The organism is Providencia sp. PROV236 (genome assembly GCF_033676985.1).
Lineage (GTDB): Bacteria > Pseudomonadota > Gammaproteobacteria > Enterobacterales > Enterobacteriaceae > Providencia > Providencia manganoxydans.
Genome location: NZ_CP096297.1, coordinates 1844278 through 1959620, shown reverse-complemented (window position 1 = coordinate 1959620; position 115343 = coordinate 1844278). Strand labels below are relative to the sequence as shown.

Genomic DNA, 115343 nt, shown 5'->3' with positions numbered 1-115343 from the left:
ATGTCCCTGTTTCATCACTACATCTAATTAGCCGCTATTCAGGTGGCGCTGACGAAAATGCGCCACTACATCGTTTAGGTAGTGACAGTTGGGGCAAAGCACGTCAAAAAGCGGCCGAAAAAGTGCGTGATGTCGCCGCTGAGCTACTCGATATCTATGCTCAGCGCGCAGCAAAACCTGGTTTTGCCTTTAAACATGATAAAGAGCAATATCAAGAGTTCTGCCAAGGCTTCCCATTTGAAACCACTCCTGACCAAGAGCAAGCTATCAACGCAGTACTCAGTGATATGTGCCAACCCATAGCGATGGATCGTTTAGTCTGTGGTGATGTTGGCTTTGGTAAAACAGAAGTCGCTATGCGTGCAGCCTTCTTAGCTATCAATAATAACAAGCAAGTTGCGGTATTAGTACCGACCACGCTACTCGCCCAGCAGCATTATGATAACTTCCGTGATCGCTTCGCCAATTGGCCTGTCAGAATTGAAATGCTGTCACGCTTTAAAACCGCCAAAGAGCAACAACAAATCATTGCAGAAGCAGCCGAAGGTAAAGTCGATATTTTGATTGGTACTCATAAATTACTGCAAAGTGATTTGGTGTGGCATGATCTCGGCTTGCTCGTCGTCGATGAAGAGCATCGTTTTGGTGTTCGCCATAAAGAACGCATCAAAGCAATGCGTGCAGATGTTGATATCTTGACCCTAACGGCGACACCTATCCCACGAACCTTGAATATGGCGATGAGTGGTATGCGTGATTTATCGATTATTGCCACACCACCCGCTCGCCGCTTAGCGGTAAAAACCTTTGTGCGCCAATATGATGATCTTGTGGTTAGAGAAGCGATTCTGCGTGAAACCTTGCGTGGTGGGCAAGTTTATTACCTTTACAATGATGTTGAAAATATTGAGAAAGCCAAAAAACGTCTTGAAGAATTAGTACCCGAAGCACGTTTTGTTGTTGGTCACGGGCAAATGCGTGAGCGTGAACTTGAACGTGTGATGAGTGATTTTCATCACCAACGCTTCAATGTTTTGATTTGTACCACCATTATTGAAACAGGTATCGATATTCCAACCGCCAATACCATTATTATTGAGCGTGCCGACCACTTTGGTTTAGCACAATTGCATCAATTGCGTGGTCGTGTCGGTCGTTCACATCATCAAGCTTACGCCTACTTACTCACGCCACACCCGAAAGCGATGACCACCGATGCGCATAAACGACTGGAAGCGATTTCATCACTGGAAGATTTAGGTGCAGGTTTTGCCCTTGCGACTCATGATCTTGAAATTCGTGGTGCAGGTGAACTCCTTGGCGAAGATCAAAGTGGGCAAATGACCACGATTGGCTTCACCTTGTATATGGAGTTGCTTGAAAGTGCCGTCGATGCACTAAAAGATGGACGGGAACCTTCACTAGAGGATTTAATTAACCAGCAGACGGAAGTTGAGCTACGCATGCCAGTTCTCCTCCCCGATGAATACATTCATGATGTAAATATTCGCCTGTCATTTTATAAACGCATTGCCAGTGCCCGTGATGAAGATGAACTGAGTGAACTGCGTATTGAATTAATTGATCGCTTTGGAACGTTACCTGATGCAGGGAAATTTTTACTTGCTAGCGCAGCTATCCGTTTAGAAGCTGAAAAGCTAGGCATTAAACGTATTGAAGCACATGAGCAAGGCGGGTTTATCGAGTTTAGTGAGAAAAACAAAGTTTCACCTAATTTCTTAATTAGTTTATTACAAAACCAGCCTAAAACCTTCCGTCTTGATGGCCCAGTGAAATTGAAGTTTGTAATTGATTTAAGTGACAGGGTCACGCGCATTGATTTTATCAAGCAACTGCTACGTGATTTTTCTGATAACTTACTTGATTAATTAGCCCATAAAACAGCCCCCCAGTAATTGATTGTCCAATTATTGGAGGGCAATTTTAGAGATTACTTTTGCTAAAGAGAGTTCGATATTCAACTAAACAATGAGTGAAAAGTATTACCACTTGAAATTTCACGGACATTTACACAATCATTCAAAATAGGCATAAGTGTTCTTGCCCGGATAGATCTCAACCACTTTATTCAGTGAATTACCATTAGGCTCATCTAATTTCACACAATAAAAAGGCACTAATGCATCAACATTGTTGCGAGCGTTTTCGCACATCTGGCCACTCGATGCGGTTAGCTTTAAACGACCGTCACTATCAAGAGGAATAAATAAACCTGGATCATAAGGTGCTCGTACCTTACCTAAGGTATTACCAATCCGATACACCACATCATACCCTACCACGATTTGTTCAACTTTCTGAGTAACCACACAGTTACGGTATTTCTTTTCAACCGGTGGTGGAAATCCATTCGTTTGCAGTGTTTCAATTAGAAAAAACAGTTTGCATTCATTTTGCGCAGGATGGTAACGCGATAAGTACTCTTGGCTAAAGCCCTCTAGCACGCCAATGACTGAGCAATTTTCAGTTTCGATTAAGCGATGCGATTTAATGGGCTCCGTTGAAAGTACCGTTGCTATCCTATTATTTTTCTGTGATGAAGATAATATGAAAATTGCTGTGATAATAATGAGGCAAATAACCATAGCGGCTAATAGCAACTTATATTTTAGCTTCATAGCTTGCCCTTATTAAAAACAGAAACAAAAAATATACTCTACATAATCCGAGGTGCAGCTAGGTAACAAGTACATAAAACGCTAAGAGCATACCTAAGTGTGCGATTAGCGTGAATGAACAGCGTTCAGCAACGTTGCAACTTGGAGTATGATGAATATATGTTCATTGTATCCATTCGTTTTTAAAATTCGATAACTACTGTCAATATAAATGAAAGTTTTAGATTTTTCTTAATATAGACCAAGTTAGAATAAATTTAACTTAGTCATATCCGTTACTAAATCAATAAAGCCACAGTTAGATTCATCTTCACTCATTGATCTAGCTCAATATTTTAAGTAAATATACCATTGTAATAATCATTTTTATTTCGCAGCATTTATCATGCTAAAATAAAATAAACCAAAGCTAATCTTTTATTTCAATCAATTATTATCCTGTGAATAAATAATTATCAGCATATTATTTCAATACTATTAATTATATTTTTAATTCAAAAGCCCTCGCTAAATGCGAGGACTCGTCAATTTAAATATTCACACTCAAAAATTAATGCAGCTTTAATTTCGGTCGAATAATGCGGTTAATACTGCCAACTAACATCATTAAACCTGTCTTGATGTAACCATGAAGTGCGATTTGGTGCATGCGATACAGCGAAATATAGACAAAACGGGCAATGCGTCCTTCCACCATCATATCACCACGCATTAGGTTACCCATTAAGCTACCTACCGTGCTGAAACGCGATAGAGAGACTAACGAACCATGATCTTTATAAACATAATCTTTGAGAGGCTTATCTTTCATCATCGCTAAAATATTATCATAGCAACGGCTCGCCATTTGATGTGCAGATTGTGCACGAGGTGGTACAAAGCCGCCTTCTGGTTTCGCACAGGAAGCACAGTCACCAATAGCAAAAATAGTGTCATCTAACGTGGTTTGCAATGTCGGTTTAACCACCAATTGGTTAATACGATTGGTTTCTAACCCTGCGATATCTTTCATAAAATCAGGTGCTTTGATACCCGCAGCCCATACCATCAGGTCGGCACGAATTTTCTCACCGTCTTTCGTGTTTAGCCCTTCATCATCAGCGCTAGTAACCATGGTTTTCGTCAATACTTTAACGCCTAATTTGTTCAACTCTTGGTGGGCTGCACTCGAAATACGCGGAGGCAATGCAGGCAAAATACGTTCCCCAGCCTCAACCAAGGTCACATTCAACGCGTCAGTATCTAACCCTTTAAAACCATAACTAGTCAATTGCTCGACTGCGTTATACAACTCAGCGGAAAGCTCTACCCCTGTCGCTCCTGCACCAACAATGGCGATATTCACTTTTTCTTCTGCGTTATCACGTACAGAATAACGTAAAAATAGGTTGAGCATTTCATCATGGAAACGATGCGCTTGCTGCGGATTATCTAAGAAAATACAGTGTTCTTTAACCCCAGGTGTTCCGAAATCATTTGACGTGCTGCCTAATGCCATCACTAAAATGTCATAATCAATTTCACGTTCAGGCACCAATAGCTCTGTATTTTTATCGCGCAGCTCACCAAGAATAATTTTCTTATTATCACGATCAATTTGTGTTAAAGAACCCAATTGAAAATTAAATGCATTATGACGTGCGTGTGCAAGGTAACTCAGTGCATCTACCCCATCATCTAATGAACCTGTAGCAACTTCATGCAACAATGGTTTCCATAAGTGGCTAGGATTGCGGTCAACCAATGTAATTTCAGCGCGTTTTTTACGCCCTAACTTACGACCAAGCCGTGTTGCTAGCTCTAAGCCACCCGCACCGCCACCCACAATAACAATCTTAGGTTGAGATAAGGCCATGTATTCCTCGTTACAAAATAAATTAATGTTATTTAAGCTTTTTTGAAAATAAAAAACTTAAATAACACTAATAAGCACCGATAAAACCTTATTGACACGTCAGAATACCACGCTTGGTTATTTGGTCATACCAAATATTGATGCATATCAAATTAACTGATTAATATGACAGCGATCACATGTTTTGCTCATATTACTGTTATCACGAAACGAGTCAGCTTCCGATAGATTGATATTAATCAATATTCGAAGTAATTACCAACCTATTTGATAATGAGAATTACTTGTTGTAATCTGAAAGTTTAAGTGTAGTAATGGATGAAAGGATATATAATTATTTGAATATAATATAAATATAGAAAAACACCTGATAAATTGACTATCAGGTGTTTACGTTTAATCGGATATATTATTTATTATCGGCTAACGCTGTTCCTGCCACTTACGATGCAAGTCTACTAACTTATTGTGACTTTCTTGCCAGCGCTGCGCTGCTTGCAGCTCTTTTAAGCTGTATTGACGACCACTATGGAATAGTGATGAAGCTAAGCTGCCCGTTTGTTTAGGTAAGTTATCTAAAACACTGACCGCACCAGTCCGATTATTACACACTAGTACCATGTCACAACCTGCCGACAACGATGCTGCTGCACGCTCTGGGTAGCTTCCCATAATTGCGGCACCTTCCATCGAAAGATCATCAGAGAAGATGACCCCATTAAAGCCTAACTGTTCACGGAGAATCGATTTTAACCAGAAAGGAGAACCACTCGCAGGACGATCATCTGCCTGTGTATAAATTACATGAGCAGGCATCACAGCATCAAGTAAATCACGCTGAATAAAATCCTTAAAAATAGACATATCTTTTTTACGGATAGTTTCCAATGCACGGTCGTCACGTGGCGTCTCTTTATGTGAGTCCGCTTTCACCGCACCATGTCCAGGAAAATGTTTGCCTGTCGTCTTCATCCCTGCGCTACGCATGCCTTTAATAAAACGCTCTGCCATAACCATCGCAATTTCAGGATCTTCATGGAAAGAACGCTCACCAATCGCAATACTTTGATGGCCTAAATCCAGAACTGGAGCGAAACTAATATCAATATCCATCGAAATCATTTCAGAAGCCATTAACCAACCTGCTTCTTCTGCCAACTGGGCACCGTCTGATTGGTTATTTAGGGCAGCAAATGCTTGAGCTGAAGGTAATGCGGTAAAACCATCGCGAAAACGCTGAACTCGACCACCTTCTTGGTCAACGGCAATCAGCAAGCGATGACGCGATGCATCACGAATTTGGCGAACTAACTCCCTTAATTGTGCTGCATCATGAAAGTTACGAGTGAATAAAATCAACCCGCCAACTAACGGATGTGCCAATATTTCACGCTCTTCATTGTCCAGCTCATAACCCTGAACATCTAGCATTATCGGACCCATACATGCCTCACTATTTAAACTGTTTTGCAATTATCACTTACACAGGCAATTCATATTAATTGGATAAATGGAAATATTGCCGTAATGGTTGTGATCCTATCAAAAAATTAGGATTTTGGCTTTGATTCCATTGCACTTCATACCACATCAGCATCATATACTTCACCCAAGGCTCCCAGCGAGCACAATGGCGAGCTAAGGTTGCCACATCAGTATAAGCACCACAGCGCGCGCCATATTGATACAAAAAGAATTGACGCTGCTTCTGATCCAGTTGATTAGCTTGAAAATAGGTTTCTAAAGACAGCCCTATATCGGTATTTGCGGCATATTCCCAATCTAACAACATGATACTTTTATCATTCGCACACAAAATATTACCGCGATGAATATCCATGTGCGCAGGGGCGAGTTTTAACATTTTGGGCATAGGTGTGGAAAGAAAATAGTGATGCAATCGTAGCCAACGGGGTTGTTGTCTTTTTCGATCGATCAGATAGCCGTAATGAGCAATTTCATCTCTTAGTTGTAAACGATAACTCAGTAACGGCTGAGTATGTAATTTCGCAATAGTTGCGGCCAAGGCCGATTGAAACTGAGGCGTTAAGAATTGTTCCGGACTTGGATGGTGCCCATCGCACCATGACAGCAACAACCAATCGCGATTTCTTGCCAATTGCCTTGGCGCTTGAACAAAACCCTGCAATTGCTGCAATACACGAGCTTCTTTGCGCCGATTAACCATTAATGAAGATTGCGTTTTACCTTGTGCTCGTGCAATCACATTAATAGGTTGCATTTTGACTATAGCACGTAGGTGGTAACTGCCTCCTGATAGCCCTGTTAAAGGCGTTATTTCCCAATCTTTACTTGTAATTTCAGGGAAATAACGCGCCAATAAAGCCAATAAAGAGTGCCGATTACTCAATATCGTTTTTTCCTGACCAGAGAATTTCACCGCTCTGTACTGCCATTAATTGCATCTCAATATCGCGTTGTTTGCTTGAACCAGAAACAACACTATATAACACATAATCTGCTTGTACGTAGCGGCCTAAGCCGATCGCTTTACTTCGTGTCACCAGACTATCTTCTTGAGATAAGCCTAATGTTTTACGCGCTGCATTCGCCACATCTTGCGGTACAACTTTAAAATGGTGGCTATCATCAACCTCTTTTACGATTGCAGCGGTCGCATTTTGTACGGAAAACGATCCTGTCGTATTATTTTTTACAGAATCAACTAACAAGACTTTACCACCCTCAACACCACTCGTCCCCACCATCTGATTTATCAATGGTGAAATAGCCGAAGACCAATCTATTGTTTTTTGCTTCGGTGGTGTCGGTACCTTATCTGATGGCGGTGGTGTCACCGGTTCAGTAGGTTCACTTGGTTCTATCGGTATAACTGGCGGCGGTGTTTGTGGCCCTTCAGGATGAAAAGAAGGACACCCTGCCAATATCATGGCTGCGGCGGCAACCAATAAGATCCGTTTCATTATTTTTCTCCAGACACTTGCGGTAAAAATACATAAATACGTACATTACGAGCGAGTGGTGATGTACTTTGTGCATTAACGCTCACCGACGAATTGGCGGGGATCAATTGCTGCAAATCATGTGAAGTGACAACTTTTAACCCTTTATCATCATACCAATAGAGCCGATACATCACCGTTACCGCCTTTGGTTGACTATTGCTCATATTGATCCTAGCAACCGTCGCGTAGTTATCAATAGTCACTACAGGTTGTTCAACAATGACACCATGGGCAAGAACAGAAGGCTCCATAATAACACTTTGCTGTTCATTAAAGACTAACCCGTCTCTTTTCCCCCATATACAACCACTCAGTGAGAGAAGTATGGTACTGAGTACTAAACAACGAGTCACAACGGCCCACGGTCTTTTCATTGTCTAACCTTATTTTGCGAGTAATGGTCCCAGTGGACGCCCACCAACAAGATGCATATGGATATGGAAAACTTCCTGGCCTGAGTGTTCATTACAGTTCATAATCAGGCGATAACCACTCTGATCAATGCCTTCTTGCTGAGCAATTTTAGCTGCAACGGTAAACAGTCGTCCAAGAACCAGTTCATCTTCTACAGTCACATCATTCACTGTTGGAATTAATTTGTTTGGGATAATGAGAATATGTGAAGGCGCTTGTGGCGATATATCACGAAATGCTGTGACCAGATCATCTTGATAAACGATATCAGCAGGGATTTCGCGTCGAATAATTTTACTGAAAATAGTTTCTTCTGCCATTGCAAATTCCTTTAATAGTGACAAACAATTACGCTTTCGTCGTACCAACATTCATATGGAATAAACGATTAAAGTTTTCAGTGGTAATGCGAGCCATTTCTTCGGCGCTCACACCTTTTAATACAGCCATGTATTCAGCCACATCCCTCACATACGCAGGCTGATTTTCTTTTCCACGATGAGGAACCGGAGCCAAATAAGGTGAATCTGTTTCAACTAAGATCCGATCTAATGGAACCACCCTCGCCGCTTCACGAATTTGTTCTGCATTACGGAAAGTGACAATACCTGAAAAAGAGATATACATACCTAAATCGAGTAGTTCAATGGCTGTTTCTTTATCTTCAGTGAAACAATGCAATACTCCGCCGCATTCTGTCACTTTCTCTTCGCGTAAAATAGCCAATGTATCTGCTCGTGCATCACGTGTATGCACAATAACAGGTTTGTTCACTTGACGGCCAATACGAATATGTTGGCGAAATGACTCTTGTTGAAGAGCTGCATTTTCCTTTTGATAGTAATAATCTAGACCTGTTTCACCTAATGCAACTACTTCTTTACCCGCAGCCAGTTGCGCTAAACGATCAAAATCATGACCTTCATCCAAATTTAACGGATGAATACCACAAGAGAATGCGACATTAGGTCGCTCACCAATCAAGGTTTTCATACTGTCAAAACCCTGTAGTGTCGTTGCGACAGCTAACATAAAACCGACATCGCGTTGCGATGCTTTTGCGATAACATCATCAACGCCTGTATGTAATTTTTCATAATCAAGGCAATCGAGATGGCAGTGTGAATCAACAACAAACATATTTTACTCTTTTATGCTGTAGGGAGAGCAATCAATGCTTCCCATTGTAATAACTGATTAGTTAATAGTAACTCTTGATTAAGCGCAGGCACAGTTAATAACTGATGCCGACAATTTTGCCACGCTTCATAGACATCAAACAGTTTCTCTTTTGACATTCGAGATGCCAAGATACTCGCAAGAGGTAGCTGATCTTGATTTAAACAGAACTGCGCCGCCTGTTGTTGTAGTTTCATGCTATCACTCAACAAACCTAGTACCCAGCCAATCTGTTCAAGTGCTTTATCATTATTCATCACTGGCAATAATGACAACATATCCCCCTGTTGCAAAGCATGTGCTAACGCGTGGCACAAGGTTGTACGCTGTTGCCAATGCTCAGGCTGTAGTAATGACATTGCAGCAATCGGCGCGCCTTGGCATAATTTTAATGCCGTTAACGCGTCATTATAGTTAAGACCCGCAACCTGTTTCTGTAACCAATACCATGCCGTTTGTAACTCAGGTGGTGACAAAAAAGTATATAAGCAACGACTACGCAATGTCGCGAGCAAGCTTTCTCGCTTTTCACACCCTAACAAAAAGTAAGTCTGAGGGGTTGGTTCTTCGAGTGTTTTCAATAACGCATTTGCAGCTGCATCGGTTAATGCTTCGGTACGAGGTATATAAGCCACTTTGGCTCCGCCCTGCTGCGCATGGCTACTCAAGATATCCGTTAGTTTCCTGACCGCCTCCACACTGATAGTATTTTTACCTTTTTCTGGCTCTAACACATGATAATCAGGGTGTGTACCCGCTAACATAAGTTGACAGCTGTGGCATTTACCACAACTTTTTAATCCATCCGTATTTTGACATATTAACCAACGACTTATGCCATAACATAGCGCTTCGGCACCATTACCCGGAAGAGAGTGTAATAACAGTGCATGGTGCCCACGGCCTTGTTGATAGGACGTCACCAATTGACGATACGTTTCATTCAACCAAGGGTACCAATTCATACCTTCACCTTATTTAGCCAACCATTTTTGCAATGTTTGGCGAATATCTTGCTGAACTTGTTCAATAGTTTGGCTTGCATCAATAGTGAGAATAGTGTCGTCCGCAGCAGCTAATTCAAGATAGCGTTCACGAGTTCGTTCAAAAAATGATAATGACTCTTTTTCTATTCTATCTAATTCACCACGAGCTCGTGCACGCTGTAACCCTAATTCAGGCGGGAGATCTAAATATAGCGTCAAATGGGGTTTAAAATCGCCCAGCACTAAATCACGTAATGATTGCATTAATTGACGATCAATACCTCGCCCGCCACCTTGATATGCTTGAGATGACAAATCATGCCTATCACCAACCACCCAGTGACCCGCAGCTAATGCAGGTTTAATGACATTTTCAACTAGCTGAACACGTGCAGCATATAGCATCAAAACTTCTGCCTTATCTGTCACTTTTTCCCCTGAAATACCCTGCTTGATGAGCTCACGCAATTTTTCAGCTAATGGTGTACCACCGGGCTCACGAGTGAAGGTAATATCGTCAATACCTGCGTGGTTTAAGGTTTCTACTACGGTGTTAATCGCCGTCGTTTTTCCCGCACCTTCTAACCCTTCAATAACAATATAGGCGTTTTTCATTTTACTTATCATTCTGCTTTTCAATTTGTCGATAAACTTTCACCGCACGGTTGTGGTCATTCAGGCTATGGCTGAAAGTATGCCCACCGGTTCCATTGGCGACAAAGTATAAATAATCCGTTTTGGCTGGATGGGCTGCGGCTTTAATCGACGCAAGACTTGGCATCGCAATTGGCGTTGGTGGCAATCCATCAATTCGATAAGTATTGTATGGGGTATAGTTATCCAAATCACTACGATAAATTTTACCTCGGTACTTATCACCTAAACCATAAATGACTGTTGGGTCGGTTTGTAAACGCATGTTTTTCTTCAAGCGATTAACAAATACTGAAGCCACTTGATTGCGCTCGCTATCTACCCCTGTTTCTTTTTCAATAATTGATGCCATGATTAACATTTCATAGGCATTTTTATATGGCAGATCTTTATCCCGCCCTTGCCATATTTCATCAACATTTTTTTTCATCTGCTGATGAGCGCGCTTTAAGATATCGAGATCGCGTGTGCCAGCAGTATATAAATAAGTATCAGGGTATAGCCACCCTTCAAGTGCACCATCGCCTTCAAAGCCAATAAAAGCATATAACTCAGTTTGCGTTTTATCTTCCGCTTCATGCTTTAAATACGGCGCATCGCGTAAAGTATTTGTCCAGTCAGACAAACGGTTACCTTCCACAAAGCGAATAGTGAATTGTGCTTCTTTACCACTCGCAATCAATGCCAACATTTGCTCAACGTCCATATCAGGTTGCAAGCGGTAGGTTCCTGCTTTTATTTTAGCGAGCTCAGGACGTAATTTCAGTAACCATTGAAATTGATAACTTGGGTCAATTACCTTCTCATCAACTAACAAAGTTTCAAATGCTACCCGTCCCGTTCCCGCTGGAACAGTAAAGATTTTTTCTTGTGTTAAATTGAGTGGTGTTTTCGCATAGCTCAAAACTTGCTGATACATAAAGTAAGCTACCGCGCCTAAGATTAAGAGAACAACCACCACCGCCATCGAAATTTTTTTAGCTAGTTTCATTCATCAACCATTTAATGACTAAATTTGGCAACGTAAAAAGAGATATTCAAACAATTCCCTTGATGAATATTGCCACTGAGATCTATCTTTACCTAAATTGATAGTGGCAACAGGTAAAATTGGCATTAATGTGTTACAGAGTAAAACTTCTTCACAACACCCCAAGACATCTGGAAAACGCTCGACTTCTTGAAGATGGTACTGGCTTGTGCTGAGCAGCGCTATAATCTTTTGTCTCATTAATCCATTCACCCCAGAGGTGGCTAGACTTGGCGTAAATACCTGATCACCTTTTCGCCAAAAAATATTTGCACTACAGCACTCAATTAAAACTCCATCAATATCAACAACCAGTGCCTCATCCGCTTGCACTGCATCGATTTCTTGGCGTATCAGAACTTGTTCTAAGCGATTAAGATGTTTGATACCCGCCAAATACGGATTTTTACTGATTGGCACTTTACTTAGTATTAAATTAGCGCCTGTTTGCTGTATGGCCTGATAATGTTGAGGGAATGCTGAAACCGATACAATGACTGTTGGTTGTTCAAATCCTACTGAGCTATAGCCTCTTCCCCCAGTACCACGGCTAATAATAACTTTCATCACAAATTCATCATTGGCCTGCTGCTGACAAATTTGTTGGATATGTTCCTTTAATTGCGACCAATCTGGCTGAGGTAATTGTAGGCGAGCACTATCCTGCACAAGACGTGTAATATGATTGTCAATATTTTTTGGTTGGTGATTAAACACGTGGATCGTCGTAAAACAACCATCGCCAAATTGCACGGCACGATCGGAAGCATCGATTTGGCGACATGCCACGCCATTAACCCAATATGACATTGATAACTCTTACAATAATAGCTGATAAATCAGTCAGTAATAGAATGCTGATCATCATAAACTAAAGTGAAGATGACTGCAAAAGGCGCCTAAGAAGAAAAGGCCCCAGTTTATTCAAAACTGAGGCCTTTAAGCTTTTACCGTGTTAATAATTTAACGCGATAATATTCACTTCGATTAAGTTTACTGATAGCGACGGAAAATCAAGGAACCGTTTGTACCGCCAAAACCAAATGAGTTACACAGAGCATACTCCATGTTCTCCACTTTTCTTGCTTCGCCAGGAACAAAATCCAGCTTGCAAGCTTCATCAGGGTTATCAAGATTAATCGTTGGTGGAACAATTTGATCTGTCAGAGATAAAATTGTAAAGATAGACTCGATAGCACCTGCGGCACCTAAAAGGTGACCTGTCATTGATTTTGTCGAGCTAACTAACACATTAGAGTCTTCACCAAACACTGAGATAACAGCTTGTGCTTCAGCGAGATCGCCAGCCGGTGTTGATGTACCATGAGCATTAATATAACCCACAGCGGTTGCATCAATACCTGCATCATGTAATGCATTTTCCATTGCCAATGCCGCACCCTCACCATTTTCAGGTGGTGATGTCATATGGTAAGCATCACTGCTCATCCCAAAGCCAGCAATTTCAGCGTAAATTTTCGCACCGCGCGCTTTTGCATGTTCATATTCTTCAAGAACAATAATACCTGCACCGTCACCAAGAACAAAACCATCACGGTCTTTATCCCATGGACGACTAGCCGCTTGTGGATCATCATTACGCGTTGAAAGTGCACGTGCTGCGCCAAACCCAGCAACGCCGAGTGGCGTCGTTGCTTTTTCGGCGCCGCCCGCTAACATAACATCAGCGTCGCCATATGCGATCATGCGCGCTGCATGACCAATATTGTGTACACCTGAAGTACAGGCTGTGGCAATAGAAATACTTGGGCCACGAAAGCCGTACATAATGCTCAGATGACCTGCAACCATGTTAATGATCGTCGAAGGAACGAAGAATGGGCTCACTTTACGAGGACCGCCAGCTTGCAATGCCTCACAGTTCTCTTGGATCAAGCCTAGGCCACCAATACCAGAACCAATCGCTAAACCGATACGGGTAGCATTGGCTTCTGTTACTTCCAATCCAGAATCTTTGATGGCTTGAGAGCCAGCAGCAATACCATACTGGATGAATGGATCCATCTTCCGTGCTTCTTTACGGGAGATGCCATAATCTTCGTAATTGAAATCTTTGACTACACCCGCAAATTTAGTTGCGTGGTTGGTAGTATCAAAATGTTCGATGAGGCTGATACCACTCTGTCCGTCACAAACAGCTTTCCATGATGATTCAACTGTGTTGCCGACAGGAGATAACATGCCCAGTCCGGTTACGACTACACGACGCTTAGACACGTAAATCCTCCAAGGAGGGAAATAATTACAAAAGGAACATAGGCGGTCGAGTGACCGCCTAGATAAGTTTTAAAGCTATTATTTTGATGCGTCTGACGCATTCTCGACGTAGTCAATCGCAGCCTGCACTGTAGTGATCTTTTCAGCTTCTTCGTCAGGGATTTCGATATCGAACTCTTCTTCCAGAGCCATTACTAGCTCAACTGTGTCAAGAGAATCAGCGCCCAAGTCATCAACAAATGAAGCTGCTGTTACAACTTCTTCCTCTTTAACACCTAGTTGCTCAACGATGATTTTCTTAACGCGTTCTTCGATAGTGCTCATACTATTAAAATTCCTATCAAAACTCGCTTTCGCGATGGTTTTCGTAGTTTATAAAATACAGGAAAAGATACAACCCAATCCCGGCTGTTGAAACCTTAATTTTGCATTATTTTGCGCTAATTAACACTAATAATGCAAATGGTTCCATCATTTCTTTAGATCATGTACATGCCGCCATTGACATGTAATGTTTCACCCGTGATGTAACCAGCTTCATTAGAAGCCAAGAATGCTACAGCACTGGCAATTTCTTGCGCATCACCCAGCCTATCAGCAGGAACTTGAGATAAAATGCCTGCACGCTGTTCATCTGTCAATGCTTTGGTCATATCAGTTTCAATAAAACCAGGCGCAACGACATTGACGGTGATACCACGGGAAGCGACTTCGCGAGCTAATGATTTACTAAAACCAATCAACCCAGCTTTTGCTGCTGCATAGTTCGCTTGTCCCGCATTTCCCATCACACCCACAACAGATGCGATAGAAATAATACGTCCACAACGTTTTTTCATCATGGCGCGTAATACGGATTTAGATAAACGGTAAACGGATGAAAGGTTAGTGTCAATAATATCTTGCCACTCATCTTCTTTCATGCGCATCAAAAGGTTATCACGAGTGATACCTGCATTGTTAACCAGTATATCAATTTCGCCAAACTGTTGACGAATATTATTCAAGGTTTCATCAATTGATGCAGGGTCTGTCACATTCAGAGAAAAACCTTTGCCTTTTCCGTCCAAATAAGCAGAAATCGCTTCTGCACCACTTTCGCTCGTTGCGGTACCAATAACGGTAGCGCCACGCTCAGCCAGTGTTAAAGCAATCGCTTTACCGATACCACGGCTAGCACCAGTTACCAGTGCAATTTTTCCTTCAAAGCTCATATCGTCCTCAGAGGTTTTCTAACGCAGTCGCTAATGATACAGGATCATTGGCTGCAACGGCAGTTAAATTAGAGACAATACGCTTGGTAAGACCAGTAAGTACTTTTCCTGGACCTACTTCAACAAGATGTTCAACACCTTGATCTGCCATCAATTCTACCGTTTCAGTCCAACGAACTGGATTATACAATTGACGGACCAAAGCATCACGAATATTTTCTGCTGATTGCTCAATTTTCACATCTACGTTGTTAATAACGGGGAAAATTGGTGCATTAAACGTGATTTCTTGTAATGCAACGGCTAATTTTTCAGCAGCAGGCTTCATTAATGCACAATGTGAAGGCACACTAACTGATAGTGGCAATGCACGTTTAGCGCCCGCTTCTTTACAAGCAGCACCCGCACGCTCAACCGCCGCTTTTTCACCCGCAATCACCACCTGACCGGGGGAATTAAAGTTAACCGGTGAAACAACCTGCCCTTGCGCTGCTTCCTGACACGCTTTTTCAATTGCTTCGTTATCTAAACCGATAATTGCATACATTGCCCCCGTACCTTCAGGTACCGCTTCTTGCATCAACTTACCGCGTAACTCAACTAATTTAATCGCGTCTTTAAAATCTATCACACCAGCGCACACTAGCGCAGAATACTCACCAAGACTATGTCCTGCCATCATCGTTGGCATTGGGCCATTTTTCGCTTTCCACACACGAAAAATGGCAACAGATGCAGCTAATAATGCAGGCTGGGTTTGCCACGTCTTGTTTAACTCTTCTTCTGGCCCATTTTGCACCAGTGCCCAGAGATCATAACCTAATGCTTCAGATGCCTCAGCGAATGTTTGTTCTACGAGCGCATTTTCAGCCGCTAGCGCAGACAACATACCAAGAGACTGAGACCCCTGACCGGGAAAAACCATAGCAAATTGTGTCATGTCTATTTTCTCAGTAAATTAAAAACGAACGAGTGCAGAGCCCCACGTAAAACCACCACCAAATGCTTCAAGAAGCACGAGTTGCCCACGTTGGATACGCCCATCACGCACTGCTTCATCAAATGCTGTCGGCACAGAAGCCGCTGAGGTATTACCATGTCTATCTAACGTCACAACCACTTTATCCATGGTCATATCAAGCTTTTTCGCCGTTGCGGAAATAATTCTTAAGTTTGCTTGATGAGGAACTAACCAATCAAGATCCTCTTTCGCAATACCGCTTGCGGCTAATGTTTCATCAACAATGTGAGCTAATTCACGCACCGCAACCTTAAATACTTCATTACCTGTCATAGTTAAGTAAGCTTGCTCTTCAGAGCCACGCTCACGGTTTGGCAATGCTAACAACTCACCATAACGGCCATCAGCATGCAAATGGGTTGATAAAATCCCCGGTTCTTCCGAAGCGCCTATCACCATCGCGCCTGCCGCATCGCCAAACAGTATAATCGTACCACGATCAGCAGGGTCTAAGGTTTTAGACAGTGCATCTGCGCCAATCACTAATGCTTTTTTCACCATCCCCGTTTTAACAAACTGATCGACGATGCTAATTGCATAAGTAAAACCTGCACATGCTGCGGCAACATCAAAGGCCGCACAGTCATTAATACCCAACATTTGTTGAATTTGACATGCAGCGCTTGGAAATGCATGTGTTGAAGAGGTTGTTGCAACAACAATTAAACCGATTTCGCTGCTATCCACTTGAGCCATTTCTAGCGCTTTTTGCGCCGCATGGAATCCCATTGTTGCAACACTTTCATCTTCACCGGCAATACGTCTTTCATGAATACCTGTGCGAGTTACAATCCACTCATCAGAAGTATCAACCATTTTTTCCAGATCAGCATTCGTTCTAATTTGTGTTGGTAAATAGCTGCCTGTGCCTAATATTTTGCTATACATAGGTTATTGATCACTCCTGGGTAATACGATATTCAACCGAGCCGCTATTCTGTCAGGGACTTGTCTATCAACCGCTTGGACTGCACGTTCGATGGCCGCTTTAAATGCGCCTTCATTTGCAGCACCATGACTTTTAATAACAATACCGTTTAATCCTAACAGAGTTGCACCATTATACTGGTCGGGGTTCAGCTCCCCAAAACGCTTCATTAAACGTTTTTTTAGCCATTTTTTAGCCAGTTTCATCAACCAACTAGGCTTTGTTTGTTTTTCTTCTGATGATTTCAACAAGGAGAGAATGACTCGGATCACCCCTTCCATTGTTTTTAGCGTGACATTACCTGAGAAGCCGTCACACACAAAAACATCTGTTTTGCCTGTCAGTAATTCATTACCTTCGACATAACCGATATAATTAATTGCCGCAGTTTCTTTGAGGATTGCGGCGGCTTCGCGGATATTATCTAAACCCTTACTTTCTTCTTCACCAATATTGAGCAAAGCAACTCTTGGTGAAGCAATTTTGGCGACTTCCTCAGCAACCACTGAGCCCATCACGGCAAATTGCACTAGCATCTCACTACTACAAATAACATTTGCACCTAAATCAAGTACAACAGTCTGACCTTTTTGCTGATTGGGCAAAATAGTCATCAACGCAGGTCGTTCAATACCTTCGATGGATTTTAGCATCAATTTAGCTAAGCCCATCAATGCACCTGTATTGCCAGCGCTTACACACGCTTGTGCCTGCCCAGTCTTGACCAATTCTAGCGCCGTTCTCATCGAAGTTCCTTTGCTCTGGCGTATAGCAGCTGATGGTTTGGCATCGTTTGCTATCACACTTTGTGCTGGAATTATTTCGACACGCGAAGTCAGCTCAGCACTTTGTTGTGCAAGCAGAGGTTGAATGGCGTCAGGTTGACCGACTAGCAGTAATTTGAGTGCTGGATTAGATGCCAGAGCCTGCAATGCAGCAGGCACTGTGACGCGGGGACCAACATCCCCGCCCATAGCATCTAACGCAATGGTTAGATTAGCCAAAGTCTCAACTTGTAAATGAATTACTTGTTGATAACCTTACGGCCACGGTAGTAACCATCTGCTGTCACATGGTGACGCAGGTGGGTTTCACCTGAAGTTTTGTCTACAGAAACTAGGGTAGCAGTCAGTGCATCATGTGAACGACGCATACCGCGTTTTGAACGAGTTGGTTTATTCTGTTGTACGGCCATTGACCTTACTCCTTAAGTACTTTTCTTTAAACTGGCTAATACGGCAAATGGGTTTGGTTTTTCTGCCTCAGGAGGTAGTTCGCCAAAAACCATGTCCGCTTCGGACACTTCACAGTGTTCAGAATCATGAACCGGAACCACTGGTAAGGATAGAATTATTTCATCTTCTATCATTCCCAGCAAATCTATTTCACCAAACTCATCAATTTGAATTGGTTCATAGCCTTCCGGTAATGCTTCGGCCTTTTCGTCACTGACGACAGGACTAAAACAATACGATACGTAAACATGATGCTTGAAATCTTTTCTGCAACGCTGGCATTGTAGGGTGACATCCACATCAGAATGCCCCTCTATGACCGTCAGACGCTGATTATCAATTTTAAATGATAATTCGCTCTCAACATCACTGTCTACACTGACTACTGATTCAGCAATACGTGTAACTTGCTCAGGTTTATAACTCCCGACATAGTCGAGGTTTTTCTGAGCTGCACGCTGCGCATCGATAGTCAGGGGTAATTTTACCTTTTGCATAAGGCGCGCATATTAACTTTGTAATGAACTATAGTCAAAGAAAAAGGCGGGCAAAACTCGCCTTTTCACCAAAAAATCGCCTGTTAAGCGCCAGATAGTTTAAAATGAGTTCATCCGTTTGGCTATGAGTTTCGAGAAAAATTATGAAATCGATTATTTTGGCATCAACTTCACCTTATCGGCAGCAGTTGTTAAAAAAGCTTGGATTACCTTTTTTAGCGGTTGCCCCTAATGTCGACGAAAGCGCAGTGCTAAATGAATCCGCAGAAGCTTTAGTGACACGTTTAGCGCATGCAAAAGCCCATGCTATCAGTAAACAATACCAACAACACTTGATTATCGGCTCCGATCAAGTTTGTGTGATCGATGGGCAAATCATGGGTAAACCACTTAATTATGACAAGGCCTTTCAACAGCTAAAAAAAGCGTCTGGCCATAAGGTCACTTTTTATACTGGCTTATGTTTACTTGACTCAAGTACGGGGAGTTATCAGGTACAATGTGAATTATTCAATGTTTATTTTCGTTCACTAAGTGATAAGGAAATTGAGTCTTATTTACGCAAAGAAGAGCCTTATCAGTGCGCAGGCAGTTTCAAGTCCGAAGGATTGGGGATTGTTTTATTCGATAGACTCGAGGGGCGCGATCCAAATACCCTGATCGGCCTGCCATTAATTCTATTACTTGAAATGCTACGTCACTATGGATATAGCCCATTAAATGACTAAGCATTAAATAATTAAAATAGATAACCGGTAGTTATACTACCGGTGATAATTTTATTGATGATTTTTACGAGCGCGAAGCACTTTTAAACATTGGTTTAACTCATTATCAAGTGGTGCTTGAATACGCATCTCTTCCCCACTCTTAGGATGAGTAAATTTTAATGAGCTCGCATGTAAAAATAATCTTTTTAACCCTGTACCCGATAATTGGCTATCAAATTGTTTATCACCATAACGGTTATCAAAGGCAATCGGGTGTCCTGCGTGTAAGGTATGAACACGAATTTGGTGGGTACGGCCTGTAACTGGGCTCGCTTTCACCAAAGTCGCATTTTCAAAGCGCTCCTCTACTTTAAAACGCGTTTCTGATGGCTTACCTTCTGGGCTAACGCGAACGACTCGTTCACCGCTTTGTAAAATATTTTTGAGCAAAGGTGCTTGAACCACTTTAGTATGGGACTGCCAATTTCCACGCACAAGCGCCAAATAATCTTTCTGCATTTGTTTTAAACGTAATTGTTCATGCAGTGCCCGCAAAGCCGAACGTTTTTTGGCTACCAGCAAAATACCGGATGTATCGCGGTCAAGGCGATGTACCAGTTCTAAGAAACGTGCCTCAGGCCGTAATGCACGTAACCCTTCAATGACGCCAAAGCTGAGCCCACTACCACCGTGTACCGCTGTACCTGACGGCTTATTAATCACGAGGATCGCGTCATCTTCATATAAGATGCAATTGGCCAGTGCGGCAACTTTATCGAGTTTCGCAGAAACTGGCGCCTCTTCACGCTCGGCCACTCTAACCGGTGGGACTCGGACTTGATCGCCTTCGGCAAGTTTGTATTCAGGTTTGATGCGCCCTTTGTTTACCCTCACTTCTCCTTTACGGATAATGCGATAAATCATGCTTTTAGGCACACCTTTTAATTTTGCGAGCAAGAAATTATCGATGCGTTGTCCGGCCTCATCATCGCTAATATCAATAAACTGAACTTGATTTTGTGTATTCATTCAAAAATGTGTTAACTCTAATTGATTAAATTACGACCTCATTTGCAGAATATATCATACCGACTCCAAAAATTTTTTTATCATTTTTTTTATTTGGTTAAAGAATAGCTGGTTAGTCATATTTCTAAATAAAATTTTCATATAACTGATCTATCGACTTGCTATAATGTCGTCAGCAGTGGAATAATACACAATTGCCATCATGTTTGATAAAACGATAATTGGCATAAGATATAAGTTTACTATTTGATTGAGTAAAGACGCTGCAATGGCGTAAGACGTCTAGCAAAATCAAATATTTAGCGAGCAACGAATATTAGCTTATTGGGTTAGGAACTTCCGTTAATTTAAATGATGACGGCTTCCTGATTAAGAACGCTGAATTTTTAATCTAAAAATCAGGTTCACCGAATACTGCGCGTCTCTATACGAACGACTGCCGTGAGGCAGGCGGTTTTGTAAAAATCACGAGGCCATCGGTTTACAATAGCTCCTTTTTTCGCTGCTCTTTATTGAAAGTAAAAAATAACGAGTAAGTAACAATATGAAAAGAATGCTAATAAACGCAACTCAACAGGAAGAGTTGCGTGTTGCCCTTGTTGATGGGCAACGTCTCTATGATCTGGATATCGAAAGCCCGGGTCATGAACAAAAAAAGGCAAATATTTACAAAGGTAAAATCACTCGTATCGAACCTAGTCTTGAAGCCGCTTTTGTTGATTATGGTGCTGAAAGGCACGGTTTCCTTCCCATCAAAGAAATCGCTCGCGAATATTTCCCAAGCAACTACCACTCTCAAGGTCGTCCTAACATCAAAGATGTGTTGAAAGAAGGCCAAGAAGTTATTGTCCAAGTTGATAAAGAAGAGCGCGGTAATAAAGGTGCAGCATTAACCACCTTTATCAGCCTAGCCGGTAGCTATTTGGTATTAATGCCAAATAATCCACGCGCAGGTGGCATTTCTCGTCGTATTGAAGGTGAAGATCGTACTGAGTTGAAAGAAGCGCTCTCTTCTCTAGAAATTCCTGATGGCATGGGCCTTATTGTCCGTACTGCGGGGGTCGGTAAATCTGCTGAGTCTTTACAGCAAGATTTACTCTATCGCTTACGTCATTGGGAAGCCATCAAAAAAGCCGCAGAAAACCGCCCTGCACCTTTCTTGATCCACCAAGAAAGTAACGTGATTGTACGTGCATTCCGAGACTATCTGCGCCCTGATATCGGTGAAATTCTTATCGATAATCCGAAAGTAGTCGAAATGGCACGCAACCACATTGAAGCAATTGGCCGTGGTGATTTTGCAAGTAAGATCAAACATTACAGTGGTGATGTGCCATTATTTAGCCATTACCAAATCGAATCACAGATTGAATCTGCGTTTCAACGTGAGGTTCGCCTTCCTTCAGGTGGTGCATTAGTTATTGATACCACAGAGGCATTGACAGCTATCGATATCAACTCCTCACGTTCAACCCGTGGTGGCGATATTGAAGAAACTGCATTCAATACTAACTTGGAAGCGGCCGACGAAATTGCTCGCCAATTGCGTTTACGTGACCTCGGTGGCTTAATTGTTATCGACTTTATTGATATGACGCCTGTAAGGCATCAACGTGAAGTGGAAAATCGTTTACGTGAAGCCGTTCGCCAAGACAGAGCACGCATCCAAATCGCGCGCATTTCTCGTTTTGGCTTACTCGAAATGTCTCGCCAACGTTTGAGTCCATCTTTAGGTGAATCTAGCCACCATGTTTGCCCACGCTGTTCAGGTACCGGCACCATTCGTGATAATGAGTCACTGTCTCTTTCTGTCCTTCGCCTGATTGAAGAAGAAGCATTGAAAGAAAACACCCATGAAGTGCATGCAATCGTTCCGGTACAGATTGCCTCCTATTTGCTTAACGAAAAACGTAACGCTGTCAGTGAAATTGAAACACGTCAACGTAATGTGCGTGTTGTCATCGTACCTAATGACCAGATGCAAACACCACATTTCCACGTGATCCGTATTCGTAAAGGCGAAGAGATTAATACACTAAGCTACAACTTAGCGCAGTACCATGAAACGGAAACACTGAATGGTACCGATGAAACAACCACTGAGCGAAAAATGCCTGAGCAACCTGCAATTTCTGCATTTGCTTTGCAGGAACCCGTAGAGCAACCTGTTGCGGCTAAACAAAAAGAAAATAAACCTCGCCCTCAAACACCAAAACAACCTGCTAAGGCAGATTCTGAGGTGAGTTTATTCAGTAAAATTGCGGCATTCTTCAAGAAACTATTTGGTGAAGAAGAGAAAGTTGTTGAGAAACCTGTCGAAAAAAATCGTCAGAACAACGACAGACGTCGTAACAACGATCGTCGCAACAACAATAACCGCCGTAATAACCGTCGTGACCGCGATGATAATAATGAAAATCGTGATAATCGCGACAATCGTTCTAATCGTAATGCACAAAGTGACGATAACAACAATCGTAAGGGACGCAATAACAATAATAAGAATGCGAACCAACAAAACGATCAAGCAACCGATAGTAATAATCGTGATGCGCAACAGCAACAGCGTCGTGACCAACGCGCTGAACGTCGCCGCCGTCAAGATGAGAAGCGTCAGCAACAAGCCGCTAAAACTCAACAAGATGTAAGCCAAGACGTTGACTCATCAACCACAGAGAAAGAAGAGGCTCAGCCGCGTCCTGTTACACCACGTCGCCAACGTCGTCAGTTAACGCAAAAAGTTCGTATTACTGATAACGATAACGTTGATGTGATAGCGCAAAGTGAAACCACAGAAACTGTAGACGTGGTCGCTGAAAATAATGCTAAACCGATTGCAGCATTACCAGCACCAACGACCTCTGTTGAAATGCAATCTAGTCGTGTTGTTGAGCCAAGTAATGATGAATTACCAGAAACTCAAACAGATGATGAAGAAAAACAAGACACTATCATTCCTCGTCGTTCACGCCGTTCACCTCGTCACCTTCGTGTGAGTGGTCAACGTCGCCGTCGTTATCGTGATGAGCGTCATTTAACTAAATCACCAATGCCACTATTTGCTGCTGTTGCATCTCCTGAACTGGCATCAGGTAAAGTGTGTATTAGCTACCCAATTGTTCAACCACAACAAGATGCGGTTGCCATTATTACTAATGAAGAAATGCTTGAGCAACAAGCTGTATTCAACACTGAATCAGCGGTCACGACTGATGACGTCACGACTCAGCCTATTACGCCTGTTCACGAAGCTGTATCAATGGAGCCAAAAGAAGCTGAAGTCGATATCGTTACTGAAAAAACAGAGCAACAATCTGTTCATTTAGAACCTGTATTTGCCCCACAAGCAGAGCCTGTTGTTACGGAACATTCAGAACAAGTCATTCAGGAAACACAAGAAAGTCGTCAACCAGAACCACCGGTTGAAGTGTTACCTATAACAGTAGAACCTGTTATCGAAGAGGCTGTGGTTGAACAACCTAAAGTAGAACAATCTGTTGAAGAGGTTCCCGTGGAAACCGTTCAGGCTGAAGAAGTTCCAGTAGAAACAAAACCACTTGAACAAGTGCAAAGCGAAACCATCCAAGAGTCAGCTGTTGAAATAGAGACAGCACGGACAGCAAAATCCGCGGTTATCGTGGCAAGCAAAGCAGTACGCCATGCTTACTCACCAATGACCAAAGCACCAGCTCCAGAAGTGGTTGCGTCAACGTTTGAAATGAAGGTTTATCAACGTGAAGCTTCAACTTTTGTTAGTAAAGGCGCCGGAGGACATGTTGCAACAAACTGCGCGACATCCGAAATGGCAAAACCAACAAGTAACGAATAATCGATTACTGGTCAGTTAAGTCCGTTTTTTCTACAAAACCCCTCAATAATTCGAGGGGTTTTTTATTTCAAAAAACAAAAAAAGTGGTTCTAACACACCTAAGTATATTGCTAATACTTTCGCCTCTTATTAAATCCGTGTCGTACAACACCTAAATAGCTATCACGGTTTAGGCTAAAATAAACATCAGTAATAGATGTAAAAAAACACAATTACGGATGAATTTGCATTAAACATAAAGGCAAAAATGCCATTAATTCTTTCGTAGAATGAACTTTAATCAATTCAACACTAATTCGACTACAATAATAGCTCAAAAGAAGCAGTTTTATCGTTGTTTATCATTAAACTACTCTCTTATGAACGATACAAGGTAACTAAAAAGGAACAAAAAATGACTCATTGGGTGATTTTCGGCGCAACCAAAGGGATAGGCTATATTTTAGCCAAAATGGGTGTAAAACAAGGGAAACAAGTCACAGCATTCGTTCGTCGAGCAGAAGATGCGGAACGGCTAGCCGCTGAAGGTATTCAAACCATCATTGGCGATGCCACTGATTTCAATTCACTCGAACGTATTTTCGCTCAAACTACCCCAGAAACCGTGGTATTTACCACAATTGGTGGCGCTCAAGCTGACTTTTACGGCAATTATAATATTATTCGTAAAGCCGAGCAGCATCAGATAACTCGATTATTATTCGTTACATCAATTGGTTGTGGTGATAGCTGGTCAACCCTATCACCTAGGGCAAAATCATTATTTGGTCCGTCGGTAAGACAAAAATCGATGGCTGAAAACTATCTCCAGAGCAGTGAGATAAATTACACCATTATCAGACCCGGCGGCTTGATGAGTGTACCCGCGACACATAATGCAAAATTATTGTCGAATGAGGCTCATGGTGTAATAAGTCGGGAAGATGTTGCGGTCGTTCTCGCTAAATTAGTTGAAGATAAAAGTAGTTACCGACAAATATTTGCCGTTGTTGATCCTGATTTGAAACCAGGTTGGAGCAAGTGAAATTGAGAGCCGAGGATAACTCGGCTCAATTTTATTTATTTAACGTCTTTCTTACTTAAATCACCCATCTCTTTTAATTTATTAGAGATCTCACGGCGCTCTTTCGACAGTTCCGCATTTTTAATGATGTAATCATCAACACGATCATCATAGTCACTGCGCATGTTGGCAATAATTGCTTGAATTTCTTCAATCGTCATGCCTGGCTTAATATAATCACTCAGGTTATCAAGCAATAAAACACGTTTTTGGTTATCACGAATTTTCTTTTCGTTATCGGTAATTTCACGGCGAATTTTATTTTTACGACGATACATACGCACAAATTCCAGGACATTTTGGAAAGATTGCTTGTTAGCGTTGTCCATGTTTAAAAACCCTCTATTAGAAAAACAAAACGCATCTCTACCTACACAATACCTTCTATCAGTAGATTGTTACAACCCTATTTCACCTATTCATTGATTTAAAAACAGTGAAAAGGTACTTTTTGCTTAATATACATACAGTATAGGCTGAATTGTTTCAGTTATCTCTTTTAAGTCGCCGTTTTTCCTTTAATTTCTGCCAAGGACGTATTGTGCTCAACCGGATCCATTTTATCGCCACGTAAACAAAATGCCGATAGAATCGTCGTAATCACAACAAAACATCCCATAATCAAATAAGTATCAGCAAAACCTATCTTATCGTATCCCCACCCCGCTAATGGCGATAAAATACTGGCCACAATCGAAGTAATGCAACTGAAACCTACTAAATACAGTGTTGATGATAACCGCTTATCAAAATGACGGCTGTTATACTTAAAAATAGCAATTAACAGTATAGGCAGCTCTACTGCATGTAATAACTTCATGGCTGAGATCATGATCGGGCCTTCGACTAAGGCAGAGCCTATGATCCTAATTGCCATCACACTACTGGCAAACAACAAGCCATTTTTAGCGCCAATGCGGTTAACGATATAGGGTGCGAGGAACATCCCACCAGCTTCTAGAAAAACTTGTAATGAATTTAAGTAGCCATACATTTCATTGCCCATTTTTTCATCTTGGAATTGATGCGCAAAATAGACCATAAACTGCTGATCATACACACTATAAATACAGGTACCTAATACAAACAAAATCAGCGCCCAGAAACGAGGTAAGGCAAACAGTTGTAATGCATCACCAATAGTGATCCCAGAGGGCTTTCCATGTTCTAGGCTGTTAAATGCATTCGTTTTATCTGTTTTTAACCGTAATAAAATCACTAAGAAAATGACACCTGAAACAGTTGCCATAATAAAATTATAGTTCGGATCAACATTAATATTACGCCCAGCAAAGAAAGTGGCGATAGCCCAACCTAGAGAGCCCCACATCCTTGCTTTACCGTATTCAAAATCACGCAGACGGCTTACCCGTTCAGTATAAGACTCAAGAACACCAATCCCTGCATGAAAAGTCATCCCAATGAATAAACCACCAGCTAAACTGCCAATTACGACATTCCATTGTAATAATGGGCCAAACAACATAAAAAATGGCCCTGATGATATTAATAAGACTGCGATAAACAACAGTAAATTTTTACGCAGCCCTAATTTATCTTGTAAAAATCCGTACAGTGGTTGCGCACATAGCGCGATAATTGAAATACATGAGAATATAACCCCTGTATCTGTGCCTTCTAAACCAACATATTTTCGAAGCCAAATAGCCACAACTGAAAACGTTGATGACCATGTAAAAAAGAAAAAAAACAGTAATGCGCTCAATGAGGCATAGTATTTTCTTGATTCGATGTTCATTATCATTTGCCCATTCATTTCCCTGACTGAGAAAATGTTAAGGTTAACATTGGTGCTAAACTAGGAATTCACGTTAATATTGTGATGTTACGCACGATTGTTAACGTTAACAATCGTGTTTTGTGAGCAATATCACTTAAAGTATTGGCATAAAAAATCCACAGTTAACTTAATAATATTCAAAATTATAGACTCTAAATAATTTGAAGTGCAGTTAAACAAGAAATCAATGGGTGGTTAGGAACATAGAAAACTATGTAACTGTCGCATATGAACGAACTTATCATCGCTTAACGAGAAATGCGGTAATTTGAAGTATCGCAAGGGACAATGAATTAACCATAACTCGGACAAGAAGATAAAATTGCATGAAACTCTAGCCCTCAAACGAGGGCTCGCGATATCAATATTCAGCTATTGAATTTTACTGTTAAGAAAGGTAATTGCATCATCTAAAATGCTTTTTCGTGCAGGATTGGATTCTTCTTTTGCTTCCGCTTGTAGCCTAGTTACTATTTTTTGTTTATTCACTTCGCTACTGGCAAGTAACCCTACTGTTACCCTACCAATCTCAGACAAAATCAAACGTGTTCTTTCATCATAAGTATTCATAAACGCATCCTTTTTTGTAGTGATGTATTAAATAGTAGACTAAAAATACAGTGTTTACGCTTATTTTTACGCTGTTTTACGCTATTTTTTGATTAACATCACCAGAAAAAACCAATTTAACATATTGATAATAAATGGCTTATTGATATTTAAATTTTAAAGATAGATAACTGAATTTAGTTAAACAACAGTTTACTTTTAAATACCATTCGTTCAGGTTTTCCCCCATATCAGGTATAATAGAAGGTCGGTGTTTTATGTTTGCTATAAATAGATTTAAATAATTCACAATATCCTCATCACGGAAACCCTGCTCAGGCCAAATGGAGAAGCACGTTGCAAGAGACTAAAAAACAGCCCTCATTCTTTATCCATGACTATGAAACCTTTGGTAAGCATCCAGCGCTAGATCGCCCTGCACAATTCGCTGGAGTACGCACAGACTTAGATTTTAATATCATCGATGAGCCAGAGGTTTTCTATTGTTCACCTAGCGATGATTATCTTCCCCAACCTGAAGCTGTAATGATCACCGGCATCACTCCGCAACTTGCTTTAGCTCAAGGGGTCAATGAAGCAGAGTTTGCTAAACGCATTCATCAAGCCTTTTCTCAGCCAAATACCTGTATCATGGGCTATAATAATATTCGTTTTGATGATGAGGTTACGCGTAATATTTTCTATCGTAATTTTTACGATCCCTATGCCTATAGCTGGCAGCAAGGTAATTCACGTTGGGATTTATTAGACGCATTACGAGCCTGTTTTGCGTTACGCCCTGAAGGGATCCAATGGCCTGAAAATGATGATGGATTACCGAGTATGCGCCTTGAACATCTGACTAAAGCCAATGGAGTTGCTCATGAAAATGCCCATGACGCAATGTCTGATGTATTAGCCACCATCAATATGGCGAAGCTTTTAAAAGCAGCACAGCCAAGAATGTTTGACTACTTTTATCAATTACGTAATAAAAATAAAGTTAGTCAGCTGATTGATATTGTGGATATGACCCCTTTAGTCCATGTTTCAGGTATGTTTGGTGCTTTACGTTCCTACATTAGCCTTGTTGCGCCATTAGCTTGGCACCCAGATAACCGTAATGCCATCATCATGTGTGATCTTTCAGCTGATATTTCGCCATTGATTGATTTACCCGTGGAAGTCCTGCGCGAACGCTTATATACCCCTAAATCTGAATTAGGTGATGCTTTAGCTGTTCCGATTAAATTAGTACATATTAATAAATGCCCAATTTTAGCGCCTGAAAAAACATTACGAACAGAGGATGCCCTACGTACAGGGGTTGATCGTGACCTTTGCTGGCGCAATTTAGAAATTTTGCGTAAAAATCCAGATGTTCGCAACAAGGTCATTGAAATTTTTGCACAGGCACAACCCTTTGATGAGCCTGATGATGTAGATGCAAAAATCTATAGTGGCTTTTTTAGTAGTTCTGATCGTTCAACGATGGATATTATCAGAGAGACATCACCACTGAATTTACCTGCGCTCGATCTCACATTTGAAGACTCTCGAATGAAAGAACTGTTTTTCCGCTATAAGGCACGTAACTATCCCACAATTCTCTCCTATGATGAACAACAACGTTGGCTGCAACATCGTAGAGATTACTTTACCGAAAGCCGTTTGACCGATTATATGCACACCATTGAATTACTCATGATCGAGCATCAAAATGATGCTGAGCGCTGTAAACAATTAAAAGCCTTGGTGAATTACGCAAGGGAATTAGCGAGTTAATCTATACTCCAAATAATTCAAATGCAGTTTGGCAACAAGTGAAGATAACCGCTGAACATAGATAAACTATAAGATTTGGATAGCAGAACGTGGCCAACAACTTCCATGGGGCATATACACTGCCGCCAAACATATTATGTTTGGCGGCAGTGACTAAGATTTTTGATATCAATTAAGAAAATCAATTCATTGATTTTAACTGATAACACGAAATGGGAAAAAGCCGCTTTATCCCGCTTCGCCAACAACCTTAATGGTCGTGGTTACACCCACAATCCCCTTCCCAGTTTTTCTTCTTGGTGGTTTTCCCTAAACCAGGGTTCATAGTATTAGTGGGATCCGCTTGTTTATAAAAAGATTTAAGCTGCGGCTGCGCTTTATAAAGATGGCCCACATTATGCTCAGCAGGATACTGCGCACCGCGTTCATCCAACAACGCTAACATTTTTTCTTTCAGTTCTTTTGGATCAACGCCCTTTTTCAATACATAGTCTTGATGCATCACATGACACATAAAGTGACCACAATATAATTTATGTACTAATAATTTTTCAATTTCAGGTGGCAGTTTTTCAAACCAGTCGCGGTCATTACGACGTAATGCAATATCTAAAGGTAAAACATCTTCAACATCTTTATTATGCACGGCATGATAGCGAACTGCTGAGCCTGCCGCTGCAAAACGGTGTAAAAAAGCTTTAGCGCCTTCTTCGGGAGTACATTCAAAATAGCCGCCATCTGCGCTAGCAAAAAATGATTTTAACCACACTTGTGCTTCTGCAATACCATCGCCCGCCATTTTTAGCATTAGGTGATGTTCATATTTATCGCGAAATTGCTTCATACGCGGTGGTAAATGCGATGGCCATAATTTACTAAGCAATTGCATAGTGCGGTCAACAAGATTTGATGGCAATAAAGGCACTTTATTGAACACCGCGTCAATACGCCCTTTAATGGTGAAAAAGAGCGGCATTTTATCTGTGCCGAATTTATCAATCATTAAAAAGGTATCTTTGCCATACACTTCTGCAATATCAAAACAACCACGGTGCATATACTCACCAGCAACGGGTAAATTTTTGAACTCACTTAAAATATGACGACGAATATCTTCCAGTACATCAGGGTTATTCGAGCCAATATAAAACACCTGAGTTGAAGTATCTGCTGGGAAGGTATCAAGACGTACAGCAAAAACAGCCAGTTTCCCTGCACAACCAGATGCTTCAAATAAACGACGCTCATCAGCATTAAAACGAGATGGCGTATCTGCATCAACATCACGTACCCGTTGTGCATAGTCATGATCAGAAGCCAATTTTTCACTATGCTCAATATCTTCAGTACGATAACGACGGTTTTGCAGATTCGTTAATATCTCTTCCGGTGTTTCACCTAAATCAATTCCTAAATGGTTAACTAGCTCGACTGTACCGTCTTCATTAACGCGGCCATATAAAGCTAACTCTGTATATGCAGGGCCTCGACGGACTAAAGAACCACCGGAACTATTACAGATCCCTCCCACTACTGAAGCACCAATACACGATGAGCCAATTAATGAATGAGGCTCACGACCAAGTGGTTTTAGTATTTTTTCTAAGTCATAAAGCGTGCTGCCCGGCATGGCAACCACTTGATTAAACTCTGGGAGTACTTGGATTTGGTTTAAACGCAATGTACTGATGATCACAATATCGCGATCATAATCATAGCCACTTGGTGTAGACCCTTCAGTTAGCCCTGTATTTGCTGCCTGCATAATCACTATTTTATCTGCTTCAACACAGGCTTTAAACACATACCATTGCTCTAACAGAGTCGTAGGGAATACAACCGCAATCGCATCCCCCACACCTGAGCGAAAACCTTTACGATAACGCTCAGTTTTATGGGGTTCAACAAGGATATTTTTGTTGCCAACAATATTCCTGAGTGTGAGTAATAGTCGTTGGTTCTCAGGATTTTTTGCATTGTTCATATGCGCGCCTTTTCACTCGAATTCATATTGATTATTGGTAGTATAATACTAGTGCTAACAACAGTATCACATAATATTAAGATATTAATAGGCTATATTATTTATCTTAAGGACTTCTTAAATAGCCAAAAATATTCCATATTAAGGATATATACACATAGTTATCTACATACTTGTTTATTTTTTCTTTGGTCTGAAAAATCAAAACAATCGTTACTTAGCTCTTTCAACGCATTGATAAGAAATTCTTTGTCATTTATCGACTTTAAAGGAATGATAATTTCATCATAGTCTGCGGTATACCGCCCCTTTTCGGTCTTAGGCGGGCAAAAGGCAAAATTCACGCAAGTCTCATAGACAGCAACATAATGTAAAGCATCCCAGTAAAGGCTAATATTTTGGTTTGGCTCATCAAATACAAATCCTTCTGGATAGAACCAATAATGGTTTATTTTATCTGCTTTAATCAATCCCTGTTTTAAAAAAGATCCATGCAATGATACAGCGCGCCACAATCCAAATCGAAAACATAAAACAAATAATCCCAAAATAATAAATGAACCACCTATTATTTGTATTATCGTCGTGTAGTAAGGGATATTTTTATGAAAAAACAAGGGATCATCAAATGTGAAACGTATAAATGATGCAATTAACAACACAAAATCAATATGGACTATCCAGCGAATAATTTTAAATTTTCTTTTATATAGGCTAATCAATTCTTGCTTAAATTCAGTGAGCATCTCTTTGTAACTTGCCGGTGTGTACTGAATATCAATTTTATAAAATGGTTGTTCCTGTGTAGAGGGCTCAAAATAGAAAGGATTCATATTTTCTCCTTTATAATCTAGGTGTTACATTATGAAATATCAGTAAGTCCAGTCAATAAGAAGATTCGTGATACCACTCTATTATGAATTTTCATAACAAAAATAGCGCCTTATGGCGCTATTTAATTATTATACATTGATATAACTTCAATATCGCTTATTCGATAATGTCAAATTAGACATCGCTCATTTGCGGCATTGGTCGTTTAAACATTCTCGTCAATATCGCCATATATATCAGGCCAACCGCTGTCCAAATCAATCCATAAACCATTGAGTCTTCCTCGATATTCAGCCATAACACACAAACGGTTAGTGTCCCAATAACAGGTAAAATCAAATAATTTAGGATATTTTTAAAACCACTCATACGACGTTCACGAATAAAGAATTGGCTGATCACAGAAATATTCACAAAGGTGAAAGCAATCAATGCACCAAAGTTAATCAGCGCTGTTGCAAAGTCCATTTCAAACCAAATCGCACCCAGTGCCAATACACCAACCATTAACACGTTATAAGTAGGGGTACGCCATTTAGGGCTAACATGACCAAATACTTTTTCTGGGAATACACCATCGCGTCCCATAACATACATCAAACGCGCGCTACCTGCGTGTGCAGCCATGCCTGATGCTAATACTGTAACGCATGAGAATACCAAAATAATAGATTGGAAGAATGCCCCTGCAACAAAACGCATAATATCAGGCTGAGTTTCGTTGATATTCTGAAAACGTGAAACATCAGGGAAATACTGTTGTAAGAAGAATGAAACCGTAATGAAAATGATACCACCAATTAATGCGGTTAAGAAAATCGCACGAGGGATCACTTTACCTGCATTAGGTGTTTCTTCAGACAATGAACTTAACCCATCAAAACCTAAGAATGAGAAACAGAGAATGGTTGCTCCAGCAATCAGTGGAATTAACTCTGTTTTTTCATTAGCAAATGGATTAAATGTCCATATTTCACCCGTACCTTCACCATTTGATACCCCGTGGATAACCAATATAGTAAAGACTGCCATCACACCAATTTGGATAATAGCAATAACCGTACTGAGGTTAGCAATCACATTAATTCCACGCAAGTTGGCCGCGGTCATTAAAATCACTAAACCAACCACAAATATCCACGGTTCAACTGTCGGGAAGATGTCTTGTAAGTAGATCTTGGCCAATAAAATGTTGATCATTGGCATAAAGATATAGGAAAGCAATGATGTCCATCCGACTAAGAAGCCAATGTGTGGACTCATTGATTTTTGAGCATAAGTATACGCTGAGCCAGCTGATGGGAAACGTTTCACCAATTTGCCGTAGCTCAGAGCAGTAAATAGTATCGCGACAAGCGCAATAATATAAGAAGTCGGGACGTGTCCGCCGGTTTTATCGGATACCATGCCAAATGTGTCAAAGATGGTCATTGGCTGAATATAAGCCAGACCAATCATCACGACTTGCATTAACGTTAATGTTTTTGCAAGTTGCACACGGTTATTAGCACCAGTTTGGTTGTTACCGATTGATAGTGGTATTGAATTATTTGGCATGACAAAGCCCTCCCATAACTTTCGATTGAGTACTACTAGACCTACTTAATCGACAGTTACTGGGAAGACTTTGCATCTGCCTATAGGCAGAAAAGAAAGAAGAGAGGTTGAACGGTGAATTAGCGAAGCAAGTCGTTGCTCCGTAGTCATCGATGCGGCAACCGCGGCCACCAGGCCCTGCTGCGAATGCGAAAAAGTAAGCCATGCAAGCATTCCTCAAATCGGTAGCATTAAATGTTAGCTACACGCAAAAATATAATTTATCTATCCGGCCTATCATCCGGCCCCGTGAAAATGAACGAACTTAAAAAGCAAAAAAAAACCGATACCAGTAATTGGGGTATCAGTCATTTTTTTAGTTCGCGCATTTTGCACTTCAAGTAGTGAAATAGCAATAGTTATCGTCAAAAAAGTGGACAATATTTGATGAGAATTTCTGATATGTTTATTATTTTCACGGCAAGAGCTAATAACCTGTTTTATTCAATAATTTTTCGCCATTAAATATGTCTTTTTAGACTTTTTTGCACTATAAACAATTTTTAGACTTTTTTGCACTATAAACAAAAAAGCCTTCTGGCAATAGCGAGAAGGCTTTGATCAAGTTATTTATACTTTACATAATGCAAAGTGCAGGTAGGTGGAGAACATAGATAAACTATGTAACTCAACGAGCGCCGCGTAATCCCTTATACCCTAACGCCCCCTGCAACTTGAAAGATGACAAGTATCTAACACCAATTAGAAGTTATAGTTGATACCGATGTTATAACGACGACCTTCTAATTCTGCACCATAGGTTGCATTATCCACACGACGATCTAAGACGTTATATACCCCACCAACAATATTGGCATTTTTGTTTAACTGGTAACTAGCACCTAAATCAAACAGTGCATAAGACGGTGTACCACTTGCCATTTTTTGACCACGCCCTTGGTATTCTGACGTTTTACCGCGGAAATTCATGCGTGTCCATGTTTCCAGATCTTCAGTCGTTTGCCAAGTCAATGTGGTATTACCCATATGTTTAGGTTGCTTATTTAATGGTTTACCTTTATTTACACCACTTTTTTGCTCTGTATCGGTATAAGTATAATTAGCGGCAAACTCTAAATTATCTAAAATGCCCCAATTAAAGGTTAATTCCACACCACGCATTCTGGCTTTATCTACGTTCGCTTTATCGCTGATAAAGTTATATGGCTTACCAGCGATATCACCTTCACCATCTTCAGCAACTGTACATGGTCTTAGAGATGGATTATTTGATTCACAACGTCTAACTTCGGTAATTTTATCTTTAAAGTCGGTATTATAAATAGTAATACCCGCAGTGATGTTATCTTGGTTGTTCCAAATAACACCTATTTCTTCAGTAACGCTTTTCTCTGGTTTTAGATCAGGGTTACCATAAATAACCGCATTTCCTCTACTACCACCCGTTGCTTGCCCCCAATTTGCGGATGACTCACGTAAGCTAGGCGCTTTATAACCTGTGGTTACACCACCTTTAATTGTCCACTGTTCATCTGCATGCCACACACCGTAAAGACGTGGAGTCCAATGACTACCGTAGTTTTCATCTTTATCCATACGAATACCGCCTGTTAATGCAAAATCATTGGTCATTAACCACTCATCTTCTGCAAATAACGCCCAGCTATAACGATCTAATTTATTATATTGTTTAAATTTATTCCCTTCGTCTTTCAGTTTTTCTTTACGGTATTGACCACCAAGACTTAAGCTGTGATCACCCAGCAAAAAGACGCTTTGATTACGGAACACAAGATCTTCCGCAGTCATTTTACGACCTGGGTTTTTGGTTTCATCGTACTGTACATAGGTATCAGTTGAAGCAATATCGTAAATACCTGTGTGGGTTAGCGCCATATGCGTTAATTCATATTTGCTAAAGCCACTGCCATCACCTCTTTTATTACTATAACCTTCACGGTCATCTCGGTGTTGGTTATCACGTTTATACTCAGCATCAATGGTATTTTTTTCGTCTGGAGTCCAAGAAAGTGTTCCACCACCACTTGCCATAATTTGTCGATTAAATCCATCGACAATTTTATCTTCACCACGGTGTGAATACTGACCATTTAGTTTCACACCAAGCAAACCATCGATTAATGGACCTGATGTATAAAAGCTGCCCTGTCCCGTGTTACCTGAGTTTTTTCTTTCCGTAATTGTCGTATCTGCACGTAAACTTGTGGTCCACTCTTGTTGGACTCGACGAGTAATAATATTGATAACGCCGCCCATGGCATCTGAACCATACAGAGAAGACATAGGTCCGCGAACAACCTCGATACGCTCAATTGCAGGTAATGGTGGTAACCACCCTTGTTCGATACCTGAACCGTCACTGTTTGGACGTGTACTACGGGTATCAACACGTTTACCATCAATCAGGATCATCGTGTATTTTGCATCCATACCTCGAATGCTTATATCACTACTACTTCCCCCACCGGTGACTAATACACCAGGTACATCTTTCAAGGCATCCGTCACATCACGGTAGGCTTTGTCTTCTAATTGCTGACGAGTGATCACAGAAATAGAAGCGGGTGCATCTTCTATTTTTTGCTGGAAACCAGATGCAGTGGTAACCATCATCACATCTTTACTGTTATCAGCGAATGCAGGTGCAGATGCAATAGCCGCAATAATGCTGACCGCAATTTTTCTTTTATTAAAAACAACCATTCCCAACTCTCCGAGAGATAAATTAGATTTAATTTTTTGATGTGACAAAGCTCAATATAGGGATTTAACCCTATTACAAATATTATTATTTTTTGATTATGAGATAATATAAATTACCTATAGGAAATTTATGGTATATAACCATTTACAATAAATTTCCTATAATTAATTACCAGCAAAAAATATAATGTTATTTTTTATTCGTGTGCCTATTCAACCTTAATAGACACACTTCATTAATTAACTGGCTAATCTTGTACTCACTAAACGGTCGTGTATTCAATATAGAGATCATCATAATAGATAGTGTTCACGTTCAATGAATGTCCCGATAATTTTGTCATGCATTTCAGGTGACTTCGAGTAACCTAACGTCTTACGGTTAAGGCGCTTCAAGCGGTTTCTCAGATTCAAATTCTCTCTTTCTATTCGTTGCGTATAAAACTTACTTGCTACATGTTTCTGCTTGGGCAATATCTCATAAGCACTGAACTTATCCGTGCACCAAAAAGCGACATTAAACCTAGACAGTAAAGCCAGTAACTGGCGAAGAGTCCTTTTGTTTCGACGACCAAACGTATGAGCAATAATCCGTTTTAGGCGGGGCTCCCACGCATACCAAAGCCAGCGTTGTTGCTTCTTATTAGTCACAAAAGACCACTGTTCATCGACCTCGCAAAGGAGTTCAATGTGCAGATTATCAAGAGGTAAAGAGGTTACCTGTCTAGGCGAGAGTTTTTTAAAGTACGAACAACCGCATTAATGCTGATATGAAGGGCCCTAGCAGTATCACGAATACCGGCATTATTCATCGTGAGGTCGATAATTTTATCTTTAGTTCCGGGTTGGCAAGCACGATATTTATAATCGAGTTGGAAGCTTCGGCAGCAATCTTGGCAACGATAACGTTGATGACCAGTGCTACCTAATCCATGTTTTTTCACTGGGGGCGTTTGTTGACAAAATGGGCACCTTACATCGACTTTAGCCATGAATATTCTCCGATAAATTACCCTATATTACAGGTTAATCACCGGATTGAATACATGACCCACTAAACCATCAACCAATACTTGTGGCACACCTTGCGAACAGCGCTCTATACGCCCCCTTACACCATATACTTCGGCTAGGCTTTCCGGTGTAATCACTTCTTCAGGTTCACCTTGCGCAATAAGTTTGCCTTTCTTAAGCATTAACACATGCTCTGCATGCTTTAATGCAATATTAATATCGTGAACCACAACTACCGTTATTATATTACGGCGTTTAGTTTCTTTCGCGACCAAATCCATAACATGATATTGATAATTAAGGTCAAGTGCACTCAATGGCTCATCTAATAATAGTAAATTAGGCTGACGAATTAATGATTGAGCCAAACCAACCAATTGTTTTTGGCCACCCGATAGTTGATCTAAATAACTTAATGCTAAATGTTCAATACCTAATTGACGCAATAAATGCATCACTTCATCTTTACTATTTTCATTACTTAAGCCGCCTGATGCCCTTTGAGCAACAATCACGGATTCTAATACATAAAGATGAACACCTGCCGGTAAACTTTGTGGCAAATACACCACATTTTGGGCACGCTGGGCAAAGTTTTGACGGGTTAAATCCATACCATCAAGCAACAACTGCCCTGTTGCTTTATTTAGCCCAGCCAAAGAACGCAATAACGTTGATTTACCGCTCCCATTTGGCCCTAGTAAAACAGTTATCTTGCCTCTTGGTAAAGACTGTGTCGTTAAATCTTCAATCACAGGGTGTTTCGGATAACCTGCATTAAAGCGATTAATAATCAGGCCATCTGTCATGATACATTTCCTCTGTGACGCAAAATAATACTTAAGAAGAATGGCACCCCAACTAACGAAGTTACAATACCAACAGGGATAATCACACCCGGTATAATATTTTTCGAGGCAATTGATGCCATCGATAACACTAATGCACCAATTAATGCGCTTGCAGGAAGATAGAATCGATGATCTTCACCAAACATTAAACGGGCAATATGTGGTGCAACTAAACCAATAAAGGCTATTGGGCCAACAAACGCAACAGCCAGCGCAGATAAAATACTAATACGCAATAATGTTGTTAAACGTAAACGACGCACATCAATACCAAAACTAATGGCACGATCTTCACCAAGCCTTAACGCCGTTAATTTCCATGAACTCATCATCGCAATCGGGAAAACCAGTGCAAATACCAATGCCATTACACCTAATTTCACCCATGTTGCTTTCGACAGACTCCCCATAGTCCAAAAAACCAAACCTTGGAGCGTATCTTCTGTCGCAATAAACTGCATCATCGACACCAGTGCATTAAAGGTAAATACCAAGGCGATACCAAATAACACGACACCTGAAGTTGCCACACGCGTCCAACGAGTTACCGCATCAAGCATTAATGCAGCCAGCAATGCAAAGATAAACGCATTAGCAGAAATCACCCACTGGTCAGGAACTCCGGGGATAGCGATACCTGAAACAATCGCCAGTGCTGCACCAAATGCTGCGGCATTGGATACCCCTAAAGTAAACGGGCTAGCTAATGGGTTATTTAAAATGGTTTGCATCTCAGCCCCAGCGAGGCCTAGTGACATACCAATTACCACAGCCATCAACGCATAGGGTAACCGGATATCCCAAACAATCACTCGCGTCCCTGCTTCAACAGACTCAGGGGAGACGAGTGTTTGCCATAATTTTTCCAACGATAACCCCGATGGCCCGAGGGTAAAATCTATCACCAGTGACAACAAGATGGCTGCAATAATCACAGCAATCCACGCCACTCGACGACGTAACATTTGTTGATAATGATGTTTTATACCATTATTCTGTTCTTTAGCTGGCTGTTCTAGAACTGACATTGGCTCGCTAGTAAGACTCATGATGATAATTACCTACTAAATTTATTTTTCACTCACCCAATATATACCTGTTGGCTCTACCGCCAAAAACTGGCTATGCAATTCATTTAAGGTTTTTTGCGGATCAAGCTCCGCGAATTGCTCTGGATAGAACCACTTAGCGAATACTTGCGTCGCTAACACGTTATAAGGTGAGTTGTAGTAGTTATGCCAAATCGCATAATCTTTACCATCTTTCACGGCAGATAAAGAATGAATACCTTTGCGCTCAGTTATGGCTTTTAGACTCGCTTTTGCATCTTCAGCGGTACTTTGTGCGCCAAGTTGCACCCCCGCGTCTTTACTCTTTGGTGCCTTCGCACCTGTTGCGATATAAATTTGTGGATCTGCGGCAATAATTTTTTCTAAATTCATCGTGCCCAGTGCGCCCGGAAGTACCCCTTTGGCAATATTTTTACCGCCAGCAAGGTCAATAAAATTCCCCATATTGCCGTCACCTGCGGTACCACAGCAATCTTCAAATGCACCAGCACGTAATTCAATAAATACACTTGGTTTTTTATCTTCAGGGATATGACTGGTGATATCTGTGACAAGTTTTTGGTTTCTTTCGTAGAAATCAGCATATTTTTCCGCAACTTGTTCACGATTTAATGCTTTTCCTAACATCCGCATGCTAGGTAAGGTGTTTTTCAGAGGGTTATCTCTAAAATCAACAAAAACCACTGGCACGCCGGCCTTTTCAAGTTGATTTACTAACTCACTATTTTTTCCTGGTCCATGACCTGACAGACCAAAAATAGCGATATCAGGATTGAGTGTTAATACTTTTTCAGCGCTAACACTGTCCGCGCTAGTATTACCAATCAGAGGAATTTTATCGATTTGGGGGAATTTATCTTTATATACCGCGTAAGTTTGTGGATCTAATTTACGTAAATCACCTTGCCAACCTACAATTCGATCTAAAGGCTTATCGCCTTCGAGTAAGGCTATTGCACTAAATAAGCGACCTTCGCCAAGTAAGATACGGTTAACATTATCAGGTACTTCAACAGTACGTCCAGCAATATCAGTGACAGTTGCGGCCAAGACACTGGCGCTTATGGTAAACACTGAACTTGCTAATAGTGTTAAACTTATCCCCTTTGCTAACGATTTCGCCATGCAATTCACTTTACACCTCTTTACCCCATATTTTAGTGCCATAACAATAAAGCAAATAAGAATACTTATCAATACGATTGCCAATTTAATTAAAGGTGTTGGCGAAATTGTGATCCTACTCGGTAATCGATAGTGTAAAACTCAAACAATTATCATAAAAATAGGCCAATTAACTGGCCTATTTGAGAATATAATAAAGAGGTAATGACAATGTCTATGCGCGAATAATTCAGGTAACTAGCCGCATAGGAATTAGGTGAAGTGTCACGAGTGAACCAAGCCCTCATGCCTTAATCAATCATGCGATAATGTGAATCATCACGAATATATTTATTTAAATCAATCCATTGGCTATCATTACTGCTACTGCGTTTTGCCGCGTCAATAAATGCCATCCCTAGTAAGCCAGTATCAATTCTTGGCAACAATGGTGCAGCTTGCGCTCCTTCACGTAAGCATTTAGCCGCTTCGCGATATATTTGCGCAAATCCCTCTAAGTAACCTTCGGGATGACCAGGGGGAACACGTGCTAACTGGCGGTTTTCTGCATATTGGGACAACGACGCGCGCGTAATATAATACGCAGGTTTATCGAAAGGTTTCATCCGTAATTGATTCGGATTTTCTTGTAAAAACTCTAAACTTCCGAGGCTACCATATATTCGTAAACGTAGGCCATTCTCCTCTCCACAAGCAACTTGGCTCGCCCACAAACGGCCTTTAGCACCATTATGATAACGCATTTGTACATGTACATCGTCATCTAACTGGCGACCTGAAATCAAAGAGGAGAGTTCTGCGCGGATCGCTGACGGGATCATATCAGTCACAAATTGAGCCAATTGCCATGCATGTGTGCCTATATCACCAATACAGCCTACTCCTGCTTTTTGCGGATCCGCTCGCCAACTGGCTTGCTTATTACCCGTTGCTTCTAATTGAGTCGCTAGCCATTGCTGTAAATATTCCACTTCGATATAGCGGATCTCTCCTAATTCACCTGCTAGTATTCGACTACGCGCTTCACGTACTAATGGATAAGCACTGTAATTATGAGTTAGAAACAGTTGTCGGCCACTATCACGCACCGTTTGTGCTAGCTGTAATCCTTCCTTATAAGAAGTACATAAGGGTTTGTCGCAAATCACATCAATGCCTGCATTGAGGAATGCGGTTGCGACAGGCGCATGTAAATAGTTGGGTGTGACAATCGCAACAACATCAATGCCATCCGTTCGTTGCGCTTCTGCTAACGCCATCTGTTGATAATCCGCATAACAACGATCAGGTGACACATGCAGCCGTTGCCCTGTACGTTGGCAATTTAGAGGATCGGAAGAAAATGCACCAGCCACTAATTCATACTCATCATCCATGCGAGCCGCCAATCGATGAACCGCACCAATAAATGCCCCCTCGCCACCACCAACCATGCCTAATTTTAGTCTCATACATCAGCACCTTTTATGCCTAAAAGCGCTCTGATTTGTTGGGGATCGGTTTCTACGGCAGCAAAATCATCAAAAGCATGTTCTGCGATTGGAATAATATGACGTTGAATAAACTCAGCCCCTTCCCTCGCCCCCGCTTCAGGGGATTTTAAGCAACATTCCCACTCTAAGGTTGCAACACCTGAAAAATCATATTGCGTTAGCTTGCTGAAAATGGATTTAAAATCAATTTGGCCATCACCCAATGAGCGGAAACGCCCTGCACGCGCTAACCATGGCTGATAACCACCGTACACGCCACTTTTGGCACTGGGGGTATATTCGGCATCTTTAACATGAAATGCTCGGATCCGTTGATGGTAGCAATCAATAAAACCGAGATAATCCATTTGCTGTAAATGTAAATGGCTCGGATCATACAAGATATGACAACGTGGATGGTTATTCACTAATCCAAGAAAGCGTTCAAAGGTCACACCATCATGCAGATCTTCACCAGGATGTAATTCATAACAGACATCTATCCCACACTCATCGAATCGATTAAGAATGGGTAGCCAGCGCTGTGCGAGTTGTTCAAACGCTTCCTCAAATAACAATGCATTATGGGGAGGCCAAGGGTAAAAATAAGGCCATGCCAGCGCTCCAGAAAATGTCACATGCGTGGTTAGACCCAACCGCTGTGAAGCTTCTGCCGCTTTCATCAGCTGTTCAGTTGCCCATGTTTGTCGCAGTTTAGGGTTTCCTCTCACTAATTCAGGAGCAAATCCATCAAATACTGAATCATAGGCGGGATGTACTGCAATCAGCTGCCCCTGAATATGAGTTGATAATTCACTAATACGAATGCCATATTGTTGAAGCCGTGCAACTGTCTCATCACAATAGCTTTGGCTCGTCGCAGCCAAATCCAGATCAAAAATTCGCGGATCCATTGTTGGAATTTGAATATTGGTGAAACCAAGCTCACTCGCCCATTTAGCTAATCCATCCAATGAATTAAAAGGAGCACTATCACCAATAAATTGGGCTAAAAATAACCCCGGTCCTTGTATCCTTTTCATGACCCGCTCCTAAGTATCACCGTGCGTTGACTGCGAACCGCTTCATCGGCTGCAAGAACAATACGTAAGCTATTTAATGCATCCTCTAAATGCTGTTTGAGATCTAACTGCTGTTTAATCGCCTGAACAAAATAACGCTGCTCACTTAAACATAAGGCCAAATGGTCGGGTTCGTCTTGACAATCAATCCAACTGTCGGGTTGCTTAAAATTATTTTCTTCATCAAGCGCCGCATGATGCAAGCGTAATGATTCAGTACGGGTATGCCCACCAACGTTATCTGAGCGACCTTCGTTATGGCGAGCCATGATTGAAACCGAGCCATGAGGGCCGATCACGTCTTTCACAAAATAAGCGGTTTCGCTGATCATAGGCCCCCATCCAGCTTCGTACCAACCTACTGAGCCATCCGCAAAACGTACTTGCAACTGACCATAGTTATACATATGTTCGGGTAAATCATCGGTGAGCCTAGCCCCTATCGCACTCACACTAATGGGCTCTGCTTGAGCCATTTGGCACATCACATCGAGATAATGCACCCCACAATCGACAATGGGTGATAATGATTGCATCAAATTACGGTGAACATTCCACATCTGCCCATGGCTTTGTTGATTTAAGTTCATACGCATCACTAATGGTTTGCCAAGCCCACGAGCTAACTGAATAAACTGCTGCCATGATGGGTGGTGACGTAAAATATAACCGACTACCACTTGGCGGTTAGCCTGCTTTGCAGCGGCGATCACCCTTTTCGCTCCTTCCACGGTTGTCGAAAGGGGCTTTTCTATAAAGACATGACAACCTGCGGCTATGGCTAATAGCGCATATTCTTCGTGTGTATCTGGGTAAGTTGTTAGGCAAACTGCGTCAGGTTTAGTGTGTTGTAACGCTTGTTCATAATCACTGAATGTAGGATAACCTCCACCTAATTGCTGATTGAGTACATCACGAGAACGACCGCGTGATACTAAACCACAAATATCGACATCATCCATTGTATGATAAGCCTCTGCATGTGAGGCTCCCATATTGCCGCAACCCACAACTAATACCTGTAAATTAGCCATTTTATTTTTCTCCCTCAGGTTTATCTTTATAGTTGAAAGTGAAGAAGAACAGTGCAGCAATCACTAAAGCACCAATTGCTGGGTACCACCAAAAATGTTGCCATTGAGGCAATGCAGCATCACCTTGTGCGGTAACCATATTGTTAAATAGCAGCCCACTAACTTGTGAACCAATTAACATCCCTACCCCATAAGTGAATAGTACTAATAGGCTCTGTGCTTGTCCTTTCACTTTTTCACCAGCGACTTTATCGGTATAAATGAAGCCAATAACAAAGAAAAAGTCATAACACATGCCATGCAGAAAGATGCCAATGTAGATCATCCAGCGCAGCTCTTCGGTGATACCTAATGCGAACATCACATAGCGTAAAAACCATGCTAACATCCCAATGAGCAACATCACCTTAATACCTAATCGAGCAAAGAAGAACGGAATGAGCAACATAAAGAACAGCTCTGACATCTGCCCAATAGATAACACGCCACCCACATTAGTAAAACCGGTTGCCGCAACGAACGGTGCAGCATAGGCATAATAGGCAGCAAGCGGGATAGAAATTAGCATCGCACAAATAATAAACACTAAGAAATGGCGTTGCTTTAACATGGCAAATGCATCAGCACATAATAAATCGCGCATAGCAACAGGTTTACCACGCTCTGGAGCAGGTGTGTGTGGCAACGTAAAGCTGTAGATAGCCAGAACTAATGAAGCGACCGCCGCTAATGTGAAGATTTCGATACTGTCTGACAGCCCCGTTCCCCCGACAATCAGCCCTGCGACAATCCAGCCAAATGTGCCAAATGCACGCACTACTGGGAAAGCTTTTTCGCTATTCGTTAAACTATAAAATGCAACGTTATTACTTAAAGCAATAGTTGGCATGTAGCACAGCATATAGCCAAAAATCAGCCACAATAACCAGCTGTGATCCGCAGTAAAAAAGTTAGGAATGATCCATAACAACACGGCCCCTATTAGATGTAATACGCCGAGTACTTTTTGCGAAGCGAAAAAACGGTCAACCACCATTCCGAGTACAAATGGTGATAAAATAGAGGCGATTGGACCGGTTGAATAAGCATCTCCAATAATAGCGGATAAACCATATTTGCCCATGACAACACCGAGCGTCACGTACCACGCGCCCCAGACAAAAAATTGTAAAAACATCATTAATGCTAACCGCGGTACCACCCATGAATAAGCAGTGTGCTTGCCCTCTTGAGCGATGTTGTTGATACCCATAAGACCCCCAACTATAATTTTTATACTCGCTATGACGTTATCACCTAATCGCATAGCAAATTATTTAGGATATATTGTTGTTATTAACCACTTTCAGGTAAAAAAGACGGCATAATTATGCCGCTGGGTTGCTGTGCATAGCCTTTGACTTGAGCAAGATGTAATTCACAGATCTTTGCTCCCCACTTTATTAAGGTTTGAGATAGTTCCAAACTTTCAACGGGCACTAGTACAACAGGTGTTGTGCCGCGATGATGATGATTTAGCATCCAATTCACTAAATCGAGGGCAACGTCATAACGATAACTACATCCAGGCCCTAACATACGAGATGCAGGATGAGCGACTGATGCGAGATACCCTTCAATGCGTCCATTCAATTCCCAAACCGCAATACGCCATATTCCACTGGTGTTGTGCAGAAAATATTCAATATCGCGTTTGCGCGAGATCCCCAATAATTCGGATTCAAGCTGCATAATGGCAGCTAAATCTTCAATTTGAGCATCACGTATCTTTCCATTAGTCAGTCGTGGGAACGCAGTTCCCTCAATAGGAACAGGGATAACCATATCTTGATAGATGGCATAAGGTGTAAAACCAGCTCGTCGATAGAGTGAATAAGAATCTAAATTTAGGGCGCTGGACAACAAACGGATCGGTAAATCCCCTGCAAGTTCATCGGCTTTTGATAGCAAGCGACTTGCAATACCTTTACCAAAATGATCAGGATGTACATTCATGATCCCTAAACCTAAATGCGTTTCTCTTAGATGGAAAAAGCAAGAGCCGCGTATCATGTCTTGCTCATCACGAGCAATCCAGTGATAACCATCATCTAATTTGTGGTAGACCTCGATAAACAATTCACAACTTTCTGGGCCCGCAGGAAATATTTTTCCAAGTCCATGCTGTTGATACCACTGATTAGTTGAATCATGGATTAATGCTGCCACTGCTTTGCGATCAGTAGGCTGTGCTATCTGTAATTGCAAATCCATCCATCACCTCTCACATTTTTAGTTTTTAAAATGAGGTTGTTACTAAATGGCAATATACACTTATGCTAAATATACTTAAATGAAATCGATTTCAGATTGAATGTAATCGATTTCATTTTTAAAATATAATCAATTTGTTTTTTTCAGCAACTAGCAAAGTGCTTATAAAGCAAGCAAAAAGATGAATTTGTAATCTACATCACAAGTTCAGTGCAATAAAATCTTAATAATTCGAGGGGCTGTGAGACGACAAATGACAAATGAATGAGTCGCTAGGGGCTTACATAAGTAAGTGACTGCGCGAGTGAATGAAATCGACAACACTGCGACTGGAAGTATGACGAGTATAGTCGTACTTTTGAGCACGATGTAGCATACTGTGCATGACAATGAATAAAAGGAAAAACAAGCTATGTCGATAGATAAAGTAGCAAAAATCGCAGGAGTATCAAAAGCGACCGTTTCGCGGGTGCTTAATAATCAACACATTGTCAAACCTGCGACACGAGAAAAGGTTCTAACGGCAATTCAGCAATGTAATTATCAACCTAACCTACTCGCCCGCCAACTGCGTACTTCGCGTAGCCGTATGCTATTAGTTCTCGTTTCAAACATTACCAACCCCTTTTGTTCTTTGGTTGTTAGAGGCATTGAAGAAGAAGCAGAACGACATGGTTATCATATTTTGTTATGTAATTCCGAATCCAATCCTACCCGCGAATCGGCTTATTTAAGCCTACTTAGCGGTAAGGTTGTCGATGGTGTGATCACCATGGATGCGATAAGTTGTCTACCGGGACTAACCGATATGATCGGTGATTTTCCATGGGTTCAATGTGGCGAAGGTGATACTGATTTTAGGGCATCATCAGTGACCATCGATAATGCACAGGCCGCTATCGCAGGGGTGTACCATCTCGCTGCGAAAGGCCGTCAACGCATTGCTTTAATCAACAGTGATATGCGTTACCTATATTCACAGCAACGTGAACAAGGCTATCGAAAAGCGTTAACAGAACTTGGGCTCAATTATTGCCGAGTAGAATATATTGAAGAGCTGGATTATACCGGTGGCGCCAAAGCGATGCAGAAGATATTACAGGACGACCAACGACCTGATGCAATATTTGCGATATCTGATGTAATAGCAGGTGGTGCAATGAGCGTGCTCCACCAGCAAGGGTTACGTATCCCTGATGATATCGCCGTGATGGGTTTCGATGGCATTCCATTTGGTGATGTCACAGTCCCGCCCCTCACAACCATTATTCAGCCAATGCATCAATTTGGTGTTCGTAGTGTTCAATTATTACTGCGTAAAATTAAAGATCCCCAATTAGACGATTGCCATGAAGTTCTTGAATGGAAATTATTAGAACGTGGGTCTGCTTAATTTAACCTCTAATCGTTGTTCCGACTTTTTCTGATTGCAGGAAACATTCTGTTTTTATATTTTATCAATACATACTCAACATCATTGAAGTGCAGCTAGCGGACAAATGAGAGAAGTCAACAATACCGCAATTTGCAGTATGATGAGTAAGCGATAATTTTAATTAAAAGGCATCAATATGACCATTATCCTCACTGTTGTATTTATTATTTTACTCTTATTTATTGTTGGCTGGGGTATTTCTATCTATAACAGCCTAATCAGTACACGTAATCAAGTTGATAACCAATTTGCGAATATTGATGTTATTTTAAAACAAAGAGCAGATCAGATCCCTCAATTAGTGACTATTACTGAAAAAGCAATGGAACACGAGAAAAGTTTATTTACTTCGTTAAGTGATGCACGACAGCGTTATCTCAATGCCCAACAAGTTGATGATAAAATTTCAGCATCAAATGAAATGGGTCGTGTGCTGAGTCGTATTGTCGCCGTTGCTGAAAATTACCCTACATTAATTTCTGGGGAGCAATTTTCTCAATTGCAAATTGCCCTTAGCGAAGTTGAAGATAAGTTAGCTCAACGCCGCGAAGGGTTTAATGATGCAACAACTGAATATAATACGGCGATTCAAATGTTCCCAAATAGCATTATTGCTGGTTTCTTTAATTTTAAATTATTACCATTACTAGATATTTCAGATGATGAAAAAAAATATAACGGTATTCAATTCAAATAATCCGTATGTGACAGGCCATAAATGAATATATACTATTTTTTAGGTGCAATTTTAGGTGCACTTATTTTCTATTTAGATAATAGATTTTCTCAAAAGAAAAAAACGAACTGGGGGATTATTCCATTTATTTCGATAGTCTGGGGCGCTTGGGTATATATTTCCCCTCAAAAGGGTGACTATCTCGACATAATTTACTATGCCGTGATTTTAATCGTCGCATTTCTTATCATTAAATTTGTTAGGCGATTAAGTAACAGTGCGTATGCACATTATCAGAAATTACAAAATGAAGGCGACACTAAATTTAGTGCATCCATTAAATCAATTTATATGTTTCTTCTTGCCGGCAGTTTAATGCTAGGCTTTTTTATTGATATTCGTATTTTCTTTCTTGCCTTTGTCTTAACCATCGTCTTTTATTTGCTCGAAAACACTCCAGAAAAACGTTTTCTGAAGTATCAAAAAAACCTCGCTACCTCAAAAATTCGTTCTGTCGCCATGGGGTTAGCCGAAATTGAAGGGAAGATCACAGCGGGAACACAACTTAGGAGCCAATTAGGTGGAAAAAGTTGCTATGGCTCGTTTTACTCTGAATATGCTATTTCAAAAAATAAAGAAGGCAAAAAAAGCTATCGGCTGATCAAAAGTAAAAATGTCATACATGATTTTACCCTAACCGATGATACTGGGTCGATTAAAGTTGTTTGTGACCCTGAGCACTTTGTTTGCGCAGGCTTACAACCACATAGTGATTTTGAAAGTGGTAGTATCCGCTATAAAGAATATATCATTGAAGGCAACAAAAATTATTTACTGATAGGGACTGTAGATTCTGACAACGGCACCCCAATCATTACCCGCAAGCCTCCGCATCATTTATTAGGGCTATCCCCTTCTGCATATGTCACTCGTTGGAACAAAACCGGTCCATTTCGTAGAAATTTAGTCATCACCATTTCAATTGCTTTGATATTAGTAGCGTTTGTTTTCATTACGCCAATGGAGTACCACAATGGCTTGCTCACGCTGCATTTTAATCAGATCTCATTTCTAGGTGGCAAGTAATATGGGATTAATCGTTTTTTGGATCATCATTCTTCTGTGTTGTTATATGCTCATCCGCTATTTAGTTGGTACCTACAATAGCCTCGTTTTCTTAAAAAATAACTGCTACAAGGCATTTGCCAATATTGATGTGTTACTGAAAAAACGCTTCGATTTACTGCCTGCAATAGTGCAAATAGCCGATCAAGCGATGACACATGAAAAATTCTTGATCAATATGTTAGTCAAAAGCCGAGATACCTATATCTCTACTTCAGATCTTGATACTAAAATTAATACAGTAAACCAAACCGCTGCTTATTTTCAAAAAGCCATCATCATTGCTGAAAACTATCCCCATTTAGTTAGCAAAAATACCTTGCTGGAATTACAAAGCCAAACAAAACGTATTGAAGATCAAATTGCTGATCGACGCGAATTTTTTAACCAAACTGTGACGCTGTACAATACCGGTATTCAACTGTTCCCAAATGTTATTTTTGCCTTTTTGTTTGGATTCAAAATGATTTCTTTGCTCTATGCTCAACAGGAGCCTAAACGATGATCACAATCCCTTTCTCTTTATTTGGCTTTACTGACTGGATACTTGCAAAAAATGAACCTGCTATTGTGGTGATGCTTGCAACCTTCGGCATGCTATTAGGAATTATAGTAATAATAACCTTACTTAATGTCCTTGGCTTAAAACGCTATTCAGGCTATATCACCCTTGCTTTACTCTGCTCAGTATTTATTAGTTTAGTTATCATGATCCCTATGCTATTGCTCTTTAGGATTGAGGATACAATAAAATTTATTTTGGTTTGGATAGTGATCGTCGGTAGCTGCCTCACTTTTAGCCTATCTAACCAACGTTATATCGATATGTTTACTGAAGAAGCGACTAATACTGCGAATACAAAAAATCAACCAACATCAAAGAAACCACAAAATAATAAGAAAAATAAGCGTAAAAACAAAAAATAGTTAAAATACAAAAAAAGCCAGCTGATAAAATCAGCTGGCTCAATTCACACTCAAAGCTTAGTTAGTGCTATTTGTTTAGATTTTCGCGATAAGTTGGAAAATCCATCTCTTTATAACGCACAATCGATGTTTTCTTGGCAATCTTATAACCAAACCAAATTGCTAAGAATAATGGAATACCGATATAAGTTGCAGTTACACCTACCCAATCAATCTTATCTTCTAAGAATGCCTGATAGTTTTGTCCTAATGTGATCACCAAACAAAGTACAAAGGCAAAGATTGGTCCAAGAGGGAAAAAGCCTGAACGATAAGGCAGATCATTTAAATCCTTACCTTGCGCAATATAGCCTTTACGGAAACGATAGTGACTTATAGCAATCCCTAACCAAGCAATAAAACCTGTCATACCTGAGGTATTCAATAACCATAAATACACGGTTTGGTTACCAAACATCGAACTTAAAAAGCACAGCGCAGCGATCACGGTGGTTGCCAATAATGCATAACGAGGAACACCGCCCTTAGAAAGGCGAGCAAAAATACGTGGGGCTTTACCTTCACGCGCTAAAGTATAAAGCATACGAGTTGATGCATACATTCCTGAGTTACCCGCTGATAACACCGCCGTTAAGATAACCGCATTCATCACTGCGGCAGCAGATAGTAAACCTGCATTTTCAAACACTAATGTAAACGGACTCACACTAATATCTTTAACATCGTTACGCAGCAAATTTGGATCAGTATAAGGAATGATCAAGCTGATAATTAAGATAGCAAAAATATAGAACAGCAAAATACGCCAAAATACTTTACGCACAGCTTTAGGAATGTTTTTCGCAGGATCTTGTGATTCACCGGCTGCAATACCAATCAATTCAGTCCCTTGGAAGGAGAAACCAACGATCATGGCAACGCCAATCATTGCTGAAAAACCACCAGCAAATGGCGCATCACCGATAGTCCAGTTATGCCATCCTGCATTTTCAGCACCATTCATGATCCCAAAAATCATCAATACACCGACAACGATAAAAATAATAACGGTTGTAACTTTGATTAAAGAGAACCAATATTCCGCTTCCCCAAATCCTTTTACGGAAATGTAGTTAAGTAAGAAAATAATTGCTAAGAATATTGCACTCCAAATCCAACCGGGCGTATCAGGGAACCAATAAGTCATGACTAATTGCGCTGCAACCAAGTCAACAGCAATCGTAACCGCCCAGTTATACCAATAGTTCCAGCCTAAAGCGAAACCAAAACCTTCATCAACGTATTTCGCACCATAGGTAGCAAAGGAGCCAGATACTGGCATATAAGCCGCCAGCTCCCCTAAACTAGTCATTAAAAAATAAACCATTAAGCCGATGATGGCATAAGATAAAAGTGCCCCGCCGGGGCCTGCTTGAGCAACTGTCGCACCTGATGCGACAAAAAGACCGGTACCAATTGATCCGCCAATCGCAATCATCGCAAGATGACGAGCCTTTAGCTCACGGCGCAATTTATTCTGCCCACCGCTTTGTACCGTAGTGGTATGTTGTTCTGACATCTGTTCCCTGTATTTCTTCATTTAACTAATATTGAATGAATTCTAGCAAAACATCCTGTCATAACTAAGTAACTCTTGGCTGTTATAAGATACCTTCATAATCCAAACAAAATTATTAGCAAAATATTTATGTAAACCCTATCATTTTCGTACAAAAAATAAACTCTTTTATAGCTATTGAACGTTAAAGGTCACCAGCCTCAAAATAGCGAATATATTTGTTTTAGACACATTGATATACTTAGAAACACTCTTTTTATTAATTTTTATTTACACATTAAGAAATATTTATCATTATATTACCTAAATAATTAATAAATTAATTATGGTTCAGAGAAGCAATAATAAATTGATTTATAAAATACCAAATTTAATGACAAATGATTAGTCGAAATAGGTCAAATGTGCTCCTTTGTGCTCCTTAACGTTTAGTGCTATCTTATAGCAGAACTTATAAAATATGCATATAAAGAGTCGTTATGGTCACTATAAGCGATGATCGTATAATATAGACTCAGTATACCCAAATATAGCTAGGCTAATAGTGGATGAAGGACTTTCTCCGATAGAAATAGCATGTCTAACACACCAACCTAGTTCGCCGACTTCAATACGAAAACTTCCTAACTTGAAATATGATGAATATAAATAGTTCGAGACGATTGTATACTCATCATCTGAATAGATTATATATAAAGGAATAAAATATCATGAGTGATCTGCTTGTATTAATGCTAATTATCGCGCTTATTACTATTTTTTCAGTAAGAATGCATAACAATATTATCAAAAAATACAATCGAATGAGACAAGCGTGGGCTGACGTCATAGTACAAGTTCGCCAAAAAGAATTAGTTATTCCTAAAATTGAAAAAATTGTGAATGAACATAAAGAATTTGAGTCGACTGTTTTAACAGAAATTACTAAGATGCGCTCTTTAGCATCTGATTTAGATAAATCCCCTGAGACTGTTAGCCCACAAACTTTAAAAAATTACAAAGATAACTTTGATACTCTATTTAAGAGTATTAAGCTCACGGTAGAAAACTATCCAGATTTAAAATCAATCAATCTTTATCGTGACTTAGCAAATCAAATCTCCGAGCAAGAAGATAATATTAGTGCCGCTATTCGTATATACAACAGTAATGTTGCAGAATTTAATACGTCAATAGAAGAGTTTCCTAACAATTATATCAACAAAACCTTTACCAAAAAGAACCCAGGACAACCCTTTGAGCATGAGCAATCCTCTATCGATATCGGGTTTACTCCAACTTTTTAATGCGCTACTGACCACTGTGCATTATGTGAAAGCGTAGTAACGACCATTTACTTACACCAGTTACTACGTTTTCTATGCGTCTAGCGATTCACCCGCTTGTCACCTAGCTACATTTTAAATTATTTAGGTATATACAGGTTCAATGTTAAAACATGCTATCAAGTAATATTAAAACTCAACAAGTTATTGATAAAATACAAGAACAGGTCAACAATGCCAAAAGCTATAATGACCTCACTGAAGCCATATTTATCGCAAAAGCTGAGAACAAAAAATTAGAATTCAATAATCTAGTGTTTCTAACTATTTGCCTTGTTTCTCTACTAGCCGTTGCTATTCTTTGGGCTAATGCCAATGAAAATGGTGGATTCAGCTGGTTCAGCTTAACGGGTATTTATATCGTACTCATTTCTATTGTTGGTCTTTTTTCATTACTCGTCATTTGGGGAAGAGAAAGTAATATTCCTCAATTAAATAGAGATATTTATCGAATGTGGGGGCTACTTGATAATAAGCTTAATTGCCACCCTACTCATAACGGGAACGTTAAAACAATGCTTAATGATTTTGAACAGTTTAAAAGAGGCAACTGTTCAAGAGAAATTGAATGGGAGTATCGTTCTTTAGCTGAAATATCAACATCATTTTATTTCTATAACTTTATATATACTGAACGAACGCGTACTACAAAAGGGACAAAAGAACTACATTACTATCGTTATGGGCTAATTTTACCGTTCACCGGTTTCAAAGATATTCACATTATTAGCGATGGAAAAACGCCCTGCAAAACTCACTATTCATTAGCATCAGCAGAATTTAATAAACATTTTAAACTCGGTGCTAAAGATCCCTTACTATTGAGTAAATTTTTAAAACCAATGGTCATCGAAGCGCTGGTTAATGCGACAAAAGAACTTGATAGCTTAAATGTGGAAATTAATGCAAATGAGATGATGTGTATTTCTTTTAGTAACGCCGATAGACTTTACTACACTCCTAATTATGGCTTAAATTCACCCGATAAGTTCCTCAACGAGCTAAACAAACCAGACTTGAAATTACCCATGCTAACCACCGCGATACAACTTTACAATACCTTCGTAAAATACTCCGATAAAAACTTTTAATTGCAACTTAATGTAATCAAAAAAACCGAGATCAGTAATCGAATTGAGCCTATAAGCGATTAAGTTAAGCCGTAAACACCCCAAGTTTACGGCACGACTATGTTGGAGGAATTTGGCTATTTGCAATAATCTAATAGATTTTTTATCGCATTAGATAAGTGTTTTTGACGATGATAAATGAGATACAGTGTTCGATGTAGCTGCAACTCATCCACGTTTAACTCGACTAATGAACCATTCGCGAGTTGCTCATCAATCACTCTTCGTGATAAACAGCTGATCCCCATTCCAAAACGTACAGCATGCTTAATTGCTTCCGAATTGCCGAGCTCCATAAAAATATGAAAACCGGGTAGATGTGCAAATAAAAGTTGATCAAGTACATCACGTGTTCCTGAGCCTCTTTCACGTAATACCCACGGAGCATCTCTTAATTCTTTTAACGTTAACGTTTTTCCCGCTAATGGATTATCTGGGGCTGCGAATATCACTAATTCATCTTTTAGCCATGGTTCAGTAATTAATTCAGGGCTATGACAAACGCCCTCAATAAGGCCTACATCGGCTCTAAATTCCATGACCGCTTTAATGACATCTTCTGTATTACTGATATTTAATTCTAACGGAATGGAGGGATGGTCATAGCGATACTTAGCTAATAGTTGCGGCAGCATGTAATTACCAATTGTTGTACTTGCGGCTAATCGTACCGCTCCCATCTCTTTTTTAAATAATTGTTCCACTTCTAAAGCTTGTTCCAGCAGTGCTAGTGCCTTTGGATATAACAACCGGCCATGTTCATTTGTAACAAGTCGTTTACCTACACGGTCGAACAGCTGCACGCCAAGTTGCCCTTCCAGATCAGTCAGAGAAGCGCTCACCGCAGATTGCGATAATGCAAGCAATTGAGAGGCTTGAGTTGTGGAGCCACTTTTAAGTACTTCCGTAAATACCTCAAGTTGCCTAAGTGTTATTCGCATACAGGTCGCTCCAAACATTGTTCGCTTGTGTTTGTAATAATATTGTTAATATTAATGATTTATTACCAAGTTACCAGAAGAAACTTTTAACCACTTTTTTTAATTGATTATACCAAAACAATCAATTTAAATTATTAAAGATTTTGTTATATGCTTATTCCAAAATTATCTATGCCCTGTATGATCCGTTTAACAAGCAGGTATCAGCAGTAACTAAAGGTACGATTATGGATAAAAGCAATACCAAAACACTCGTTCAACACACCAGCCATCCTGCATTAAAACTCATTCCTGGTGTGATTTTAGCCGGTATATTAACGGCAATTTCGATGTATTTAGGGGAACAACAATGGTTTATTGAGATAGGCTTAGGCGCACTTACCCTCGCCATCTTATTAGGAATTATCGTCGGTAACACCATCTATCCTGTTGTCAGTAGCCGCTGCGATGATGGGATCAAATTTGCAAAACACTATTTTTTACGTGCAGGGATCATTCTTTATGGTTTTCGACTCACATTTCAACAAATCACGGATGTCGGCGCTACAGGTCTATTGATTGATGCATTAACATTAGCTTCAACTTTTTTACTGGCTTTTTGGTTGGGGAAAAAAGTCTTTGGTTTAGATGATGAGACAACCTTTTTGATCGGTGCAGGTAGTAGCATATGTGGTGCTGCTGCCGTAATGGCCACAGAGCCAGTCGTAAAAGCATCGGCGAGCAAAGTCGCCGTCGCAGTTTCCACCGTGGTTATCTTTGGTACTATCGCGATTTTTGTTTACCCATGGCTATACCAGCTGAATGCCCATTTCGGCTGGTTCACTCAAACACAAGATACTTTCGGTATCTACGTTGGCTCAACAGTGCATGAAGTTGCCCAAGTAGTTGCTATCGGTCATACCATCGGCCCTGAAGCAGAGAATGCTTCTGTGATCACAAAAATGATCCGCGTGATGATGTTAGCGCCATTTCTTATTATCTTGTCAGCTTATTTAAGCCGCCGCAGTACCGCAATTAAAGGCTCAAATACAGAAAAAAGCAAAATCACTATTCCTTGGTTTGCCGTCATTTTTATCTTAGTCGCAGGATTCAACTCTTTTAATCTACTGCCAACCGTTTTAGTGCAATATATTATTACCCTTGATACCATTTTACTGGCAATGGCAATGGTTGCACTCGGCCTCACGACTCATGCCAGCGCAATCCGCCAAGCAGGTATTAAACCAATATTAATGGCACTTATTTTGTTTGCATGGTTAATCGTTGGTGGTTTTGCAATTAATGCACTTATTCAACTCTTCTTATAATATTTTTTCACTTTAATTTATGATTGGCCGCTTTGAGTGAAGCGGCTTTTTTTGTGTATTTCATTTATTGGTCTATTAATGGCATACTTCACAAAAAAGGAGTCAATAATGAAATATGTTGGAGCACACGTTAGCGCCTCTGGTGGCGTTGATCAGGCAGTCATTCGCGCTCATGAAATTAATGCCACGGCATTTGCGTTATTCACTAAAAATCAGCGTCAGTGGAAAGCCGCACCACTGAGCGAAGAAGTGATTGAAAAATTTAAAGCAAACTGTGCTAAATATGGTTACGGTAAACATCAAATTTTACCTCACGACAGCTATTTAATTAATTTAGGGCATCCAGAAATGGAAGCGCTCGAAAAATCACGAGTGGCTTTTATTGATGAAATGCAACGTTGTGAACAATTAGGGATTGATTTACTCAATTTCCACCCGGGCAGCCACCTAAAAAAAATTGATGTCGATGACTGCTTGTTGCGTATCGCCGAATCTATCAATATTGCCTTAAATGAAACAAAAGGTGTTATCGCGGTGATTGAAAATACCGCTGGGCAAGGTTCTAATTTAGGGTACCGTTTCGAACATTTGGCTAGGATCATTGAAAACGTTGATGATAAGAGCCGTGTGGGTGTATGTATTGATACTTGCCATGCTTTTGCCGCAGGCTATGATTTACGCACAGAAGAAACCTGTGAAGAAACATTTAAACAGTTTTCTGATATTGTTGGTTTCAAATACCTCAAAGGCATGCATTTAAATGATGCAAAAAGTGAATTTGCTAGCCGTGTTGACCGCCACCATAGTCTTGGCGAAGGTAATATTGGCTACACGCCTTTTAGCTATATCATGAAAGACTCACGTTTCGATGGGATCCCATTAATATTAGAGACGATCAATCCAGATATTTGGCCGCAAGAAATTGCTTGGTTAAAATCACAGCAGAATTAAAGAATAAATCAAAGGCGGCATTAGCCGCCTTCAACACACTTTACAACGATTCCATCTCAATTTTAGCCATCATATCCGCTAATTTATTACGATTCTTTAACCCAACATCAGGTTGAGAAACGGATAGCGCTGATATCGCCGTCGCCATACGCAGTGTATGTGCGCTTGATTCACCGTTTAGTAACCCGTAAGCCAACCCTGCAACCATAGAGTCACCAGCTCCCACAGTGCTAATCACTTCACAATGGGGAGGTTTCGCTAACCAAGAGCCTGATGCATTCACCCACAGTGCGCCGTCTTCACCAAGAGATATCACCACATGAGAAATGCCTTTATCACGCAGCTCGTGTGCCGCTTCAATAACGTCTTTGAGTTCAGGTAATTTACGCCCCACCCACATCTCTAATTCATAACGATTAGGTTTCACTAACCAAGGCGACGCTTTTAGTCCCGCTTTAAGGGCTTCACGGCTGCTATCAAAAATAATACATGGGCATAATTGGCGCAGCCGAGTCATCCAGCGGGTGAATTCTTCAGGTTCGATCCCATTTGGCAAACTTCCGCTAACAACGACCATGTCAAAATGACCTAGCCAATTCAGCGATTCTGTGGCAAAACGGTTCCAGTCTTCTTTACTGACATCAAACCCTGAAAAATTGAAATCAGTTGACTCACCGTTATTTTCGGTAAGCTTAACGTTGATCCTAGTACGCCCCGGAACCATACAAAAACGGTTTGCCATACCATTATCACTAAAAAAGTGTTGGAACTCTTCTTGGTTATCTTTTCCCATGAAGCCACTTACCGTGATATCTATTCCCAAATCACGTAATACTTTTGCAACATTAACACCTTTGCCTCCGGCATTGAGGCTAGCAGTCTTCACTAAGTTGACTTCACCGACTTCGATTGATGGACATAGCCCAACCAGATCATAGGCAGGATTTAATGTAATTGTAGCAACTCGGCGAGTCATAACCTCGGATCTCCCTTATCGTTATAGTCATTTATACTCTAGAACACTTGGAGCATAGTCACTGAAAGTATCTGAGTATAGCAAGATGTTTTGCCCTACTTATACCATTAAAACACAATGGCTTCAGCGATATTTGCTGTTTTTCCTGATTGTTTTTTCATAATGAGCTGGCAAAATGTCACCACCGAAAAAACAGAAAGAAGAAAAACTTATGTCTAATATTGATCATGTTGTTGTGGGCGTTGGTGTGATTATTACCAATCCGCAAGGTCAAATTTTAATGGGTAAACGCAGTAGTCAGCATGCTCCTTACTGGTCGATTTTTGGTGGACATGTCGATGCTGGGGAATCTTTTGAAGATTGCGCTATTCGAGAAATAAAAGAAGAAATTGGTATTGATATCTCAGCTCCTACCGTTTTTGGCATTAGCAATAATGTCAACACTTACCGCCAAGAAGGTAAACATACGGTTTCCATCTGTATGCATGTGGAATATCGTGGTGATAAACAACCTCAGATTATGGAGCAAGACAAATGTGAAAGTTTAATGTGGGTTTCCCCTCATGAGCTTCCTGAACCTCACTTTGAAGCAAGTCACAATGCTATTGATCTTTGGCTTAATCACCGATTTTATCACCATCCCGCTTAACGCCTGCATTATTGTACAAATGCCAAATCCGTGTTTGTACAATAAATGGCCAACTCATTATATTTACTATCAAAATTGCCTTTTTATTCATTATTTATTGTTTACATTAATATACACTGCATGTATCATCAAGCTAGTACAAAGAAACATTACTCGGGAGTTTCCATGTCTGTTGATACAGCAAAAACAATTAAACAGCCCTCCATTCTAGGAGGCGCAATGATCATCGCTGGTACCGCTGTAGGTGCTGGTATGTTTTCAATACCCATGGTTACCTCTGGTGTCTGGTTTACAGGATCTATTGTCCTTTTAATTTATACTTTTGCTTGCATGTTACTCTCTGGCTTGATGATTTTAGAAGCCAATATGAACTATCCAGCAGGGGCAAGTTTCCATACGATGGTCAAAGACTTATTAGGCCCCGTGTGGAACTCTATAAACGGTTTATCGATTACTTTTGTACTGTATATTCTCACCTATGCTTATATCTCCGCGGGTAGCTCGATTATCTCTAGCAACTTATCCGACTATATGGAAATGCCACAAGCTATCTCCGGACTTGTTTTCGCATTGATAGTCGCTTTCTTTGTATGGTTATCAACCAGAGCCGTTGATCGTTTAAGCACCATTTTGATTGGTGGTATGGTCATCACTTTTGTGATGTCAATTGGCGGTATGGTAACAACAGCATCACCATCTATTTTATTTAACCAAGTAGAGAATGGTGATACACATTATTTACCTTATGCGCTTGCCGCTCTACCTTATTTGCTAACATCCTTTGGTTATCATGGTAATGTTCCTGGTTTAGTGAAGTACTACAATAAAAACAGCCGCTCAGTCGTTCTAAGTTTGGTTTATGGTGCGATCATTACTGTTGCTATTTATATTTTGTGGCAGTATGCGATCCAAGGGAACATCCCTCGTTCTGCTTTCGTACAAATTCGCGAAGAAGGCAACAATATTGGTGCTCTACTGAATCAAATGAACTTATCCACCAACAGTAGCTTTATTTCGCAATTTCTAACGCTATTTTCCTATATGGCCCTTGCAAGCTCATTCTTAGGTGTATCTTTAGGTTTATTTGATTTTATTGCTGATTTCTTTAAGTTTAATGATAACCAGCAAGGCCGTTTAAAATCAGCCTTAATTACTTTCTTACCACCCACTGTGTTCGCTTTGGTTTTCCCAAATGGCTTTATTTATGCAATTGGTTTTGCGGGACTAGCTGCTACAGTTTGGGCAGTGATTATTCCTGCTCTGATGGCAAGGGCGAGCCGTAAACGTTTCCCTAAAAACAGTTATAAAGCTCCCGGTGGTATGGGTGTGATTTGGTTTGTGATCCTCTTTGGTGTTATTAATGCTGTCGCCCACATTCTTTCTTTGCTAGGTTTATTACCTATTTATTAAATAATGTTTCCCCTCTCCTTGCCTGCTAGCGAGAGGGGTTAACCTCAATTTTATCTTATACTCTTCTTTGAAATTGATGCTTAAATTTTTCTCGTTGATATCCCTCTACTTAACGGCAATCTTAAAAGATATTATGTTTATCGATAACTGTCGTTTTTTTTACTAAAAAATAGGCTTAGTATCTTGCCTAATCGCCTATCTGCGAGTACTTTTGTCGCACTCTTTTTTGACAATTCTAAAGAAGGTTATTTATGGCAAAGGCCAATGAAATCAAACGTGGGTTTGCAGTCAATTACAATGGCAAACTGCTGCTGGTTAAAGATATCGATATTCAATCACCAAGTGCACGTGGTGCCAGCACTTTATACAAAATGCGTTTTACGGATATAAAAACAGGTCAAAAAGTTGAGGAACGTTTTAAAGGAGATGATATCTTAGAAACCATCTCCTTAACTCGCCGTGGTGTGAGTTTTTCTTACATTGATGGTGACGAATACGTGTTTATGGATAACGAAGACTATACACCATACCTATTTAAACATGCAGATATTGAAGAGGAATTATTATTCATTCCAGAAGAAGGCTTACCTGGAATGCAAGTTCTGACAATGGATGGGCAAGTATTAGCTCTCGAATTACCACAAACGGTTGATATGGTTATCGTTGAAACAACGCCAGCTATCAAAGGTGCTTCCGCAAGTGCGCGTACTAAGCCTGCAACTATGGCAACCGGTTTAACAGTACAAGTTCCTGAGTACTTAACTAGCGGTGAAAAAATTCGTATTCATATCCCTGAACGCCGTTTTATGGGCCGCTGCGAATAAAATCAGTATAACAATCACCTATGGGCATCTGCCCATAGGCCTTTTCTTAACCACTCACACAATGAAATTAAACAACTGACAACTCAAATTAATTATAATCCAGCGTATACATACCTAATTTTTTATCTTGATCTATCCATTTAAAACTTTGTGTGCCTTTATGGTTTGGTAGTTCATGCGTTCCTGTTTTTAATTTTTTGAATGACGTTTTTACCGTTTCTACTTTGCCTCGATCACTCCAGCAAGTTGTTTCAATTTTGTCTCCCATAGTACCAACTTGGCATGGAGGTACTACGATTGCCCCCACAAATGTAATAGTGGCACTACCGATAACATTTCGCTTTTCGGCATGGGCTGTATAAGTGATGAAATAGCTTAACGTGATGACAAACAATAAAGTCATTAAAGAAGGTTTATTTGCTGTAAGTTTCATGAAAAAAGTATCCGCTTAAAATTAGGTTATCGTCATTTGGTATAATTTATTTATATTAGGAATAGTTTTTTATTATCTATTACCTGATGACGAGGATCTTAATTCGAACGAATAGAATGATATTTAACTAATGGCCGCAGTTTTTTATTTTTCTCTAAATCTAAAGACTGAAGTAAAATTAGTGATATTAATCACAAAAAAATAATAACCACACATTTTGCAATTTTATTTTTTCATTTTCTATTAAAATTAGCCTTGGTATTTAAGAATAAAAAAATCTTCTTTACTTTCATTCACTTAATTTACACTTATTTCACTAGTTAATATGAAAAGTTTACTCGCAAAAAAATTGTTCTATCACCTTCTTTAATGATAGCAAGTGGCCGCCATCGTGCGTGTTATCAACATCCAGAACATGATGGTCTCTGTATCAAAGTACACCACCCTAATAAAGACGATCGTGAAACAATACGCGAAGTAAAGTACTATAAAAGAATTTACCGAAACACATCATCAATAAACGCCATCGCTCATTATTATGGTACGCAAGAAACTAATCTTGGTACTGGGTATGTCTTTCAGTTAATCAAAGATAAAACAGGAAATGTGGCAAATACACTCGACTATTATTTAAAAAATAAACATTCTTTTTTAAAACATCAAAAAAGCATGAAAATTGCCTATGAACTTTTTAAAAAAACAGTTTATAAAGATGCGATTGTCACTATGACGTTAAAACCCTATAACATCGTCTATCAATTAGGCTATAAACCTCACGGACAATTTTTTATCATCGATAACCTTGGCTGCGCTAATTTAATCCCTATTGACTATTACTCGTCAACACTAGCTAGAACCACCCTCACTCGTCGATTTACCGACTTCGAACAGCGTATGATGAGAGAATATCATGTCAAACTTTCCACAATGCAATCTGTTGAGTCAAAGGATTAATCAAAGCAATACAAAATACTGCGGTTAACGACTATGATTGTGGTTATTTTTTATAAGAAATTTAAACTTCTTTACAATTATGGGGTTGGAATATAAACCTGACAGAAATAAGGCAAAACTACCTTAATCAAAATGTGATCTAGATCGTTATTTTAACTGTATTATTTGCAAGCACTACACTCAAATCGCTATTTTTTTAACAAAAAACTCTCAAACCGCGATTTTTATCAGTATTTAATATAATGTTTTGTAAATTATGACCTGATTAACTCGCCATTTCAGTTCTGTTTATGTATGCTCTTTATGTTTGGTGAAATAAGTATGCAACTGCCAAACTCTAACGATGAGTTTCTAACAGGTTGTGGTTATGTTCACATAACTGATTTGCGTCTAATGCAACTCTCTATCTGGTTTTACTCATATACAAAATTTAGCTGTTCTGTATTAAACACTTTCTGTGAAAAACCACAGTAGCATTTCAGAAAATGCGTTTTTCACAGGGATAAGTTTACGTTTATTGTGTGGATAAAACACAGTACAAAAAAGGCAAGGGACATTAAGAATAATGGCAACATCTGAAAAATTTAAGCGCAACATTTTGCGCATTATACCAGCAATAGCGATTGCCGCGACACTCTCAGCTTGTACTACCCCTAATTCTTCAAAGAATGCTCAACGTACTACTCATTCTGAATCTCGCATGTTAAATAATTCATCTGATTCTTTAGCAATGGCCTCTCAAGACGAATTTGAGCAATTAGTTCAAAGTGTTGATACCAAGTCTAAAATCATGGATCAATATGCGAATTGGAAAGGTGTAAGTTATCGTTTAGGTGGAACAACTAAAAGCGGTGTTGACTGTTCAAGTTTTGTGCAACGCACATTCATCGAACAATTTGGCGTTGCTTTACCACGCACGACTTCGGAGCAAGAGTCCTCCGGTAAAAGCGTTAGCCGCAATAGTTTAAAAGCCGGTGATTTGGTTTTATTTAAAACAGGTCGCCGTATGAAACACGTTGGTATCTATATTGGCGATAATAAATTTGTCCATGCATCCACCAGCAGTGGCGTGATCGTTTCAGAAATGACCAACGAGTATTGGAACAAACGATACTATGCAGGTCGCCGTATTATCAATGGTTCGTAATCATTAAAAACAGCTAAATTCCTTGCCAATAAAAAAGCTTCCAAGTTGAATAAACTGGAAGCTTTTTTATTATATTCAGATTAGTTATTACGATGAATAAAAACCTGATTCCAATTCTGCAATAGCAACACCAGAGGCTTTTAAGCGACACATCGCAGCATGCTCATCACTGGCATGAATAAAGAGACAAATTTCTTTCTGCCATTCTAAAATTGCACTTTCAATCTGCAAATCAGATAACGACTCTGACAATTGCTTCATTGCAATACAATCTGTTGCACAGTCATGACTGAGTAATTTCAGCCCCACAAGTTTATCGCTAGCGAAATCATTAGTAGGCACCACCTCAACATGAGTTCCTATCTTTCCTGATAACCAGCGGTAACTTTGCGGCAGCCTGTGCACTACCGAAAGACCTGATTTTTCCACAACAATATCCTATTGCTACCTAACCATTATATTGTTCGTTGAACTAAATTACTTACCAAACAAAAGCGCTATAGTGTCATCTGCTATTAGTTAGCAAATTTTCGCTTTTTTATTCTCCCTTCTCTACTTTCATCGTAGAGGTTGGTAAGGACTATAAACCTCGTTCAAACCGAATTCGCTACAATCACAAAAAGTAACGTGATTGTTAAAAACCATACCTAAATATAACATTAAATATTATTCATGTCGTTAAATTTTTGTGACATAAATCATTGCATGCTTATTTCTTTACTTCAAGTGTTAAATTTTAAATTTTTTTTGATCTCAAAACTCAACACCAGCACTAATAATTAGTCATTTTTTTTACATTATTAAACGATTTTCAATAATAAACCGCCTAATTTTGAACAATAGTCATTAAATTTATCTTTTAATGACTAACTACTAAATAGCTTAGCTCAACACAGAAATTTAACAAATATTCATCAATTGATAATTGATTTAGATCATTTTTATACTGGAATTCTATTTTTACTGAATATAAATTCGGTTTTGCCGAGTAGTTGATTTTTACTTAACACTATTAGAATAAATATGGTGACTGACTGAAATGAAAACAGGAGGGAGATGTTTCATCCATGAAACATAAATACCAATTCTATTTCTTTATACGCTTAGCTAGAACAACAAATAGCATAGAGAACGCAACACACGCCACCATAGAGCCAACCATTGGCCATGCTGACTTAGCAGGGATCATCGATAACAACGTCCCAACCAACGCTCCTATTGAAAAACGGATCGTTCCCGCCAAAGATGAAACGGTACCTGCTATATGTGGATAATTGTCTAAAATCACCGCCATTGCATTGGATGTGATCATCGCAATACCACTGACATAAATAGCAACACCTAAGACCAATGCCCAAAAGCCAACGCCTAGTGCCGTCGTCACTAACAACCAAATTCCCATGGTAAATTGGACAATAATACCTAAATAAAGCAAACGCTCTGCACCAAATCGCCTTACATAACGACCATTAAACGTGGTCATAATAAATAAGAAAATAATATTAATGCCAAAGAAGTAGCCAAAGTCCTGTGGGGATACCCCATTTAGGTCGATATAAACAAATGGACCCGCGTTTAAAAATGAAAACATGCCTGCGAATGAAAATGAGCTGGCTAAGATATAAAACAACACCTGCTTGGCACGAAATAAGGTTGCAAATTGCCTTAACGTGGTCCCTAAATGAAAAGGTTGGCGTTTTTCAACGGGAAGCGTCTCTCGAATAAATAAACTGACTAAAACAACCGCAATCACCGCCGCGATACTAATGCTCCAGAAGATAGCGTGCCATGAGAACCAACGCATCATTTCACCGCCTAAAATAGGCGCTAATAAAGGAGCAATGGTCATCACTAATACCACGAAAGACATACTGCGTGAAAATTCATCACGCGTGAACATATCTCGCATTAAAGCGTTGATCACCACACTTGCCGCAGCAGCTGCAAATCCATGTAAAAAACGAAACCAAATCAAGGACTCGATTGACTCAGTTAACGCGCACGCCGCCGAAGCAATTGCAAACACAATAACGCCACCTAAGATGACAGGTTTGCGACCGATGCTATCAGCCATTGGACCATAAAATAGCTGGCCAATAGCAAAACCAAAAATATAGCTATTCAGTGTCATTTGGATGCGGCCTTCATCGACACCGAAATACTCACCCATAGCAAGGAAGCTTGGCAGATACATATCAATAGCTAATGGCATCAGCATTGATAATAAACCAAGTATTAATATCAACCCTAAATAGGATGATTTTTGTTGTTGCACTCGTTAGACTCCTATACCTTACTACATAGCGATATCAGCTACATACGACTTACCCTTACGCTATATTTAGCGTGGTACTGCAATACTGTTAATTTCTTCAGCAGTCAATTCACGGTATTCACCCGGAGAAAGCTGTGGATCTAACCAAATTTCCCCTATTCTTTCACGGTGAAGACCACATACATGGTTACCAACCGCTGCAAACATACGTTTTACTTGGTGATAGCGCCCTTCGCTGATTGTCAGTCGTACTTCTTTTGGGGTGATAATTTCTAATTGAGCAGGTTTAGTCGGATATTTTTCCCCATTTAGCATCACACCTGTCTCGAACCGTTGTGCAACGTCATCAGCAATATCATTTTCTAATTCAACGCGATATGTTTTCTCACAATGATGCTTAGGTGAAGTAATTCGGTGTGACCACTGCCCATCATCGGTAAGTAATACCAATCCTGTGGTGTCAATATCAAGGCGTCCCGCTGAATGTAATTTATCAGCCAATGGTTCATCAATAAAATAGAGAATGGTCGGGTGCGTTGGGTCATCTGTTGAGCAAATATAGCCTTGCGGCTTATGCAACATAAAATAACGAGGACCTGTGACATGCGTTAACACCACTCCATCATAAGCTACCGATTGTTCAGAACTCACTTGTAATGATCCCGATTTAACTATTTCGTCGTCAACAGTCACTTTCCCTGCGCGTAGCTCACGCGCCACTAGACTCCGGCTGATCCCTAATTGCTGGGACAAAAACTTATCCAGTCGCATAAATTCTCTTAATTTGATGGAATAGCAACTTGGTGTATATGCCATCCAAGCTGTTAGAAATAAAATTGAAAGGTTATTGTGATTATGTTCACATCTTTTATTATATCAATAACGAACTATAAGTGATAGCGTCACACAGCTAAGTCCTGTTTTTAGCTCAACTCGTTGTGTTAACTTAAATTTTACATTTAGCTATGCTCTATTTTTAAATAATACTGAATAATATGCCTTTCCAACTTCGTCCATACCAACAAGAAGCTGTCGATTCAACAATACGCTATTTTCGTCAGCATCGTGATCCTGCGGTTATTGTCCTTCCCACTGGTGCGGGAAAAAGTTTAGTCATCGCTGAACTTGCACGACTAGCACGAGGTCGTGTGCTGGTTTTAGCTCACGTCAAAGAACTTGTTGAGCAAAATCATGCTAAGTACCTTGCCTATGGCCTTGAAGCCGATATTTTTGCTGCTGGGTTAAATCGTAAAGAGTCACACAATAAAGTTGTCTTTGGCAGTGTACAATCTGTTGCTCGTAATCTTGATAACTTTAATGATAACTTTTCACTGGTCATCATTGATGAATGTCATCGTATTAGCGTGAATGAAAAAAGCCAATATCAACAAGTTATCAATCGATTAAGTCAATACAATTCAACCTTAAAAGTACTTGGTTTAACGGCAACACCCTATCGCCTCGGATCAGGTTGGATATACCAATACCATTATCATGGAATGGTTAAAGGCGATGACTCATGCTTTTTTCGTGAGTGTATTTATGAGTTACCATTACATTACATGATCAAAAATCATTTTTTAGTTCCTCCTGAGCGTCTTGACATGCCAGTTCTACAGTATGATTTTAGCCAAGTGTCACTCAGTTCATCCGGTATTTTTAATCAGCATGAATTAAACCTATCAATTAAAAAACAAAAACGTATTACCCCAACAATTGTCGCGCAAATTGTTGAGTATGCTTTACCGCGCCAAGGTTGCATGATTTTCGCCGCAACAGTTGAACATGCGAAGGAAATTTTAGGTTATTTGCCTCAAGAAACAGCCGCTTTAGTCACGGCAGATACCCCTGCTGCTGAACGTGAAGCGATTATTCAGCAATTTAAAAATAAACAATTGCACTTTTTAGTTAACGTTTCTGTGCTTACCACTGGTTTTGATGCGCCGCATGTCGATGTGATCGCTATTTTACGTCCAACTGAATCCGTCAGTTTATATCAACAGATTGTTGGTCGAGGGCTACGCCTTTCGCCTAATAAACATGAATGTTTGATTTTAGATTATGCAGGCAATCCACATGATTTGTTTCGCCCTGAAGTCGGCTCCAGCAAACCAAATTCGAGTAGTGTCCCCGTTCAGGTTTTTTGTCCTCTTTGTCAATTTGCCAATACTTTCTGGGGTAAATGCACTGAAGATGGTCATATCATTGAGCACTATGGCCGTCGATGCCAAGGCTGGGAGGAAAACGAACGTGGCGAAAAACAACAATGTGAGTTTCGTTTTCGTTTTAAACAATGTCCACATTGCGGTGCAGAAAATGATATCGCCGCACGTCGCTGCCAAAAATGTGATGAAGTGTTATCCGATCCTGATGATATGTTGAAGGCAGCATTAAAACTCAAAGATGCATTAATCATACGCTGTGGTGGCATGGCACTAACAACTGGGACTGATAATAAAGGTGAATGGTTGAAAATTAGCTATTATGATGAAGATGGTACCTCTGTTTCAGAACGTTTTCGCTTACATACCCCAGCCCAACGACGTGCTTTTGAACACCATTTTTTACGTGAACACTTGCTAGCTCCCGGTGTTCCGTTTAAATGGACAACGGCTAATGACATCATTACGCAACAAGTTTTATTACGTTACCCACAATTTATTGTCGCAAGAAAAAAAGAGAGCTATTGGGAGATCCGTCAAAAAATATTCGATTATCAAGGGCGCTTTCGCATCGCTGACCAACTCTATTCGTAAGAGCGATTGACTTTCGATGTCCCTGATTTCGAATTAAGGGTATGTTCTCTTAACCTAGCGATAAAATGAGTAAAACGTGCTGTCATTCAATCTATAGTACAAGATCCAATCACAATGCTTCACGCAAATAATCATGTTCTAAATTTATTAAGACATAAATCTATCTTTTACACCGTTTCTTAGTCTCTTTTGCGCCGTAAAAATTCGCGACAAAAATCCGCAGTCCCCAATATTGGTTAGATTATGATTGCTGTAACCACGGTTTTTAGTTAAAATGCTGCCCGCTTCAGTGTTTTCGCAATAGCGACTTTATGTCACGAAGCCAAATATCGAACCTGCTGCTGGGTCGCCTGTAGCAGGATTTTATTTTTTCTTGTATAGAGAAATAGTAATGTTAACTATCAATGCAATTGCACGTACAGAGCAGGGTAAGGGTGCGAGCCGCCGCCTGCGCAGAGCTAACCAGTTCCCAGCTATCGTTTACGGTGGTAATCAAGAGCCTATCTCTGTAACTCTGAACCACGATGAAGTCATTAACCAAGAAGGTAAAGCAGAATTTTACGAAGTTCTGAACCTGGTTATCGATGGTAAAGAAACTAAAGTCAAAGTTCAGGCAGTTCAACGTCACCCGTTCAAGCCAAAAGTGACGCACATTGACTTCCTGCGCGTTTAATTAAAGCCACAAGCCGAGCTTTAGAAATTTTCGGGACGCCGAGTAAATAACGCCGCAATTGCGGCGTTATTTATTTCTAGTAACATATTACTTGCTGCGACGTTGCAGTTGATCGCGTAAGTTAGGTGGAGTGCCTCGAATTGTCAAAGTATCCGTCACCGGATCCCAAAAAATACGCTCCCCCATTAACATCGCATCAAAACTTATCGTGATCCCACCACCACTGCCCGAAAACTTCGTCAGTTGCTTCAGTGTTCCCCTATCGGCCGGAAAACTTTCCTCAAGTTGATAATCATTTTGACGCGCGAAGTCACCGAAAGACTGTTCTTCAACAATAGGAAGTTCTTTAGATAGCGCTTGCAGCTCAATTTCCTCACCTGACTGCAATTGCTCTGTACAGTAATTATGCACTTGTTGGCGATAAGCTTGGCGGGTATTTTTATCCATTTGCGCATTATCACAAAAGTCATCTAACGCTTGCACTAAACCTTTATTTTGTACTTTAGCGTTTAATCCTTCCGATGCTGCCAAGAAATCCATAAAGAAATCAGAAACTTTACGCCCTACTCGCCCTTTTAAAAAAGTAAGATAACGCGATGATTCAGGATTGGTTTCCCACTCAGTCAAATCGATACGTGCCACGATATCAGCATGAGGGATATCAAGGTAATGCGTGGTCGATAGGTCAAGATTGTCGGTAACAAACATGCTGTCACAACTACTTAAAACAGCAATCAATAAATACTCAACCGCCAGATAACGATATTGGCAAAATAGAACCACGCCCCCTTCTGCGAAAGGATATTTAGCAAGTTCATCTTTTAAACGTACAGTCATCGCACGACTGAAGCCAAGGAATTCTTCTTCACCTTTGCGTAATAATCTCAGCGCATCTGCCAATTCGCTTTCTTCATTGAACTCACCAAAAGCTTTACTTTTAGCGCTGTATACACGGTGTAATTCTGCCATCATGTCTTGCACAACGTTATCGGTTGACAATAAAGAGTCGCGCAGCATCACTTCAAGTGTCTGTTCATCGCGTTTAATCAACTGATGTAAAGCTATCTGGGAAATTTCCAGACTCATTGTAGGCTCCTTGTTCAAGCAGAAATATTATCGCGCGTATTCAAACACTGATGCTATTTATCTGCAACCTAAACCGTCATTTATGCACATTTTTACACACTAACAATGAACTAATACTCACTCAAATAATCTTAATAATCATGATCCTCACTTAAATATAAATTTCTTGCGAAGAATGAAGAAAAAGATCCCGCTATACGCTATCATAGGTGAGCTTTTAATAATTTAGGATGTTAGAATTTATGCCACAGTCATCTCGCTATAGTGATGAAAAAGTTGAAACTTTGCTCGCTGAGCTTGTCAGCGTGTTAGAAAAAAACCATACTCCAGTAGATCTTTCACTAATGGTGTTGGGGAACATGGTCACCAATCTACTTAATACATCTGTCGCACCAGCGCAACGTAAAATGATTGCCGACTCTTTTGCCAACGCGTTACTGTCTTCTGTCAAAGAAGATCAGTCTCACTAATCGATTAACGAAATAAACAGTATGGTCACCCATCAGCGCTACCGTGATAAAGTCTCCCAAATGATAAGTTGGGGGCACTGGTTTGCACTTTTTAATATCCTGCTCAGCCTAGGGCTAAGTAGTAGCTATCTGTTTATTTTTGATTGGCCCGACACGCTCGCCGGGCGCATTTTTGCCTTCGTCAGTTGGATTGGCCATTTTAGTTTTGTCGTTTTTGCCTGCTACTTACTGATTGTTTTTCCACTGACCTTTATTGTTATGTCTCAGCGGCTGCTGAGGCTTATTTGTGTTGCGCTCGCCACCGCGGGTACAACCTTATTAATCTTTGATATTCGAGTCTTTAGCCAATTTGGTTTACACCTGACGCCACAGGTTTGGGATCTAGTGATCAACCCTGAAAAAGGGGAGATGGCACGCGAGTGGCAATTGATGTTTATCGCGATCCCTATCATCTTTCTTATTCAAATGCTTTTTGCAACTTGGAGTTGGCAAAAGCTACGCAGTTTGAATAGACAAACCTTTGGTAAACCACTCGCAGGGCTATTTATTGCCACCTTTGTGATGTCGCACCTTATGTATGCATGGTCTGATGCTAATTTCTATCGCCCTATTACCATGCAACGTTATAATTACCCGCTATCACAACCAATGACGGCTCGAAAACTGCTGGATAGATATGGCTTATTAGACTTATCTGAACATCAAAACCGTGTCTTCCAGCAAGGTAGCCCTACCGCTTTAAAACTTCAGTATCCATTGAAACCGCTTAGCTATTATGATCAAGGCATGGGTTATAATTTACTACTAGTCGTGGTTGATAACTTGGGTGATAAAACCCAACAAAATAACATGTCATCGCTAAAAGCGTTTAAAGAGATGAGTACTGACTTTACCAACCACTACACCACAGGTTTACGTAACGATAGCGCCCTATTCGGCCTATTTTATGGTATTTCAGCCAGTTATTTCGATAATATCCTTAATGAACGTCATGCTTCTGTACTGATTGAAGCATTGCAGCATCAAGGGTATCAATTTGGCCTCTTCTCAACAGATGGCTTTAATTCTCCATTATTCCGCCAAGCCATTTTAGCGGATTACTCATTACCAACCAAAGCGGCTGATAGTGATACACAAACCATCACACAATGGAGCGCATGGTTAAGCGGGTTGAAGAGTGAGTCACCTTGGTTCTCCTTCTTAAATATCAAAGGACAACCCGGCAGTAAACAAACCAATGACCAAATCAACCAAATTGTTGAAACATTGATCCGTGATGGTCGCTTGAAAAATACCATTGTAGTTATCACTGCAAATTATAATGGCGAGTCTGAAGCTGATGATTGGTTTAGCGGTAAGCAGTTTGATCGTAAAAAGATGCAAGTTCCTTTGTTTATCTATTGGCCGAATACCCCTAGCCAGGAAATTGATAAACTCACTAGCCATCAAGATGTACTAACAACCATCATGCAACGTTTACTGCATGTGTCCAATTCACCTGACGATTATAGCCAAGGGGAAGACTTGTTCAGTCCTGACCGCAAGTACCCTTGGGTCATTACAGGCAGCAATAACGATGTGGTGATCACGACAAATGATGCAACGCTCTATATGGACAAAAATGGTCAATTTAGCATCTATGATTTGCAAGGTAATGAAGTTAAAAATCAAAAACCTGATCTTGCTCAGTTACTGAAAATTTTTACCGAACTAAAGCGGTTTAATGAAAATTAACGCTTAAAAATCAATCAGTCGAGCAAGTGAAGCCTTGCTTTCATAAGCAAAATGAGTAGTATAAATCAAAGTTCGGCATGTAGCGCAGCTTGGTAGCGCACCGTCATGGGGTGTCGGGGGTCGTAGGTTCAAATCCTATCATGCCGACCAACTTTTTATAGAGAAACCAACCTGTTAGGGTTGGTTTTTTTGTGGGTAAAATTTTAAAAAGGTAAAATGGCGGTAAAATGACGGTAAAATGACGACACAATTACACTATATATCATCGCCTTCCTCCGCTTCCAATTCAGCCTTCTTAGCCTCTTCTTCCGCTTGCTTCTCTGCTGCTTCTTTTGCTAATCGCTCTGCTTCTGCTTGTTTAAGATTGTAGATAGAGTTCGGTGGCATTTCGACACGCATATCTATCCAGCGAGACTCAGGTACGTCACAAGGTTCGTAGTTTTCGAAGTAAACAGGCACACCTTCTTCATCAAAGTGCTTAATGCGCTTGTTCTGGAAACGCTCCGGCATCTCTGCATTTTGCTGATGGAAGACAAATAGCTCGATATCACCATCTTGTTTGACGTTGTAATCAATGAGAACCATGTTTTTACCGTTATGATCCTGCGGAATAACAAAGCCGTTATTGATACCCCATGCACCATCTGCATTGAAACCCACAACGCCTTTAATGAGGTAATGGCCAACACCAAGGTGCTCCATTTCAACGCCTTCTGATTCTTCGTTAAGCTCAATGTGGTCAGCGAAAACTTTCACAATTGGCGATGCTGCTTTTAAGTTGCCATTTGAGTCTTTTGTTGTGTTCGCAGAGCTATAGACCGTACTCGTGCGCTCTCCATCGGCGTTTCCAGACGAAATTGTCATGACTCCGTTGCTATGACCTACGGTAATATTAAACCAGCAGTCGCCGACTCTAAAATAAGCACATGCAGAATATCCAACGGAATATTTCGTTGTTTGTGTATTCCTCCACAATGAAGAACGCGTTGTTCTGAGTTTTAACGTAGATGAGATAGTGTTTTCGTCTGTTACCCAATTGTTATCTGCATATCCCCCCCACCCAAAATCACCGAGATGCATTAATGCCCCTGATTTATCTTGTAATTCATGAGTTCTATATGCACCATCCGCACCGCGCTTCGAGACAAAATGAGGCCCTCTCGTCGTATCCATTACCTTCATAGACATCATGTGACCTTCATGCGTCACAGCGCTCTCCTTTTGAACTGATAGGTGCCCTAGCAAATTCCCACCCGTTTTATCAAACTTCCCATCGAGCAACTTATCCCGCTCTGCTTCTGTGCGTAGCTTAACTTTCTGTCCATTTGGTAACTCAAAATCGAGCGTGCCCGTTCCGGTCATTAATTCGGTGAAAATATCTGTAAATATCTCACTGGCGATAACCTGTGCTGTCGCTTTATTAACGCCATCTGAAATGGAATCAATCATTGTTGTCGAGATTGCGTATTTAGCATTTGTTAGCTTCGCTGAAACAGGGAGTGCTAGTGTGAGTTCTGTGTTGCTTTCAATCGAGTAAATTGTATTGACTTCATTGGGTAAGCCTGATGTGTCATTTTTGATCACAATAACTTGACCGACAGAAATTAAGTTTGTGTTATCTTTCCAACGCGTTCCTGTACCCATAATTTTTGTACTATTTGCTGTCGTTGTTACTGTACCGATGTTATACATATTCATTCTCCGAAATTTAGATACAAAAAAACCGCAATTAAGCGGCCTTGTTTTGAATTGGTTTTTATTTCATGCAATAGTGTTGCTTAAATTCACTTGCGTTAGATTGCCTCACAATAAATAAGCCTTCGCACACTTCATGAGTAATTAGAAATGGCGAATTACACGCAGAAATAAGCATGGCTATTCCTGCGAATATCGCATACTTAATTTTTTTCATTATGTTTTCTCAGAATTTAAAATAATCGGCGGCGTCTAATATAATAATCGGAGCGCTTGATCTGGCAATTGTATAATTACCATGGTACCCCCTTCCCGCCCATGTATTAACTTCAAATAAACCCACCGTTGAGCTATTGAAATTGCCAATATTCAATGACCTGAATTGCGCACTCCCTCCATTGCTGGTAAATGTTTCACCATAAATCGACGGGCAATACATTGGCCTTTTAACATCTTTTATCGTGTAACCTGAGTTCACATTGATTTGATTTGCTGGGATTGTATAGGGGCGCGTTAACACTTTCATTGCAGAGCAGTATGTTGTCCTTCCGTTCATATCGCGAAGCTTTAAACCTGCTTTTCCTGCAATTGCCTCAAGATCGGCTGGAGATTGATTAGCAAACGCTATCACATAATAATCTGCGGAAGTTCGCGTTGTCGTTGTTGGATCCCCTCTATTTCTGCTTACAAAATAATGGTCTATGTAGGTTGTTTGCTTGTCGTTTAGCACATAAAAATGGGTGATATAAGATTTAGCATCTTCACAATAAAAGAAATAAACAGCATTATTCATGTTTAAGCTAGGGTGTATTTCTGATGGCCTAAACATTCCGTTAATTCTTATTTTCTTTCGATGTATTGCATAAGCATAGCCAGTTGACGGTATTGGATTAAAAAATATATTGTTACCCATTATTTTCAAGCCAGCTTTACCCTGCGTTTTCATCGCCTCCATCGTGGGGTATGCAAAAACTTGAACATGATTGTTTGGTTCACCTGAATTCCTTGACTGTCTCAATCCTTTTATTGTGAGCTTACGATCTCCGCTCAAATTGAGATTAAATAAATCTTGTGTACCGCTGACATACCGCCTATCGCCAGATTCCGTAAATGTAACCTCCGCTCGACCAGCCCCGGGAAACTGGACCTCATAGCCGGTTGGAATTGGATTCGGCAGCGTATATTGATATGTCAACCAACCGCCGTCAGGCGTTAAGTTATACCTGTAGCTATTCACATAATCACTAAAAAGAATTGAGCCTGGTGCAGTGTTCTCATTGAAAACAAAGGCGCTTCCATCTGATAAATCAACAATCTTTAAGCCTACAATTTCACTCACTTAAACACCCCCAGCTCAACGAAATAGATATCCCCTTTTTTTATGTAAACCCCTTGATTGTTTACCGTTGTAGAAAAATCATCAGCTTTACCATTAAATTCAAAAATACTATTTTCCATATCAATACGGGACCCCGTTTTATTTGGAACATAATTTTTTGAGCGCATATCAGTGCCAACAATGATTTTTTCAATTGTTGCTTTGTTAATAAGCGCATCGTTAATAAATACTTGTCCATTCTCAACGAAAAATACCGGTTCCAACTTTCCGCTTTTTGGATTGAAGATACCAAACGTATCCGCGCTAAAACCAATTTGTGTGACTACTTTGCCATTTTGAACCGTGGCACCGATCATCATTTGCGCTTCATAATACTGACCATTTAACATGACAGCGGACTTGATACTAAACACCGAAGAAGCATTACCCTTGTGATCAACGGAAGTTTCAGCACGTTTTTCAATCGCTGCCTTGGCATCCTTGATTTCAGATTGGATCACCTCATTTGTGCTCGCTTGCGCCTTTTCATTATCCGAAATGGTTTTTTCAATACGAGTGAAACGAGCATTACTTTGCTCATACTGTGCATTTAACTGAGTAAATTTTTCAGCATGGGCTTTTTCATTGTTTGCAATCAACTTATTGGTTTCAATGATACTGGCCTTAATAACCCTTGCATCATTGCCTTGCTTCATGTTCTGGACAGCAAGCTGTAAGAGCGTTTCGGCTTGAGAGGACTCTTTATCGGCTTCTGTTTTCTGTATATGCGCAATATCAGCTTCGTTGCCATCAAAACGACTACTCGTTTTCTCCTCATTTTCGGCAACTGTTTTATTCGCCTCCGCTATCGCATTGGTGTTTTTGGTCACTGCTGAACTGATGTCAGAAAGATCTTTACCCTGCTTATCAATAAGTTTTCCTTGCTCACCGATTTGCTGACCTTGTTCATCAATATTTTTTTGAAGCTCTGCACGAGTTTGCTCTACGTGCTTTGTCTGTGATTTATCTTGCTCAGCGAGTGATTCCGTAATGCGCACGAATGCTGCTTCATTTTCATCGTATTGCGCAGAAACCTTTTCCTCCAACGTTGCTTGAGCATGCTGTGTATCAGCAATCGTTTTCTCATTGCGTTCAATCTGCGCTTTGATCTTACGATTGTCTTTGCGTGTTTTACTGACTTCTGCAGTCGTTTGAGAAATTGCCTCTGCTTGTGATGATGCTTCGTCAGCTTGCGTTTTACGAACCTGAGCAAAGTTGGCCTGCATTTCTTCGTAGATACTTTGCTGATTTTCTTTGGTTTCCGTTGCCGTTTCTTCCAAATTAGCAATAGCCGTTTTTTGAGAATCAACAACGCTGCTCACGTCAGACAGTTCACGACCTTGGTTATCAATGTCCTCCTTCAGTTTATCATCACCCGCTTTAATATCTGCTGTGAGCTGCTCTCGGGTTTGCGCAAGCGCCTTATCTTGCTCAACTTGAACCTTTTTAATTTCAGTGATATTGGCGGCAGTATCATCAATATGCGCTTTAAGCTGAACCCCCGTTTCTGCTATCGCTTTATCAGCAGTCGCAATCGCTTTTTCATTCCGTAAAATACTGGCTTCGGAGGTGCGTAAGCGGTCAGTCATTTTGCTAAAGCTAGCAATCGTCTGCATTGCGGTTTCGGCTTGGGCGATTTCCTTGTTGGTGTTCGCAATCTCCATGCGCGTGATCGCACCATAGATATCACCAAATTCAGCAATAGTTGATTGTTGAAATTCAGTCTGTACTTTTTCAAGCGTCGCTGTGGTTTTCTCTACTGTCGTAATGCGGCCTTTTGCATTGTCAACTTCAGCTGTCACTTGATTGATTTTCTCTGCTGTGGCCTCTTCAAACGTTGCCTGAGCATGTTCAACACGAAGAATCGCCGAAGTGTTGTAATCCACTTTAGCACTAATTTGCTCTTGAAAACGCGCTGCGGCGGCATCTTGTTGTGCATTAACTTCTTCAAGTCGGAATATTTTCCCTTCTGTTCTGACTGTCTCTCGCTTAAACTCATATCGCAAGTTAGTTGCGTAGATCTGATTCTGCAATGTTGTTTCATTAACGATTGCTAAATCTGTATTAAGATTTAATACCTTGTTATCGAGTTCAATTGTTTTACTGTCGATATCGACAATCTCATGCTTAATTTCAAGCTGTTCGAGTGCAATATCTTCAATTTGAGATTCCATTCGTTTACCAGCTTCAGTACTGAGAAACTTATCGCCGATAACTTCCAAAATTTCATCAGCCCTATCCTCTGGCTTGCCGCTAGCTTCAACAAACTGCGATTTGCCCACTGAGTTTACAGTTCTGACATAAACATAATATGTCTGGCCAGCTTTAAGCTTTCTTCCTTGAATAACCCACATCGTACCGCTACCGAGGTATTCCGCTAGATACTCAACATCATTGATATTCTGTATCTGCTTCTCGGAAAACCAAAATTCATATTGCAAGCGCAGGGCATTTTGACCGCCAACGTGAGGGATAACCCCTAGGCTAAAAAAGCCCGGCTCAACATCAATGTAAGACGGCGGTGGCGGTGGGTTAATATCAAATGATACTGATGATTGCCCCCCCTTTTGCCCTTCTTTGTTTTGTGGTACCACTGACAAAACATAGTTACCTTGTGGTAAGCCACCTAGGCGATAAAAGTTATCCGATGTTTTCGCAGTACCAACAATGCGATCGGCTTGGATCAGTTTAAGAAAAAAATCAACACCACGCACAGAAGTTGATGTCGTCCAATGCGCCTCAACTTGCCAGCTTTCATTATCGGGACTAACTTCAACTGAAAGGTTTTCAACTGGGGGTAAATACCCGCCTAACGGCGTATCAGGTAGCGGCTCGAATTTAGCCCCCTGATCAACAATCGCTTCTTTTTCTGGAGCGTGCTGAACGGCTGTGATCGCATAGGTGCCATCCCCATTATCAGAAACGGTCATTGCCCTAAATAGCCGTCTTGCTAAATTGGGTTGCGCTATCGCCCAAATGCCTTTAGCTCTGACCCCTTTTGGCATTTGTTCAACTTTTATCTGGCTGTCGGATAGGAAGCTTGTAATTTTAACGCGCTCCGGCTTTCCTGTGCCATTAATTACCGAGATCATAGCGGTACCAGATTTTGGTGGGGTCACTTCTCTGTCTAATGTGAATATTTTCTGAGTAGCATCAATAGCAAGCAAACGCCCACCAACTTGCTCAGAAACCCAGTCATTATCCATAATTTCAATAATATCACCGGGTAAGTGCCGCAGGCCTTCAGCGCCAACACTAAAATCAACGGTTTGAGACTCCAATCTTTCCGTAGCTAAGATCCATAAGCCATACCGGTGGGCTTGACCTCGGCTGGTACAACCAAACGCATCCACCCTTAAAACATTAGGCCCAAATTTGGCAATCAATGTATCATCAGAAACCTGCTCAATACTGGTTTTCCATCCGTTGGATGGGTCAATAAACCGCACTTCAATAATATTATGACGTGCCTTTAATGGGCTAAAACTGTAGTTAAATCGACCATTGATAACATTGGCATTTGTGTACGGCCATACTGTATCACTCGGGCGATCTTGAACAAATGTCATTTGCTGCCCATTCCATACCGGCATAATGCGCATCATTGAACAAAGATCACTGATAACATCATAAGCTTTTCGCAAATCGGTAATGTAAGCATTGCAGGTCGCTCGAGGCTCTTTATCGCCAAAGCCGTCAGGCACCAACTGATCATTATGTTGAGCAATGACATAGAGTGCGAACTTATCAACTTCAGCAATATTGAGACGCTTACCCATCCCATATCGCGGATGAGTTAAAACATCCCATAGCACCCACGCCGGATTGTTCGTGTATGCTGGTTTAAAAACGCCACTCCAAATACCGGAGTAAGTTCTCGTTTCAGGATCGTAATTATCAGGCACTTGAATAATGCGTCCTTTAACAAGATAGTTGCGGCGTGGGAATTGGTTCCCGAATTGCTCACTCTCAAAAGTGACACCTGCGACTGCGGAGCCGGGATAGGTTTGAATGATATCGGTGATCTCAGTATAACTTGACCACATAGTGTTGTTTTGTAGCTTATCGCTTGTACTGTCTTCCGTGACCCTGACTATGCGTACACCGAATGGCGGCGGTGGTAATTTATCAATAACAACCGCCATCAAATAAGGTGAATTACTTCTTTTCCCTCGGATAGTGACATTTTTTTCTGTCACCCAAGCGCCATTGCGTTGCACTTGAATTTGCAACTCAACAGAAGTGCCAACACGATCCCCGTTATCTTTGACTTCAACAAGCGCCTGCGTTCCAAACGTCAAACGAAGCCGGTCAATATTTCGTGATGTGATTGTGCGAGTAACGGGTGTGCTTTTTTTCACCTCTACCCCCACAGGGGTCTCACTGGATGAAGAGGCAAAGCCCTCTAACGGTGGCTGCTCCAGTGTTCCAGAAACCCATTGAGCCGTCATGCCATTAACGTTACTGTTTCCTGACTGATCAATAACAGGCGTATCATTTAAGAATACTCCCTGCAAATCACCGACCGGCCCTTCAATTGGTCCCTCACTCACAAGGTCAATGATTGATAACTTTTGTCGTGATGTTAAATCGTTTGGCGCTTCATACGGAGTATGCTGCTTGCCGCCACCCTTACCCATAATTACGTCTCCCCACTGCCGCCATGTTTACCCACATCAATATCCGTTGCTTCACCGTCATCCATAATTTCAACGCTTTGCGATATCACTCGGGAACCACACATAATTTCACCGTACGCCACCGGAACAGGCATTCCTTGCGCAACAGCGTTATCAAGATTGCTAAAATAGGTATTCCCTTTTTCTTCCTCAGATCTCGACAAGTTTTGACGCTTAGGTACAGGGGTGAGCATTTGCGCCACACCGCCTAACATCATTGCCGCCCCCGCAGACATCATCATTGTTGCAACGGTTGCCGACATCCAAGCCGGCCCCCACCAACCAAGACCGAGTATTGCAGCCCCAGCAACAAACTGAAAAACGCCGCCCGTCTTCGCTCCTTCAATACGTGGAACAATATGGATCACCGCATTTGGCTCTAGCGGCTCATAAACACGCTGATGTAATTCTTTAGGGTTAACGTCGGTGCCTGAAATGCGAATTTGGTACCAACCATCGCGAAATGCAGTTTTTAAGTGTGGGATTTGTAAGAAAAGCGCATGAAGACCTTCAGCGGCGGTACGAATATTTAAATCAAATCGCCGCCCAAATCGTTGGAGATCCCCGTAAAAGCGGATGGTTGCCAATGGCGGTAACGCCAAATTGAGTGTGTTAGTCTCTGCCATCTTTCGTTATAAACCTCACGTTTGCTGAGTTGATTGGGGACGTGGTGCAATATTATTTGATTACCCAAATAAATTGCCGCATGATTGGCGCGTGAACTGGCGTAGCAAAATAAAATTACATCACCAGGCTGAATATTTTTTTTAACTTGCTTAAACCCGTTACTTGATAAGTTGTCGAGATACAACTCTTTACCTTGTCGCCACCAATTGTCATGCCGTTCAAAGTCAGGTAATGGATAACCGGCTAGGTGATAGGCATCACGAAATAAACCATAGCAATCATTGGTACCGTGATTAAATTCACGCCCCAGTAATCGAGGAACGCAATCAAATTTAGTAATTCGGTCATCACAAACCAGCCACCACGGCAAATCAGTTTTGATTTGATGCGCTCTATCCGCTGAACTCAAAAAAGGCACTCCGTTTGGGTGGCTATGCACAATCGCAATAACCTCGCCCTGCTGGCTAGCCTGTATGTAATCCTCAGCCGAAATAGAGAAATGACTCTCAGGATCCGCGTGTTTGTTTTCACAGGAAATGTACTGCTCTGAATTACCCTGTCTGATGATTAGGCCGCACGACTCCTGTGGCGCCATGCTTTTTGCATGTGCCAAAATGGTTTGTTCTAACATAAAAAGCCCTACTGACTGAGGCGGGATGTAGAAAGGAAGCAGCCTATTCGGCTTGTGTTATTTCTTAACTTGCAATCAGATAGCTGTTTTCCACATTTATCTTTTGTTGGATCCGATGTTGGGTTGCCTAGTTCATCCGCAACGGGAACGCCTTTATAGCCGCACTCTTCCGAGCGGTACGACCAAGGGCATACATCAGAGAGGATAACTCGAGCTGGCAACATTGCGCCATCAGTTTCACTCGGTGTAGCGAGTTCAAAAGTTGCCGTTTCTGGATTAATTGTGGTTAATTGCTCGATGACCCAACGGCTAACTGACTCTTGTGAAGGGTCTGCATATTCATTGCCGTTCGCAAAGTTTACCGCATCGAGAAAGCGCGTATTCACTTTTCGCCGAATAACATAACCTCCCACCCCTGAATCTAAACGACTTGCGATCCCCGTTATCAAACCAAAAACATTTGATAGTGCTATCGTCGGTCGGCTTGCGGGGCCTTTGCCGTTGAAGTTAAAACCACTTCCCGAAATTGGATAAGGCTCATACTCTTTTCCCTGCCACACAACCGGTTTTAATAATTCGTTAGCGCCATCATGAAATCGATAGCGAATGCCGCCAATATGTGTAAAGTCTATTTCATATAATGTTAATTCAGCGTCAGTCTCTAATTCAGTAATTGAGATAAGCAATTCCGGTGGGATATTTTGCATTTATTACTCCCATAAAAAAACCACCCGAAGGTGGTCATTTAATTATCGACAACAGTGAGGAATATTAATTATCTATAAAACCTATGGGTTTTGATAATTTTATCTTGAGGGCTAGCAGAGGGGAAGCGCACTCTTTACCTCTCTGTGGTTGAAAACTCAGATGCCCAGTAATCAATCTTGGCTTTAAATAACCCCTTAAGCTCATCAGGTATTACTGATGCAGCCTGTTCTATACGCTCTTTATTTTCACTCATAAAATGAGATTTATCATCAGTTATGCTAAATAGGTACTTAGCGTAATCTTTCACAAGATCATTGTTCAGTATATTCCTTTTCCCATCAAAGAGCACAATGCTAGATAAATCAAACCTATTTTCGCAACTTGAGTGAGCCTCTTCTAAGTCACTACCGCAATGCTTGCATTTTATTGCCTCTGGCTTGATAAGCTCTGCGCAGAAAGGGCATTTGGTATCAAAGCAACCCCTATCATTGTCAGACTTAGACGTCGGGGTAATATCTTTCTTTTTACAAAAGATTATCATCAATAAGCCACACAATATAATAAAACAACCAATTAAAATATAATTCTGTCTTTCAGACATTAGCCCTATATTATTAACTCTACCACCATATCCCGTAGGAACACTCACATCCATAGTGAACGCTACTATAGCCACCACAATGCCAACAATTAAAGCAAACAAACCAAGCCCTTTCATAGATCAACCTCTACACTTATTTTACTATGACTATAGTAGCTTAAAGCTGGTTGAGGTCAAACGGCCGCGTGTTAGCTAACAACCTCTTCAAATTCAGCGCTAATTTCAGTTTTCAACACTTTTCTATCTGAAGACCACTTTTTGCAGATGACCGTTATTGGCTTGTTGCTTTTAATTGGCCGAAAAATAAATGATTTATATCCACCGTGTCTTGCTAGAAATAGCAACGCCTCATCTGCTGCTTGAGGCTTAAGTGACAGCATCACGTTCATTTTCCTAAGTTGATAGTTAATACCATCGGGGCTGCGTTGAGCGTAACCATCACCAAATTGAGCCTCCTTGATCCTTGGGGAGAAATCCGTTTTCATTCCCGGTTTAATTGGCCAGTTAAATATTTCCATTGGTCCACCTATAAAAAAAGCCGCTGAGCGGCCTATTCAATGTTCGGTAAGTACATTTGAGCTTCTTTTACTATTCGCTCTCTTGCAGTAAGTAATAATTGCTTTCTGCCACCAACACCCCAATTGGCCATAGTTCTAGCGCAACCGCTGACATTTTTGGTTTCGGTATTGATGATATGATCCAACTTGTTTAACCGAGCTATAACATCAAGCCCCTTTCTTGCTGCATTCTTAAATGTGTTATAAACAAGAATTTCAAACTCGGGCTTTAGCCAAGCGGCATATCGTATAACCACTAACTCAAGTGCCCACACACCATGATTAAGCCCACCGTTAATGACTTTTACCGCAGTGCAATTTTGCATTGCGCTTAATTTATCAACGAATGCCCTTACCTGCTTACTTCTCAAAAACTGGCTAGGATTTTGGTTTTCTCTTGCTTCTCCATTAATTACTGCCGAGGCGTGTAAATCGTTCAGACTGTATCGCCCCTCATTATCAACTCTGACAGATACACCATTAACGCTTACTCTTGGATATTGCATGGTAATTCCTTATAGAAAAGCGAACCTGTTCACCAGAAATAACCGCCCACAGAGATACCATTAACGATATTTCTCAGGTTCGATTTTCTGTAAGGCTCTGTGTGTTTTAGTGTGCGGTGAAAGCACTGGATATGAAAAAGCCTCCGCTTGGGAGGCTCGTGTTTCTGTGTTTAGGCGGAAAATGAACCACCATCTCGCCTTTGGGTTCTCATATAATCTTCTGCGCCTTTTTTCGCGATGTTGTATACAGCATTTAGTGCCTGTGGCCCTATCTCCCCATTGTTACCATCATTTTGGATCGTGACATGGTTGACCTGAGAAAACCCATCAGCATTTTTGTTTGCCGCTGCGATAACACCTAACTTACCATCAGCACCTCGCCGTAATGGCAATATTGCCTCTGGTCCAGCTTCCCCCATCAAACCCGCACCGCGCGCAAATGGAAACAATGTTGGCTTGGAAACGACTTGCCCGCTATATGCGCTCAGTCCGGGAGCGGTATAAACACCGCCTTTAGCATTTGGCGTAATACTACCGAAACCAAAAGCCTCAAATCCTTTAACAATGGTCATTTTGATGGCGATTTCAGCCAGCATCTTTAGGATGGAGCGTGTGAAATTCCTAAAATTAGCCTCTCCGCCCGTTAATGTTTCCGCCAATTGAGAGCTAAATCCATTAAGCGCTGATGATGTTGCATCTTGAATTTGAGCATTAACATCTAAAGCTGTATCTCTGTAGTTCCTCCACGCCGTACTGGCACCTGCTGCCCAATCTGTTTTTGCGGTATCCTCTTTGTCAAAGGTGGATTGCTTAGCTGACTGAACCTTATCCCATTGCGGTGTATCACCATAAACCGAGCGAAGCTGCTCAATCTCCAAGGCTCGCTGAAGCTCTAAAGTAGATTTACCTAGAGAGTCCGTGATTGCCTTTTGTCTTGCTTCCTGCTGCTTAACATATTTATCAGCCTGATCTTGCAGTTTATTTAAGTGCTCTTGCTTGGCGATTTTATCGCCCAAATCCGCCAGCTGCTTTTTATTCGCAAGTATGCTTTCCTTGTTCTTAAGCAACGACTGTTCATCAAATGACAACTTACGCGTTTTGCTTGCCTCTTCTAAAACATCAAATTTAGCTTGCTCTAACTGTAAATTTTTACGCTGCTGACTAATAAAATCAGTCGCTGTTGAATGCTGCTCGAGGAGTTTTAATTGAGCCTGAAGAGAGGTTAGTTCCGCCTGAGCAGACTCATCGTTACGAGTACCAAGGTCAGGTTTATAAACCTTGCCTTTAGGTGTTTTACGTGCTAACTCCTTTTGATATCGTGCATTTTCTCGCCTAATAGCCTCATCTTTTGCGGACTGCGAGGCGTATTCACTGTTCCTGATTTGATTAAGTTTATTTTGGTGCTTTTCTTCCGCGGTTTCATACTCTTTTTTTAGTTTACGATCAGCATCAAGCCGCCTTTTCTTGCGCTCCTCTTCATTTCGATCGGCCTTTTCTCTCGCGGCTTTAAGGTCATTCTGAAATTTAATCTCCTCTAACTCAGCCAGCCTCTGCTTTTGATCATTCATACCAAGTGTATATATGGAACCATCAAATCTTGATATGTAGTCCTTTAATCTTTTGATCTCGTCTTCAGTAGATTCTACCCTACCGAGGTCTCTCATTTTATCAATAGCTTCTTTAGCCGCATCACCGACCCAGTTCCATGCTGATTCTAAATACCCCAAATCTTCAACGATCTGCTTAGTCCTATCTCCCATTGAATTGGCATAAGACTCCATGGCTAACTTAGCGGCTTCAGAACTACGCCCCTGCTCCTGCAAGGTTGTGATTTGTTCAAGCTGTGTAGCAGTCAAGAAATGTAGCGATTTATCAAGCTCCATCACCGCCTGAACAGGTTGTTCTTTAAGGCGTTGGAATTGCTTTACAGTTTCATCAACCGATTGGCCCGTGGCTTTTTCCATTTTAGCGGCAACATTCGCCACCATATCCACTTGCGAACCACTAAATGAACCAGAACCGACTACTTGAGCCAAAGCATCGGCCATTTTGTATTGCGTGATGCCGTCACCCGATAAAGCCCGAGCCAGATCATTAAGTTGGCTTTTGGTTTTACCTGCATAATTACCAGTCAAAATCAACTGCTTATTGTACTCACTAAGCTCTTTGGATCCTTGGTAAGCTGCAACGCCAAAGGCAGTTAGGGCACCCACGCCGCCGAACATGGCGACTTTCCACGGCGTGATCAGTGATGTAATCGCTTTTAGGGAATTACCAAACCCGCCAAATGAGTCTTTAATTTGCCCGCCCTGCTGAACCGCAACCAACCACGGCGGCATGCCAGATGCTAAAGAGGTAACAATGTCTGTCATTTGCATCGGGAGCTGACGCATAGCTTGACGATACTGACCCGAAGTCAGTGTAACCCCTTTAAGCGCTGAGTTTTGCTTTTCCAGTTTGCGAATATAAATGTCTGCGGAACTTGATACGCCAAGCTGCGCCGCTTGCAGTCGCAGCATTTCAGTGCGGGAAAGACTTTGCTGTGTGACCTGCTCTTTTAACTTACTAATAAAGCGCTGCTTGGCTTGAATTGCAGAGAGTTCAGCGCTCTCAGTCTCACGACTTAGCGCTGTTGCTCGGGCTTGTAATGCCGTGTACTCTTTTAGCGTTAAAAGCTCCCTATCCTTATCCTTTTGCAGTCGGATCCGGATTTCTTCAATCTCTCGTAAGCTTTTCTTTTGTTTTTCAAACTCATTGAGTTGCGTTGTATACATCTCAGTGAGATTAGGCTTGAATGTAAATGCTTCGCTGCTTTTTTTCTCTAATTCAGACATGAGCTGAATGTGTGAGCTAGCCACTTGAGCCGCTTCTCGTTGCAGGGCTTGCAGTGACTGTAAAGAGCGCTGCTTTGCTGATAAAGCCTCACTTTCGAGTTGTTTTGTTTGGCTTGATTGCTTTTGAAGCTTTTCCGCCTCCCGCGCCGCCATCCGGTCTAGCAAATTCTGCTGGAGCTTCATGGAGCGTTGTTGCTCACGCTCTTGCTCTTTTAACCTTCGAGCAACTCTGCCGTCTTTCTCTTCAAAATCGGTGGTATTCGCACCAATATCAATAACAAGATCAGCTATCTGTTGTTGGCTCATAACGTAGCCCTCCTGGTATTGCTGAGCCGACTAATTGTATGGCTTCGTCAGACATTTCGTTATCATCAAAATCAATATCAGTTAGCAACATAAAATCAGTCATTTCGACGTCCGCGCCACACATTGATGTAACAATCGTTCTTTGAAGCGCGGCAAATTCAGTATCAATCAATTGCGGCGTGAACGGTGTTTTGCTGAAATGCTCAATCCAATCATTGAACTCTGAAGCACTCACTTCGCTTAACATACGTCGCCAATCCGGACGCCCAAACTCACGCGCAAAGCGTAAAGCAAAAACGCGCTCACGCCGTGCTACTTTTCCAGCGGCTCGGCATCTTCATGATCATCATCTGAATTATCGTTTTGACTTGCCATGCCACTGATGTCGAGTATTGACGCGACTGCTTCTTCTAGTGCGCTCTTCCCCCAACTAGCAGATACTTCGCTATTAATTTCATCAACATCACGCTCGCGATCGCCATTCCACAAAGAGCGAGATACCAGCCACGCCTGACTTTCCGCCAAGGTGCGAATAGATTTAGCAGTCAATGCCGCGCCCTCTAACCCTTCGGACTCTTTTTCTTTTTCCACTAAAAAATCAAAGTAATCGGCGCGTTGTAATGCAGTGACCTCATACAAAACAACTGTTTTATCATGAAGATGAATTGTCTTTTTATTTAAAAACATTATGTTAGGTTCCTTTGATGGAAATAAAAAAAGCCACAATGAATGTGGCTACAACGAATGAATCACGTTAGACTTTTGGTTGAGTAACCGTTTTGCTTGCTGGCTTTTCAGGGATTTCCTCGGCAAGTGTAGGACGACCGGTGTTTTTGATTTTAACGGTGCGAGTGATCGTCTCTTTGATAGGGATGGTTTTTCCTAATCCGCTCACCCAACCTTTAAATAAATCAAGCGCACCATTCGGATACATGATTTTATAAAAACGAGGCTGACCATCATCAAACCATTTAACAAGATCTTTTTGCCCTTCCTCGCCCGGCAGCCAAGCTAAAGTAACGCTGGTTTCACCTGATGATTTTTCACCTTGTGTGGTATTTTCCCAATCCCCATTGGGATCATCTAAGTAACTGTCATCTTCACTTGTAGCGGTGATCTCTCCCGGTTCAAGATTTTTGACTTTACCAAGTCGTGTGAAACCTGTTTCGGCAAACGGGTCTTTCGTTGGGTCGTCTGTTCCCGTGTAAATCCACAGTGTTGTGCCAGCGCCTTTAGTCGGCTCTAGCGGGTTAAGCATGATTGGCATATGCGCCCCTTACATTTCATATTCAATAAAATAGGTGAGATCAACCGATGCCCAGTACGACATTTCATCGTCACGGGCATAGTTAAACCCTTGTTGTGTGATGCTATCGATCGCTTCGCCCAGTCGTTTCATCCCAGCGACGGCGGGAAGCAATTTATTTTCTACCCACTCATCAAGTTTGGCGTCCGGCTGTGAAGACTTAAGAAATAATTCGATATGCAAAACTGCGTTCCAGCCATTGGTATCAAGGTACTTGGGTGATGGCTGCACATCGGTGAGATAAACAGCAATGACGGGAAACTCGTTTTCATTGATACTGACCACTCGCCCATCATAGATGGTCGCCTCCCCAACAAAGGGCTTAAGGCCGTCTATTACGATATTGCGGATCTTGGTGTGCTTTATCACTTCCCCCCCTTAAAATGCAGTTTTAGCTGATGATTGATCGCGTACGTCATTTCTTTCCCATAGTCATCCTCTCGCACCTTTATCGCATGCTCTTCAAATGCGTCCGTTAACGGCTTGGTGAGGGGGATTTTCACCACCTCAATGGGGTATCGGCTTTTCCCTACGCGTTGCAATACATGCCAACGACCATTATTCAGTTGTTGAATAAAGGCGCCTTTAAATGTAAATCGTCCTACCTTTAACGTGCTGGTTTGCGGTCCGCCACGGCGCCGAGATAACTGCATACGCGCGGTACCCAAGGCAATTGCCGGTAAATTCCCTCGGTTAATCGTCAACCTTGCTTTGGGTGTGCGGTGTTGAGTGCTCGCTCTCCTGATACGGACGCGTTTTCGGATAATTTTTTGAGGAATACGAGTTTCTTTAGCCACTTGCTTGACGCTTCGACTCACCGCCCTTGATGCTACACGATTGATCGCTTGTGCTGTTGCCGTGGGGACAATGCTGTCATTCAGCAAGCGTATGCGCCTAATCGCCTCTTGTACTCCCTTCATCATCAATATTCTCGACAAAAATTAACCATTTCCCGTTAAATCGCTGATATCGGGTTACGATATAGTTAAGATCATTCGCAACAACAGCATCTCTCGGCCTTGGCTTGTATTCCTCAGAAAACACCACATAAGAGATGCCATCACCGTTAATTGGTCCCATTTCAGGCAAAAAATGAGATTCCACACCAACATAGGCTTTTTCATTAATGATGATGGATTTTCCGAATCGCTTTGCTGTTGTTGCATCCACACGATCCATTAAGCGCTCAAATGCCCCCATCGATTAACCGCCCGCTGCTGCTGTGGTCGCAGGGAAAACATTGAGCTTAACCGGCACCAATTCTGCGCTAGCTTCTGCGGCTTCCCACGTAACACCCACTGGAACGCCCCCTTTATCAGCCACAATACCTTTATCGGCGGTCACGGCCTGACCCGATGTTAAAGCAACGCCCGTTTTTTTCTTCAGCAAAAAAACACCTTCAGCAAAACCATCGCCAGTTCCACCTGCATCAATATTTGTTACAGCAACGCAAGCTAATGCGCCCACCATCACTAGATCGCCACTGAGAATGGCGGTTGTACCGGTATTTTTAATCTCAACCGTTAAGCCTTGTTGTTGATAATTCTTAGCCATAACTTCTCCTTCCGGCTCCGAAAAGCCGGATTTTAGATATAAAAAAAGCCCGTTAGGGCGAGAGGGTCTATTAATATTCAGGATTATTTCGTATTAACGCGAACCATGCCACGATAGTCTATTGGCGCAACACCCGCATCAATACGAACCTTTGTCGTTACACCGTCAGAAGTAAACCCTTCCTCCTGGTCGATATAGGGAATATCAACTCCATCAAGATAGGCGACCTCTATCGTGTCAGTACCTTGAGCGGAGGTTAGGAACCATGTTGGCTTATCTTTATCAACGCCGCGCGACAAGCGAGACTCACGAATAATTTCCGCAATATCCTTTATAGGGTTAATAATCCCTGAGTTAATGTCGGCACCTTTTACGCTATTAGAGCCAACAACTTGTTTGGCTGATGTAAATAAAGGAGTCGGAACTAACATAAAAGCAGGCTCAATATTGAGAGCGCGCTCACCTTCTTTTTGCTCTTGCATGAGTTCACACGCCTTGCTGATGGTAGCAACATCCATTCCACCTGTGGCTATATTCCCATGCTTGCTATCAAAAATATTAATACCATCTCCGCTGAATTTCTCATTGTTCATCAAAATGGCATAAACCAAATCACCAATGGTTGCTTTCGCAGCTCGACCTAGCTTCATTGGCGTATCTTTGAGCATGGACATATCATCGTTGATAATGGCTTGACGAGTAATACTAAACAACTCACCGTAAGTTGCTAGTGCAATGGTTGCCTTTTTGTCGCTCGTAGTAACATATTTATACTCTGCACCCTCGCGAACTTGACGAATTGAATCAAATCCCCCCATACCTACACGGGTTGCTGGTTTAAAGTCCCCCAAGTGACCTTTTTTTGTCCATTTTTCAAACGTTTCCGGTGCTTCATTCCACCCTTGAATGATAGATTTATTCGCAACATCAAGAAGAATATTGCCAAAATCAGATGTGCTGTGAGTAAAAGCCATGGCGATCATTTGCATAGAATTACGCGTCGCAACACCCACGCCACGATCTGTTAATGACATTCTCGCCAGTTCGCGCAACGTCATAAAATTATAGGCATTATCGGATTGAGCTTCTTCATAGCCTGCACGAGCCATCAATGATGCGCGAACGCTGTCACCCACAATATTCCCGTTATTGGCATAAATATGAGCACCGTAATCGACGGTGTTCGTTGGTGTTGCTTCCTGCGCTAATTTATTGAGTAATTTATTTCTAGCATCCTCAATTGAGCAGTTCACATCAAGCGCGCACTCCATCATCATGTCATCATGCTTACCGCCAAACATCGCAAACAAGTCCTTAATCCCGTTCATGCGAGCCTGCTCAGCCTGTCGCGCTTGAGCTTGAATATCGGCAGTGTTCGGTTGCGGTGCATTGGTTGAATTTTGTGGTTGCGGTGCTGGATCATTAACGGGCGCAATGGTGTTTTTTGGTTTTGTTAGACTGTTTTTTAATGGATTTGGCATGGATTTAAATTCCTCAATGCGTTTAGATGAAAGACTGGCCATAGCTTTGACTGGCTCAATCACAGTATTAGCAAAACCGTGCTCCACGCACTCTTCTGCTGTTAACCATGTCTCCTCGCCGAGCATGGCTTCAATTTCTTCTTTCGTTTTCCCTGTTTTTTCCACGTAGGCGGGAATTAAGACGTTTTCCACTTTATCGAGCAGGTCGGCGTAATCACGCATATCATTCGCATCCCCCCACGAAACGCCCCATGGTTTATGGATCATCATCATGGCGTTGGTTGGCATAATGATTTCAGTGCCTACCATGGCAATGACCGATGCCATTGATGCGGCTAGCCCATCGATATACACCGTAATAGTGGCGTTGTGGTTTTTGAGTTGATTGTAAATCGCGATACCCTCAAACACCTCACCACCGGGCGAATGTATATGCAGGTTGATGTGGTTAATGTTGCCAAGAGAAATTAAGTCTTCGGTAAATCGCCGAGCACTGATCCCCCATCCGCCAATTTCGTCATAAATATAAATATCAGCCGAAGTCTCGCTGGTTGCTTTCATTTGAAACCAACTTTTGTCCGGTGCTGACGCTAACGGCTTACTCATCTTCGTACTGTTTTTCGGCGGTACGAGGTGTTCGTTCTTCTTTCGCATTGTCACTACCTTTGTCATGCGCTGGATCAGTATCAAAAACTAGCCCAAGTCGCTCATTTTCATCAATTTCCGCTTTACGGCGGCGTTTAACTTCCGCTGGATTGCCGCCTCGCGCGCGAACCCAATCACTTTCAGATGCTGCACCCCCGCGAATTTGCGCCTTCCACGCATTTGACTCTTTCAATGGATCAATCCATGGCATGACAGGACCGCTATACGTCGCGTTATAGAGTGATGCCAACTCAACATCGGGAGGAACAACAATCACACCCGAAGAGATGGCCATTTGTAGCCATTGACGGTAAATAGGCCGACTCATTGAACCGCAAAAGGTATCTTGCAGGATGTAATATCCTTCAAATGACTCCACCAGCTCTTGCCGCTGGGCGCTGTAAGTGCCGTTATAGTCACGTGCGATACTGGAATAACTTCCTCGACTCCCTGCCGCCACTGCTCTCAATTGCCCGTTTCGGAAATTTTCTAAGTTTTGATTGGGTCGGTCTGATTTGATCATGCCGACATCTTCGCCCGGCCTTAACCCGTCGTAGATAATCCCCGGAGCAATATCAATGTGCCGGTCACCATATTCTTCGTCTGTATCGTAGGTGCCTGCATCCCCTTTTTTAATGTACATTCCCAAAGAGGCAGCAATACGGGCGGCGGTCAGTTCGGCATCTTCATAATCTTTCAGTGAACTTAAACGCATTAAAATGCCAGAAAACAAACTATTTCCACGCAACTGATGCAAGCGACGCACATATTTAAGGTGAAGCATGTTTTCTGCTTGGATAGATTTTAAATCTCCCATTTGCTGACCGGCAGTGAGTAAGTTTTTATACACTAGATAAGATTTGGGTCGCCCCCACTCATTAAGCTCAATACCCTGCCGGATCCCCTTGCTTGGGTTATCAAGGTGTATCGGCACAAAGTCAGGCTCCAACCCTTCAAGCCAAAAAGGAATATTCGCTTGTTTATTAAGCCCTTTTTGATTGCCTTTAACGACCTGCGCAAAAACCTCCCCATCTCGCAACCATGTTCTGACTAGCATTCTCTCCAGCATCGGGCGCGTATATTGCCCAGTGACGTCTGGCTTTATCGACCATTCAGACCATGCAGCCCTAATTTGCCCTGCTAGCGCATCGTGAATTTGCCCCGTTTTCGAAAGCGGCTGAGGCTCTACAATGATCCCCTTACCGCCAACAATGCGCTCTTCCATTTTGTCGAGAATGCCAATCACCAAATCATGATTATTATCGAGCCAACGCGCTTGCTCCCGAAGCGATTGACCCGCGATTTGTGTTAACTGGTTGGCATTGCGGTTTTCTCGCCGCGCCTTATGTAATCGAGAGGGCATTGCGGCTTCATACGCTAGAATTTGCGCCCGAGAGCGCAGCCGATTTCTCGCCCATCCCGGAGAGACAACGGATATCGCCTTGTCAAGAAAATTCATTGAAACCTCGCTAGCTTATAGCCGGGCGATCTGCGACTCGCCGCACTACTTTGTAAATATCGCCGCTCCCAATACTCTCGCCCCTTGATAATCTCACTGAGGTTCTCCATGGTCATTGATTGCCCGTTGAGACTAAGGCTTTTCCCCTCCAGCACCGCCATTTCAGCCTCAAAGTACTTATCTAACATTTGTTTAATTTGCTCTCGGGTCATACCCAGCCTCCTGACGTTTCAGAAACAGGTACCCATGCCGAGCTAGAGGCTGGCGTAGAATCTGTTTTTTCGGGTGAAGTTTGAATAGATGGTGGTGCAATGACTGTTGATTTCGGTGCCATTAACGGATTATCGCGATTTATGTCAGGCAATTGCGCCCATTTTGGCGGATTTTCCCACTTGATTTTTTCATATCCAAGCAAAATAACTAACGCATGGGCATATACCATCAAGTCAAATGCCTCGTTAGCCCCCTTACCCGGCTTAGCCCATTTCCCATTACTGTCGCGCTCCTCGTACGTCAACTCATCGTAGAAAGAATCATCAAGCCAGTCCGGAAAATGAATATAGTTATTACCTATCGTCTGCCGCCCTAAATGCGAAGAAATGCGATCTTTTAATTCATTGGTTTGCAATAAATAAATAGGGACATCACCACGCGCTTTAGCGCGACGATCAGAGCGTTCCGTGTTATCGGGGTAAGATTTAGTGATTAGCTTGCTTTTAACTTTACCGTCACCTTTAAAGAGATATACACGACGAGCAAGCCCCTCTTTTTTGCATTTACGCCAAAATTGATAAGCGTTATCGGTCACCCCCTCTTCACCGCCGGTGTCTATCGCCATGCTATGAATGCCCATTTCAATTTCGTTACCATCTTGAAGTGGGTAGGTTTTATCGAGAACATCAGTAATCAATACTTTCCAGTCTTCCGCGTATGATGACGGGTCAATTTTTTGAGCTTCACCATCATCATTAAAGCGTAAGGAACGCGTAATATCGAAGCGGTCTATTATCCAGCGCTCTCCTCTTGCGCCATAGCCAGTTACTTGAACGACAAATCGACGCTTCTTACCACCCTGCACGTCAACGGTTGCTACGAGAAAGCGCACACCATCAGGCACTACACCATAACCCCAATACTCGGCGCGCAATTTAAGATCATCACCACTTCGTTGCTCTTGGCTGATCTTTGGTAAATAGGCTTGTCCCCAGTCTGTATTAATGACTGATTTTAATGTTTCTTCACTGCCTGTTTTTTCATACTCTTGCTCAGCATTGAGTAAGTTATAAACTAACTTTTCCCATGTTTGATAAGCCGCTGCGGGGCCTTCCATCCAAAAAGAAGCAATTCGTGATTCTCTTGGCTCGCCAGTAATGGTGCCCTGACTATCAATGGATTGCCCCTCTCTAAGCCAAATCCCTTTATTATTAAGTTCCCGCTTTTGCTCTGGCTCAATGATCCCCATGCAATGAGGACATTGTAAACGCGCCGCTTTACTCCCTTTTGTTGGGTCATCGCCTTCGGAGAAGCCCACCATATTTTCACGAATGGGCAGAAAATATTCAGAGCAATGCGGACAAGGCCAATACCAGCGACGACGATCACCGCGATTATAAAGTGACAAAATACCCGTTGTTGGTGGGGCTTCATGCGGTGTTTTGGCTCGCCATTTACTGTCTGTGATTTCTCGACCGGGGGAGCTTTCTGCCAGCGTTTTCCCAGCTGACATAAAAGTGGTTGTCCGTTTTGAACCAAGCGTATAAACATCACCTTCGTTATCAACATCCTCTGTAATGCGGTCATAATCAGTAATTGCGACGAATTTATAATCTGATGATGAAAGTACATTTACCGAAGGCCAGCCAATTTTTAAATAATTGCCCGCCTTAAATGTTTTATCATGGACGTTATTATCATTACGGTGCGGGCTTAATCGCTTAGCCACCTCCCTACTCGACCTGAATGTCCTATCTAGCCGCTTTTTAGAATGCTCCCTCGCTTTTTCTTCAGACACTTGCACAAGTAAAAAATCAGCGGGATCACAAACAATAACGTAGACAATCCAACCATCAACAAGCCCGAGCGATTTACCTGTTCGTGCGGGTCCGACAAATATCACGGAATCATATCGACGATCTGCCAAGCAATTCATTGGTTCAATGATGTAGGGTGTTAACGAGTCATCCCACGGAATGGAAGACCCCTCCCCCATGGGCACTCGCATGTATTTCTTAACCGCCTTTGCAATAGGCATTCTGCGCGGAGCTTTTAGTAACGCGGCAACATCTTTTCTCACGCCGGATGCAGAGGCATAACGCACTGTCATTCTTCAGGATCCTCCGCATCCAAAACCTTGCTGGCCAAAATATCACGCAACTCATCAACAATAATTTGTGCTTCTGTTAGTTGCTCGGCGTTCCAGCCTTTATCGCGCTCCAATTTGTCTGGCCATGTATCTAACACTTGGGTAATTGCTTTTACCAATACCGCCATCTCCAAATGCACATCAGCCACCGGCACCAGTTGTTTAAGTGTGGTTTCGAGCTTTATCCGTTCGTTTTCAGACTGGAACCAGTCTTTACGATCTTTCGGCAGCATTTGTGATGGGTCTTGAAAGCTATTCTTATTCGCGTCAGGGTCGGCACCAAAAAGTATCGGGCCAATATCCCGTAAAGCATAAACGGGATTTCCCCGAACGGTATTTGCAATGGGAGTATTTGCATCGAGCAATCGCTTTTTAACTGTACCGCGATTTAAGCCGAATGCTTCAGCAATCTTAGCCACGCTCCAGTTGTAGGCGTCCCCCAGATTGCTGATGTTGGACATTGACACCTCACTCTGTCAGGTGAAAACTGATATTTTTATTTATTATCAGATAGATATAACATATTGAGGTGACAGCTCATTTTGAAAACTGTCACCTCAATATTGATATTAGCAAATTAAATCAACCGGTTAGCTCACCTGCTGCTGACAGCATGAAAATTTGAAAATGAGCCGTTTCCCGCGAGCACGCCGCCCCGTGGAGAAGGTACCCCTTCAGGAGTACCTTTTATTACTTATTGTGAATAAAAAGCTAATACATGGAATTAATGTCTTTTTGTAACTTTTTATCATATTTATATATAAGTGAAATAAGCTTAAGAAATAAACTATCAGGAGGCAGTATCTTATATATACTTTCAAATTGCCTATATAAATTTACTTGTATTTCAGTGCTGACGCTTATAATCTCATTAAGTCGTTCTTCTACCTCACGATTTCTTATACCACCACTAAATATCCTTTCGCAGTCTAGTGTAACTGCATCATTCAATTCAGCTAGTTTTTTAGGGGTTATTGTAATTCCCCTATCTTTCAATAAGTTATTATACTCCAATAGTTTGGAAATTTCAGATGATACAACAGAACGATAGAGCATCAGTTGTTCTTTTTTTATACTTTTAATTCTATTTGACCAATAGGAAATTGCTGTATCGCTGATTTTATTTACTATCTTTATAACCTCATCGTTTATAGATTTTGTTTCCGATCTGCTTGATATCCTAGTTGCATTTGCGTAAACCACATTCCATGTGATAAAAACTAGAATCAAACTTAAACTTGAAATAACTATTGGTATTATTTTTAGAATAAAGTAGATCACAAACGGGGCCCCTTGGGACTAGGTGTCTTGCCTGCTAGCCTGAGCTTTTCTGCATTTGTTAAAAATTTTTTTATTTGTATTTGATACATTTCATTTACAGTTTCAATTATTAATCTTTGCTGTAATTCTTGTAACGTAAAACCTTCAAGCCTAATTAGCCCCCCGAAAGCCTCCTCTAAGAAAGATGAGCCTATAGCGCCCTTAGTTCCATCAAGATTTATGATTAATTTCTCATTCGAATTTTTTAGGATAGGGAGTAACTTCTCACTACGAAAAGCCTCGCCGCTACCCGAACTATCGCTTTTGTATCTTCCTAGCGGATGTTTTGTAAAATCAGTTAATTTAATTGTTATAGACATAGCCAACTCCTTTTCTCGTCATTATCTTCAGTGTTACTAATCATTTCTTTCTGGGATAAGACACCACTCTATGATCGTTCCAGGCAAAAAACTTGAAAACTTATGGCAATCTATAGAAGGCTTATTCTGTTTTATAGAATATTTATATCTTGAATTATTAGTTAAAACCAAAAGATTTTCATATTTAAACTCGTTTTTACTCTCCTCAATAGGACGTTTTATATCTTCGGAGCCATTACCCCTACCTTGGTTAATAAAGCGGCTATACCCTTCACTAAATGCACATTCAAGAATTTGCTCTTCGCCCATCTCGAATTCGGCGTTAGGATGGCTATCTTTATAAGACTCAACTACACCACAACCAAGGTCACAAATAATAAAATAAAGCGCATCTTGCTCGTCGTTATACCACGAACATTGCCACCAACGAGCTCCGCCTAAATATTCCTTATGTCTTTCCCAATCACCAATTTCATAAGCATGATGCCTTACATTTATCATGGCCTCTCCAATAGCAGCTGTAAGTAACTCTATTTGGCTTTCATTTAAAGGATTATTCATATTCTGAAGCAAAAAGTTTCTTGTAGATTGGAGCTGCTCTTCAGGATCAACGGAGGATTGGAAGTATCTTTTATTTTTCGTTAAATCGTCAAGATCTGAAATTGAACTTGCTTGTAGGGCTGCCGATAGGCCAGTGGCAACAATGTATCCATGTCCATTAGGATTTTTAGCTTTGATTGGCCAAGTAAATCGCACTTTTTTCCCATCGTTAAAATTTAGTTTTGCTCTAGTAATTATCGCAAAAAAAAGCAAAGAGGCTGCAGCTGTAGCTCTTTTCACCTCTGATAAATTGATATGTACCTTAACATTCTCCTTGTGAATCTCATCTTGAATATTATTAAAAAATTTTAAGGTATTAAGTCTGTGTTCATGACTATATATACATAAAGTTTCTGGCACTAAATCAGGAGAAAAGTCGTAAACACGCATAATTTAACCTATTGATTTTGAGTAATTAAATAGAAATACTATAAACATGATTCCCTTGTTTCTTATAATACCTTATTTTAAGCTGATTACCAGCAAGTCTGCTATACTTGCCGTAACTAGCAAAACTACCACCCTATTTATAAAACAATAGTAAAATCAGGTTATTAATCTCATACAATAGTATTAGACCTGCTTCATCAATAACTAATGTTATTTTTATTAAATCTGTATAGTAAAATGTTATAGTTTAATTTTGAATTAAAAATTTACTTAGAGGATGCCTAGATTATTATTAATTCATTGATATAAATAATATTTCTAGCCACATCTTACTATCTATTGCTCCCCTATGCAATGTTATGCAAGTAACTATTTATTAACAATATTTTGAGTATAGTAAACATTCCATTCTAATGTGATTTTGAATTACTTCTAGCTGCTTCAATCTCTCGAATGGCTTTCTTGTCCAAGTTGCACGCCTTAATTACCGACATCAGCTCAATGTTGTATTCAGCGATATCTCCCCACGTCATTTTGTCGGGGATATCTGGTATCGGGCAATCAGCTAGTAAACTTGCAGGAATGGGAATGTGAGGTGCTAATGCATATTCAGTCTTTGTATTGCCGCATCCTGTTAATAAGACTATCAGGAGCAGTAACGGGAGCGCAGTCATTGTCCACAAGAATAGTTTTGACGTCTTTCTTGGCTCCCTGTGCGTCCAGTGTGTTTTGTTGTTTAGCATCAATGGTCGCTCCAGAGATACGGTCAAAGATAGATATTGATGTGTAGGCGTTATCGGATATGAGTGATTGCTGGGCTAGTGATTTAGTTAGCGACTTATTAGCATCATTTAATCCGCTGATTTCCCATCGCTGCCAAATAACCACACCAAACAGTATCAGCCATACAATGAATAGTGCTTTTATGTAGCCTGACCTCATATCACGACTCTTTAACTGACATCGCAGCATCGCCAATAGGTAGCGGTCGGTTGTCTACTTCAACGCCATCAGGCCAGCGATAAGCAACAACTCGGTCAGTTCCAAACGCTTTGATGTTTACTGCGTCTGATTGATTACCACCCAAGATAAGAAGTGAGCCATTTGCAGTTTTACCAACACAGAAACCAACATGTCCACCGCCAGAACGTGAGAAGCGAACAATGCAACCATATTTAGGCTCTGTTAGCTTTTGCCCGAAAGTATCGTATGAACTCGAAGCATCTTTGCGAGGAGATTTAATACCAGCACGCTCTAACATGGCATTGACGAATCCAGCACACCACGGCACTTTACGCGCAGTACCAACTAGTCCGCGCAACTTGCTATCAATCCACATTTGGTCGACTGCTTTAGAGCCTTCAGTGGTATGCTCAGACACACCAATTTCTTTTCTAGCTTCAGTTAGCCATTTAGGTTCAGTCATTATTCACTCCTGCCTTACCCTTAATCATTTTACTCAGCGTTTCTACGCCCCAGTAACCAATCAGTACGCTAGTGAAATAAGCAAACTCAGGGTTCATCCCCATAGCTGCTAGCAAGTCTTTAGCGAACCATCCGAAGAATGCACATAGCGCACCATCTAGCAGGGTCTTTTTCCAGCCACCTCCGTTATACATGCCACGCAGTATTGCAACGGTTCCAGCTAGACCAGCCGCAGCTGCTTGCTCTTTTGCTGAAGATAGCCAACTAAGTAGATGATCCAGCCAATCAGGAGTGTTATTCATACATTTCATACTCACCCCCTACGTTGGAGGAATTTAGTTAATAGATAGCCCACCGCAAAATTGCAGTAATTAAACATGTTGAGTGTGATTTGCGGGGGCTGTATACGAAAAGGCCGCACTAGGCGACCTCTTGAATGTGACTTACTTCTCAGAAATTAGGTTATATAAATAAAATTCATAATATCGCTTGCAATTGGTCGCGTTCGCGACCATAATATATTCATCGGGTAGGCAATAAGGCAAACCCAACTCAACTAAGTGAGAATATTATGACTACTATCTACATCATCAAAGAAACTCAAAACGTTAATTCAGACCGCGAAGGCATCAAATTCGAGGGTGAAACGCTAACTCAGGCGAAACGCTTTGCATCACGCAATCAATCATTCCAAGGCACAACGCTTAAAATAGAACATGAAAATGGCGCTTTAATTGCTTTTAAAGAATCAGGCAAGTCTTGGGTTAACGCATAATATTTAGGGGCTATACGCCCCTTTCACTATAGGTATCAACATGACTAATTTAGAACTCAAGCAGCTTCGCCAGCTGTTGTTCCTTTCCCAGTCCGAAGCAGCAGAGCATATAGCAAAAGCTGAAACAAGAACGTGGCAACGGTGGGAAAAAGGCGATCGCTCCATTCCGTCTGATATTGTAGAGCAAATGCAAATGCTCGCGTTGACTCGCACTGAACTGCTTAGCGTTGAGCCTGACCTTTCACACTATAATTACCAGTATTTCGATTCTTTAGATGAGTATGGAAAGGCTTCTGGTGTTCGTAGTGTTATTAAATGGAGGCTATCACAGTCTATAGCTGCAAGCTTGCTTGCAGAAGCAACGGCTGACAATTGGCGTCAAAGTGAAATAATTAATGATGAAGACTGATAGAACAGGCCAAAAGTTCGGCAAACTTACAATAATAAAAGATTCCCCTAATTCTCAGATTCTATGCCGCTGTGATTGCGGCGTAGAAGAACTGTTTCCCCGAACAATAACAAAACCGACCTACAAGGGTCGATTGATGTGCAGCTATTGCAAGGGTGGCATCTGTGAAGTATGCGGATCTAGAATAAAATATAAATCGGGTCGAATCTCTGCTACTTGCAGCGAAAAATGTGCAAAAATCAGGAATAGTGAAAAAGAGAAAAAGCGCTATCACTCAATCAAACATACTGAAGAATTTAAAAACACTCGCGCATCATATTTAACTAAACTAAGAGATAGACTAAATAGCGACCCCGCTTTGCTTTCAGTTTTCAGAGAAAGAGCTAGATTGACTCTAAAAAAATGCAGGTCATCTGAGTCTCAAATCAAAAAAGAGCACTTTAATGCAAAGAAACGTTGGCAGCAGATTAAAAATGATAGCGCTCTACATGAGCAATCAATCTTATACTCTAGAAAACAATACGACACATACACTGATGATGATTACAAGCGCATTTTCAAAAGAGAGAGAACTCACACAAGAAAGCGTAAATCACGCAGTTGTTCAGAATAGCCGAGTATGTGAACTATCCGGAAATTCCGGAGGGTTCACATGTAAAAATTAGTCACAAGTTGATGGGCACTTCTATCTCTAACTTGGTTTGCTCAAAGCGGTCTGTTTCTAGCTCAACACCAATAACACGACGATTAAGTTTTAATGCTGCTTTTATTGTTGCGCCAGACCCCATGAAGAAATCAGCGACAATATCACCCTCACGGCTACTACTATTGATAATGTGTTCCATCATCGCCGCAGGCTTTTCACATGGATGTTTGCCGGGGTAATACTGCACTGGTGGATATGTCCACACATCGGTATAAGGAACATCAACAGTAACAGAGAAAGGACGGCGTAATAATTGATATTGTTCTGCTAACTCATGATATTCACGCCTTAGCGCATTTTGCTCACTCGCTAGATCGGCATGCTCTCGGCTTAGTGGGTTATGACTTAACTTCTCCTCAGCTACGCGCCTGAACAACTCTTGCAACTTCAAATAATCTGTTTCGCTTGGTAGCTGCCACTGGCTATAACCAAACCAATGGGAGGCCATTTGCTTCCCCGTTGCTTTGTGGATTTCTTTTGCTGTTATTCCCAGCGTATCACGAGCTTGTTTGAAATATTCAATCAGTGGCTTAAGCACGTTTTCTTTAAGTTCACGACGTTGTTGCAGATATTCACTACCTTTCCCCCTGTAAGGGCTTTGGTAGTGTTCTGCAAATATAATGCGTTCCGTGCTTGGAAAAAAACTACGCAGATCAGCTTTGCACGCTCTTCGCCATGGCCCAGATGGTTTAGCCCAGATGATATGATTTAAAACGTTAAACCGTTCACGCACTAATATTTCAGTATCAGCTGCAAGCTTTGACCCACAAAACATATATAAGCTACCGTTAGGCTTCAAGACTCGCCAAAACTCCGCCAGCATTTCATCAAGCCATAATAGATAAGACGTGACATTTTCCCACTGATTGTCCCAACTACAGGCCTTTACTTGGAAGTATGGCGGGTCAGTTGCGATTAAATCAATACAGTTGTCGGGAAGTGTTTTTATATAGCTGAGTGAGTCATCATTGACTAAATTGACACTGTTTAAATTTACAGTATTTTTCATAGATCAGGGAAACCTTTTTTGATAAGCTTCACTTGCTTTGTGCACATAAGCAGTGGGCTTTAGTTTGTCCGTGATCCTTATCTCAACGGGCGAATGGCTGGTAGGGTGCTACCAACACCCACCAGCCGCCCATTTTCACAGTGCTAGATATTTTGATATGTACTTTCTTTGATGTTTTCTTTGATTAATCCAGCCATTGCTAATTGTGTCAGTATTAATCGGCAGCATGAATCTGTTAGATTACTAAGCCATGCGATTTCACCTACTGTAGCTGGTTCATCTGTAACTGTATTAAATACAAGCGTTGCCTTTTCTGTCATATCACACTGCTTTAACATGATATTTTTAAACCTCTGGTCAGTTATTGTGCATAACTACACATGTAACTCTGACCAAACGTAACAGCAAGTTCTATTTGCTTATAAAGCAAAAAACCCCGCACAAATGGCGAGGTTTCATTCTATAAGTTAGGTGACAACGTATTCACTCTTATCACAATAACATCGAATTTGCGTAGCGCACTAATACTTTTTTACTATCTAGCACTTTTACTTTATCAATAACCTCAGAATCCATTTCTAGGGTTACCCCCAGCATAGCTAGACAACCATCAACAAAGCCCTCTGCGACTTGCATCATTTGCCTAATCCGCCCTTCACTCATTTTCCATTCTTTGGCAATACTTCGCTTAGATACGCCGTAAAGGTAATGTAGCACTATCAAATCTAATTCTTCTTCTTTTCGAACCTGTCTCAGCTTAGCGATAACACTGTCGATGGTTATTCCATCATCATCGCTGCATGATTCCCTTGATGGCTCTTTGTTTGCAATTAAACCTTTAAAACCTGCTGCAATATGGGAATAATCAACACCCGGATTATCACTCGCCCAGCCAGCCCACTTTTCTAATACTAACTGAATATCTCTCATGCAAAAAATCTCCTGCGTTCCGCACAACGCATTAACCAAACACGCCAAGACCGAATAGCCGATCAAAGCACTGACGATGAAAATCTAATTGATAGCCGTATTTTTGTTCCCACTTGACCGGATCCCTATGTAGTTCGTCGTGATGACCGCGACATAGGGGTATCACATACCAATCGTGGGCCTTAGTACCCATTCCGCTCAGGCCATATCCGACAATATGATGTGCATCATCGGCAGGGTTACCACACACGCAGCAAGGCAGTTTTTTAATAATTTGAAGCAGGTTTTTATTTTCCCATCGATACCGCTTAGGATTTTTTAAATACAGTGCTGGTGGATCGGGGTCTACTTGCAGCGGCAGTAACGCCTTAGTTTTCTCTATAGCTATTTCACTCGGCGTATAGATAGGACCATCATGTGACGGAGTAATGCCAATACCTAAAAGTCGCTTTAATATTTCATCAGGTAATAAATGCGAAATTTGATGCTGAACAGTCCATGTGAACAAGTCACCCAACGATAGAGGGGTGCCTTTCGGGTAACATAATCCCTCACCGACTGCCCACAGTATATTTTGATAGTAATTATCCTTCGCTATTGATGACGCATTATAAAGCGCGGGATTTTCACGTAATTGATTGTCATGTGACCAACAAGTGCGAACATAATGATTACCGTTCTTCGTTATTGTTAGTTCGTGATGATGATAGTCATCGTTATCATCACGAATTTGGCAATAATTAACGTTCTGTTTAATACGCCCTTTTAATGCCTCGATTCCACCAGTTTTAGCAAATACATCTCTATTTCTAAAAAATGGAAACAATCGCTTATCATCAAGTAAAGCTTGTTTATGTGTGACCTTGCCTGATTTGTTCGATTCACTCGAAGCGGGTGTTATCTGCATTAAGCCGTTAAAGTCAGCCAATTGATTTACACCAGGCTTAAACATCACAATTCCCATATCAGGCACAATAGTCGCAGGGAGGATCCAGCCGTTTGTCATGCAACCTCCCCGTTGTAGTGATTTATTGTGATTTCAAAGCGCCCGCCCTTCACGACCTCACACCACCTCATGTCAACATGTTTAACTTGTTCGTCATCATTCCAGACGTTAGCGTAAGTCAATGCATCAAATGGCGCTTTAAGGTAATTATCAATATCTCTCCTGTGCCGTGTAGGTGGGTACATTTTCACAATAACTGAAACATCACCCACTATTGCGGTTGGCTTTTTTCTTAATTGTTCATATACCGCCGCTATTGCATTAGCGCGGAACTTGCGCCCCTTGTCACTAATGATCATAGTGCCACGAACAGTTCGCCAGCATGCATTAACGCTAGGAGGAAAAGGTAATATGAAACTTAAAGATCCAGACATATTTGCCCACCTCCCATAACAGCTTCCAAATGAAGCCCTTTCGATGACTTGAATTTTAAATAATGCGCCTGACGATGCACTTTCACTTGCTCAATTTCAGAGAAAACATATCTACGCCCAAATCCAAACTCTTGGCTCTCACAAATGGGACAGTAATCAATAGATGAAAAGCCGCCAGAATTACTTTTTTTCCAATGAAAATTTCCGTGGAATGTTGAGCAAGCAGCGCACATAGGAGCGTCACAAGTATAGGCAGATGTAAAGCGGAGTAATGCCCCGCTATCATTCTTTTCACCGATGTAGCAAAGAACACTATCGCATAGTAGATCAGCTTCACCACCGCAGAACATGCATTTTTTACTCATACCCTCACCCCTGCTAGTAATTGATCCAAATGGTTCAGGTATGACCATCCCATTCCAGACACATCCGCCTTTTTAACGACTTTGTAGCCACAGGGGTCATCATTACTTGGCTTTTTCGGGCTGTGTTTCACCTTTTTTTTCGTTACTTTTTGAGCAGACGCTTTTCTAACTGATCTTCTTACACTATTTAGCAGACTTTCCGCATTAGGAGCCACGTGATAGTGATAAACAGAAACACCCCTTGTGTCATTACACTTGCTGACCCGTTGTATGGCTCCTATTGGTAGCAAGAGCCTAATGGATTCTTGACATTCACAGCGGTTTAATTTCGTTAGCCGATGCATGTCATCAACTGTAAATGGGCCTTTATCTTTAAATGCCATGATCACTACAAGGTTACGCAAATAAATACTTTCACCAATAAGTCTCATACATCTGCTCCTAAAATCGCTTTACCAATCTCCATCAGGCGATTTTTGGAAACGTGGGTACCAATAGCTCTTGGCTCTACAAATGGACGCCAGATAAGAAGAATTGAGCCTTTGCTGTTACCCTTTTTTTCTTCACCTGTGTTGGGATCAACAAAATTAATACGGCCATCAATGATTGTTCTGATTTCATCAACACTTTTTAGTGCCAATGAGTACCAGGATGTTGATTTATCCGCTGGCAATAACATCACTATTGGCTGGTTTTGCTTTGTGCATTGTTCCGCAGCTTTAGCGATCCACGGTTTAATCTTGCTGTAAGGGGGGTTGCACCATATGGCGCCACAACTTACCCAATCATTTTGTAATGCATCCTGCTCTATGTTTAGGAAGTATGGACACAGGGCATTGTGTTCATTTGCCGCAGCATCTAACCAGAAGCCAAATTCAAGTGTTAAAGCCTCAAATAGCCACTGAGGTGTTTGCCAGCAATCTTTATCTTCAGGTGCGGTATTGCTTGAATAAACAGCCATTAGATAGCACCTCGCTGCTGGTGGCTTTTGGCTAATTGACGAATATTTTTGTAACGATATTCGAAGTCTACATAACCCCAACCAGATTGTTTTAGCTCTGCACAAGTCTTGCGCTCTTCAACCCACTCTCGCTGTAATTTGCGAGTTGTTTGGCGGTGTGGAAAAACATGACAAAACAGGGCAACTAGACCAAAAACATTAGCTCCGTAAATTTCTTTAGATTCACTGTGCATCATGCTATTGCCTCCTGCGCCGCTTGTTCTGTTGCTTGCTTCCAGATGCTGATCCACGTTTGACGGCCTTGGAATTCTTTCATCGTACGAATACCTGTTTTTCCAGCCAGTGCTGCGGCTATTTCCTCGATGCGACCCTGCGGTTTTGAACGCGAGCCAATGATCCGTGTAAATGCTTCGTCACGTGCGACTGTATCGATGCTGACTTTTTGCTCACCTGCCAATCGCAGGGTTAGATCATCCCACTGGCTGCGCAGCGTTCTTGGGCATTGGACATTCCTTTTCCAAAAGTCATCGAGAGTTACACGCTTGTAGAATTGACAAATTTCTTTGTGTGAATGACCATCGATTTCACGCATTAAGCGAACATCGTTAGCCCAGTCTGTAAAATTTGGTGCCTTCGGAGCCTTCAAGCCAAGTTCTTGAAATACTTCACGCTTGCGGTTGAATAGCCACTCTGCGCATTTGAGATCATCAGCAGTGCCCCATTTTTGAAGATTTGAGCTGTAAATCACCGCCTCTGGACAACGTTTTAAAAAATCACTTTTAGACTTGTCGCTTAATTCGCCAGAATTCTGCGACGAAGAGTTAGTTACTGATGGATCTTGTTTTGAAGTTACTGACGGATCGCCCCCAGATTCTGGCGGGTCAAAACGGTTATTTTTGCTTGATTCTGATGGGGCAGAATTTGATGCAACAGAATTTGACGCGTCAGGTTTTGAGGTGTCAGAATCTGCTGGTTGAGGAAATGCAGCCCTTGCAGCTAAGAATAATTTTTCAACATTCAGTTGATAGATGTTGCTAGCATTACGATTTCCCTTGCGCCGCTTTTCTCTTGATAACCAGCCATTCTTTTCAAGCTCTTTAATTGCTGTTCTTACTGTGCTTTCGCCAGCGCCAATTTGACGCGCAATAGTGGGAACCGAAGGCCAACAAATACCCTCATCATTTGAAAAGTCAGCAAGTCGGGCCATAATCGCAACAGAGGTTATTTTCAAACCTGCACTTGCGCAGCCATCCCATACATAACTTGATAGTTTTACGCTCATGCTGCTACCTACTTAACTTCTGTATAATATTTTTTGAATTGTTCAAGTGGCTCAAAACAGGGATGCGGGTAATTGCCCCACATGAAAATGACACGCTGCTTATGCGGATCCCACTCAATGACTTTAACGACAACGCCGCGCTTATCTCTGAAGTAGCGATTAATGTTTTTGTGTTTTTCATTGCTCACCGACCTCACTCCCGCTTTGATAGTAGAAATCAGCCCAGCTTGTTTTTAACTCTTTGCTATCTACCAACTGCTGCTTTATTTGGTAGTTTCCAAATAAAGCAACTGAAGTTATGATCTCTACATATTGAAACGCACCATGCTTACCAACAGGTAAACAACGAAATTGCTTTTTGTGGCTTAAGTGCGCTAAACTACTCATGCTAATTACTCCACACAAAAAGTTGTTAGCACTCGACGCTCGGGACCGCATATCCTGAGCGTCACCCTTTCTAGCTCTATTCATCATTTTTTAATCCCGTACACAGTTTTCAGTGATTCAATGAAGCCAGCTGCGTAACCAAAAACCTTAGCTAATTTGCGATCTATTGCCTTAATCTCTTCGTCAGTAAGAACACCATCAGAAATGCTGTTTTGAATCAGAACGGATAGCGCACCCTGCATAGCCCCAAGGTTCATACGTATTTCAAAGAGTTCCACTGCATCTAAGTTTTCTGGCTCTACTTTTGTTGCTGGTACAATTGAGTGTCGTTCCATGTGATAGGCCACCAGCAATTGAGTGCCAGATAACTCTTCCATAGCTTCAAGTTCATCGTGCTCAAAGAAGCGGCAGCCATTTTTTTCATACAACTTATTGTTGAAAGTCGTTTCAGAAATACCCAAAGCACCAGCCATTGCTGAACGCCCACCGGGATATGCTCTGCACATCTCTTTCACAACTTCTTTTAGTGTTTGTTTGCACATATCTACAATTCCGTTGTTATTCTTGTAGTTAACTTAGCGACTTTCCTCTGATAAATTTGATAACAACTTTTAATTGTTATGGATATAAATCAGGGCGTAATTTACTTCTTGAAATACCTGACGCTTGCTCGACAACAAGCACTTTATCGGCGGGAACTCTTTTATTTCTGTTGAGCCAATTCCATATTTGTTGTTGCTTTACTGGTTTATTTAGAAGCTCGCTAATACGCTTTGCTAACTGCGTTTGTCCACCAGCTGCATTTATTGCAGCCTGCAATCCAGTAATGCATGATTCATTGGTTACGTGCACCATAACTCCCCCTAAGTTGTTATTAACAACTTTATATTAATCCAGAATAACAACTTTGACAACTTTTAGATGTTGGAAACTTCAACACTTAAAGTTGTAAAATACAAATACGAGGGAGGGAATATAATGTCGATAGCTAAAAGGTTGTTAGAGGCAAGAATAAAAGCGGGAATGAGCCAAGCAGATCTTGCTGAGAAAGTTGGTGTTAGCCAGCAATCAATACAAAAAATCGAATCAGGCCAAACTAACGCTCCTAGGAGAATTGCTGACATTGCTAAGGCTGTAAATGTTTCCGCTCATTGGCTTCAATTTGGTGTTCGCGACGAAAATGGAAAGAAGACCGACTTTGAAGTAAAAGAATGGGAGGATGTTTCTGTATATAGTGATGCTGATTTTGTGGATATACCTGTGCTAGATATTGAACTTGCCGCTGGCTGCGGAGCTAATGCTGAAGTCGTTGAATCGGAAGAGTACACATATCCATTCCGTAGGGATGAGCTACGTAAATACGGCGTTAGTGCTAGCAACGCTAGAATCGTTAAAATAGTAGGCAATAGCCTTTACCCTGTACTAAATGGCGGTGATCTAGTAGCTATTGATATTAGCAATAAAAAAATTAAAGATGGTGATCTTTACGCTATAAGGGATGGGGTGCTGTTGCGTGTAAAAATCCTCGTATATAGACCCGACGGCGGGCTTATCATACGGAGCTTTAATAAAGATGAGTACCCTGACGAACAGGTACCTAGAAGTGAGTCTGTCGTCAGAGTTCATGTAATTGGCAGGGTTTTTTGGTCATCAAGAAGCTGGTAAGTATTTCATTAAGATATCTTCAGTCGTAATTTTCACACTGGACTTACCGCTATCTCTATCATCAATAGCTTTTTCTATTTTTCTTCCGTGTGTTGAATATCGCCAGTCTCGTGAGGATAACCCTCCTATTACTAAGTAATCTGTAGACTGGGTCACCCTACCAGTAACGGAGCCTCCAGCATCCTCTATCATTTTTGATACGATAGACCTTTTGCCTAAAACAAAGTTTCCTGTTAGGCAAAAAGACGCTCCGTATAGATCTAGGGAATCAATATCGTCACATGGTAATTGACATGATAGACCATCAACAATCCCAGTATTTAAATCAGTACCTGAAAAGTCAACCAAAGCTTTATATAGTAAATCGCTTTCATTTTGATCTATAACTCCATCTTCCTTGATTGTTTTAACTAATTGATATAAATGCTTTCCGGGATAATTTCTTTTCAACACCCCATTTTGAGTTAACCACCAATCTAAGTAGTTAATTTCATCTATACTTAAATCCTTGTCTGCAACGATCCCTTTGCAGAGCCCATTCAGCAGATTAATATCTGACTCTTTAGAGTACAAATCGATATTAGGCATGTCCATTATAGCCCGCTGCACATCTAATAGCGTCTGCTTTATCTCTTGCCTTTCTTCGGCAGTTATCACTCCATCCTCTAAAACCCTTGATATCCTCTCCTGTAAAAGCATTACAAATGGATTGCTAGAAATCACTTCAGAATCGGAAAGCCATGTCGTGATATATAAAATCTCAGAATCTGAAAGTTCGCAATCTGACAAAACGCCATCAATAATCGAAATCAGGTTAGCAAATAACTTGTCTCGATTTCTTTTGTAGTTGAAAGCCGGGTTGATGTTCATAGTTTCTCCTATTTATTTGTATATCCTTTAATTTTCTTTAAATTAAATCAAACAACATAAAGTTGTTGACAAGAACATTAAATACAACTAAATTACAACTTAAAGATGTTTAGGAAAAAACAATTAATAACAACTTTCATTAATGAGGTCAGATTATGCAAACCAATTCAAACGAACCAATCGTAACTTTTAGCGTGCCAATGTCGCAGGATGATGTCCGCGAATGGATCCTCACAAAGGCCAAACTGATTAATCAACTTAAACGACTGCAAGCTGATCGCGATACCAAGCAAGCTGAACTCGAAAAGCTCGACGAAGAAATTGCAGAGTGCATGGATATGTGTGCGGTTACTGTTAGCGCTTAATTAGATGTAATGTGTGGAGTAATGGTATGGGTAATGAATGTAAGTACCAGAAAATCATTGATTTAATGAATGATGATAATACCAGAGATAAGATAAAAGCCACAGCACGAAAAATTGCTGGTGGCTTAGGAATGACTACTTATAGCTCAATGGCCCTTTCTAAAACATTAGCCAAATAATCTTCTAGGCCATTAACTCTTACTTCGTCAGGAGATAGTTTAATGACTTTAATGAGCTCCAGTGCAGTCGCTGAGAACTTGGCTTTTTGTTCATCAGTTTGTGATGAAATTAATAAATTAAATAGCATTTCAAGGCCAGCAATACGTACATCACTTGGATAATCATTTAAGTTTTTATCTTGCACTTTAAAATTCTCTTGGTTGTTGTGGTAACACCAAGAATACCACAGCCGCCTGATGTGGCTAAATAATCAGGCAGCCTTTTAACTGTGTGGAGTAATAGAGAGGGATGAAATGCTTATTTTAACTCGAAGGGTCGGTGAGATTCTTAATATTGGTGATGATATTACGGTTACTGTTTTAGGTGTTAAAGGTAATCAAGTACGGATGGGGATCAATGCACCAAAAGATGTTGGGGTTCATCGAGAAGAAATCTATTTAAGAATACAAGCAGAGAAAAAGAACGAAATTACTAACTAATTGCCATTGCTCGCTTTGGCGGTGACAAACCGCCACTTTTTTACTCAATACATAAGGCCACTGGCGCATAGTCAGTTCACGCTAGGTAAGTTAATTAATGATTGCCGGTGGTCTTATTTATTGTGTGGAGTTAATTATTGAGGACATAAGTATGTGTGATTGTATGAACAGAGTTGCCAAGGAGTTAAATTCCAAATTAGCTCTGAAAGTAACTGAAGGTGGAGTTATTTCTGATACCGAAACAGGCTGGGATAATAAAATGCTTGATTTTTCAGCTGGCAAGTTTTTTGTAATGCTTAATTACAAATTTGCTTATCGAGCAAAGAAGAAAAACGGTGAAATGTCAAAGAACTTAACTCGACTTGATACCAACGTAAAAATGTCTCACTGCCCTTTCTGTGGTGAAAAACAGGATTAATTATATCCAAGGATTATCACATGAGTACTTTTAATGTTAAAAACCTCATCATTTATCGTATAACTCGCGATATTGATTTTAATAATCTCGAAGAACAGTTATTGCCTTTTAAATATAAACCTTGTAGCTCGCTGGATATGTCTCAATTTGGTTTTATTCCACCGCTGGGGATCGGTAAATCTGAGTGTTTAACTCATCGAGTAAATGACCAGATGCTTATTTCTCTTTATAAAGAAGAGAAAATGCTACCAACTCCCGTTATTAACAATGCGTTAAACAAAAAAATTGAAAAATTAGAAGCGGATCAGGGTAGAAGATTAAAGAAAACTGAACGCCAAGCAATTAAAGATGAAGTAATTCAGGAACTGTTACCTCGTGCGTTCTCTAAGTATACCCGTTTCGATGTATGGGTTAATCTTACTGATGGCTTCATTGCTGCGCTAGTATCGTCTCACCGACGTGCTGAAGAGTGTTTTGCGATGATACGTAAGGCTCTTGGCTCCCTGCCAATAGTGCCGCTAACAATGAAAGACCCTATTGAATTAACACTAACAGAATGGGTTAGAAGCGGGCAATTACCAAAAGGCTTTGTTTTTGGTGAGCAATCAGAAATGAAAGCCATTCTTGAAGAAGGTGGGATCGCTAAATACACAAAACAAGATTTAGTCTCTGATGAAATTCAAACAAATATTGAAGCTGGTAAATTAGTCACTAAATTATCATTAGGTTATGAAGATAGAGTTACATTCTGTATTGATGATAGTTTTATTTTATCTAAGCTTAAATTTGATGCTGCATTTTTAGAAACCAATGATGATATTGGTATGGAAGATTACAACCAACGCTTCGATGCTGATTTCTTCTTAATTATTTCAGAATTAAATATTTTAATAAAAGCATTAACTGATTCACTTGGCGGTGAAGCCAAGCTTTAAATAATTTAGCCAACACCAAGGAATTTAACTCTCTTTATTAAGAGACGGACTCTTATTATCTAAATTTTGTGTGGAGTATTAATCATGTCTTATATTTCAACTTTTACTGGAAAGCATTTTGATTTCATTAATATCACCATGGATGATATTTATATTGAAGATATCGCTCAAGGTTTATCTAATGAATGTCGCTTTGCTGGGCAAATCAGCCAATTCTATTCTGTTGCTCAACATTCCGTTTATGTGAGTCAAATTGTACCACCTGAATATGCGCTGGAAGCATTACTGCACGATGCATCGGAAGCCTATTGCAAAGACTTGCCTAGCCCATTAAAAGCGCTGTTACCCGAATACAAGGCAATTGAGCGCAGAGTACAACAGGTAATAACTTTCAAGTGGATTTTACCAATAAATTTAAGTGATGTTGTTCATTATGCAGATCTAACAATGCTGGCTACGGAACGTCGCGATTTAGATGTTGACGGTAACAACTACTGGCCAATTTTAGACGGTATCCCAGCAACTGATTTAATTACAGTTAGCCCACTATCCCCTATGCAAGCGAGAGCAATGTTTATTTATCGCTATAACCAGATAACAGGAACGATACCTAAATTCGATGCAGATATAAAGCTAAGTACAATTCGCGGTGAATGTGCTTGGGGTGATATTTATTCAGATAAGAAAAAACGCTTTCAAGATGGTGACCCTATTCAAACATCGCGAGTTATCAACATCGATACTTATTTAACTGATGGCTATATACAAACAGTTAATTCAGTTTACAGAATTATTATTTAGGTGGTTGATATGAAAGTAGAGCAATCACAAGTCACTAAATTAGTCATAACAGGTGTAAATCGCCACGACCCTATTCATGTTTATCTTGAAGATTTTGGCGAAAACAGAGGGCAAGTAACAATAAATGAGAGTAATGATTCTTACTCATACTACTGGGGGTCAATGGGGTGCTCTTTAGTTGAGTTTTTACTAAGCATTGATAATGACTACTGGATAATGAAGTTGGCCCCAAATCTATATTCAACAATAGATGATGATAATGACGCAAATATTGCATTTGCAAAAAAACAAGTCAGCGAACTACACAAGGATAATGAAATAGACAAAGAAAAGGCTAGATATTGGTGGAATTTAATCGAAAGGTCTGACAACGTTAAACGTGATTGTTGTGACTACTATGTTGACAGTGAGTTGCTTGAATTATTCGGTGACGATGCTTGGTACAACAACTGGCCTTCAGTTCCTAACCCAGAATATGCTCGCATGGAAGGTCGATTAAATGCTGTTAGGGAGGCAATTAAGCAAATAAAGGTGGAACATGACAACTATTAAACATCCTGCAATCCGTTACCATGGCGGCAAGTTTCGACTTGCCCCTTGGGTGATTAGTCACTTTCCAGATCATCGTTGTTATGTT

General features: G+C 41.0%; 123 protein-coding genes, 1 tRNA gene and 1 pseudogene (2 of these 125 only partly in view). 35 read left to right on the top strand and 90 right to left on the bottom strand.

From position 1 onward, the window contains the following. Nucleotides 1-1889, top strand: partial view of a transcription-repair coupling factor gene (gene mfd / locus M1E96_RS08665; protein ID WP_319066503.1) — the 3' portion only. The gene continues 1549 nt to the left of window position 1, outside the view; the window shows 1889 of its 3438 coding nt (coding positions 1550-3438); the start codon falls outside the window, past its left edge; the stop codon is at nt 1887-1889. Between the two features lie 147 nt (nt 1890-2036). Here mfd and umoD read toward each other — a convergent pair whose 3' ends face one another. The 20 genes from umoD to yceD all read right to left on the bottom strand — a co-directional run bounded on the left by umoD (nt 2037) and on the right by yceD (nt 18877). After that, on the bottom strand, nt 2037-2639 hold the full coding sequence (gene umoD / locus M1E96_RS08660; RefSeq protein ID WP_349485305.1) for a UmoD family flagellar biogenesis regulator: 603 nt from the start codon (nt 2637-2639) through the stop codon (nt 2037-2039). Nucleotides 2640-3189: 550 nt separating this feature from the next. Next, a complete protein-coding gene (locus M1E96_RS08655; protein WP_070927116.1) occupies nt 3190-4494 on the bottom strand; it encodes an NAD(P)/FAD-dependent oxidoreductase in 1305 nt (434 codons plus the stop codon). A 423-nt stretch (nt 4495-4917) separates the two neighbouring features. Further along, nucleotides 4918-5937, bottom strand: coding sequence for a beta-N-acetylhexosaminidase (nagZ, locus tag M1E96_RS08650; protein ID WP_369427492.1), 1020 nt, complete (start codon nt 5935-5937; stop codon nt 4918-4920). A gap of 55 nt (nt 5938-5992) precedes the next feature. After that, nucleotides 5993-6865, bottom strand: coding sequence for a phosphotransferase (locus tag M1E96_RS08645; protein ID WP_369427491.1), 873 nt, complete (start codon nt 6863-6865; stop codon nt 5993-5995). Then, nucleotides 6858-7439, bottom strand: coding sequence for a penicillin-binding protein activator LpoB (lpoB, locus tag M1E96_RS08640; RefSeq protein WP_070927123.1), 582 nt, complete (start codon nt 7437-7439; stop codon nt 6858-6860). The genes M1E96_RS08645 and lpoB overlap by 8 nt, the downstream gene beginning before the upstream one ends. Next, nucleotides 7439-7855, bottom strand: a complete 417-nt coding sequence (locus M1E96_RS08635; protein ID WP_070927124.1) for a YcfL family protein — start codon at nt 7853-7855, stop codon at nt 7439-7441. The genes lpoB and M1E96_RS08635 overlap by 1 nt, the downstream gene beginning before the upstream one ends. Before the next feature lie 9 nt (nt 7856-7864). Beyond that, complete coding sequence (gene hinT / locus M1E96_RS08630; RefSeq protein WP_070927126.1) at nt 7865-8215, bottom strand: purine nucleoside phosphoramidase; 351 nt, start codon at nt 8213-8215, stop codon at nt 7865-7867. A gap of 28 nt (nt 8216-8243) precedes the next feature. Then, nucleotides 8244-9035 carry a metal-dependent hydrolase gene (locus tag M1E96_RS08625; protein WP_272580028.1) on the bottom strand — a complete coding sequence of 264 codons (792 nt, stop codon included), beginning with the start codon at nt 9033-9035 and terminating at the stop codon, nt 8244-8246. An 11-nt stretch (nt 9036-9046) separates the two neighbouring features. After that, entirely contained in the window at nt 9047-10039 is a 993-nt protein-coding gene (gene holB / locus M1E96_RS08620) for a DNA polymerase III subunit delta' (protein WP_070927130.1), read from the bottom strand. A gap of 9 nt (nt 10040-10048) precedes the next feature. Next, nucleotides 10049-10675 carry a dTMP kinase gene (gene tmk / locus M1E96_RS08615; protein ID WP_319066511.1) on the bottom strand — a complete coding sequence of 209 codons (627 nt, stop codon included), beginning with the start codon at nt 10673-10675 and terminating at the stop codon, nt 10049-10051. A 1-nt stretch (nt 10676) separates the two neighbouring features. Next, nucleotides 10677-11705, bottom strand: a complete 1029-nt coding sequence (gene mltG / locus M1E96_RS08610) for an endolytic transglycosylase MltG (RefSeq protein WP_272580025.1) — start codon at nt 11703-11705, stop codon at nt 10677-10679. An 18-nt stretch (nt 11706-11723) separates the two neighbouring features. After that, a complete protein-coding gene (gene pabC / locus M1E96_RS08605; RefSeq protein WP_272580024.1) occupies nt 11724-12554 on the bottom strand; it encodes an aminodeoxychorismate lyase in 831 nt (276 codons plus the stop codon). 183 nt (nt 12555-12737) lie between these two features. After that, nucleotides 12738-13982, bottom strand: a complete 1245-nt coding sequence (gene fabF / locus M1E96_RS08600) for a beta-ketoacyl-ACP synthase II (protein ID WP_272580023.1) — start codon at nt 13980-13982, stop codon at nt 12738-12740. Between the two features lie 78 nt (nt 13983-14060). After that, the gene (gene acpP / locus M1E96_RS08595; RefSeq protein WP_070927140.1) at nt 14061-14306 is read right to left on the bottom strand and encodes an acyl carrier protein; all 246 of its coding nucleotides are present in this window, start codon (nt 14304-14306) and stop codon (nt 14061-14063) included. A gap of 155 nt (nt 14307-14461) precedes the next feature. Further along, nucleotides 14462-15196 (bottom strand): 3-oxoacyl-ACP reductase FabG, encoded by a 735-nt coding sequence (gene fabG / locus M1E96_RS08590; protein WP_070927142.1) that lies wholly within the window; start codon nt 15194-15196, stop codon nt 14462-14464. 7 nt (nt 15197-15203) lie between these two features. Continuing rightward, on the bottom strand, nt 15204-16136 hold the full coding sequence (gene fabD, locus M1E96_RS08585; RefSeq protein ID WP_070927144.1) for an ACP S-malonyltransferase: 933 nt from the start codon (nt 16134-16136) through the stop codon (nt 15204-15206). 18 nt (nt 16137-16154) lie between these two features. Further along, on the bottom strand, nt 16155-17105 hold the full coding sequence (locus M1E96_RS08580) for a beta-ketoacyl-ACP synthase III (RefSeq protein ID WP_140178424.1): 951 nt from the start codon (nt 17103-17105) through the stop codon (nt 16155-16157). Nucleotides 17106-17108: 3 nt separating this feature from the next. Then, the gene (gene plsX, locus M1E96_RS08575) at nt 17109-18149 is read right to left on the bottom strand and encodes a phosphate acyltransferase PlsX (protein WP_140186024.1); all 1041 of its coding nucleotides are present in this window, start codon (nt 18147-18149) and stop codon (nt 17109-17111) included. 20 nt (nt 18150-18169) lie between these two features. Then, nucleotides 18170-18340 (bottom strand): 50S ribosomal protein L32, encoded by a 171-nt coding sequence (gene rpmF / locus M1E96_RS08570; RefSeq protein WP_004253223.1) that lies wholly within the window; start codon nt 18338-18340, stop codon nt 18170-18172. A 12-nt stretch (nt 18341-18352) separates the two neighbouring features. Beyond that, complete coding sequence (gene yceD, locus M1E96_RS08565; RefSeq protein ID WP_070927148.1) at nt 18353-18877, bottom strand: 23S rRNA accumulation protein YceD; 525 nt, start codon at nt 18875-18877, stop codon at nt 18353-18355. A 143-nt stretch (nt 18878-19020) separates the two neighbouring features. Here yceD and M1E96_RS08560 point away from each other — a divergent pair, with 143 nt between their 5' ends. After that, nucleotides 19021-19605 (top strand): nucleoside triphosphate pyrophosphatase, encoded by a 585-nt coding sequence (locus tag M1E96_RS08560; RefSeq protein WP_272580020.1) that lies wholly within the window; start codon nt 19021-19023, stop codon nt 19603-19605. 51 nt (nt 19606-19656) lie between these two features. Here the strand turns inward: M1E96_RS08560 and rluC are convergent, their stop codons facing one another. Then, nucleotides 19657-20616 carry a 23S rRNA pseudouridine(955/2504/2580) synthase RluC gene (gene rluC, locus M1E96_RS08555; protein ID WP_272580019.1) on the bottom strand — a complete coding sequence of 320 codons (960 nt, stop codon included), beginning with the start codon at nt 20614-20616 and terminating at the stop codon, nt 19657-19659. A 544-nt stretch (nt 20617-21160) separates the two neighbouring features. Between rluC and rne the strand changes: the two genes are divergently transcribed. After that, nucleotides 21161-24445, top strand: a complete 3285-nt coding sequence (gene rne, locus M1E96_RS08550) for a ribonuclease E (RefSeq protein WP_319066536.1) — start codon at nt 21161-21163, stop codon at nt 24443-24445. Nucleotides 24446-24839: 394 nt separating this feature from the next. After that, nucleotides 24840-25469, top strand: coding sequence for an SDR family oxidoreductase (locus M1E96_RS08545; RefSeq protein ID WP_272580017.1), 630 nt, complete (start codon nt 24840-24842; stop codon nt 25467-25469). A gap of 35 nt (nt 25470-25504) precedes the next feature. Here the strand turns inward: M1E96_RS08545 and tmaR are convergent, their stop codons facing one another. The 3 genes from tmaR to M1E96_RS08530 all read right to left on the bottom strand — a co-directional run bounded on the left by tmaR (nt 25505) and on the right by M1E96_RS08530 (nt 27879). Beyond that, the gene (gene tmaR / locus M1E96_RS08540) at nt 25505-25837 is read right to left on the bottom strand and encodes a PTS system regulator TmaR (RefSeq protein ID WP_070927160.1); all 333 of its coding nucleotides are present in this window, start codon (nt 25835-25837) and stop codon (nt 25505-25507) included. A 170-nt stretch (nt 25838-26007) separates the two neighbouring features. After that, nucleotides 26008-27267 (bottom strand): MFS transporter, encoded by a 1260-nt coding sequence (locus M1E96_RS08535; protein ID WP_272580016.1) that lies wholly within the window; start codon nt 27265-27267, stop codon nt 26008-26010. Nucleotides 27268-27681: 414 nt separating this feature from the next. Then, on the bottom strand, nt 27682-27879 hold the full coding sequence (locus M1E96_RS08530) for a hypothetical protein (protein WP_070927164.1): 198 nt from the start codon (nt 27877-27879) through the stop codon (nt 27682-27684). A gap of 336 nt (nt 27880-28215) precedes the next feature. Between M1E96_RS08530 and sbcB the strand changes: the two genes are divergently transcribed. Continuing rightward, entirely contained in the window at nt 28216-29643 is a 1428-nt protein-coding gene (gene sbcB / locus M1E96_RS08525; RefSeq protein WP_272580015.1) for an exodeoxyribonuclease I, read from the top strand. Nucleotides 29644-29893: 250 nt separating this feature from the next. Here sbcB and dld read toward each other — a convergent pair whose 3' ends face one another. The 14 genes from dld to M1E96_RS08455 form a co-directional block, all read right to left on the bottom strand. After that, a complete protein-coding gene (gene dld, locus M1E96_RS08520; protein WP_272580014.1) occupies nt 29894-31627 on the bottom strand; it encodes a D-lactate dehydrogenase in 1734 nt (577 codons plus the stop codon). A gap of 161 nt (nt 31628-31788) precedes the next feature. Next, the gene (locus M1E96_RS08515; protein ID WP_369427490.1) at nt 31789-32460 is read right to left on the bottom strand and encodes a hypothetical protein; all 672 of its coding nucleotides are present in this window, start codon (nt 32458-32460) and stop codon (nt 31789-31791) included. Nucleotides 32461-32635: 175 nt separating this feature from the next. Continuing rightward, entirely contained in the window at nt 32636-34018 is a 1383-nt protein-coding gene (locus tag M1E96_RS08510; protein ID WP_070927176.1) for an APC family permease, read from the bottom strand. Next, nucleotides 34008-34223 carry a hypothetical protein gene (locus M1E96_RS08505; RefSeq protein WP_140178441.1) on the bottom strand — a complete coding sequence of 72 codons (216 nt, stop codon included), beginning with the start codon at nt 34221-34223 and terminating at the stop codon, nt 34008-34010. The genes M1E96_RS08510 and M1E96_RS08505 overlap by 11 nt, the downstream gene beginning before the upstream one ends. A gap of 536 nt (nt 34224-34759) precedes the next feature. Further along, entirely contained in the window at nt 34760-36742 is a 1983-nt protein-coding gene (locus tag M1E96_RS08500; RefSeq protein WP_369427489.1) for a ligand-gated channel protein, read from the bottom strand. A gap of 294 nt (nt 36743-37036) precedes the next feature. Next, a protein-coding gene (locus tag M1E96_RS08495) for an IS1 family transposase (RefSeq protein ID WP_104872948.1) occupies nt 37037-37734 on the bottom strand; the annotation gives its coding sequence in 2 pieces (ribosomal slippage) (nt 37037-37485 and nt 37485-37734; 699 coding nt in all). 27 nt (nt 37735-37761) lie between these two features. Further along, nucleotides 37762-38565, bottom strand: a complete 804-nt coding sequence (locus M1E96_RS08490; RefSeq protein WP_369427488.1) for an ABC transporter ATP-binding protein — start codon at nt 38563-38565, stop codon at nt 37762-37764. After that, entirely contained in the window at nt 38562-39656 is a 1095-nt protein-coding gene (locus M1E96_RS08485) for a FecCD family ABC transporter permease (RefSeq protein ID WP_369427487.1), read from the bottom strand. Before M1E96_RS08485 ends, M1E96_RS08490 begins: the two co-directional genes overlap by 4 nt. A gap of 21 nt (nt 39657-39677) precedes the next feature. Continuing rightward, nucleotides 39678-40802, bottom strand: a complete 1125-nt coding sequence (locus M1E96_RS08480) for an ABC transporter substrate-binding protein (RefSeq protein ID WP_070927185.1) — start codon at nt 40800-40802, stop codon at nt 39678-39680. 290 nt (nt 40803-41092) lie between these two features. Then, the gene (locus M1E96_RS08475) at nt 41093-42253 is read right to left on the bottom strand and encodes a Gfo/Idh/MocA family protein (RefSeq protein WP_369427486.1); all 1161 of its coding nucleotides are present in this window, start codon (nt 42251-42253) and stop codon (nt 41093-41095) included. Further along, entirely contained in the window at nt 42250-43317 is a 1068-nt protein-coding gene (locus M1E96_RS08470) for a sugar phosphate isomerase/epimerase (protein ID WP_140178455.1), read from the bottom strand. The genes M1E96_RS08475 and M1E96_RS08470 overlap by 4 nt, the downstream gene beginning before the upstream one ends. Further along, a complete protein-coding gene (locus M1E96_RS08465) occupies nt 43314-44390 on the bottom strand; it encodes a Gfo/Idh/MocA family protein (protein WP_369427485.1) in 1077 nt (358 codons plus the stop codon). The genes M1E96_RS08470 and M1E96_RS08465 overlap by 4 nt, the downstream gene beginning before the upstream one ends. Nucleotide 44391: 1 nt before the next feature. Then, nucleotides 44392-45642 carry an MFS transporter gene (locus M1E96_RS08460; RefSeq protein ID WP_070927192.1) on the bottom strand — a complete coding sequence of 417 codons (1251 nt, stop codon included), beginning with the start codon at nt 45640-45642 and terminating at the stop codon, nt 44392-44394. Nucleotides 45643-45725: 83 nt separating this feature from the next. Continuing rightward, complete coding sequence (locus M1E96_RS08455; protein WP_272580007.1) at nt 45726-46643, bottom strand: GNAT family N-acetyltransferase; 918 nt, start codon at nt 46641-46643, stop codon at nt 45726-45728. A gap of 412 nt (nt 46644-47055) precedes the next feature. Here M1E96_RS08455 and M1E96_RS08450 point away from each other — a divergent pair, with 412 nt between their 5' ends. From M1E96_RS08450 to M1E96_RS08430, 5 genes are all read left to right on the top strand, one after another. Continuing rightward, entirely contained in the window at nt 47056-48036 is a 981-nt protein-coding gene (locus M1E96_RS08450; RefSeq protein ID WP_272580006.1) for a LacI family DNA-binding transcriptional regulator, read from the top strand. A 178-nt stretch (nt 48037-48214) separates the two neighbouring features. Then, nucleotides 48215-48775: a LemA family protein gene (locus M1E96_RS08445; RefSeq protein WP_070927923.1), complete on the top strand. Its 561-nt coding sequence runs from the start codon at nt 48215-48217 to the stop codon at nt 48773-48775. Nucleotides 48776-48796: 21 nt separating this feature from the next. Then, the gene (locus M1E96_RS08440) at nt 48797-49840 is read left to right on the top strand and encodes a hypothetical protein (RefSeq protein ID WP_319066549.1); all 1044 of its coding nucleotides are present in this window, start codon (nt 48797-48799) and stop codon (nt 49838-49840) included. 1 nt (nt 49841) lies between these two features. Beyond that, entirely contained in the window at nt 49842-50384 is a 543-nt protein-coding gene (locus tag M1E96_RS08435) for a LemA family protein (RefSeq protein ID WP_272580003.1), read from the top strand. After that, nucleotides 50381-50806 (top strand): hypothetical protein, encoded by a 426-nt coding sequence (locus M1E96_RS08430; protein ID WP_140178475.1) that lies wholly within the window; start codon nt 50381-50383, stop codon nt 50804-50806. The genes M1E96_RS08435 and M1E96_RS08430 overlap by 4 nt, the downstream gene beginning before the upstream one ends. 67 nt (nt 50807-50873) lie before the next feature. On the opposite strand, the gene M1E96_RS08425 is transcribed toward M1E96_RS08430, so the two are convergent. Further along, complete coding sequence (locus M1E96_RS08425) at nt 50874-52364, bottom strand: amino acid permease (RefSeq protein WP_319066550.1); 1491 nt, start codon at nt 52362-52364, stop codon at nt 50874-50876. Nucleotides 52365-53074: 710 nt separating this feature from the next. On the opposite strand from M1E96_RS08425, the gene M1E96_RS08420 reads away from it, so the two are divergent. Then, nucleotides 53075-53650, top strand: a complete 576-nt coding sequence (locus M1E96_RS08420) for a LemA family protein (RefSeq protein WP_318705326.1) — start codon at nt 53075-53077, stop codon at nt 53648-53650. Nucleotides 53651-53802: 152 nt separating this feature from the next. Further along, nucleotides 53803-54780 carry a hypothetical protein gene (locus tag M1E96_RS08415; RefSeq protein WP_337979924.1) on the top strand — a complete coding sequence of 326 codons (978 nt, stop codon included), beginning with the start codon at nt 53803-53805 and terminating at the stop codon, nt 54778-54780. 116 nt (nt 54781-54896) lie between these two features. On the opposite strand, the gene yieE is transcribed toward M1E96_RS08415, so the two are convergent. Beyond that, nucleotides 54897-55760 carry a DNA-binding transcriptional regulator YeiE gene (gene yieE / locus M1E96_RS08410; RefSeq protein ID WP_140178484.1) on the bottom strand — a complete coding sequence of 288 codons (864 nt, stop codon included), beginning with the start codon at nt 55758-55760 and terminating at the stop codon, nt 54897-54899. A 227-nt stretch (nt 55761-55987) separates the two neighbouring features. Between yieE and M1E96_RS08405 the strand changes: the two genes are divergently transcribed. Both M1E96_RS08405 and nfo read left to right on the top strand, forming a co-directional pair. Next, nucleotides 55988-57067: a YeiH family protein gene (locus M1E96_RS08405; RefSeq protein ID WP_319066553.1), complete on the top strand. Its 1080-nt coding sequence runs from the start codon at nt 55988-55990 to the stop codon at nt 57065-57067. Nucleotides 57068-57175: 108 nt separating this feature from the next. After that, the gene (gene nfo, locus M1E96_RS08400; RefSeq protein ID WP_070927905.1) at nt 57176-58018 is read left to right on the top strand and encodes a deoxyribonuclease IV; all 843 of its coding nucleotides are present in this window, start codon (nt 57176-57178) and stop codon (nt 58016-58018) included. A 40-nt stretch (nt 58019-58058) separates the two neighbouring features. On the opposite strand, the gene fruK is transcribed toward nfo, so the two are convergent. Continuing rightward, the gene (gene fruK / locus M1E96_RS08395) at nt 58059-58994 is read right to left on the bottom strand and encodes a 1-phosphofructokinase (protein WP_140178486.1); all 936 of its coding nucleotides are present in this window, start codon (nt 58992-58994) and stop codon (nt 58059-58061) included. A gap of 211 nt (nt 58995-59205) precedes the next feature. Between fruK and M1E96_RS08390 the strand changes: the two genes are divergently transcribed. From M1E96_RS08390 to yeiP, 3 genes are all read left to right on the top strand, one after another. Next, the gene (locus tag M1E96_RS08390) at nt 59206-59643 is read left to right on the top strand and encodes an NUDIX hydrolase (protein ID WP_337979922.1); all 438 of its coding nucleotides are present in this window, start codon (nt 59206-59208) and stop codon (nt 59641-59643) included. 165 nt (nt 59644-59808) lie between these two features. After that, nucleotides 59809-61053: a tryptophan permease gene (mtr, locus tag M1E96_RS08385; protein WP_319066554.1), complete on the top strand. Its 1245-nt coding sequence runs from the start codon at nt 59809-59811 to the stop codon at nt 61051-61053. Nucleotides 61054-61304: 251 nt separating this feature from the next. After that, entirely contained in the window at nt 61305-61877 is a 573-nt protein-coding gene (gene yeiP, locus M1E96_RS08380; protein ID WP_070927903.1) for an elongation factor P-like protein YeiP, read from the top strand. Nucleotides 61878-61965: 88 nt separating this feature from the next. Here the strand turns inward: yeiP and M1E96_RS08375 are convergent, their stop codons facing one another. Next, nucleotides 61966-62310, bottom strand: a complete 345-nt coding sequence (locus tag M1E96_RS08375; RefSeq protein WP_140178492.1) for a hypothetical protein — start codon at nt 62308-62310, stop codon at nt 61966-61968. A 348-nt stretch (nt 62311-62658) separates the two neighbouring features. Between M1E96_RS08375 and M1E96_RS08370 the strand changes: the two genes are divergently transcribed. Both M1E96_RS08370 and mepS read left to right on the top strand, forming a co-directional pair. After that, nucleotides 62659-63264, top strand: coding sequence for a YrbL family protein (locus tag M1E96_RS08370; protein ID WP_272580113.1), 606 nt, complete (start codon nt 62659-62661; stop codon nt 63262-63264). Nucleotides 63265-63829: 565 nt separating this feature from the next. After that, entirely contained in the window at nt 63830-64411 is a 582-nt protein-coding gene (mepS, locus tag M1E96_RS08365; RefSeq protein ID WP_070927900.1) for a bifunctional murein DD-endopeptidase/murein LD-carboxypeptidase, read from the top strand. Nucleotides 64412-64498: 87 nt separating this feature from the next. Here mepS and M1E96_RS08360 read toward each other — a convergent pair whose 3' ends face one another. The 3 genes from M1E96_RS08360 to rsuA all read right to left on the bottom strand — a co-directional run bounded on the left by M1E96_RS08360 (nt 64499) and on the right by rsuA (nt 67457). Then, on the bottom strand, nt 64499-64840 hold the full coding sequence (locus M1E96_RS08360; RefSeq protein ID WP_070927898.1) for a hypothetical protein: 342 nt from the start codon (nt 64838-64840) through the stop codon (nt 64499-64501). Nucleotides 64841-65498: 658 nt separating this feature from the next. Further along, on the bottom strand, nt 65499-66686 hold the full coding sequence (locus tag M1E96_RS08355; RefSeq protein WP_070927896.1) for a Bcr/CflA family multidrug efflux MFS transporter: 1188 nt from the start codon (nt 66684-66686) through the stop codon (nt 65499-65501). Nucleotides 66687-66752: 66 nt separating this feature from the next. Next, nucleotides 66753-67457: a 16S rRNA pseudouridine(516) synthase RsuA gene (rsuA, locus tag M1E96_RS08350; protein WP_070927894.1), complete on the bottom strand. Its 705-nt coding sequence runs from the start codon at nt 67455-67457 to the stop codon at nt 66753-66755. A gap of 224 nt (nt 67458-67681) precedes the next feature. On the opposite strand from rsuA, the gene M1E96_RS08345 reads away from it, so the two are divergent. Then, complete coding sequence (locus M1E96_RS08345) at nt 67682-69442, top strand: DEAD/DEAH box helicase (protein WP_369427484.1); 1761 nt, start codon at nt 67682-67684, stop codon at nt 69440-69442. 391 nt (nt 69443-69833) lie between these two features. Continuing rightward, on the top strand, nt 69834-70115 hold the full coding sequence (gene rplY, locus M1E96_RS08340; RefSeq protein ID WP_070927890.1) for a 50S ribosomal protein L25: 282 nt from the start codon (nt 69834-69836) through the stop codon (nt 70113-70115). Nucleotides 70116-70202: 87 nt separating this feature from the next. On the opposite strand, the gene yejK is transcribed toward rplY, so the two are convergent. Next, nucleotides 70203-71201: a nucleoid-associated protein YejK gene (gene yejK, locus M1E96_RS08335; RefSeq protein WP_272579997.1), complete on the bottom strand. Its 999-nt coding sequence runs from the start codon at nt 71199-71201 to the stop codon at nt 70203-70205. A 242-nt stretch (nt 71202-71443) separates the two neighbouring features. Here yejK and M1E96_RS08330 point away from each other — a divergent pair, with 242 nt between their 5' ends. The 3 genes from M1E96_RS08330 to M1E96_RS08320 all read left to right on the top strand — a co-directional run bounded on the left by M1E96_RS08330 (nt 71444) and on the right by M1E96_RS08320 (nt 73555). Then, a complete protein-coding gene (locus M1E96_RS08330) occupies nt 71444-71671 on the top strand; it encodes a YejL family protein (RefSeq protein WP_070927927.1) in 228 nt (75 codons plus the stop codon). Between the two features lie 21 nt (nt 71672-71692). After that, nucleotides 71693-73405, top strand: coding sequence for an LPS biosynthesis-modulating metalloenzyme YejM (gene yejM, locus M1E96_RS08325; RefSeq protein ID WP_272579996.1), 1713 nt, complete (start codon nt 71693-71695; stop codon nt 73403-73405). A gap of 73 nt (nt 73406-73478) precedes the next feature. Then, a tRNA-Pro gene (locus M1E96_RS08320) sits at nt 73479-73555 on the top strand. A gap of 105 nt (nt 73556-73660) precedes the next feature. Here the strand turns inward: M1E96_RS08320 and M1E96_RS08315 are convergent. From M1E96_RS08315 to M1E96_RS08180, 28 genes are all read right to left on the bottom strand, one after another. Further along, nucleotides 73661-75097, bottom strand: a complete 1437-nt coding sequence (locus tag M1E96_RS08315; protein ID WP_369427483.1) for a hypothetical protein — start codon at nt 75095-75097, stop codon at nt 73661-73663. 229 nt (nt 75098-75326) lie between these two features. Continuing rightward, nucleotides 75327-76439 (bottom strand): hypothetical protein, encoded by a 1113-nt coding sequence (locus tag M1E96_RS08310; RefSeq protein WP_140183269.1) that lies wholly within the window; start codon nt 76437-76439, stop codon nt 75327-75329. Next, entirely contained in the window at nt 76436-81118 is a 4683-nt protein-coding gene (locus M1E96_RS08305) for a phage tail protein (protein ID WP_369427482.1), read from the bottom strand. The genes M1E96_RS08310 and M1E96_RS08305 overlap by 4 nt, the downstream gene beginning before the upstream one ends. 2 nt (nt 81119-81120) lie before the next feature. Beyond that, nucleotides 81121-81783, bottom strand: coding sequence for a tail assembly protein (locus M1E96_RS08300; protein ID WP_163861309.1), 663 nt, complete (start codon nt 81781-81783; stop codon nt 81121-81123). Beyond that, the gene (locus M1E96_RS08295; RefSeq protein ID WP_369427481.1) at nt 81687-82415 is read right to left on the bottom strand and encodes a C40 family peptidase; all 729 of its coding nucleotides are present in this window, start codon (nt 82413-82415) and stop codon (nt 81687-81689) included. The genes M1E96_RS08300 and M1E96_RS08295 overlap by 97 nt, the downstream gene beginning before the upstream one ends. An 8-nt stretch (nt 82416-82423) precedes the next feature. Next, nucleotides 82424-83122, bottom strand: coding sequence for a phage minor tail protein L (locus M1E96_RS08290; protein WP_369427480.1), 699 nt, complete (start codon nt 83120-83122; stop codon nt 82424-82426). A 134-nt stretch (nt 83123-83256) separates the two neighbouring features. After that, a complete protein-coding gene (locus M1E96_RS08285; protein WP_369427479.1) occupies nt 83257-83841 on the bottom strand; it encodes a zinc ribbon domain-containing protein in 585 nt (194 codons plus the stop codon). A gap of 71 nt (nt 83842-83912) precedes the next feature. After that, nucleotides 83913-84242, bottom strand: a complete 330-nt coding sequence (locus M1E96_RS08280) for a phage tail protein (protein WP_369427478.1) — start codon at nt 84240-84242, stop codon at nt 83913-83915. A gap of 32 nt (nt 84243-84274) precedes the next feature. Beyond that, a complete protein-coding gene (locus M1E96_RS08275) occupies nt 84275-84787 on the bottom strand; it encodes a KilA-N domain-containing protein (protein WP_369427477.1) in 513 nt (170 codons plus the stop codon). Nucleotides 84788-84957: 170 nt separating this feature from the next. Next, nucleotides 84958-87927: a phage tail tape measure protein gene (locus tag M1E96_RS08270; protein ID WP_369427476.1), complete on the bottom strand. Its 2970-nt coding sequence runs from the start codon at nt 87925-87927 to the stop codon at nt 84958-84960. After that, nucleotides 87905-88174, bottom strand: coding sequence for a phage tail assembly protein T (locus M1E96_RS08265; RefSeq protein WP_244316498.1), 270 nt, complete (start codon nt 88172-88174; stop codon nt 87905-87907). The genes M1E96_RS08270 and M1E96_RS08265 overlap by 23 nt, the downstream gene beginning before the upstream one ends. Nucleotides 88175-88239: 65 nt before the next feature. Next, nucleotides 88240-88614, bottom strand: a complete 375-nt coding sequence (gene gpG, locus M1E96_RS08260; protein ID WP_369427475.1) for a phage tail assembly chaperone G — start codon at nt 88612-88614, stop codon at nt 88240-88242. 67 nt (nt 88615-88681) lie between these two features. Then, nucleotides 88682-89194, bottom strand: a complete 513-nt coding sequence (locus tag M1E96_RS08255; RefSeq protein ID WP_369427474.1) for a phage tail tube protein — start codon at nt 89192-89194, stop codon at nt 88682-88684. A 9-nt stretch (nt 89195-89203) separates the two neighbouring features. Next, nucleotides 89204-89602 carry a phage tail terminator protein gene (gene gpU / locus M1E96_RS08250; protein WP_369427473.1) on the bottom strand — a complete coding sequence of 133 codons (399 nt, stop codon included), beginning with the start codon at nt 89600-89602 and terminating at the stop codon, nt 89204-89206. Beyond that, nucleotides 89599-90153, bottom strand: a complete 555-nt coding sequence (locus tag M1E96_RS08245; RefSeq protein ID WP_369427518.1) for a phage tail protein — start codon at nt 90151-90153, stop codon at nt 89599-89601. The genes gpU and M1E96_RS08245 overlap by 4 nt, the downstream gene beginning before the upstream one ends. Beyond that, nucleotides 90128-90433 carry an ATP-binding protein gene (locus M1E96_RS08240; RefSeq protein WP_369427472.1) on the bottom strand — a complete coding sequence of 102 codons (306 nt, stop codon included), beginning with the start codon at nt 90431-90433 and terminating at the stop codon, nt 90128-90130. The genes M1E96_RS08245 and M1E96_RS08240 overlap by 26 nt, the downstream gene beginning before the upstream one ends. A 3-nt stretch (nt 90434-90436) precedes the next feature. Continuing rightward, nucleotides 90437-90787, bottom strand: coding sequence for a DUF2190 family protein (locus tag M1E96_RS08235; protein WP_369427471.1), 351 nt, complete (start codon nt 90785-90787; stop codon nt 90437-90439). Nucleotides 90788-90870: 83 nt separating this feature from the next. Further along, entirely contained in the window at nt 90871-92874 is a 2004-nt protein-coding gene (locus M1E96_RS08230) for a ClpP-like prohead protease/major capsid protein fusion protein (RefSeq protein WP_369427517.1), read from the bottom strand. Further along, nucleotides 92867-94372 carry a phage portal protein gene (locus M1E96_RS08225; protein WP_369427470.1) on the bottom strand — a complete coding sequence of 502 codons (1506 nt, stop codon included), beginning with the start codon at nt 94370-94372 and terminating at the stop codon, nt 92867-92869. Before M1E96_RS08225 ends, M1E96_RS08230 begins: the two co-directional genes overlap by 8 nt. Continuing rightward, on the bottom strand, nt 94369-94584 hold the full coding sequence (locus tag M1E96_RS08220) for a hypothetical protein (protein WP_369427469.1): 216 nt from the start codon (nt 94582-94584) through the stop codon (nt 94369-94371). The genes M1E96_RS08225 and M1E96_RS08220 overlap by 4 nt, the downstream gene beginning before the upstream one ends. After that, nucleotides 94581-96695 (bottom strand): phage terminase large subunit family protein, encoded by a 2115-nt coding sequence (locus M1E96_RS08215; RefSeq protein ID WP_369427468.1) that lies wholly within the window; start codon nt 96693-96695, stop codon nt 94581-94583. Before M1E96_RS08215 ends, M1E96_RS08220 begins: the two co-directional genes overlap by 4 nt. Beyond that, a complete protein-coding gene (locus M1E96_RS08210; RefSeq protein ID WP_163861267.1) occupies nt 96692-97195 on the bottom strand; it encodes a DUF1441 family protein in 504 nt (167 codons plus the stop codon). The genes M1E96_RS08215 and M1E96_RS08210 overlap by 4 nt, the downstream gene beginning before the upstream one ends. A gap of 250 nt (nt 97196-97445) precedes the next feature. Beyond that, nucleotides 97446-98015 (bottom strand): hypothetical protein, encoded by a 570-nt coding sequence (locus tag M1E96_RS08205; protein ID WP_369427467.1) that lies wholly within the window; start codon nt 98013-98015, stop codon nt 97446-97448. Next, a complete protein-coding gene (locus M1E96_RS08200) occupies nt 98012-98374 on the bottom strand; it encodes an STAS-like domain-containing protein (RefSeq protein WP_369427466.1) in 363 nt (120 codons plus the stop codon). The genes M1E96_RS08205 and M1E96_RS08200 overlap by 4 nt, the downstream gene beginning before the upstream one ends. Before the next feature lie 36 nt (nt 98375-98410). Then, the gene (locus tag M1E96_RS08195; protein ID WP_369427465.1) at nt 98411-99364 is read right to left on the bottom strand and encodes a hypothetical protein; all 954 of its coding nucleotides are present in this window, start codon (nt 99362-99364) and stop codon (nt 98411-98413) included. A gap of 609 nt (nt 99365-99973) precedes the next feature. Beyond that, nucleotides 99974-100306, bottom strand: coding sequence for a hypothetical protein (locus tag M1E96_RS08190; RefSeq protein ID WP_369427464.1), 333 nt, complete (start codon nt 100304-100306; stop codon nt 99974-99976). 1 nt (nt 100307) lies between these two features. Continuing rightward, nucleotides 100308-100790 (bottom strand): TIGR02594 family protein, encoded by a 483-nt coding sequence (locus tag M1E96_RS08185; protein ID WP_369427463.1) that lies wholly within the window; start codon nt 100788-100790, stop codon nt 100308-100310. After that, nucleotides 100783-101100, bottom strand: coding sequence for a phage holin, lambda family (locus M1E96_RS08180; RefSeq protein ID WP_048606449.1), 318 nt, complete (start codon nt 101098-101100; stop codon nt 100783-100785). The genes M1E96_RS08185 and M1E96_RS08180 overlap by 8 nt, the downstream gene beginning before the upstream one ends. Nucleotides 101101-101360: 260 nt before the next feature. On the opposite strand from M1E96_RS08180, the gene M1E96_RS08175 reads away from it, so the two are divergent. From M1E96_RS08175 to M1E96_RS08165, 3 genes are read left to right on the top strand one after another with little or no spacing between them, the layout of a single operon-like run. After that, on the top strand, nt 101361-101564 hold the full coding sequence (locus tag M1E96_RS08175; RefSeq protein ID WP_369427035.1) for a hypothetical protein: 204 nt from the start codon (nt 101361-101363) through the stop codon (nt 101562-101564). A gap of 40 nt (nt 101565-101604) precedes the next feature. After that, nucleotides 101605-101973: a DUF1870 family protein gene (locus M1E96_RS08170; protein ID WP_369427036.1), complete on the top strand. Its 369-nt coding sequence runs from the start codon at nt 101605-101607 to the stop codon at nt 101971-101973. Next, nucleotides 101960-102586, top strand: coding sequence for a hypothetical protein (locus M1E96_RS08165; protein ID WP_369427037.1), 627 nt, complete (start codon nt 101960-101962; stop codon nt 102584-102586). The genes M1E96_RS08170 and M1E96_RS08165 overlap by 14 nt, the downstream gene beginning before the upstream one ends. Before the next feature lie 52 nt (nt 102587-102638). Here the strand turns inward: M1E96_RS08165 and M1E96_RS08160 are convergent, their stop codons facing one another. The 14 genes from M1E96_RS08160 to M1E96_RS08095 form a co-directional block, all read right to left on the bottom strand. After that, the gene (locus tag M1E96_RS08160; protein ID WP_369427038.1) at nt 102639-103688 is read right to left on the bottom strand and encodes a site-specific DNA-methyltransferase; all 1050 of its coding nucleotides are present in this window, start codon (nt 103686-103688) and stop codon (nt 102639-102641) included. 143 nt (nt 103689-103831) lie between these two features. Further along, nucleotides 103832-104026, bottom strand: coding sequence for a TrmB family transcriptional regulator (locus M1E96_RS08155; protein ID WP_369427039.1), 195 nt, complete (start codon nt 104024-104026; stop codon nt 103832-103834). Between the two features lie 154 nt (nt 104027-104180). Next, the gene (locus M1E96_RS08150) at nt 104181-104618 is read right to left on the bottom strand and encodes an antiterminator Q family protein (protein ID WP_272682213.1); all 438 of its coding nucleotides are present in this window, start codon (nt 104616-104618) and stop codon (nt 104181-104183) included. Nucleotides 104619-104649: 31 nt separating this feature from the next. Further along, on the bottom strand, nt 104650-105624 hold the full coding sequence (locus tag M1E96_RS08145) for a DUF968 domain-containing protein (RefSeq protein WP_272682214.1): 975 nt from the start codon (nt 105622-105624) through the stop codon (nt 104650-104652). Further along, the gene (locus tag M1E96_RS08140) at nt 105621-105998 is read right to left on the bottom strand and encodes a RusA family crossover junction endodeoxyribonuclease (protein ID WP_272682215.1); all 378 of its coding nucleotides are present in this window, start codon (nt 105996-105998) and stop codon (nt 105621-105623) included. Before M1E96_RS08140 ends, M1E96_RS08145 begins: the two co-directional genes overlap by 4 nt. Beyond that, a complete protein-coding gene (locus tag M1E96_RS08135; RefSeq protein ID WP_272682216.1) occupies nt 105983-106363 on the bottom strand; it encodes a hypothetical protein in 381 nt (126 codons plus the stop codon). The genes M1E96_RS08140 and M1E96_RS08135 overlap by 16 nt, the downstream gene beginning before the upstream one ends. Further along, nucleotides 106360-106794 carry a hypothetical protein gene (locus tag M1E96_RS08130; protein ID WP_272682217.1) on the bottom strand — a complete coding sequence of 145 codons (435 nt, stop codon included), beginning with the start codon at nt 106792-106794 and terminating at the stop codon, nt 106360-106362. Before M1E96_RS08130 ends, M1E96_RS08135 begins: the two co-directional genes overlap by 4 nt. Further along, a complete protein-coding gene (locus M1E96_RS08125; protein WP_272682218.1) occupies nt 106791-107324 on the bottom strand; it encodes a phage N-6-adenine-methyltransferase in 534 nt (177 codons plus the stop codon). The genes M1E96_RS08130 and M1E96_RS08125 overlap by 4 nt, the downstream gene beginning before the upstream one ends. Continuing rightward, nucleotides 107324-107560 (bottom strand): hypothetical protein, encoded by a 237-nt coding sequence (locus tag M1E96_RS08120; protein ID WP_140181310.1) that lies wholly within the window; start codon nt 107558-107560, stop codon nt 107324-107326. Before M1E96_RS08120 ends, M1E96_RS08125 begins: the two co-directional genes overlap by 1 nt. After that, nucleotides 107557-108606, bottom strand: a complete 1050-nt coding sequence (locus tag M1E96_RS08115) for a helix-turn-helix domain-containing protein (RefSeq protein ID WP_272682219.1) — start codon at nt 108604-108606, stop codon at nt 107557-107559. The genes M1E96_RS08120 and M1E96_RS08115 overlap by 4 nt, the downstream gene beginning before the upstream one ends. An 8-nt stretch (nt 108607-108614) precedes the next feature. After that, on the bottom strand, nt 108615-108794 hold the full coding sequence (locus M1E96_RS08110; protein ID WP_272682220.1) for a DUF4222 domain-containing protein: 180 nt from the start codon (nt 108792-108794) through the stop codon (nt 108615-108617). Beyond that, on the bottom strand, nt 108784-108993 hold the full coding sequence (locus tag M1E96_RS08105; protein WP_272682221.1) for a hypothetical protein: 210 nt from the start codon (nt 108991-108993) through the stop codon (nt 108784-108786). The genes M1E96_RS08110 and M1E96_RS08105 overlap by 11 nt, the downstream gene beginning before the upstream one ends. 83 nt (nt 108994-109076) lie before the next feature. After that, nucleotides 109077-109535, bottom strand: coding sequence for a YmfL family putative regulatory protein (locus M1E96_RS08100; RefSeq protein WP_140186701.1), 459 nt, complete (start codon nt 109533-109535; stop codon nt 109077-109079). Nucleotides 109536-109611: 76 nt separating this feature from the next. After that, the gene (locus M1E96_RS08095) at nt 109612-109848 is read right to left on the bottom strand and encodes a YdaS family helix-turn-helix protein (RefSeq protein WP_096865218.1); all 237 of its coding nucleotides are present in this window, start codon (nt 109846-109848) and stop codon (nt 109612-109614) included. 120 nt (nt 109849-109968) lie between these two features. Between M1E96_RS08095 and M1E96_RS08090 the strand changes: the two genes are divergently transcribed. Next, nucleotides 109969-110658, top strand: coding sequence for a S24 family peptidase (locus tag M1E96_RS08090; RefSeq protein ID WP_272682228.1), 690 nt, complete (start codon nt 109969-109971; stop codon nt 110656-110658). On the opposite strand, the gene M1E96_RS08085 is transcribed toward M1E96_RS08090, so the two are convergent. Then, the gene (locus tag M1E96_RS08085; protein ID WP_272682222.1) at nt 110644-111528 is read right to left on the bottom strand and encodes a BRCT domain-containing protein; all 885 of its coding nucleotides are present in this window, start codon (nt 111526-111528) and stop codon (nt 110644-110646) included. The two genes, M1E96_RS08090 and M1E96_RS08085, sit on opposite strands and share 15 nt — an antisense overlap. A 155-nt stretch (nt 111529-111683) precedes the next feature. Between M1E96_RS08085 and M1E96_RS08080 the strand changes: the two genes are divergently transcribed. After that, nucleotides 111684-111893: a hypothetical protein gene (locus M1E96_RS08080; protein ID WP_272682223.1), complete on the top strand. Its 210-nt coding sequence runs from the start codon at nt 111684-111686 to the stop codon at nt 111891-111893. Nucleotides 111894-112032: 139 nt separating this feature from the next. Here M1E96_RS08080 and M1E96_RS08075 read toward each other — a convergent pair whose 3' ends face one another. Then, on the bottom strand, nt 112033-112257 hold the full coding sequence (locus M1E96_RS08075) for a hypothetical protein (protein WP_163861198.1): 225 nt from the start codon (nt 112255-112257) through the stop codon (nt 112033-112035). Nucleotides 112258-112366: 109 nt separating this feature from the next. Here M1E96_RS08075 and csrA point away from each other — a divergent pair, with 109 nt between their 5' ends. From csrA to M1E96_RS08045, 6 genes and pseudogenes are all read left to right on the top strand, one after another. After that, on the top strand, nt 112367-112552 hold the full coding sequence (gene csrA / locus M1E96_RS08070; protein WP_369427462.1) for a carbon storage regulator CsrA: 186 nt from the start codon (nt 112367-112369) through the stop codon (nt 112550-112552). 97 nt (nt 112553-112649) lie between these two features. Continuing rightward, the gene (locus tag M1E96_RS08065; RefSeq protein ID WP_369427461.1) at nt 112650-112970 is read left to right on the top strand and encodes a hypothetical protein; all 321 of its coding nucleotides are present in this window, start codon (nt 112650-112652) and stop codon (nt 112968-112970) included. Nucleotides 112971-112990: 20 nt separating this feature from the next. Next, a complete protein-coding gene (gene rdgC / locus M1E96_RS08060; RefSeq protein ID WP_369427460.1) occupies nt 112991-113905 on the top strand; it encodes a recombination-associated protein RdgC in 915 nt (304 codons plus the stop codon). 84 nt (nt 113906-113989) lie between these two features. After that, a pseudogene (locus M1E96_RS08055) lies at nt 113990-114502 on the top strand (hypothetical protein); the annotation flags it as partial. A 213-nt stretch (nt 114503-114715) separates the two neighbouring features. Beyond that, entirely contained in the window at nt 114716-115258 is a 543-nt protein-coding gene (locus M1E96_RS08050; protein ID WP_369427459.1) for a hypothetical protein, read from the top strand. Then, a protein-coding gene (locus tag M1E96_RS08045; protein WP_369427458.1) for a DNA adenine methylase crosses the window boundary here: on the top strand, nt 115245-115343 show its 5' portion. The gene runs 699 nt beyond the window's last position; only the first 99 of its 798 coding nucleotides appear in the window; it begins with the start codon at nt 115245-115247; the stop codon falls past the right edge of the window. Before M1E96_RS08050 ends, M1E96_RS08045 begins: the two co-directional genes overlap by 14 nt.

Coding starts and splice junctions, on each gene's coding strand:
- yceD (WP_070927148.1), bottom strand. CDS start 18,877: ATGCAAAAGGTAAAATTACCCCTGACTATCGATGCGCAGCGTGCAGCT.
- mltG (WP_272580025.1), bottom strand. CDS start 11,705: ATGAAACTAGCTAAAAAAATTTCGATGGCGGTGGTGGTTGTTCTCTTA.
- M1E96_RS08625 (WP_272580028.1), bottom strand. CDS start 9,035: ATGTTTGTTGTTGATTCACACTGCCATCTCGATTGCCTTGATTATGAA.
- M1E96_RS08125 (WP_272682218.1), bottom strand. CDS start 107,324: ATGGCTGTTTATTCAAGCAATACCGCACCTGAAGATAAAGATTGCTGG.
- M1E96_RS08475 (WP_369427486.1), bottom strand. CDS start 42,253: ATGAGACTAAAATTAGGCATGGTTGGTGGTGGCGAGGGGGCATTTATT.
- M1E96_RS08545 (WP_272580017.1), top strand. CDS start 24,840: ATGACTCATTGGGTGATTTTCGGCGCAACCAAAGGGATAGGCTATATT.
- M1E96_RS08490 (WP_369427488.1), bottom strand. CDS start 38,565: ATGACAGATGGCCTGATTATTAATCGCTTTAATGCAGGTTATCCGAAA.
- M1E96_RS08295 (WP_369427481.1), bottom strand. CDS start 82,415: ATGTTAGAACAAACCATTTTGGCACATGCAAAAAGCATGGCGCCACAG.
- rne (WP_319066536.1), top strand. CDS start 21,161: ATGAAAAGAATGCTAATAAACGCAACTCAACAGGAAGAGTTGCGTGTT.
- M1E96_RS08510 (WP_070927176.1), bottom strand. CDS start 34,018: ATGCCAAATAATTCAATACCACTATCAATCGGTAACAACCAAACTGGT.
- M1E96_RS08115 (WP_272682219.1), bottom strand. CDS start 108,606: ATGAGCGTAAAACTATCAAGTTATGTATGGGATGGCTGCGCAAGTGCA.
- M1E96_RS08435 (WP_272580003.1), top strand. CDS start 49,842: ATGGGATTAATCGTTTTTTGGATCATCATTCTTCTGTGTTGTTATATG.
- M1E96_RS08220 (WP_369427469.1), bottom strand. CDS start 94,584: ATGACCCGAGAGCAAATTAAACAAATGTTAGATAAGTACTTTGAGGCT.
- fabG (WP_070927142.1), bottom strand. CDS start 15,196: ATGAGCTTTGAAGGAAAAATTGCACTGGTAACTGGTGCTAGCCGTGGT.
- M1E96_RS08560 (WP_272580020.1), top strand. CDS start 19,021: ATGAAATCGATTATTTTGGCATCAACTTCACCTTATCGGCAGCAGTTG.
- M1E96_RS08430 (WP_140178475.1), top strand. CDS start 50,381: ATGATCACAATCCCTTTCTCTTTATTTGGCTTTACTGACTGGATACTT.
- M1E96_RS08405 (WP_319066553.1), top strand. CDS start 55,988: ATGGATAAAAGCAATACCAAAACACTCGTTCAACACACCAGCCATCCT.
- M1E96_RS08415 (WP_337979924.1), top strand. CDS start 53,803: ATGCTATCAAGTAATATTAAAACTCAACAAGTTATTGATAAAATACAA.
- M1E96_RS08170 (WP_369427036.1), top strand. CDS start 101,605: ATGACTAATTTAGAACTCAAGCAGCTTCGCCAGCTGTTGTTCCTTTCC.
- rluC (WP_272580019.1), bottom strand. CDS start 20,616: ATGAATACACAAAATCAAGTTCAGTTTATTGATATTAGCGATGATGAG.
- M1E96_RS08140 (WP_272682215.1), bottom strand. CDS start 105,998: ATGTCTGGATCTTTAAGTTTCATATTACCTTTTCCTCCTAGCGTTAAT.
- M1E96_RS08120 (WP_140181310.1), bottom strand. CDS start 107,560: ATGATGCACAGTGAATCTAAAGAAATTTACGGAGCTAATGTTTTTGGT.
- M1E96_RS08315 (WP_369427483.1), bottom strand. CDS start 75,097: ATGTATAACATCGGTACAGTAACAACGACAGCAAATAGTACAAAAATT.
- yieE (WP_140178484.1), bottom strand. CDS start 55,760: ATGCGAATAACACTTAGGCAACTTGAGGTATTTACGGAAGTACTTAAA.
- rsuA (WP_070927894.1), bottom strand. CDS start 67,457: ATGCGACTGGATAAGTTTTTGTCCCAGCAATTAGGGATCAGCCGGAGT.
- M1E96_RS08285 (WP_369427479.1), bottom strand. CDS start 83,841: ATGAAAGGGCTTGGTTTGTTTGCTTTAATTGTTGGCATTGTGGTGGCT.
- M1E96_RS08440 (WP_319066549.1), top strand. CDS start 48,797: ATGAATATATACTATTTTTTAGGTGCAATTTTAGGTGCACTTATTTTC.
- M1E96_RS08505 (WP_140178441.1), bottom strand. CDS start 34,223: ATGGCTTACTTTTTCGCATTCGCAGCAGGGCCTGGTGGCCGCGGTTGC.
- M1E96_RS08390 (WP_337979922.1), top strand. CDS start 59,206: ATGTCTAATATTGATCATGTTGTTGTGGGCGTTGGTGTGATTATTACC.
- M1E96_RS08135 (WP_272682216.1), bottom strand. CDS start 106,363: ATGAGTAAAAAATGCATGTTCTGCGGTGGTGAAGCTGATCTACTATGC.
- M1E96_RS08175 (WP_369427035.1), top strand. CDS start 101,361: ATGACTACTATCTACATCATCAAAGAAACTCAAAACGTTAATTCAGAC.
- rdgC (WP_369427460.1), top strand. CDS start 112,991: ATGAGTACTTTTAATGTTAAAAACCTCATCATTTATCGTATAACTCGC.
- umoD (WP_349485305.1), bottom strand. CDS start 2,639: ATGAAGCTAAAATATAAGTTGCTATTAGCCGCTATGGTTATTTGCCTC.
- M1E96_RS08635 (WP_070927124.1), bottom strand. CDS start 7,855: ATGAAAAGACCGTGGGCCGTTGTGACTCGTTGTTTAGTACTCAGTACC.
- yejK (WP_272579997.1), bottom strand. CDS start 71,201: ATGAGTCTGGAAATTTCCCAGATAGCTTTACATCAGTTGATTAAACGC.
- M1E96_RS08375 (WP_140178492.1), bottom strand. CDS start 62,310: ATGAAACTTACAGCAAATAAACCTTCTTTAATGACTTTATTGTTTGTC.
- M1E96_RS08290 (WP_369427480.1), bottom strand. CDS start 83,122: ATGCAAAATATCCCACCGGAATTGCTTATCTCAATTACTGAATTAGAG.
- M1E96_RS08240 (WP_369427472.1), bottom strand. CDS start 90,433: ATGGGGGCATTTGAGCGCTTAATGGATCGTGTGGATGCAACAACAGCA.
- lpoB (WP_070927123.1), bottom strand. CDS start 7,439: ATGAAACGGATCTTATTGGTTGCCGCCGCAGCCATGATATTGGCAGGG.
- M1E96_RS08100 (WP_140186701.1), bottom strand. CDS start 109,535: ATGTGCAAACAAACACTAAAAGAAGTTGTGAAAGAGATGTGCAGAGCA.
- fruK (WP_140178486.1), bottom strand. CDS start 58,994: ATGACTCGCCGAGTTGCTACAATTACATTAAATCCTGCCTATGATCTG.
- mtr (WP_319066554.1), top strand. CDS start 59,809: ATGTCTGTTGATACAGCAAAAACAATTAAACAGCCCTCCATTCTAGGA.
- gpG (WP_369427475.1), bottom strand. CDS start 88,614: ATGTTTTTAAATAAAAAGACAATTCATCTTCATGATAAAACAGTTGTT.
- yejM (WP_272579996.1), top strand. CDS start 71,693: ATGGTCACCCATCAGCGCTACCGTGATAAAGTCTCCCAAATGATAAGT.
- holB (WP_070927130.1), bottom strand. CDS start 10,039: ATGAATTGGTACCCTTGGTTGAATGAAACGTATCGTCAATTGGTGACG.
- M1E96_RS08185 (WP_369427463.1), bottom strand. CDS start 100,790: ATGACTGAACCTAAATGGCTAACTGAAGCTAGAAAAGAAATTGGTGTG.
- M1E96_RS08485 (WP_369427487.1), bottom strand. CDS start 39,656: ATGAGTCTTACTAGCGAGCCAATGTCAGTTCTAGAACAGCCAGCTAAA.
- M1E96_RS08195 (WP_369427465.1), bottom strand. CDS start 99,364: ATGCGTGTTTACGACTTTTCTCCTGATTTAGTGCCAGAAACTTTATGT.
- M1E96_RS08515 (WP_369427490.1), bottom strand. CDS start 32,460: ATGAATCCTTTCTATTTTGAGCCCTCTACACAGGAACAACCATTTTAT.
- M1E96_RS08065 (WP_369427461.1), top strand. CDS start 112,650: ATGATTGCCGGTGGTCTTATTTATTGTGTGGAGTTAATTATTGAGGAC.
- M1E96_RS08535 (WP_272580016.1), bottom strand. CDS start 27,267: ATGAACATCGAATCAAGAAAATACTATGCCTCATTGAGCGCATTACTG.
- M1E96_RS08255 (WP_369427474.1), bottom strand. CDS start 89,194: ATGCCAATCATGCTTAACCCGCTAGAGCCGACTAAAGGCGCTGGCACA.
- rpmF (WP_004253223.1), bottom strand. CDS start 18,340: ATGGCCGTACAACAGAATAAACCAACTCGTTCAAAACGCGGTATGCGT.
- M1E96_RS08145 (WP_272682214.1), bottom strand. CDS start 105,624: ATGACAAACGGCTGGATCCTCCCTGCGACTATTGTGCCTGATATGGGA.
- M1E96_RS08445 (WP_070927923.1), top strand. CDS start 48,215: ATGACCATTATCCTCACTGTTGTATTTATTATTTTACTCTTATTTATT.
- hinT (WP_070927126.1), bottom strand. CDS start 8,215: ATGGCAGAAGAAACTATTTTCAGTAAAATTATTCGACGCGAAATCCCT.
- tmk (WP_319066511.1), bottom strand. CDS start 10,675: ATGAAAAACGCCTATATTGTTATTGAAGGGTTAGAAGGTGCGGGAAAA.
- M1E96_RS08345 (WP_369427484.1), top strand. CDS start 67,682: ATGCCTTTCCAACTTCGTCCATACCAACAAGAAGCTGTCGATTCAACA.
- M1E96_RS08215 (WP_369427468.1), bottom strand. CDS start 96,695: ATGACAGTGCGTTATGCCTCTGCATCCGGCGTGAGAAAAGATGTTGCC.
- M1E96_RS08150 (WP_272682213.1), bottom strand. CDS start 104,618: ATGAGAGATATTCAGTTAGTATTAGAAAAGTGGGCTGGCTGGGCGAGT.
- M1E96_RS08180 (WP_048606449.1), bottom strand. CDS start 101,100: ATGAAATGTATGAATAACACTCCTGATTGGCTGGATCATCTACTTAGT.
- nfo (WP_070927905.1), top strand. CDS start 57,176: ATGAAATATGTTGGAGCACACGTTAGCGCCTCTGGTGGCGTTGATCAG.
- M1E96_RS08425 (WP_319066550.1), bottom strand. CDS start 52,364: ATGTCAGAACAACATACCACTACGGTACAAAGCGGTGGGCAGAATAAA.
- M1E96_RS08580 (WP_140178424.1), bottom strand. CDS start 17,105: ATGTATAGCAAAATATTAGGCACAGGCAGCTATTTACCAACACAAATT.
- M1E96_RS08470 (WP_140178455.1), bottom strand. CDS start 43,317: ATGAAAAGGATACAAGGACCGGGGTTATTTTTAGCCCAATTTATTGGT.
- mepS (WP_070927900.1), top strand. CDS start 63,830: ATGGCAACATCTGAAAAATTTAAGCGCAACATTTTGCGCATTATACCA.
- nagZ (WP_369427492.1), bottom strand. CDS start 5,937: ATGGGTCCGATAATGCTAGATGTTCAGGGTTATGAGCTGGACAATGAA.
- M1E96_RS08330 (WP_070927927.1), top strand. CDS start 71,444: ATGCCACAGTCATCTCGCTATAGTGATGAAAAAGTTGAAACTTTGCTC.
- M1E96_RS08270 (WP_369427476.1), bottom strand. CDS start 87,927: ATGAGCCAACAACAGATAGCTGATCTTGTTATTGATATTGGTGCGAAT.
- M1E96_RS08230 (WP_369427517.1), bottom strand. CDS start 92,874: ATGAGTAAGCCGTTAGCGTCAGCACCGGACAAAAGTTGGTTTCAAATG.
- M1E96_RS08130 (WP_272682217.1), bottom strand. CDS start 106,794: ATGAGACTTATTGGTGAAAGTATTTATTTGCGTAACCTTGTAGTGATC.
- M1E96_RS08465 (WP_369427485.1), bottom strand. CDS start 44,390: ATGGCTAATTTACAGGTATTAGTTGTGGGTTGCGGCAATATGGGAGCC.
- M1E96_RS08500 (WP_369427489.1), bottom strand. CDS start 36,742: ATGGTTGTTTTTAATAAAAGAAAAATTGCGGTCAGCATTATTGCGGCT.
- M1E96_RS08450 (WP_272580006.1), top strand. CDS start 47,056: ATGTCGATAGATAAAGTAGCAAAAATCGCAGGAGTATCAAAAGCGACC.
- M1E96_RS08050 (WP_369427459.1), top strand. CDS start 114,716: ATGAAAGTAGAGCAATCACAAGTCACTAAATTAGTCATAACAGGTGTA.
- M1E96_RS08160 (WP_369427038.1), bottom strand. CDS start 103,688: ATGAAAAATACTGTAAATTTAAACAGTGTCAATTTAGTCAATGATGAC.
- M1E96_RS08190 (WP_369427464.1), bottom strand. CDS start 100,306: ATGAGGTCAGGCTACATAAAAGCACTATTCATTGTATGGCTGATACTG.
- M1E96_RS08245 (WP_369427518.1), bottom strand. CDS start 90,153: ATGAAGGGAGTACAAGAGGCGATTAGGCGCATACGCTTGCTGAATGAC.
- M1E96_RS08280 (WP_369427478.1), bottom strand. CDS start 84,242: ATGGAAATATTTAACTGGCCAATTAAACCGGGAATGAAAACGGATTTC.
- acpP (WP_070927140.1), bottom strand. CDS start 14,306: ATGAGCACTATCGAAGAACGCGTTAAGAAAATCATCGTTGAGCAACTA.
- M1E96_RS08480 (WP_070927185.1), bottom strand. CDS start 40,802: ATGGCGAAATCGTTAGCAAAGGGGATAAGTTTAACACTATTAGCAAGT.
- tmaR (WP_070927160.1), bottom strand. CDS start 25,837: ATGGACAACGCTAACAAGCAATCTTTCCAAAATGTCCTGGAATTTGTG.
- M1E96_RS08420 (WP_318705326.1), top strand. CDS start 53,075: ATGAGTGATCTGCTTGTATTAATGCTAATTATCGCGCTTATTACTATT.
- M1E96_RS08300 (WP_163861309.1), bottom strand. CDS start 81,783: ATGGCAGAGACTAACACACTCAATTTGGCGTTACCGCCATTGGCAACC.
- rplY (WP_070927890.1), top strand. CDS start 69,834: ATGTTAACTATCAATGCAATTGCACGTACAGAGCAGGGTAAGGGTGCG.
- M1E96_RS08105 (WP_272682221.1), bottom strand. CDS start 108,993: ATGAGTAGTTTAGCGCACTTAAGCCACAAAAAGCAATTTCGTTGTTTA.
- M1E96_RS08460 (WP_070927192.1), bottom strand. CDS start 45,642: ATGGGTATCAACAACATCGCTCAAGAGGGCAAGCACACTGCTTATTCA.
- csrA (WP_369427462.1), top strand. CDS start 112,367: ATGCTTATTTTAACTCGAAGGGTCGGTGAGATTCTTAATATTGGTGAT.
- M1E96_RS08455 (WP_272580007.1), bottom strand. CDS start 46,643: ATGGATTTGCAATTACAGATAGCACAGCCTACTGATCGCAAAGCAGTG.
- M1E96_RS08095 (WP_096865218.1), bottom strand. CDS start 109,848: ATGGTGCACGTAACCAATGAATCATGCATTACTGGATTGCAGGCTGCA.
- pabC (WP_272580024.1), bottom strand. CDS start 12,554: ATGTCATATTGGGTTAATGGCGTGGCATGTCGCCAAATCGATGCTTCC.
- M1E96_RS08530 (WP_070927164.1), bottom strand. CDS start 27,879: ATGAATACTTATGATGAAAGAACACGTTTGATTTTGTCTGAGATTGGT.
- M1E96_RS08200 (WP_369427466.1), bottom strand. CDS start 98,374: ATGTCTATAACAATTAAATTAACTGATTTTACAAAACATCCGCTAGGA.
- fabD (WP_070927144.1), bottom strand. CDS start 16,136: ATGACACAATTTGCTATGGTTTTTCCCGGTCAGGGGTCTCAGTCTCTT.
- M1E96_RS08080 (WP_272682223.1), top strand. CDS start 111,684: ATGCAAACCAATTCAAACGAACCAATCGTAACTTTTAGCGTGCCAATG.
- M1E96_RS08210 (WP_163861267.1), bottom strand. CDS start 97,195: ATGTCCAACATCAGCAATCTGGGGGACGCCTACAACTGGAGCGTGGCT.
- M1E96_RS08225 (WP_369427470.1), bottom strand. CDS start 94,372: ATGAATTTTCTTGACAAGGCGATATCCGTTGTCTCTCCGGGATGGGCG.
- M1E96_RS08305 (WP_369427482.1), bottom strand. CDS start 81,118: ATGGGTAAGGGTGGCGGCAAGCAGCATACTCCGTATGAAGCGCCAAAC.
- M1E96_RS08235 (WP_369427471.1), bottom strand. CDS start 90,787: ATGGCTAAGAATTATCAACAACAAGGCTTAACGGTTGAGATTAAAAAT.
- dld (WP_272580014.1), bottom strand. CDS start 31,627: ATGAACAATGCAAAAAATCCTGAGAACCAACGACTATTACTCACACTC.
- M1E96_RS08165 (WP_369427037.1), top strand. CDS start 101,960: ATGATGAAGACTGATAGAACAGGCCAAAAGTTCGGCAAACTTACAATA.
- M1E96_RS08655 (WP_070927116.1), bottom strand. CDS start 4,494: ATGGCCTTATCTCAACCTAAGATTGTTATTGTGGGTGGCGGTGCGGGT.
- M1E96_RS08265 (WP_244316498.1), bottom strand. CDS start 88,174: ATGTTAAGCGAAGTGAGTGCTTCAGAGTTCAATGATTGGATTGAGCAT.
- yeiP (WP_070927903.1), top strand. CDS start 61,305: ATGGCAAAGGCCAATGAAATCAAACGTGGGTTTGCAGTCAATTACAAT.
- M1E96_RS08155 (WP_369427039.1), bottom strand. CDS start 104,026: ATGTTAAAGCAGTGTGATATGACAGAAAAGGCAACGCTTGTATTTAAT.
- M1E96_RS08275 (WP_369427477.1), bottom strand. CDS start 84,787: ATGCAATATCCAAGAGTAAGCGTTAATGGTGTATCTGTCAGAGTTGAT.
- M1E96_RS08085 (WP_272682222.1), bottom strand. CDS start 111,528: ATGAACATCAACCCGGCTTTCAACTACAAAAGAAATCGAGACAAGTTA.